Origin of the sequence: Paenibacillus sp. JQZ6Y-1, from assembly GCF_040719145.1 — a bacterium.
Classification (GTDB): domain Bacteria; phylum Bacillota; class Bacilli; order Paenibacillales; family Paenibacillaceae; genus Saccharibacillus; species Saccharibacillus kandeliae.
Window position 1 is genome coordinate 1 of sequence record NZ_JBFDUZ010000003.1, and the last position, 115,343, is coordinate 115,343.

A 115,343-nucleotide genomic window follows, 5' to 3' on the forward strand; every position below is an offset into this window, starting at 1 on the left:
CTCATCGACTCCGCTCGACTTGCATGTATTAGGCACGCCGCCAGCGTTCGTCCTGAGCCAGGATCAAACTCTCCATAAAAGTGTTTGACTTGCTCATTTCTTGCTGGCGAGAACATTGCTGTTCTCTATAGTTTTGAAGAACCGAAGTTCTTCACTCACTCGTTGTTCAGTTTTCAAAGATCAAGCTCTTTCGTTGCTCGCCGTATCTACCGGCGACAACTTCTATATCTTATCATTTTCAAACTTTCTTGTCAACAACTTTTTTTGAAGAACTTTTTAATCAATCTCAGTTCATTCCGTGTATAAAATTGTTAGCTGAGTACAAGCAAGCTGCGCTAGGTACTCGTCAAATTTGAAAGTGTTTTTCACCACGTCTCCGTGACAACTTTTATAATATATCATGGAATCAGCTTATTAGCAAGCATTTTCTTTCATTTTTAAAAAAAAATCATTTTATGGATCATTTAGTTACTTGTAACTTTCATCTTCCCTTTACCAATCATTCGATTAACAATCGTATTCCTGTGTTGAAATGAAGCCTTTTTTTGATGTTCATCATCGGTATGTATATAACTTATGAACACATTTCAATGTTGAAAATCATAGAATATTGTCAAGAAAATAAGTGTGCATATTGTTATTTTATTATGTACTGTCCTTCTATTGCTTTGCATAAGAGCATTGTAGGCGAGCGTCTCTTTTTGCACGATGATTACATGATATGGTGTTCTTATTGGCTTTGTAACATGGGTTACCTGTGCGAGGGCTATAGATATAAATGACAAGTCCCTTTAGCATTTGTATTGATCTCTTGTTGCAGTGAGATCTTCTTACTGTCTGCTTTTAGGAGACTTGTCATTTAGGATTAGTTATAGATGTAGATTGGTGAGGAATATAACTGATCGTTTTGAATATCCTGCTATAGAGATTGATTACATATTAGTTTGGATGAATATCACTATAATCGGCGGGTTTCTGTTTATCGGTTGCTAGGAAGTATGAAGCCTTCCTTAGTGTTTGCTACAAAGACCATTACAAGTCATTAGGTTACAAGGTTTCTTGGCTCTTGGCTCTTGGCTCTTGGCTCTTGGCTCTTGGCTCTTGGCTCTTGGCTCTTGGCTCTTGGCTCTTGGCTCTTGGCTCTTGGCTCTTGGCTCTTGGCTCTTGGCTCTTGGCTCTTGAGTTATAGTTCTACCGTATTGTTTAGGTATTGGCTTTGGTTAGGTTGTATTCGTAGCATGGGTACGAGCCTAGAATCCGAACCTGGCAGCCGAGTGCTTGAATTTCTTCCATAGCCGCTTTGAGCAGTATGGAATCCTGTGCTGCTAGTACGTCGATATAGAAATAGTAGTTGCCCAGTTTTTTCTTGGTAGGACGGGATTCGATGCGGGATAGGTTGAGTTTACGCCACGAAAAGGCAGCTAGCACCTGATGCAGTGCACCAGCAAAGTTTTCGGATAGCGTAATGAGCATGCTCGTTTTGACATGATCGGCGTTACGCTCCACTTGAATCGGACGATTTCCAATCAATACGAAGCGAGTATGGTTGTTATCGTGATCGGTAACACGCTCGACCAGTACATCCAGACCGTACTTTTTCGCTCCTAGCGATGTACCGATTGCCGCCAGTCCTTGACCCGGATTCTGACTGACCATTTGTACTGCTTCGGCTGTACTGCCAACATGCTCCAATTCAGCTTTTGGCAATTCACTCCGAATGAATTGATGACATTGCGCCATCGCAACTGGGTGAGACAGTACTTTACGAATACGGCTGTAATCTGGTTGACCGTCTGCGTCGATACATTCAGAGCGGCGTCCGATCAGGTTTTGAATCGAGGGATATACCCATTCCAATTGCATTGGGATGTCCACTTCATGGACAAGCCAATCCATATGCAAGCTTACGGAGCCTTCAATTGTATTTTCGATGGGTATCACGCTATAGTCGGTTTTGCCTTGTACAGTAGATAGGAAAACATCGGCGATCATTTTGTGATGAGTGATCTCTAGCGGTACATCGCCCATAATATGCAGCAAAGCCTCATGAGATACAGAACCTGACGGTAAAGCTGCTATACGAATCATAAACGAACTTCTCCTTTGACAGTATCCATAAATGAATAGGTTTCGGTGTCGTAATAGTATATAACGCCCTCTGTGACGGGTTCAAGCCATAATGTGCTGGCACTGATTCCTTGCGCTTGCATAGTTTCAGTTAGATATTGTGCCAGCTGTTTCTTTCCAGCAGAATGGCGATCCACCAATGCAATCATCGTAGGTCCTGCTCCACTCAATGCGATTCCCAGTGCTCCGTGGGAAACCGCTTCGTCGAGTATTTGCTCCATGCCTGGAATCAATGCTGCTCGATACGGTTGGTGCAAACGATCTTTCATCGCATCGCCAATCAGATCCAGACGACCGGATGATAAGGCCGCTACCAGCAATGAGCTACGGCTAATATTATAGACAGCATCTGCTACTGATAATTGGGCTGGCAGCACTTCACGTGCTTTTGTCGTCGATAGCTGAAAATCGGGGATCACAACAAGCGCCTGTAAATCGGCAGGCGGTGTAATACGAATGCAGTTCGCTTGCTCTCCATTCCAGGTTGCTGCGACAATACCGCCGTATAAAGAAGCGCCGACATTATCGGGGTGCTTTTCAAAGGCTGTTGCCATATTGAGCAATTCCTCATCAGGCAATACGTGACCAGTTAGCGCATTGGCAGCAGCTAGTGCTCCGATCAGTGCAGACGCACTACTACCCAATCCACGAGTCAATGGAATATCCGAGTACATGGTAATCTCCAATTCAGGGATTGAGACACCTGCTTTGCGAAATACGGATTGCGCCATTTTGTAGATCAGATTGCTTTTGTCGGTTGGAATACCGTATAGCTGATCGCCTAGCAGTGTAATATTCGTTTGTTCTGCTTCGCGCATTTCAATCCATGAATATAGCCCAAGCGCCATACCGAGGGTATCAAATCCCGGTCCAAGATTGGCGGTGCTCGCAGGTATCGCGACACGTACTGCATTTCGGCGTTCATATACTTTGTGGGAAGACGGGTTGCTCATCGTTGCATTACTCCTTTAACATCCATGCGTGGTGATGGGTATATATGGAACAAAGCCGGTTTGACTACAAAGTTGGGCATATGCGCCAACTACAGTCGACCGGCTATTTTTAACATTTCATTAGGCAGAAACAGAAGACACTCGTACGATATTAGACCTCGACGCGGTAGACGCTTTTGATCCGTTGAATGACGTCCAGCTGTTCGAAATGTCGCAGTACTTTATTAAAGCTCGCTTTGCTCGCGCGGTGAGTAATAATTACAATCTCTGCATCAGGGTTGGTTTCATTCGGCTGTTGTACAACCGATGCCAAACTGACATCATACTCAGCAAATACTTGCGTAATCTGCGCAAGTACACCCGCTTTATCATCAACATGCAGCAAAATGAAGTTTTTGTAAAATACATCTTCATCCGCCAGCAGTTTCTTCTCTTTGTATGGCACAATCGCTTTAAGACCATTGACACCCAGCTTCAGGTTTTTGATTACAGCGATCAGGTCGGCAACAATGGATGTAGCTGTTGGCAATTCGCCTGCTCCAGCACCGTAGAACATAGTTTCTCCCACTGCTTCGCCGTGAACGAATACGGCATTGAATACACCATTGACCGAGGCAAGTGGGTGCGTTTGCTTGACCATCGTTGGCTGCACACTGATCGCAATATGATCGTTCTGGCTGGAAGCAATACCGAGTAGCTTCATTTCGTAGCCCAGGTTTTTGGCATACGCGATGTCTTCGCGTGTAATGGTAGAAATGCCCTGCACTTCGACGTCGCTCAAATCTACATTCGTACGGAAGCCAAGAGTGCCGAGAATTGCCATTTTGCGTGCGGCATCCAAGCCTTCCACATCGCTAGTTGGATCCGATTCAGCGTAGCCCAGTTCCTGAGCTTCCTTCAGTACCTCTTGATAAGAGACGCCCTCCTGACTCATTTTGCTTAAAATATAGTTGGTTGTTCCGTTTACGATCCCCATGATTTTGACAATTCGGTCGGAAGAAAAGCCTTCGATTAGCGTACGAATAATCGGAATTCCACCCGCTACGCTGGCTTCATAAAAGACATCACATTGCTTTTCCTGTGCCTTTGCCAGAATTTCGGAGCCATGCAGCGCCATCAGATCCTTGTTCGCCGTAACGACATGCTTGCCACGGTCCAGCGCTTCCAGAATATATGATTTGGTCTGATCAATACCGCCCATGACTTCAACGATCACGTCGATCTCTGGATCACGGATAACTTCCCAAGGATCAACAGTCAGCTTGGACGAATCAATCTCGATGCTACGTGCTTTCTCTGCACTGCGAACGGCGATTTTTTCGATAACGATCGGCGAACCGACCTGACTGCTGAGATCCTGTTGATTGCCTTCCAGTATACGCACTACTCCGGTACCGACCGTACCTAATCCCAACAAGCCTACTTTTACTGGTTTCATGTCGTACTCCTCCTCCTGGAACTTTCGTTATGCTCTCTCGTCTGATTCACTAGTATGATGATGTGCTGTTCAGATGGAACGCTATATCCATTTCCACGCTGCTTATTCGTATTATCCCTGCCCGATAATATGGATATGCCGTACACCCGGAACATTCTGCATATCTTCAATCATGACATCCAAATCCTGTGTCAACCGTGTCGTCTCAACCGATAGGACAACGTTCGCTCGTCCCTGCAATGGAATACTTTGATGAATGGTCAGTACATTGCCGCCGTACTCCGCCATCAATCCAAGTACATGCGACAAAATGCCGGAACGATGATCCAGATCAAAGGATACCGTAATGATTCTGTCTTTTTCAAGCCGATTCAATGGATGAATGCCGTCCTTGTATTTGTAAAATGCGCTTCGGCTCAAGCCTACCTTTTCTACCGCTTCATTAATGGTACGCGTATCGCCAGAAGCAAGCAGCTCCTTCACACGCATCGTCTTCAAAACGGCTTCGGGTAAAATGTCTTCCCGTACTAGATAATACTTCTCTTTCACAACGTCCTCTCCTTAAAGACTCGTGTTTTCATATAGTGGACATTATAAAGTAACCTACTATGTCAGGCAACCACTTTTTCCATGAGAAGGCTTACATCAGCTGTAAAAGATAAATCAAGCTTAGATGGGTATAGCCGCTGCTGTTCGTGCGAAGTAAGAACGAAAGGGAACAATGTCGAGAACGCTAATACAAAGAATATGTATATGCGCTTCGACTTCGGGCATATGTTTTTGTGACATTGATCTGAGCTGGTATAGGTCTTTATTGTATTGGTATCTACTATAATATGAGAATTAGAAAATAAAAAAGACCTTACTACCGGATTTGATCCGACATGTAAGGTCTTTTGCATATCTATTGGATGGATATAAAATGGGTCGTTAAGAATTAATAGTAGCTGCTGCCTTCGACGAATTCGAATTCCAGCTCGCCGATGCGTACAAGTGTACCATCTTTGGCACCACGTTTACGCAGTTCGTCGTCTACGCCCATATGACGGAGCGTACGACCCAGCTTGAGGATGGCATCTTCGGTATTCAGCTGCATACGTTTCATCAGGTTTTCGATCTTTTTGCTCTCGACCACAAACGTATCGTTCTCGCGGTGGATAGTAAAGCCCTCGTCCTCTTCTTTTTCCAGACGATATACTTTGCGTTCTGCCACTTCCTGAACTTCTTCAACTGCGACAACCTCTGGCATTTGATCCAGTTGATCGGCAGCTTTGTACAGCAATTCCTGAATGCCCTGACGAGTCAATGAGGAAATCGGTACAATCTGAATATCTGGATGAGCTTCCTGTACCAAACGTGTGAATTCTGGAAGATTCTCTTGCGCTTCTTCCATATCCATTTTGTTCGCCGCTACGATTTGCGGACGATTTGCCAGTTCAGGGTTGTACAGCTTCAGCTCTTCGTTGATTTTTTTCCAATCATCAAACGGTTCGCGACCTTCGGAGCCGGATACATCCACTACATGGATAATGACACGAGTACGTTCAACGTGACGTAGGAATTCGTGTCCTAGACCGATTCCTTCATGCGCACCTTCGATCAGACCCGGTAGATCCGCCATCACGAAGCTACGGTCATCACCTACAGCAACAACACCCAGATTCGGTGTAATCGTTGTAAAATGATATGCGCCGATCTTCGGCTCTGCTGCGGATACCACCGACAACAGCGTCGATTTGCCGACGCTTGGGAAACCGACCAGACCAACATCCGCCATGACTTTCAGCTCCAGAACAATGTTGCGTTCTTCGCCTTCTTCACCGTTTTCCGCCAGATATGGCGCTGGGTTAGCCGGTGTGGAGAAACGGGTATTTCCGCGTCCACCGCGTCCGCCCTTGGCAACCACAATCTCCTGATTATGACGGGTCAAGTCAGCCAGCACTTCCTCGGTATCCGCATCAATAATGATCGTTCCTGGCGGAATACGTACGATCATATCCTCGGCACCTGCACCATGCTGGTTCTTGGTGCGTCCTTTTTCGCCACGTTGGCCTTTAAAGTGACGCTGGTAACGGAAGTCCATCAGCGTACGCAGACCTTCATCTACACGGAAAATCACATCTCCGCCGCGTCCGCCGTCACCGCCGGCAGGTCCGCCGTTTGGCACGTATTTTTCACGACGGAAGGAGATCGTACCGTTACCGCCGTCGCCGCCCTTTACATAAATCTTCGCTTTATCTACAAACATGTGTGCACCTCTATTTTCAAATTACTTGTCTTCCCGACCGTTAATTGATTGTGATGAATGAATATGCAGTGTAATGGATGCCGGGTCCTCTTCTAAACGCGACACGGCAATGCCTGTGGATTGTACGGACGCCTGCACGTCCAGCCATAATCCTTCGGTATCTGGATAATGCTCGTCAGGCTCGAAAATACATTCAAGTTCCTGTTCCTCGCTCCGAATCATAATGAGCAGTGTGGGGCACTCACCCCAGGACGATCCTCCATACTGTGCATACGCGGAGATCGTCTGCTGCATGACTCGGGTCAATTCCTCACACTGCTGTGGCGTAAGCCGTGCGGCAAGGGAAATCCCGTCTTCAATCTCCAGTTCCAGCTGCATATCGCGCTCAACAGCCTTAAACGTTTGCAGGTAAAAGACCAGCTTGGGAATACCGAGCTTAGCTACCCGACTTTCCGCTACCATCTGTTCTTTGATTCGCTCAATATTCTCGATCAAACGCTCTCGATTGCCCATTTGAATGTATCCGTATAACAGCTGCAAATCATTCATCCAATCATGACGATGGTGACTGAATGCTTCAATCGCTATTTCGTACACATCGTCGTTCTGATCCTTTGTATTCGCCAAAGGCGGCTCCACTTCCGATTCAGGCAACGAAAAGGCAATACGATCAATTCTGCGTTGTTCCTCCATCTCGCCATAGACCATTTTCAGACTGAGTATATACACGATCGCAATCCACAGTGCCAACAAAATAAATACTGGGATTGTATGAATACGGTATGCTGCAACCAAAGGTAAAATGATCGTTCCAGCAAGCACAGCCGGACGCCAGCCAAAATGCTTCATCGGTTCTCTCCAATCCTCACATGGCTTTTAAACAACACTAAGTATACCATAAACCGTCATTTCGCCAACGGCACAATAACGATTCACTGGAAAAAATTAGCGAATCCATGAGGGTGCTGTACAGGATAGATAGTAAGCTATTCTGTCTCAGCCTCATTGTTATGACTGTTTAGAACCTCTCAAAAAGCCTTCCATACAACAGAATAAGCCCCCGGCACGAACAGTACCGGAGGCTTATTCATCCTGTCGTAAGACCGGATTATTGTTCGATTGCTGCTGCTACTGGAGCAACGTCAACCGGGTAGACGCTCACTTTTTTGCGGTCACGGCCCCAACGTTCGAATTTCACGACGCCGTCAACTTTTGCAAACAGTGTATCGTCTTTACCGATGCCCACGTTTGTGCCTGGGTGAATTTTTGTACCGCGTTGACGATACAGGATGTTACCACCAAGTACGAACTGACCATCTGCACGTTTTGCACCAAGACGTTTGGAGTGGGAATCACGACCGTTCTTTGTGGAACCTACACCCTTCTTGGAAGCGAACAATTGCAAATTAAGCTTCAACATGTTTGTCTACCTCCTTTTTACGTTAATGTAACTTGCTTTATTTTGATATACTCACCGTAAGACTCTTCAATACTAACCAGCATAACCTGCATGGATTCCAGTAACAATTGAATCTTTTCTAGCGGACTGTCTTCCGGGAGTTCCGGCAGACGGGCGCTTAAAAAGCCGTCTTTCATCTTTGCTTTCATTTCGACACCGGTCAAGGTTTCAATTGAGTTCACTGTACCTACCGTAATGGCAGATACCGCTGCACATACAATATCTTCTCCTGGATCGGCATAGCCGGCATGACCGCGAGAGGAAAAACCATGAATTGTACCATCCTCATGCCGTTCCATACGCACGATAATCAATTACCGCACCTTCTTATGCTTGGATTTTCTCGATAGTCACTTTAGTATATGGTTGGCGATGACCTTGTTTTTTGTGGTAGTTCTTTTTCGGTTTGTATTTGTAAACTACAACCTTTTGGCCTTTACCGTGTTTTTCAACTTTCGCTGTTACAGTAGCGCCTTCTACCAGTGGCAGACCTGTTGTCAGACCGTTCTCTTTGGATACAGCCAGAACGCGGTCAAAAGTTACGCTGTCGCCGTCGTTAGCCTCCAGCTTTTCGATGAACAATACGTCGCCCTCTTGCACTTTGTATTGTTTACCACCTGTTTCGATAATTGCGTACATTTCCTTGCACCTCCTCATGTCTCAGACTCGCCTGATTCAGGTGTTATGCCGAAGCATAAGCTTGGAACCATACCAGAGCGGTTACAGCATGTGAGGGAGTTATATCCGACACATACCAAATGATTGTAGCACAGCACGAAACAGAAATCAATCCTTAATCCAAGATGCAATTTTACCGGTTCCGTGACAGACCGAACAGGTCTGATAAGCAAAGCTGATTGTTTCCTCGCGTGCTTTTTTACGGGTCAACTCCAGCAGACCGAGTCGAGTCCAGCCAACGATATGCGTTTTGGTGCGGTCTTGCAGCAATACATGTTCTAGTGCCTCCACTACGGCATGACGACTTGATTCGTGATCCATATCGATAAAATCGATAATGATGATCCCACCGGTATCGCGTAGCCGAAGCAGTCGTGCAATAGATTGCGCTGCTACGATATTCGTACGTGTGACCGTTTCTTCCAGCGTCGCACCACCGGTAAATTTGCCTGTATTCACGTCGATCACAGTTAGCGCCTCGGTCTGATCCCAGACAATATAGCTACCGCCTTCAAGCCAGAGTTTACGTTGAAAATCGTGATGCAGCCGTTCTTGTACACCAAGATGGTCAAAGATCGGCTCACGTTCTTGATAGATCTCTACCGCAGGCTTCACATTGGAAGTCGATATGCGCTGCAAAAAAGATTCGGCAACTGTCGCACATGCTGGATCATCGGTAATAAAGCGATCCTCTTCTGGATGAAACACATCGCGAATCATCCGTTCGACCAAACCGAGATCCCGATGTAGTTCAGCGGGTGGACGCTGATGCTCCGCTTCGGTCTTAATACGTTGCCAGATGCGACGCAGAGTAAGCATATCGCTTGCAATCGCTTCATCCTGTTCGCCTTCAGCAACGGTACGCAGAATGACACCTTCCTCATTTTCACGCAGCCGCTCGCCAAGCTGACGGAGCCGATTGCGCTCCTGATCAGTGCTTACCTTTTTGGAAACAGCGATATAATCGGCATATGGCATATACACTAGCCAACGACCGGGTAGCGAATAATGAGTCGTTAATTTGGCACCCTTACTGCCGGAAGGCTCCTTAGTCACCTGCACAATTAGCTCCTGACCGGGATGCAGTAGGTCGGCAATATTGGGTTTGATTCTAGGCTGCTTGTCCATATGTGGATGCAGCACATCATCGATATACAAAAATCCGTTTTTCTTTTGACCAATATCTACAAATGCCGCCTGAATACCAGGCAGCACATTCATCACTTTCCCTTTGTAAAAGTTGCCGGCAATTCCCTTGACGGCTGAACGCTCAGAAGCAAATTCAACCAGTTGGCCTTCGTCAAGCAACGCCATCCGCGTTTCCTTCGGGTCACAGCTTACTATCATTTGCTTCATCGGGATATTTCACCTCTGTTGGTTTCGGACGATAACAGTCTACACAAGACGCCCTTTACTCCTAGACGAACTGTTTCGGCAAAAGGTTTCAGCAGACAACGACATAGGAATACGTCTGTCATGGATGCGATATAGCAGCACCCATAGTATCGAATCTATGCCGATATGGATATATCAGCAACAAAAAACCGGCATGATAATCATGCCGGCTGTGCGTCCTAGTCTACTTCGTACTTTTCTTGATAAATTTTGATACTCAATACGAGACCAATACTGAACATATTGAGAATCAGGGAGGTACCGCCATAACTGATAAACGGCAGCGTAATCCCGGTAATCGGCATCAACCCGATCATCATGCCGACATTTTCAAAAATCTGAAAGACGAACATGCTGACCACGCCGACGATAATATAAGAACCCCGCCTGTCATAACACTGCAAGGCGATGAGTATCATTCGATAGATCAATAAAAAGTAGAATAGCAGCAATACCGAAGCACCGATAAAGCCAAATTCCTCGCCGATCACGACAAAGATGGAATCGGAGTACGGATACGGAACAAATTTGTTATTTTTCAACTGGCCCTGCATATATCCATCGCCGAATAGCCCCCCGGAGCCGACTGCGATCTTCGCATAGCTGGACTGATGCTTGGCATCGTCGGACGCCTGCGACGGATCGATAAACGTATTGATCCGCTCATACCAGTGAAATTTATTGTTCTGATACAGATAATCATGAATCTGCTGGTTAAAGGTAGTAAACAAGACGATAACAAGAACCAGTGCACCAATAATCGTCGTTAGACCGATAATGACATGGGTGTATTTGGTATTGCCAATCCACAACATGCCGACCAGAATAATCAAATAAATGATCGCATTCCCCAAATCGGGCTGAATCAGTACGAGGAAAAACGGCACAAACACGACCAACGCGGTCGGCAGCAAATCGGTACGAAACCGCAATGGATCGCCTTCCCGCTTACCTAGCAAATACGCGGTCGTCAACACAACAACAATCTTGACAATCTCCGCCGGCTGAATCTGGAAGCCCGGCAGATTGTACCATGACTTGGCACCGTTAATTTCGGAACCGAGCGGATAAAGCAGCAGCAAGGATAAAATACCAAACGCGTACAAATACCAATGCTTACGCAGCAAGATCCGATAATCAAACAAACTGACAGCAAACATAATCACAAAGCCGATGCCGTAGAAAATGATTGTGCGTATATCGTACCCAGCAAATTTCGGGTCCGGCGCAATCGCACTGCGCACCAGCAATGTACTGAACACCATAAACATGCCGAGCAGGGTAACTATACCCCAGTCCAGCTTTTTGAACTTGTTAAGCAAAATCCATCAACCCATTCCAAAAAACTTCTTAAAGCGAGAAAATGCACTTTTTTTCTGATCCATGGGCATGAGTGGAACCGTATCTCCCAAAATGCGTCGGGCGATATTACGGTACGCAATGGCTGCTTTGGAGTCAGGATTCATTACAGTCGGTTCACCAGAGTTAGCAGCCTTGATCACCATTTCGTCATCAGGCACGACACCAAGCAGATCGATATTGAGCACTTGCAGCACTTCGTCGATATCCAGCATATCGCCAGACTTCACCATGCTATGGCGAATCCGATTCACCACCAGCTTTGGCGACGAGATGTGCGAATTTTCTAGCAGACCAATAACCCGGTCAGCATCGCGAACGGCTGCATTTTCCGGTGTGGTCATCACGATTGCCTGATCGGCACCAGCAATGGCATTTTTGAAGCCTTGCTCGATTCCAGCTGGACAGTCAATCAAAATATAATCGAAATCTTTTTTGAGTTCTTCGACGATTTCTTTTACTTGCTCTGGCGACACGGCATTTTTGTCTTTGGTCTGTGCGGCAGGCAGCATGTACAGCTCGTCAAAGCGTTTATCTTTGACCAGCGCCTGGTTGAGCCGGCAGCGACCATCGGCTACGTCACACAGGTCATAAATGATGCGGTTTTCCAAGCCCATCACGACATCGAGATTGCGCAGGCCGATATCGGTATCGACCAGACATACCTTTTTGCCGAGAAGCGCGAGCGCGGTACCTATATTTGCGGAAGTGGTTGTCTTTCCGACTCCGCCCTTACCTGAAGTGACGACAATAGCCTCTCCCATGTACTACACCCCTTTGAACACATTAAAATCCCGGCCCAGACGGGCCATATTCGCCATCTTGTCAATTTTCATAATGCCATCCTGCAAATAGGCAAATTCCATATGGGATTCGCGGTTTTCACCCTCGTCCGGCGGACGGCTGATCAGCTCGGCAATACGCAGCTGGGTCGGCGAAAAGAAGGAAGCAGCAATCACCGCATCTTCATTGCCGTTAATGCCTGCATGCGCCATACCGCGAAGCGCTCCGAGAATATAAATATCATCGGTGCTTGTAAGCGTGCCGCCTGCATTCACATCGCCGAGCAGCAATACTGGCCCCTCATGATGCAGCACCTGTCCAGAACGAACCATGCCGGTCACAATCTGCACCCGGTTGCGGTCGTATGGAATCACTTCCGGCTCTACCTCAACTGGCTCCTCAAACGAGCGGACGAGCAAATTGCCCTTCTGGCTTAAAATATCAAGCAGCGTATCTTTCTGTTCTTCGGTCATCTGCCGTTCACCGGTGCGAATATCAACATGCACCAGTGGTCCGGTCAGTATATTCTGGTGCGTATGCTCCAGCTTGAAGCGCAAATCAGCAACCAGATCTTCGAAATCACATGTATCATCAAATTGGAATGTTAATCCGTCTTTAATCCCTTTTATCGTTACGAATCGTGAAGCCCTTACAGCCATTCATCGTTCACCCCCACCTTACTATCAGTTCGTGCTGATGGCGGGAATTCCTGCCTGAGCGGCAAATTAAGCCAGTCTTCGACACATGGTCGCATACTCTCATGCGGGATGTGTTCATTCCTCTTCGGCAGCACGTTTGCGCAGCTTGGCAACCTTTTCCAGCTGACGACGTACTGGAATGAAGATCACGAGCGCAAAGATGAAATGCAGCAGCAGGTTCGGGAAGATATACTGCCCCAGCGCCCAAGCATACGGTTCACGCGTCAATCCAAATACCAGATAGATACCATACAGCAAATGATCCAGCAGCAGACTGCCGATCAACACAACGGTCATCATCAGCGGATATGGAGCGCGTGGCGACTGAAACAGCAGACCGAGCACATACGCAGACAAGCCCATTGCAAAGGCATACGCACCAATCATATCACCATAAAATACTACATCATGCAGCAATCCAAAAATCAGACCGAGTGCGAGTGCCGTATGACGATGATAATAAATCGACACGAACAAAATCAGAATATACGTCAGATGCGGAATGAGCCTGCCGTGCATGGCATCGGGAATGAGCCATGGCACGATGGTGCCTTCCCAGACGAAGACGAGAAATAACAGCAGCAGCAATACGATGCGGCGCACCATTATTCCTGTGTCTCCTTCGTATAAACTACGAATACTTCTTTCCAGTCTTTGAAATCCGCAGATGGATCGATAGTTGCCGTATTGGTCAGACCGAAGTCACCAACTTGACGGCTAACGACTTTACCGATAATCATACCTTTCGGGAACAGGCCCCCACTACCGGAGGATACGATGGTATCGCCCTTAGCAAGCGGATCGTTCTCCTTGATTTGCGTCATCGTCAGCATACCGGTTGCTTTGTCATAACTTTCCACCATACCGAAGGTTTGGTTCTCCTTGCCAACTGCTGTCGCTGCAATCGCTTTGGAGTTCGGGTCAAGCGGATCAAGCGTAGTCAGCAATTTGACGGTTGCATGGTAATTGCTCGTCTGACTGACAATACCGACCATACCTTGCATCGAAATAACAGGCATGTCTTTGCGCACGCCATCCTTGCTACCCAGATCGATTACGACCGTTCCCGTATCCTCATCGTTATCTACACTTGTAACGTTAGCAATATGCAAATCAAAATCATTTTGCGCTAGTTGGTTTTGCGTAAAACGCAACTGTTCTTTATATCGTTCGTTGTCATTTACCAAACGATTGTAGTTCGCCTGCTGCATCATGTACTGAGCGGCGACGATTTTCAATTGTTGGTTTTCTTCGTGCAATTTATCCAGATCGCCGATATCTTCAAAGAAGCCCGCTATGTAAGAAGCGGGCTTGTAAAATACACCTTGCACAAAACCGACCGTATCCCGGGCGAATTTCTCCGGCCAGGATATGGAACTGCGGTTGGTCAACGTATATCCCATTAACGCGATGAAGAGAATCAGTCCTACTAGCAGGATAAACAGTTTCTTGTTACCCAGCAGCTTAAACAGTTTCAACACCCTCTTAATTAACGGTTATTCTTTCCCTGCTAAGGGGTTGACCATAATGGCCGTAAATTAGCGTTTGGAACGGACGGCCGAGCTGCTGCGTGTTTTGAACAGATGAATGTTTTCCAGCGCTTTGCCTGTACCGATCGCTACACAATCCAGTGGATTCTCAGCAACGATGACCGGCATTCCTGTTTCACCAGCCAGCAGTTTGTCCAGGTTGCGAAGCAGTGCTCCACCACCAGTCAGCACGATGCCGCGGTCCATAATGTCAGCTGCCAGTTCCGGCGGACATTTTTCCAGTGTTACTTTCACAGCTTCCACAATTGCACTTACCGTATCGGACAGTGCTTCGGAAATTTCGTCGGATGTAATGGTCAGCGTTTTTGGCAGACCAGTTACGAGGTCACGACCACGAATTTCCATTGTTTCGACTTTTTCGAACGGTGTAGCGGAGCCAACGTCCATTTTCAGTTGCTCTGCTGTACGCTCACCGATCATCAGATTGTACTGACGCTTGATGTACTGGATGATCGCTTCATCCATTTCATCGCCAGCTACACGTACGGAACGGCTTGTTACGATACCGCCAAGGGAGATCACTGCTACTTCGGTTGTACCGCCACCGATGTCAACAACCATACTACCTGTTGGTTCCCAAACTGGCAGATCCGCACCAATCGCTGCTGCAAATGGCTCTTCGATCGTGTACGCTTCACGCGCGCCCGCTTGTTTGGTTGCATCTTCAACTGCACGCTGCTCAACAGCAGTAATACCGGATGGTACGCAAACCATCACGTTTGGATGCTGTGGGAACATCGAGCGCTGCTTTTGCGCCTGACGGATAAAGTATTTGATCATTGTTGCCGTCGTATCGAAATCGGCGATAACGCCGTCTTTCATCGGACGAATGGCACGGATGTTGCCCGGCGTACGACCGATCATTTTTTTGGCGGATTCACCGACAGCCTCGATTGTATTCGTATCGGTACGGATTGCCACGACAGACGGTTCTCTCACGACAATACCTTTTCCTCTTACATATACCAGTGTATTCGCTGTTCCTAGGTCAATACCCAGATCTTTTGTAAAGCTCCCAAACATAACTTTTAACTCCCTTTCCTCTGAATCTCGACTATTATATTACATCAGACCCTGTTCCTTCAAACTTACGAATCGTGTATCCCCGATCACGACATGATCCAGCACTTCGATTCCGATCAAATGACCCGCTTCCACCAGTCTACGCGTGAGCGAGACATCCTCCGGGCTTGGCGTTGGATCGCCGCTCGGATGGTTGTGAGCGCAAATGACCGATGCGCTACTGCATTTGATAGCAGCGCGGAATACTTCACGTGGATGTACGATGGACGCATTAAGGCTACCCATCGACAACGTTTCCTGGGAAATAATCTGATTCTTCGTGTTCAGAAACAGACATACAAAATGTTCTTTTTGCAAATAACGCATCTGCTCCATTAGCAGATCGGCTGCGTCCTTTGGACTGCGAATCGCAATCGCCTCATCTCGACTTGTTCGTGTAATACGACGTCCAAGCTCGATCCCGGCTTTGATCTGAATCGCTTTGGCGGTGCCGATGCCGCGAATCTCAGTCAGTTCTTCAATACTCAAATCAACCAGCTGGCGGATATTGCCCACCTGCTTCAAAATCCGGGTTGCCAAGTGAATGGCAGATTCATCCCGTGTACCGGTGCGTAGCAAAATCGCTAGCAGCTCGGCATGGCTGAGCGCCTCTGCCCCATAATTCATCATCCGCTCACGCGGACGGTCCTCATGAGGAATATCACGCAACAGATATTGTGGCGCCTCCATGATGGTGTCCCCTTTTCTCTAACGAAATCAAGACTCAAGCACCGAAATGCCGAATTGCTCCAGCATATCGCTTAGCAATGGCACAGGCAATCCAACAACGGTAAAATAGCAGCCTTCGATTCGATCCACCAACGTGGAGCCAAGGCCCTGAATCGCATAGGCGCCTGCCTTGTCAGCAGGCTCTCCGCTGCGCACGTAAGACTGAATGCGTTCCGCCGTGAGCGGCTTCATATGTACGACAGTCCGGCTGTATTCACTCACGATGCGACCATCTGCCGCATCCATGCACACAATACCGGTATACACATTATGACTGCGTCCTTGCAAGGATTGCAGCATACGTTCCGCTTCCGCCTCATCACGGGGCTTACCAAAAATAACGCCGTCCAGCACCACAATTGTATCGCTACCGATAATCAGCGCATCCTGCCATTGACTAAGTGCCTGTTCACGCACGGCTTGTGCCTTGCGCAGCGACAACTCGGTTACGACCTGTTCTGGTGTCCATTCCTGTGGTACCGTCTCATCGGCATCACTCGGCAAAATTTCAAATTGAAGTTGTAAAGAGGTCATCAATTCCTTTCTCCGTGGAGAAGCGGACGCCAATACAATCGTGTGACGTGAATGTTCTCTACCCATAAGAAAGGCCCTCTCCTTATCCATATTCATTGTCATTCATCAGTGGGTACTTAAAGTCTGCGATACAACCAGATTGCAGCTACGACTCCAATCAGGCTAAGCAGGCTCATTTTGAAATGAAGCTCAATCGTATAGCGGATAATGTTCAAATTCGCACTGGGAGACCAGTCAATCGTCGTCGACTTTGTCAGAAAAGACAATATCGCTACGGGTTCAAGCAATGTAGCGATCCAAGAGCCGATCAGCCAGCCCAGCAGTAAAAACAAAATCAGTGTTCCAGCGTTCTTTTTCATACTGATATTCCCCTGCCTTTAATTTGACACCACATTATTATACGTTGATTCCTGCAGCAATACAAACAAAAAAGAAAGTGAGTGATTTTCATCTGCTGTACAGCGAAAAAAGACTGCCGTATGACAGTCTTTTTTCGCAAATACCGCGACAGTGGCGGCATTCAGCTGTGCTGTTGCAGCAGATTAGTGACCGGCTTGTGCAGAGGTCAGCTGTTCTGCCAGCGCTTTGGACACTTTCCAAATATCGCCTGCACCCATTGTAATGATCAGATCGCCCGGCTGCATGGAGGAGGACAATTCCTTGACCACATCATCCTTGTCAGCTACATAGCGTGCACTATCATTGCTGTGTTTGATGATCAGATCCACGAGAGCGGCGGAATGCACGCCTTCGATCTGCTTTTCGCCTGCTGGAGCGTAGATGTCGGTAATAATCACCTCATCGGCTTCGCCAAATGCACGGCTGAACTCATCCAGCAGGAAGTACGTACGCGAATACCGCTGCGGCTGGAAGATCGCAATGATCTTTTTACCAGTGGCACGTGCTGCCTTGAGCGTCGCCTCGATCTCGGTCGGATGGTGGGCGTAATCGTCCACTACTAGAATGTCGTTCGCTTCGCCCATAACTTGGAAGCGACGTTTCGCTCCTTGGAATCGCACGATAGCTGCTGCTGCTGCGGTAAACGACAATCCGGTTTCTACACAGGCAATGAGTGTTGCCATCGCATTGTAGACATTGTGCAATCCCGGTACGGATAATTGCACTATTCCCAACTTCTCGCCTTTGTAGCTCATCACAAAGGAGATTTTGCGGTCGCCCGGCTGAATATCACTTGCTGTGTAGTCTGCTGGCTGATCGATACCAAATGTAACGGTCTCACCTTGAATACTTGGCAGCAATTCACGAATATTCTCATCGTCTGCATTGATAATCGCCTTGCCACCCGGGCGCAGCTGGCTTAGAAATTGTACATAGGCTGCTTTAATATTGGCAAAATCGCCATCGTAGTTTTCCAGATGATCGGCTTCGATATTGGTTACTACGGCAATTGCCGGATGGTATTGCAAAAATGTACCGTCGCTCTCATCCGCTTCAGCGACAACGTACTCGCTTTTGCCCGCTTTGGCATTGGTACCCAGATTGACGATCTCGCCACCGATAATATAGGTCGGATCGGCTTCGCATTCTTCCATGACCAACGCGATCATCGACGAAGTGGTTGTTTTCCCATGAGCACCAGCGACGGCGATACCTTTGCGTTCGTTCAACAGACGCGCCAGCATTTCCGAGCGATGCAGTACTGGAATCTCCAGTTTGCGTGCTTCCACCAGCTCTACATCATCCTGCGATACAGCAGAGGAATAGACCAATAGATCGGCACCGTGTACTTTTTCCGGTGCATGACCGATATGAATGTCTGCTCCCTGATGTTGCAGCTTTTGTCCCAACGCGCTCATCGCTACATCCGAACCGGTTACTTTATATCCCATTTCGAGCAGGACTTTGGCGATAGCACTCATGCCATAGCCGCCGATCCCAATAAAATGTATATGTTGTTCTGTCTTATTCATCCTGTCTCACCAGCCCTTTTCAGAATCGGTTTGATGCAAAAGAGTCGCTCTTACATCTGAAATTAAATACAGCGTTCCGGTCACGACCCCAAGATCTTCCCGTTCTGTCTGCGACTGTAGCAGCTGAATCGCCTGCTTCCAGTCTTTTTCCACTATCACCTGTACATCCGTTCGTCCCATCTCCTGCTGCAAACGCTGCACCAGCTCCAATAGATGCTCAGCCGGCATTTTGCGGCGAAAATCTGGTTCGGTCAAAATCAGCGTATCCGCAATAGACAACAGATGGCGGAATACCGGTTCATGCTGTTTATTTTCAAGCATTCCAGCTAGAATATGCAGTTTGTTATACTTGTAGGTTTGCGGAATGCTCTTCACGAGCGATGCCGCACCTTCGGGATTATGCGCACCGTCCAGCACGATTCGAGGATTGCTCTGCACTGTTTCTAGACGACCTGCCCAAAAGGTATGACGGAAGCCTTCCAGTAATGGCTCATCATCCAGCACAAATGCCATATACTGACGCAGCACTTCCAGCGTCATCATCGCTAGACCTGCATTGGCACACTGATGCTCTCCCTGCATACCAATCTGTATATCCATTTCACGGAAAATGCCTTGGAAATGAAAGGATTGACTCACTTCATCTCCGCCTGTGCGTACAGCGGTATAATCACGTCCCGCCAAATACATGCGGCTGCGGCATTGCTCTGCACGCGCCGCCATCACCTGAATCACTTCTGGCTGATCGACACTTGTCACAACCGGAACGCCAGGCTTAATAATGCCCGCCTTTTCTCCAGCGATCTGCTCCAAGGTATCTCCAAGAATATCGGTATGATCATAGCCTACATTGGTAATGACCGATACAACCGGATTCACAATATTGGTTACGTCCATCCGTCCGCCAAGCCCCGTTTCCCACACGACTACATCGGGATAACATTCGTGCGCATAGTAAAGAATCGCAAGCGCCGTCGACACTTCAAACATCGTCGGCGATCCCAGCTCAGTAGCAGCAATTTGCTGTACGAGCGGATACAGTCGGTTGGAGAGTTTGAGCAGTGTTTCCTCTGGAATATCCTCGTTGTTGTACTGAAAACGATTGGTGAATTTCGTAATATACGGCGATGTAAAAGTTCCAACATCGTATCCGCAATTGATTAGCACATTGGTCAAAAAGGCACAGGTGCTGCCTTTGCCATTCGTACCAGCGACGTGAACAAATTTCAGCCGTCGGTGCGGGTGTTCCAGCAGTTCCATCAACTTTTCGATCCGTTCGAGCCCGGGGCGAATGCCAAACGGAATCAGACCGTTGATCCATTCTACCGCCTGCTCATACGTATGTAGAGGGGCTGACTGCCCCTCCGCGGATTCATATTGCATCAATATCACCCTTAACCTTTCAGTTCGGCAATACGGGCAAGAACCTTGTCGCGTTTGTCGGAATAGTCAGCCTGTTTGGCGCGTTCTTCCTCGATCACTTTTGCCGGTGCTTTGGATACGAAGCCTTGATTGGACAGCTTCTTCTCCACACGCTCCACTTCGCTATTCAGCGTTGCCACTTCTTTTTCCAAACGAGCGATTTCCTGACCGATATCCAGCAGTCCCGCCAGTGGCAGATACAGCTCTGCACCCGTTACAACGGCGCTCATCGCTTTATCTGGTGCTGCCAGATCAAGACCTGCTTGATACTCAGATGTGTTACAGAAGCGTTGGATATAGTGAGCATTCGACTGGATAATGTCCAGCGTTTTGCTATCGTTCGCTTTTACGAGCAACTCGATCTTTTTGCTCATCGGTACGTTCACTTCCGCACGGATATTACGTACAGAACGGATGATGTCGATCAGCAATGTCATTTCTTCCTCAGCGGCTTTATTTTCCAGCGCCGGATCGAAGGTTGGCCAAGCCGCGAGTGTGATTGTCTCACCTTCATGCGGCAGATGCTGCCAGATTTCTTCGGAAATGAACGGCATGAACGGATGAATCATACGCATGGTACGATCCAGTACGTAAGCCAGTACGGATTGCGTTGTTTTCTTCGCAGCTGCATCTTCGCCGTACAGCGACAGCTTGGCAATCTCGATATACCAGTCACACAGATCATCCCAGATGAAGTTGTACAGCAGGCGTCCTGTTTCACCAAACTCGTACGAATCAATTAGACGCGTAATATCGCGAGATGTTTCGTTCAGACGATGCAAAATCCAACGATCCGCTGTACTTAGCTTACCGGTCAGATCAATTTCTTCAAATGTGAAGCCTTCCATATTCATCAATGCAAAACGGGAGGCATTCCAGATTTTGTTTGCAAAGTTACGCGCTTGTTCCACGCGCTCCCAACGGAAACGCAGATCTTGCCCCGGCGTGCTGCCTGTGGAGATCATATAACGCATCGCGTCCGCGCCGTATTGCTCGATTACATCTAGCGGGTCTACGCCGTTGCCGAGTGATTTGGACATTTTCTGTCCGTCGGAGGCACGTACGAGACCGTGCATCAGCACATCCTTGAACGGAATCTCGCCAGTAAATTCGAGTGCAGTAAAGATCATACGAGCAACCCAGAAATAGATAATGTCATAGCCCGTTACGAGCAGATCAGTCGGGTAGTAACGCTTCAGATCGTCCGTTTGATCTGGCCAGCCGAGGGTAGAAAACGGCCAAAGCGCGGAGCTGAACCACGTATCCAGTACATCCTCGTCTTGGCGCAGCGTTTTGCCCGCATGCTCTGGCAGACCGCTTGGATCTTCGGCGGATACAATAATCTCGCCCGTTTCTTCGCAGTACCATGCAGGGATGCGATGACCCCACCACAGCTGACGAGAAATACACCAGTCACGTACATTTTCGATCCAGTTCAGATATGTTTTCTCAAAGCGATCTGGTACAAAGTTAGTACCGTTGCCGCTTTGTTGTGCTTCAATAGCCGCATCTGCCAATGGCTTCATTTTTACAAACCATTGGGTGGACAGGTATGGCTCAACAACAGCGCCAGTGCGCTCGCTGTGACCTACCTGATGTACATGATCCTCAATGTTGATCAGTACGCCTGCTTCTTGCAAATCTTTAACGATTTGTTTGCGTGCATCACTGCGATCCATGCCTTGATATTTGTCAGCATTTTCGTTCATGATGCCGCCTTCGTCCATCACTACGATCTGTGGCAGATCATGACGTTGACCCATTTCAAAGTCGTTCGGATCGTGAGCAGGCGTGATTTTTACAGCACCGCTACCAAATTCACGATCCACATAATCGTCAGCAATCACTGGAATAGCGCGGTTTACGATTGGCAGAATGAGCATTTTGCCGATCATGTCTTTATAACGCTCGTCCTTCGGATGAACGGCTACAGCAGTATCGCCCAGCATAGTTTCTGGACGAGTGGTTGCTACGGTAATGGAGCCGCTACCGTCTTCCAGTTGATATTGCAGATGATACAGATGACCGTTTACTTCTTTATATTCAACCTCGATATCAGACAAGGCAGTGCGAGCCTGCGGGTCCCAGTTGATGATGCGTTTGCCGCGATAGATGAGGTCTTTTTCGTACAGGGTTACAAACACTTGGCGAACCGCCTTGGACAGCCCTTCGTCCAGAGTGAAGCGTTCGCGGGAATAGTCGAGCGAGAAGCCCATTTTTGCCCATTGCTCATGGATCGTTTGGGCGTATTTATCTTTCCACTCCCATACTTTTTCCACGAATTTCTCACGACCGAGATCGTGACGGGTAATGCCTTCGGCGCGCAGATTTTGCTCTACTTTGGTCTGCGTTGCGATACCAGCGTGGTCAGAGCCTGGAAGCCACAGTGCATCATAGCCTTGCATACGTTTGGTGCGGATCATGATGTCCTGTAAAGTAAAGTCCAAAGCGTGACCGATATGCAGCATACCGGTTACGTTCGGAGGTGGAATCACAATCGTATACGGCTGCGCATCCGGGCGCTGGCCAGCTTTAAAATAGCCATTGTTCATCCAGTAATCGTACCATTTGCGTTCAGCCGATTTGGGGTCGTACGTGGTTGGCATCTCGGTTGTTGCTGGGTTAGTGTTTGGTTCTGTCATGCAGATCCCTCCATCTTCGTCATCAATATCAGAACAGACGGCACGCATATTATCATGCCGGAAAATAAAAAAAGCCCTTCGTCTCAAAGGACGAAAGGCTTTGCTCTCGTGGTACCACCTTTGTTTCGTTACCTGTATTGCTTGGTGATCTCAATCAGACATACACCTCAGATAACGACACTCGAAGGCAGATAACGGCTGCTACCGGTTTATTCTAGTCCCGCTCCCATGATGGCTTCCGCTTAGATCATAATCAAGATCAAGCAAGCACGGTATTCAAATAAACGACTCCCGGACGACTTCGACATCCCGTATCCTGCAGAACCTCTCAGCGCAGCAGTTCTACTCTCTTTAGGTCGATCATGTCTACTATTTCCGTTCATAGTCTGTAATATGGTGTTGCTTTCATGCAAATATTTCGTTGATTATCATACCTTGTGTACGTGGGAAAGTCAATAAAAAAAGCTGACATCCGCACGGTTGGCGCGGTGTCAGCCCTATTCTTGTATCCTATGCTTGCAGCAATCCTAACTTCTGCGCCGCCTGCTTGAAATCGTCTGGCCATGGGTCCTGCACGATGATATTCTCATGGGTCCACGGATGAACAAATTCTAACTGCTCACCATGCAATGCCTGACGAGATAATATACCAGCTTTTCCGCCATATAAGGTATCCCCAACAAGTGGATGACCGACATAGCTCAGATGCACACGAATCTGATGGGTACGCCCCGTTTCCAGTGTTAGGCGTACCAGACTTGCAGACGAAGCCGGCTGTATACGCTCCACATGCGTCACTGCCGATTGACCGCCCGGTGAAACACGGCGGCGCTGCTTATGATGCCGATCCTTGCCAATCGGTTCATCGATCACATGCAGACGTTGATCTACTTTGCCTTGTACCAAGGCGACATAACGACGGCCGATGTCCTTGCTGCGCATCTGTTCATCCAGCAGCATCAAAGCAAATTCATTTTTGGCATATAACACAGGACCAGTCGTATCATCATCCAAGCGATGCACATGACGTACTGCGCAGCGCTGATTACTATTTTCAAAATACGCAGCTACAGCACCTGCGAGTGTGCGCCGCTGATCCTGCGGATCGGATGGATGAACGGCTATACCAGCAGGCTTGTGTACCACTAGTACATATTCATCCTCAAACAACACCTGCAGCAGATGATCATGAGTCGGGACAAATCCATATTCACTGTCTGGAAATAACCGCAATCGGATGACATCGCCATCAACCTTGATCTCACCGCGCGAATGCAATCTGCCAAGCAGCTTGACTGGAACATGCTGTCCCAGCCATTCCATCATCCGACTATGCCGCTGCTCGGTCTGCTGTAAATCCAGTGCCGCGCCGGGTGTAACGACCAACCATTCGCCATCTCTGTGCGCTTCTGGGCGGGCAACCGCAGAAGCAGGATGATCCGCTACACCTGATGTGAGCGGATCGATGATGCCACCGGAATGGGCAGTGGTTGAGCGTTTGTTTTTCAAACTATCGTCCATGTAATGAAGGTTCCTGTTACAGCGACTTCATTACGATGCGGTGTGCCGCAATCGTTTGTTCGATGTCTTCGTCGCTGTGCACGCCGGAGACGAACATGCCTTCAAACGGCGATGGTGCTACGCTAATGCCCTGATTCAGCATACCGCCGAAATAGCGTTTGAAACGATCCATATCACTAACTTTTGCCGTGTCGTAGTTCACAACCGGACCTTCAGTCAGGAATGGGCAAACCATCGAGCCAACGCGATTGATCGTGAGCGGAATACCCGCTTCGCGTGCATTGGTCTCAAAGCCTTCCTGCAAACGTGCAGATGCTGTTTCCAGACGTTCGTACACTGCTGGTGTTAGCAAACTGAGCGTCGTATAGCCTGCTGCCATCGCTAGCGGATTACCGCTCAGTGTACCTGCTTGATAAATAGGTCCTGTTGGTGCAATCTGCTCCATGATCTCGCGTTTGCCGCCATACGCACCGACAGGCAATCCGCCGCCAATCACTTTACCCAGACAGGTCAGATCAGGCGTAACACCAAAGCGCCCCTGCGCACAGTTCAAATGCACACGGAAGCCAGTCATGACTTCATCGAAAATCAGCAGTGCGCCGTATTGCGTCGTTACATCGCGCAGCCCTTGCAAAAAGCCCTCCTGCGGCGGTACAACGCCCATATTGCCGGCAACTGGCTCGACGATAATACAAGCAATGTCTTCACCAAAGCGCTCAAATGCCAGCTTCACGGCTTCCAGATCATTGTAAGGAACAGTGATCGTGTTGGACGCAATGGACTCCGGTACACCCGGGCTATCCGGCAGACCCAGCGTAGCTACACCGGAACCCGCTTTGATCAGCAGGCTGTCGCCATGACCGTGGTACGAGCCTTCAAACTTCAGGATTTTATTACGTTTGGTATAGCCGCGTGCCAGACGAATGGCACTCATCGTCGCTTCCGTACCGGAATTGACCATACGCACAATATCAATCGATGGAACGCGCTCTACAACCAGCTTCGCCATCTTCGTTTCAATCTCTGTGGGCGCGCCAAAGCTTGTTCCTTTGACTGCCGTTTCCTGCAAGGCTTGAATCACCTGCGGATGGGCATGTCCCATAATCAATGGACCCCATGAACCGACATAATCGATAAAGGAATTGCCATCAATATCGTATAGACGCGAGCCTTCTCCGCGCTCCGCATACACCGGAGTTAGACCGACTGTTTTAAATGCACGTACCGGACTATTCACACCACCCGGAATATACTGCTTTGCTTCTTCAAATGCCTCACGAGAACGCTCATCACGACGTACAGAATTGGTTTGATTCATTGATCAAGCACCTCCATAACATGGTTTACACACAAATGCACATGTTCACACGTTTTCTATTCATGTCAATATGATTTATACCCATTCCTCGCGCAACCAGCGCACGACATCTTTGGAGAAATACGTAATGATCATATCCGCACCGGCACGTTTAAAGCCAAGCATCATCTCGGTTACGATCCCACGCTCATCAATCCAGCCCTGCTGAGCAGCCGCTTTGACCATCGCATATTCACCACTTACGTTATAAGCAACCAGTGGCAGATCAAAGTTTTCACGAACAGCACGCAGTACGTCCATATATGCCAATGAAGGTTTCACCATCAGCATGTCGGCACCTTCCTGCACATCGCTTTCTGCTTCGCGCAGTGCTTCACGTACATTGGCAGGGTCCATTTGATACGATTTGCGGTCACCGAATTGCGGTGCCGATTGAGCAGCTTCGCGGAACGGACCGTAAAATGCCGACGAGTATTTCACCGCATACGACATGATCGGAATATCTTGGAAACCTGCTTCATCCAATGCTTCACGGATTGCATAGACAAAGCCGTCCATCATATTGGATGGCGCGATAATATCCGCACCTGCCTGCGCCTGCGATACAGCCGTTTGCGCGAGCAATACCAATGACTCGTCATTGTCTACATCGGCATGAATATGCCCATCATGCTCATGTGTATGCACAACGCCGCAATGTCCATGATCGGTAAATTCGCATAGACAGGTATCAGCGATAACAACCAGCTCTGGATGCTGCTGTTTGATCATACGAATCGCTTGCTGCACAATCCCTTGGTCGGAATAGGCTCCGGTACCAGTGCTGTCCTTGGCTGTCGCTTCCGGTACACCAAACACGATAACGGATGGAATACCCAGATCGACAATCTCCTGAATCTCTTCACCTAGGCGATCCAGCGAGAAATTGAATACGCCCGGCATGGAGGAGATTTCCTGTTTAACATCCGTTCCGTAGGTTACAAATACCGGCTGGATAAAATCGTTTTTGTGCAGCTGTGTTTCGCGCACCATACCACGGATGGCAGGCGTTTTACGTAAACGACGGTGACGTGTAAATGGTTGACTCATAACTATAATTCCTCCTGTACACTCATTTTATATGTGGCATGTGCTCTCATTGAGCTGATCACATGCGTTATTTCTTTCCCTAAGCAAATGCTGGGCTGAAACAGATAAAGCCGACCTGCGGTTCCGATGGTCGGCATCTGATCATGTCGATCATAAAGCTATTTGTTACTATCAATTCTCGGTATACGGATACTGTTCTTCTGTACCACCGCACCAAGCTTTCCTTTCGGTTAGGAAGACGATGGCAATTGCGATCCGTTCCAGCGACACAATACATCCAGCAGCCCGTCAATCGTTGACGTCTCTGCCAGTAGATCTACCGTGAGTCCCGCTTGTTCTGCTGTTTTGGCAGTTTGCGGTCCAATGCAGGCAATCGTACTATGACGCAGTTCAGCTACCGGATCATCAATACCCATACGACGTAAAGCGGTCAACAGGTTCGTAACCGTTGAGGAACTGGTAAATGTAACAGCATGAATCGCCTGCTCTTCCAGCAGCTTTTTCAGTTCCAGATCTTCTTCGGCTGTCAGTACCGTTTCATACGTATCCACTTCCGTCACATCTAGCTTCATGCTGCGCAGCGTTTCAGGCAACCAAGCGCGTGCTAGATCGCCACGCGGCAATAATACCTGCTGTCCCGGCTGCAATTGTGCTGCGAGACTGTCTAGCATGCCTTCGGCATGAAACTTCTCCGGCAGCGACGTGACGTGAATACCGCGACTGCGCAGCGCCTCGCAAGTAGCCGGTCCAACGGCGACGATGGTAGCGCGGTGCAAGGAGCGAATATCCTGCTCCTGCTGCTCCAGATGACGGAAGAAGTATTCGACTCCGTTCACGCTTGTAAAAAACACCCAATCATATACATCCAATTGAGCGAATACATTGGCAATATGCGCCTGTGTCTCCGCTCCAGTTGGCATGATCGTTTCAATGACAGGATACTCATAGGGTTCGCCGCCCAGCTCGTCAATCCGGTCTACCAATTCGCTCGCCTGACTGCGAGCACGCGTCACGAGAATCCGTTTACCGAACAACGGCAATTGCTCTGCCCATTGTAGCTGCTCGCGCAAATTCACCACTTCACCAACAACGATAACGGCTGGCGGCTTAAACTTCGCTTCTGCCACTTTGGCGGCAATATCTTTTAAGGTACCGGTCAATGTCTCCTGCTCGGCGCGCGTCCCCCAGCGCACCAGTGCAACCGGCGTATCCTCTGGACGACCGTAGCGGATCAACTGCTCACTAATATAACCGATTTTGGCGACACCCATCATAAAGACAAGCGTTCCAGTGGCATTCGTCACTTTATCCCAGTGAATGCTGTGATCCAATTTATCAGGACTTTCATGACCGGTAATAATCGATACTGAGGATGCCCAATCGCGGTGTGTCACCGGAATACCGGCATACGCAGGTACAGCAATCGATGAGCTGATACCCGGCACAATCTCGTAAGCAACGCCATTGCGCCGCAGCAAGTCAGCTTCCTCAGCCACGCGTCCGAAAATAGTTGGGTCGCCACCCTTTAATCGCACGACCGTTTTGCCCTGCAATGCCAAATCGACGAGCAGTTGATTGATTTCCTCCTGCTTCATCGTATGGCGATCCGGTAGCTTGCCGACATAGATTTTCTCCGCTCCCGGCTTTGCCTGTTTGAGTAGACGCGGACTCGCTAATCGATCATAGACGATAGCATCGGCGAGTGCGATACATTCCCAACCGCGTAGTGTAATCAGTTTTAAAGCTCCCGGACCTGCACCTACCAAATACACCTTACCGGTCATCATGTCATCCCCTAACGTCCGCCAGAATTTGATCCGCTCCCTGACTTTTCAGCTTGTCCGCTACTTCAATACCAAGCTGTACAGGATCTGTGCCCTGTAATGTTTCTTTGAGCATGACGGTGCCATCTGGTGAACCGACCATACCTGTCAGCTGAATCGTATGATTCTGCTCGGTATGATCAGGATGCAAACGCACTGCATAAGCGCCGATAGGCACCTGACATCCGCCGTTCAATTCCGCAAGGAATGTACGCTCTGCCGTAACCGTGAGTGCTGTCAGATCATCATTGTACAGTGACAGTAGCCCAAGTAATTCGATATCATCAGCACGGCACTCCACGCCCAATGCCCCTTGTCCTACAGCGGGTAAACAAAGCTCTGCTGGCAAATAGGCACTGATACGATCAGTCCAGCCCATACGCTCCAGTCCAGCAGCGGCAAGCATAATCGCGTCAAAGCCTTCTGTTTCCAGCTTACGCAGACGCGAATCAATATTGCCACGGATCGATTCAATTTGCAGATCAGGACGATAAGCTTTGAGCTGGCTTGCTCGGCGCAGACTGCTTGTACCAAGCTTGGCGCCCGGCGGCAAATCTTCCAGTCCTCGACCGTCGCGAGTAATCAGACAATCGCGCGGATCGACTCGCTTCGGGATCGCTCCGTTCACAAGCCCTTCCGGCAACTCGGATGGCATATCCTTCATGCTGTGTACCGCCATATCGATCTCGCCGTTGATCAGCGCCTGCTCGATTTCCTTTACGAACAGTCCTTTACCACCGACCTTGGATAGCGTAACATCCAGAATCTGATCGCCTTTGGTTACGATCTTTTGCACTTCAAATTCCACTTCCATGCCTTGTTCGGCAGCAAGTGCTTGTAGCGCGTCGATAACATGCCCAGTCTGGGTCAATGCCAGCGCACTTTGTCTACTTCCAACGATAATTTTGCGCATTACATAACCTCTCCCCGATTTTGTCTGATCCACTGCTTCGTTTGCTCATCATCCCACCATACAAATTGCTTATGTCGGATTTGAGATAAAATATCTAGTGCTGCCGCCTGTTCTAGCAGAGCTTTACGTTCAGCGGCATTCTTCACTTCCGCTTTGATTCGGTGACGCAGATAATGCAGAAACGCAATATAGACCTCATATTCCTCACCAAAATGCGCTTCCAGCTCCTGTACCATCCGACGACTTACCGCCGGACCTGCGCCAGACGTCGAGATCGACGCAACCAATCCCCCGCGCCGGATTACCGCCGGGTTAATAAAGTTGCCCTCTTCCTGCCGATGCGCCACATTGACAGGAATGCCGCATCGCTTCGCTACTGCCGCCACCTCTTCATTGACGTGCGGCTGCGAGGACGCTGCGTGCACGAGCAAGTAACGTCCTGCCTCCACATCGCCATCCGCATACTCTCTGGCGTGCCAGATCAAGCGTTGCTCCTCTGCCAACTGTTGCAGAGAACAGGTCACTTGAGGGCTGATCAGCGTAACCATTGCACCTGCTTCTAGCAGATGCAATATTTTACGTTCGGCTACTATTCCACCACCAACGACCAGCACCTGCTGCCCGCGGCAATCAAGCAGTATCGGCAAATATGGTATAGGCTCCTGCCGCTCACTCATACGCCCACCCACTGGTGAAATGCTGACCATGCGTTAGCGGCAAAATTCAGAATAAACACGATATATCCAGCAATCGCCCAGCGAGCCAGTACAACCGCTGAATAATTGCGCATTTTACGAGTCGCAAAATACGTCACGTACACACACAACGCCAGCAGCGTCACGATCACCTTCAGATCCAATAGCAGAATATAACGCCCCTCCGCAAAAATGGACATCAGTGCTACGATCAGCGATACGATCAACAATGGCGTGCCGATCAGCATCGACGTATACGTGTACTTCTCCATGCTTTCCAAGCTGGGCAATCGGCGCACTGTATTATCCCATTTTTTCATTTTCAATTTCCGATGCAAAAATAAATACATTACTGCAAATACAGCCGAAACCGTGTAAAAGGCAAAGCTTAAATTCGCCAGCACGACATGTAAAATCAATAATCCATGCACCGTATCCCAACCGGTTGGCAATGCGCCTTCCCCTGGCGAATGCAGCCGATTCTGCACCATCGCACAGAACCCGATCACATTCAGCAACAATACGGCATAGTCCGTCTTCAATACCCTTTCAATAAAAAAGGAAATCAGAATCAGAATAAACGTTAGGAAAAAGAAAAAGTCATACGTCGAAAATAACGGCAATGTCTGTTCCTCAACGGTACGAATCGTAATGCTGACCATCTGAATGACAAACACCATAACAAGAAACCCTGTGCCTATCCGCTTCGCCCTCGGATTGCGACGTATGCAATCCGAGAAATAAAACAGAAGGCTCAGGGCGTATAGATAGATAATAATATCGTATAACAGGTTGAACAGTGTCAACACAAATCACCTGCCTATAGGGTAGCGGAAGCAAAATAAGCCAGACTTCCTTCCACCACAGGTGGATGGGAAGAAATTGCTGCTCGCTGTGTCGGTGCTTCTTTACGTTCATTCACCGGCTCAGCAGGCGCTTGTACTTCGTCTTCCAGCGCGAACAGGCGGGTAAACAATTCCAGTGTATCGGCACCATTCTTCTCGGCTGCCATTTCCTTCACCCGATTAATCGGATCATGGTTCATCTGATTCACGATACTTTTGGTCAGACGGCTGATCACCTTGCGCTGTCTTTCGTCCAGCTCAGGCAGCTTGTTGAACAAGCTTTCCAGCGTCTGTTCGTGAATACGAGCGCCGCGTTCTTGCAAAGCACGAATGACCGGCTTCACACCCAGTGTTTTCAGCCATTGCTGGAACACGTTGATCTCTTCGGAAATCATACGTTCGATCTTGATCGCTTCGGCACGACGCATCGCCATATTGCTCTCCACGATCCCTTCCAGATCATCAATATCATACAAAAATACATTACTCAACTCAGCGACTGCTGGATCAATATTACGTGGAACCGCAATATCAATCATGAACAGCGGACGCGATTTGCGCTGCTTCATACTGTGCTCCATCACTTGCGGAGTCAGTACATAACCTTGTGCACCTGTCGAGCTGATCAGAATATCCACTTCGTGCAGACGGTTCAGCCCTTCTTCAATCGTACAAGCCGTACCGTTAAATTTATGAGCTAGCTCCTGAGCACGACCGATGGTACGGTTGGCAACGATGACTTCTGCTGCACCGTTTGCATACAGATGCTTCACGGTCAGCTCACTCATTTTGCCTGCACCCAGAATCATGATCGTTTTGTTATGAAAAGCACCAAAAATCCGTTTGCCCAGCTCTACCGCCGCATAGCTAACCGAGACCGCGCTTTCGCCGATCATCGTTTCTGCATGCGCGCGTTTGCCAAGCGTTACAGCTTGCTTAAACAACATATTGAACCATGTGCCCGTCGCTTTATTTTCCTGAGCCAGCTGGAAGGAACGCTTCACCTGACCAAGAATCTGTGTTTCGCCGAGTACCATCGAATCCAATCCGCATGCTACTCGAAACAGATGCTCAATCGCCTGCTCATCTTCATATATATACAAATGTTGCGTAAATTCTTGACGGGAAATACCGAACCATTGCTCCATAAAGCTACGGATATAATGTCCGCACATATGCAGACGATCCAGTACAACATAGATTTCCGTACGGTTGCAAGTTGCTACGATGGTGCCTTCCAATACACTTTGAGTATCTTTCAGCTGCCGGAGAGCTTCCGGTAATATTTCGTCCGCAATGGCAAACCGTTCTCTTACTTCAACCGGTGCTGTGCGGTAGTTGAGTCCGACAACAACAATGTGCATTGCAAGTTCACCTGCCTAGTCTAAAAGTTGTAACCAATATCACTCGTTCTTAACAATACGTTAATTATATCACATCAAATTGACCAAATTCGGCGTTTTTATGAAATGTTTATGAAATCCCCATCCAGATGGACAAATCGTAATACAATTGTAAAATCTTACGCCGCTCTCTTGATGAATTAACCATCTGCTCCGTATTTATATCGGTATTTTATGGATAAACAGACAGAGTATACCGTACAAAAAAGCATTCAGATGGTCTGTTCAGACGTTACCGAATGCTTTTTTATCATTTTAACATATTCAATTTGCAGTGTGCATGTTTATGGCAAAGCTTCATGCGATATTCAGAGTCTGTCTGACCTATCACTTCCGCCTATGATTCTAGCTGCTGTAGTCGCTGACACTGGAATGCCAGCTGCTCATCTAGCCGCTCCAATGATTGATGCTCATGAATTCTACGATCCAGCAGTTGATCAATCAAGCCCGAAGTCAAAACAATATCCGTTTCGACGGTTTGTGCTTCATATAGTCTCTGCAATCGTCGCATATCGCTTGGATACGTATAAATCAGTCGTTCGCTGCCATCTTCATACTCAATAATCCGCTCCAATGTTCCTTGACGATACACATACGACAAGATTAGCTGTCCACGTGTCCGCACTACTAGACCTGTACCGTGAAAAGCAATAAAGAGTCGCCGAATCAGGTTTGCCAGCTGCACATTAATCAGTTCACATGACAATTCACATACATAATAGCCATGTTGCCACTGAAAAGGCAGCTGCACTTCCTCGCCCCAGCGCGTACCAAACCGGAATTCCTGATTGCCGTTATCCAACACACGTATGTGCAGATGAATATGCGGGTCACTGGCATAGGCAATAAACTGCGAAAGCTGCTCCATCGACAACTGTATACGCGCCTGTCGGTATTCGGTCACCAGCCGCTGGGCCATAGTCTTCCCCCGATTCCATAAAATGTACCACATGATCCATGGATGTATCGTATGCTAAAGCATCATTTACGCTATCGCTTATTCATTCTTCCCATCTGTATTATGCTGTTGGGCATGATTATCTTCCGATTGCTGCGATTCATCATCGGTATCGCTGATCGCAGAGTCTTCTTCTTGCTCTATCAGGTGAACACCGTCTTCATCGATTTCTTCTTCATCCCATTCGTCTTCCTCTGCTGCAAAGGCATGGCGCTCAATAATCGCCCACAATTCATCCTTGCCCAGCCCCGTTTCCGAAGAAAACATAACAAAGTCATCTTCCGGCACAAATGCCAATTCCTGCTTGACAATTTTCACATGTTTTGCCCATTTGCTGCGTGGAATTTTGTCAGCCTTAGTAGCAACGACGCAAATATTACAGTCGTAGTATTTTAGCCATTCGTACATCATAATATCATCTTTTGACGGTGCATGACGCAGGTCGATTACTAGCAGCACTAGCTTGAGCGGATCGCGCTCCAGCAAATAACGCTCGATCATTTTCCCCCAAGCTTCACGCTGGGATTTGGATACTTTGGCATATCCATAACCCGGGAAATCGACGAAATACAATGCTTCGTTGATTTTGTAATAATTCAAATGCTGGGTTTTACCGGGGGTGGCACTTGTACGCGCCAGATTTTTACGGTTAATCAATCGGTTTGTCATCGACGATTTACCGACGTTAGAACGTCCAGCAAGCGCGATTTCTGGCAAGCCGTCTTCCGGGTATTGCTCTGGCTTGACAGCACTAATAATAAATTCAGCCTGATTTACTTTCATTTCACATACATTCCCTTCTTATTTCAAACGGTCAGTGTAGAGTTCTGTATTCATAGAGCAACACTGAACGTAATCCTATGCTTGATTTATATAGGTCATATTATGATCCTACACCTCATGTGCGAATAACATACCGCTATACCTTTATCCGCCTATTGCGTGTACACTCTCGCATGTCTATCTTTCATTGATGTACCGATCTTATCTCCTCATGCTTCCACGTACAGCTAACTATAGGCGCATCACAGGAGGTTGTAACTATCCATTCATTCCAGCATTCCAGTCGCCTATTGTGCTTTATATGCGATGTGGTAGTCACAGGAAAGGTAGCTCACTACTTATGAACCTCACCTAGTATATCATCTTTTGCAGATACCATGTGGAATTATACAAAGGAAAAACAACACAGTCTATGTACCCAAAGCAAACAGCACCGCCTGCCGCAGAACGGAAGACGATGCTGTCGATTGTTTCAAAATGTTATTGGGATGTAGCAGACGGGTCTGCGATTAGTGCATGTTCTAATACTTGATCCATATGAGCAACCGGTACAAAGGTCAGCTCATTTTTGATACTTTCTGGAATATCCTTCAGATCGCGCTCATTATCATGCGGCAGCAAGATTTTCTTGTAACCGGCACGATGCGCAGCAAGCGTCTTCTCTTTCAGTCCACCGATTGGCAGTACACGTCCACGCAGCGTAATCTCACCGGTCATTGCCACTTCTTTGGATACATGACGTCCGGTCAGAGCTGAGATCAGCGCAGTAGCAATGGTGATACCCGCAGATGGTCCATCTTTGGGAATGGCGCCTTCAGGAATATGGATATGAATATCGTTTTTCTCGTAAAAATCTGCGTCGATGCCCAGCGCTGTCGCTTTGGAGCGAGTATAACTGAATGCCGCCTGCGCGGATTCCTTCATCACATCGCCCAATTTACCGGTCAGCATCAGCTTGCCGCTCCCTGGTACAACCGTCACTTCAATCGTCAGCGTTTCGCCCCCAACCTCAGTCCATGCAAGTCCAGTCACACTACCGATTTGGTTTTCCTTTTCTACCAGACCGTAGCGGAACTTCGGCGTACCAAGGTATTCCTTCACATCGTCAGGTGCAATCACAACCTTGGTCTGGTCATCAGCAACAACCGCACGAGCAGCCTTGCGACATAATGCAGCAATCTGCTGTTCCAGATTACGCACACCGGATTCGCGTGTATATTCACGGATGACGCGCAGCAAGGTATCTTCGCTAACATCAAGTTGTTCTTCTGTTAGACCATGATCCTCGGTTTGTTTTGGTAACAGATATTGTCTGCCGATTTGCAGCTTTTCCAGCTCGGTATAGCCGGGAATATAGAGCATTTCCATCCGGTCAAGCAATGGACGAGGAATGCTCTGCACACTGTTTGCCGTTGTCACAAACATCACATTCGACAGATCAAATGGCACTTCTACAAAATGATCGCTAAATGTATTATTCTGCTCTGGATCAAGCACTTCCAGCAGTGCAGCCGATGGATCACCACGGAAATCAGATGCCATTTTATCAATCTCATCTAGCAGGAATACCGGATTCATGCTACCGGCATTGCGCATACCCTGAATAATCCGTCCTGGCATAGCACCGACATACGTACGACGATGACCACGAATTTCCGCTTCATCGCGTACACCACCAAGGGAAATGCGTACAAATTCGCGTCCAAGTGATTTGGCAATGGAGCGTGCCAAGGATGTTTTACCAACACCCGGAGGTCCAACAAGACAAAGGATTGGACCTTTGAGCTTTTTGACAAGCTTCTGTACAGCCAGATATTCCAGTACGCGCTCCTTGGGCTTATCCAGACCATAATGATCTTCATTCAAAATCTGCTCCGCATGATGCAGATCAAGATCGTCAGAAGTTCGTTTATCCCACGGCAATGCTAATAGCCAGTCCAGATAATTGCGGATAATACCGCCTTCCGCAGAGTTGGCAGGCGTTTTCTCCAAACGATCAATTTCCTTCTCGATCTTCTCCTCAACCTTTTCTGGTACGGTTAGATCAGCGAGTTGTTGACGCAACTCTTCTGCTTCTCCGGCGCGTCCTTCTTTTTCGCCGAGTTCCTTTTGAATAGCTTTCATTTGCTCACGCAGATAATATTCACGTTGCGTTTTTTCCATTTGCTTTTTGACACGTTGGCTGATCTTGCGTTCCAGTTCCAGCACTTCGCGTTCATTATGCAATATATCCAATAAACGTTCTAGACGCGTACGTACTTCGACCGCTTCCAAAATGTGCTGCTTATCTTTGATCTTGATCACCAAATGGCTCGTGATCACATCTGCCAGACGACCCGGTTCTTCGATGTCGGATACTGCTGCCATCGTCTCAGGGGTCACCTTTTTAGACAGATTGATATAATGTTCGAATTCGGTTAACACGGTGCGCATAAGCGCAAATACTTCGGGATCATTGTTTTCCTTTTCCAGCAGCTCGCGCGCCAGCACCTCGTAGTATTCTTCATTGTCCATATATTCAAGTACTTCCGCACGTTCCAGACCTTCCACCAGCACGCGAATCGTTCCGTTCGGCAGTTTCAGCATCTGTCTCACTTTTGCAATTGTGCCTATTCTAAAAATCTCATCCTCGCTCGGCTCCTCAATGTTCACTTCGGATTGGGAGCACAGCAGGATGAGGTTATCATCGACCATCGCCTTTTCTAAAGCCTTGACGGATTTATCGCGCCCGACATCCAGATGAAGCACCATGCTTGGATAAACGAGCAGTCCTCTCAAAGGCAGTAAAGGAAAACGACGTGCCTTGTTTTTATTGGGTCCCATCGCTTTCGTACCTCCTGTATTATGCGTATCGTACTGCCTGTGTGGCTATATGCCTATATCATTCCTATTTTAACAAATATCACATCGAAACACCAATCGTGAGGAAAGCGGATGGGGTTTTTCTTCTTGGGTTACTGCGGTGAGGATTTAGGGTGGGCGCTACGGGAAGGGATTAGGGCACGTCCTCGGGTGGAGCCGCGGGAATCTTTGGAATGGGGAGTAATTGAAGATTCCCGCCCCTCCAAAGTCGTCCTTTGCCCTAATTCCCTTCCCTCCGCTCCGAGCTGGATCATACTTTGGGATTGGGTTTAGTAAGTAAGAAAAAAGCTCTTCCGAGGGGAAGAGTAGCAGTGGAAGAATCAGAATAAGGGGTTTATATTGTGAGATTTAGTTATATTGGGATGTGATTGTACCTGTTTATACCTATACCTATACTGATACTTACAACTACAACTTATTGTCGTGAAACGTTTAATTCATACAAAAAAAGATACTGATGGGTTTAGTCATCAGTATCTGGGAATTGTTGCATATTTCACATATAAAATTAAAGACAGGTGTGCGTAAATGGTACCTGAATGATGCATATGTGATTGTGGAAAATATTTTGGATTAAGAATTTTAATTTTGATTATATGTGCAGATGGTGATGGTTTTGAGTTGAACCATTACCATGTCCGATCCTGATTTCCTTAGGATTGGACTGCGGGTTGGTGACGTTCTTCGCGGCCTGGAATTTTACCTGTGGCTTCGAAGGCTTCGACGATGATATCGATTTCTTTTTTCAATTCCTGCACCATATCAGCTTCAGGTACTTTGCGGATCATTTTGCCGTAGCGGAACAGCAGACCTTCGCCACGTGCGCCGGCGATGCCGATGTCGGCTTCTTTGGCTTCACCTGGTCCGTTTACTGCACAACCAAGTACGGATACTTTGATCGGCACTTTCAGTTTAGAGATATATTCTTCGACTTCATTCGCAATGGAGAACAGATCGATATCAAGACGACCGCAGGTCGGGCAGGATACGAGTGTTGCCGCATTGGAGATCAGACCGAATGTTTTCAGCAGCTCACGAGCTACTTTTACTTCTTCGACAGGATCGGCGCTGAGTGAGATACGGACAGTTGAACCGATACCCATTGCCAGCAATGCACCAATACCAGCAGAACTTTTGATTGTACCAGCATTTAGTGTACCCGCTTCAGTAATACCCAGATGCAGCGGGTATTTGATCACTTCAGCAGCTTTGCTATATGCAGCAATAGCCATTGGTACATCCGATGCTTTGAGCGATACGATAATATCGTGAAAATCCAATTCTTCCAGAATACCGATGTGGAACAATGCGCTCTCCACCATCGCTTCCGGTGTTGGATAGCCGTATTTCTCCAGCAAATGGTTTTCGAGTGAACCGGCATTTACACCAATACGGATCGGAATGTTTTTCTCTTTGCAGGCGCGCACAACCGCTTCAACTTTTTCGCGACGACCGATATTGCCCGGATTGATACGGACTTTATCGATACCGTTCTCGATTGCCAGCAATGCCAGCTTGTGGTTGAAGTGAATGTCGGCTACAAGTGGAATATTGATGCGTTTCTTGATTTCTTTGATCGCAGCAGCAGCTTCTTCGTTGTTAACCGTTACGCGAACGAGCTGACAGCCTGCTTCTTCCAGACGCAAAATCTCGGCTACTGTTGCTTCCACATCTGCCGTTTTCGTCGTACACATACTTTGGATCAGAACTTCATTGTTGCCGCCAATCGTCAGGTTGCCAACTTTGACAGGTCTCGTGTTTTCTCTCAAAAACATGGTTTCTTCTCCCTTGCATTTGGGCTTAACCGCAAACCAGCCTTTATCCTGCAAAGGAAAAAGGCCGGCGCGATTTCAATTTATCTATACGTGTAGAAGATTCGCATCGAGCAGCCACACCCCGAAAATGATCGCTATTTAACGAGTATAGAGCGGGATGTCAGGGGCTACTCAGGCACTTTCTTCTTGTTTTTTATCTTTGCCGGTTTGGAGTTCAGGTACAACCTTGCTCTCCACAACCTGCTCGGTGATTACGCAACGAGTTACATCGTCACGCGATGGCACTTCGTACATCACGTCTAGCATAATGCCTTCGATGATCGCACGCAGACCACGAGCACCTGTATTACGCTTGATCGCTTCGCGGGCAATAGCCTGCAATGCGCCTGGCTCGAATACGAGTTCTACATTGTCCATTTCCAGCATTTTGGAATACTGTTTGGTCAGTGCATTTTTCGGTTCGGACAGGATACGTACCAGTGTCTCTTCATCCAGTGGTTCCAGTGCAGAAATAACCGGAAGACGACCAACGAACTCTGGAATCAGACCAAATTTGAGCAAGTCTTCTGGAAGAACCATGCTCAGGTATTCTCCGGCTTTCAGATCTTTTTGACCTTGATTGTCGGAGCTGAAACCAATTACTTTTTTACCGATCCGGCGCTTGATGTATTGTTCCAGACCATCAAATGCACCACCCACGATAAACAGGATGTTGGTTGTATCAATTTGAATAAATTCTTGATGAGGGTGTTTACGTCCGCCTTGCGGTGGAACGGAAGCAACCGTACCTTCCAGAATTTTCAGCAATGCTTGCTGTACGCCTTCACCAGATACGTCACGAGTGATAGACGGGTTTTCGGATTTGCGTGCCACTTTATCGATTTCATCGATATAGATGATGCCGCGTTCCGCTTTTTCTACATCATAATCTGCCGCTTGAATCAGCTTCAGTAGAATGTTTTCCACGTCTTCACCGACATAACCGGCTTCCGTTAAGGAAGTCGCATCAGCAATCGCAAACGGCACATTCAAGATGCGCGCCATTGTTTGCGCCAACAGCGTTTTACCAGAGCCGGTCGGACCAACGAGCATGATGTTACTTTTTTGCAGCTCGACGTCTTCGATTTTGCTCTGTGTATTCACGCGTTTGTAGTGGTTATATACAGCAACGGACAGGGATTTTTTTGCTTGCTCCTGACCGATGACATATTGATCCAGAATCGAACGGATCTCTTGTGGTTTTGGAATGTCTTTCAGGTCCAGTTCTTCTTCATGACCCAGTTCTTCCTCCACGATCTCCGTGCATAGTTCGATACATTCATCGCAGATATATACGCCTGGACCCGCTACCAGTTTGCGGACCTGATCCTGCGATTTACCGCAAAAAGAACATTTGAGCTGTCCTTTTTCATCGTTGAATTTAAACATGTCTACACCCCTTTTTAGCTTGTGACAGGACGGGTAATAACCTTGTCGATCAGCCCGTATGATTTGGCTTCCTCAGCATCCAGGAAGTAGTCACGATCCGTATCACGTTCAATTTTGTCCAGTGTCTGACCGGTGCGTTCCACATAAATCTGATTCAGTTTCTCGCGTGTTTTGATGATCCATTCTGCATGAATCTTCATATCAGACGCTTGTCCACTGATGCCGCCAAGTGGCTGGTGAATCATCACTTCGCTGTTAGGCAGCGCGAAACGTTTGCCTGGTGCGCCAGCCGTCAGCAGCAGGGAGCCCATGCTTGCAGCCATTCCCATACAGATGGTGGACACATCCGGTTTAACGAATTGCATTGTATCGTATATACCCATACCCGCTGTTACAGAACCACCGGGAGAATTGATGTACAGATGGATATCTTTCTCCGGGTCTTCAGCAGCAAGGAATAATAATTGTGCGATAACAAGATTGGCTACATGATCATCGATCGCCGTATTCAAAAATATAATACGGTCCTTGAGCAATCTTGAGTAAATATCGTAAGATCGTTCACCTCTACTGGTTTGTTCAACAACCATAGGTACCAGACTCATAGAACCAACCTCTTTCTTATCCAGGAATATGACGACGGGAATTACACGCATCGAAATACGGATGCAATTTCTATTTTAACATGTAGACTGCGCCATGTCATTTTTTCAAAGGTAAAGATTTGGAAAATATGTTGCAGTTCATAAATTCGCAACAGCAACTATTAACCAATTTACCTTTGCCAAAACCTTCGCGCTAAAATAAGCCCCTAAATAGGGAAAAATAAGGCACGCAGATTATACGTGCCTTATTCGTAGAGGTTGCACATTCATGCAACCGGATGATATGAAATTGAATTACTCAGCTTTTTCAGCTACTGCTTCTACTTCTTTGCTGCTGTCAACCAGAATTTCGATTGTTTTGCGCAGTTTGATTTCCTCAGACAGACTTGCCAGAGAACCATTCGCTGCCAGAATGCTGCGAACTTCCTCAGCGCTGCGTTGGAATTGAGAAGCCATTTTTTCCAGCTCTGCATCCACTTCTTCGTCGGAAACTTCAATGTTCTCGTCTTTTGCGATTTGCTCCAGTACGAGGTTGTTGCGTACACGTTTTGCAGCTTCTTCTTTCATTTGCTCTTTCAGGTCATCTGTTGTTTGACCAGAGAAACTTGTGTACATTTCCAGGTTCATACCTTGTTGACGAAGACGGTTGTCGAAGTCGCGAACCATGTTGTCAGTTTCGGAACTTACCATTGCATCTGGAATTTCGATTTCAGCGTTTTCAGCAGCTTTTTCAACAACAGCTGCTTCTTTTGCTGCTTTTACTTCGTTTTCTTTGCGGGAAGCGATTTGTTGTTTCAGATCTGCTTTGAATTCGTCCAGTGTGTCGAATTCGCTAACATCTTTGGCAAACTCATCGTCCAGCTCAGGCAGGTTTTTGCGTTTGATTTCATGCAGTTTTACTTTGAACACAGCTTCTTTACCAGCCAGTTCTGTTGCATGGTAGCTCTCAGGGAACGTTACAGTTACGTCTTTGAAGTCGCCAGTAGCCATACCAACTACTTGATCTTCAAAGCCTGGGATAAAGGAGTTAGAACCCAGTTCTAGGGAGTAACGCTCAGCTTGGCCGCCTTCAAATGCTTCGCCATCTACAAAACCTTCGAAATCGATGGATACAGTGTCGCCATTTTCAGCAGCACCTTCTTCGATTACGGACAGTTCAGCATGACGTTGTTGCAGACGCTCCAACTCGCTAGCGATATCTTCTTCGGAAACTTCAACTGCGGAAACAGGAACTTCCAGACCTTTGTAGTCGCCCAGTTTCACTTCAGGTTTTACCGTTACTTTTGCTTTGAATTTGAACGTTTTATCTTTTTCAAATTGCTCGATTTCGATTTCAGGACGATCGACAGGGAAGATGTCAGTTTCGTCGATTGCTTCGGAGTATGCTTCCGGCAGCAGGATATCGATTGCGTCGTTGTACAGGCTTTCGATGCCAAAACGAGCTTCGAAGATCGAACGAGGTACTTTACCTTTACGGAAGCCCGGTACGTTCACGGATTTTACTACTTTGTTAAATGCTTTATCAATCGCTGCACTTACACGCTCTACAGCGACTTCTACTTCAAGAACACCAAGGTTCTTTTCTGTTTTTTCCCATTTTGCTGTCATTTCAAGAATTCCCCTCCAACAAATATTTAACATGAATGATTTCGTTATTAGTTATATCATTTTCACGTGCAGAATAACCACTATAGTATATACAACAATTCATGTTTTATCAAGTTCGTTTCTATATCCCTCTAAGGGACGGTTCCATACCTGCGGCACTAGCGTATTCAGCGGGGCATTTGCCCAGATACGAACTGCTGTAGCGCGCGGTAAGCCTGCTCATATCGGAAACGGATGCTATCCGTCACGCCATACAATGTGCGCGTCTCTTCCTCATCACTAGAGCCTTCCAGCGTTTCGGCAACGGTCTGATGCAGAGCTGCTGCCCATACATCAATCTCAGCATCATCTCCGCGCGAGATATACAGGTAATCCTGTGTGCCAAAGATGCTCATGATGAACTGCGACCATAGTTCCTGAGCAAAGTAGAACAGATTCGGCGCGCTAATCTCCGCCTTGTCTGATACACGTTCCAAAATCTGAATAAACGACAGCGGAAACTCGGTCGGATCAAGCGGTACCGTTTCTACTTCCACATCGACGCGTTCATTGCGGTGCATATAATGTACAATGCCTCGATGTCCACGGCGACGCAGCGTTTGCAGTACACGGAATTGGATGAGTGGATGCAAATGTGTATCCTGCTGCAACCAGTTTACCATCCGTTCATCGATCTCTGGCTGCTCCAAATAGGATAATTGCTCTAATGCCAGCAGCGTACGCTCGGATATAGGGCGCTCCATAGCAGTTTTGAGCAGCTTCTCCTCATATTGACGATCTTCTGCTTGTTTGAGTCGAACCTTGTCTCGCATCAATTGTTCATTAGCGACCGATTCTTCTGTATCCGAATCGGCTTGTGGCACTGGTTCCTGATAATGATCTGCCGCTTCGGGGAACGTCGTACGGAGCCAGCCAAGCAATGACTCCCATTCCTCCAATTGACGTTCTTCCTGCCCCTGACATTGCAACAGGAATTGAAGTAGCTCCATCGCTTCCCGATAACGTTCCGTTTCCAACATCTTCGTTAACTCGACTTGATAATAATCAAGCGTCTTTGGAAAAAGCACGACATTGCGATTGTGTTCTGTATGTGAATGCTTTGAATCAGCGATAACGACACCTCCTGCACTTCTTGCTTCTTTATGCACAACCTCATGATTATAGCATAGCTTAACACAGCTGACAGCCGTGTTAAAATGCTGCGTGCCTATCGATTGTCACGACTAACTCCTTATCCACTATTAACACGCTGTCGTACAACGAAACGGCTGCATCAATCATTGATTTTTCGCATACAAGAGCGGATGACAAGATCACGCATCGCTGTATTTGGATAAAATTAGCTTGCTTTCTTCCGTGCAACATGTTAATATATTTTTGTTGCGCTTGAAACGTTAATTTTATATTTGTCCCAGTAGCTCAGCAGGATAGAGCAACGGCCTTCTAAGCCGTCGGTCAGGGGTTCGAATCCCTTCTGGGACGTCACAGAGAAAAGCATCTCCGTTTATATGGAGATGCTTTTTTTTATTAATTTCATTCCTTACACACGTCAATATAATACACGCCACAGATAAAAGGTGGCATAAGATTCCCAATTGCTCCAGCCTGCGGATAGTTTCAATAATTCCTCACGTGTCGGCTTGGCAGCAGAGCCGGTCAAATGACGAATGACATTGTGTAGCCCTACGTCATCAATTGGAAATGCTGAAGGAATACGTAGACAACGCATCAATACATAGTTCGCTGTCCAAGGGCCGATCCCGCGGATACGAGTCAGCATTTTCTCCGCTTCTCGATACCCTCCAGCAGCTAGCAGCTTCTCTTTGCTTAGCTCGCCGCTGGCAACGAGTCGGGCAGCGTGCAGAATATATTCGCACTTTTTCACAGTCATGTGCATCAGTTCTAGATCGTCCATCTCCAGCACAGCAATGCGTTCGGCGGTTGGGAAGATACGATAGATTTCCCCTTCATATTCAACACTTTCGCCAAATGCTTCCGTCAATCGGCACTTTAATGTATGCGCATAACCAATATTGATCTGCTGACCGAGTATGCCCCAGCATAACGTTTCAAACAGATCGGGAATGCCCATATTGCGCAATCCATAGAATGATTCCACCGCATGACCGAGCAGTACATCGCTACTTGCCAGCTTATAAAAGGGAAGTAGATCGATGCCTAGATCAAACCAATCGCTCACGTACGCGGCAACAGCGGCGCGTTCTATTTCGCCGCTTGGCGCGGTATCGCCAAGGAATTGAACAATCATTTCACCCTGCTTCTCTTCATATATACGCAGCAATGGACGCGATTCGCCGACCGCCAGCGCTTTATACACATCATGGTCGCCAACGGTGAACAAACACTCATTAGGGGAGCTGCGCAAAAATTCAATATTCATACGGAAGTTAAATTCTGCTGGTACTGGCAAGATCAGATGATCGCCATGATCCTCCCATTGTCCATTCTCCTGGAATTGCTCAATTTCGGAAAGAGATAGACCGGCATAATATGGCGGAGCTTGATTGCCCGCTTGTTCTACTTGCTTCGGTTCGATGCCGGAGGGCGGCTGCATATTGGATTGTACTTGCTGCTCAGTGGATAGTAGGTGACGCTCTTGATCAGAAGATGATTGTTGATGATGTTGACCGGGCATGTTGGTATCCTCCTGTGTCCTGTCGGGTTGCTAAGATAGTAGATTATACATAGATAGTTGTTATATACCCGATTTTATGCCCAGTCGGACGACTGCATTATTTTTGATAAAAGTGAACCAGCGTATCCACTTTAACTGGAAGCCCAGTACGAATGGCTTGGTTGGCAGCGATACCTGTCAAAATCGAGCGAGCGCCATCGGTATGATTGGCTGCGCGGTGGAACGGGTCTTCCTTCGGTTCACCGAACAGATCATTGAGCAGTACGGGATCGCCGCCGCCGTGACCGCCTGCTTGCTCCTCCACATGTACCTCATACGGCTTGTCGAACATTGGGTATACGGTGATTCTTTTCCCTTCCAATGCGCCTTCGTCAGCTTTTTCACCGCCTGCGTTGACATATGATTTCTCCACAATCTCCATTTCGATTCGTCCTTTGGTGCCGTTAAAGGCAATGCGGTATCCTTCCCATGGCATATAGGCATTCAAGGAATAGGTAAGCATTGCTTTATTCCGATAACGTACGACTACACTCATCGTATCCTCAATACTGATTCCATCGCCAAATACGCTCTGATCGCGCTGGTATCCATCCTCATGCTCGGCATCCAGATACATCGCTTTTAGATTGGGATTCTGGTCAAGGTGCAGAGCAAACGGATCATCCTTAGCATGCTCACTGCCAGTTGCCCGATTATAAAAGGAAGTCTGTCCACGTTGCTCGGCATTTTCACGTCCATAAAACAGTAAATCACCGAAGGCAAATACGATTTCCGGTTGCGAGTCGATCCAGAAATTCACTAGATCAAAATGGTGCGTCGATTTGTGCACCAGCAGCCCACCACTGTTACGCTTATCTCGGTGCCAACGCCGGAAATAGTCGGCGCCATGCTGTGTGTTGAGCAGCCATTCAAAATGAATTGACGTTACCTGACCAATCACACCATCGCGGATTAACTCGCGTGCCTTGGTATGATGTGGTGCGTAACGATAATTGAATGTCACGCGCACCTGCTTGCCCGTACGCTGTACCGCATCAAGAATCTGCTGACATTTGTGCTCATCCACAGTCATTGGCTTTTCAGTAATCACATTGCAGCCCAGTTCCAAGGCATGAATTATATAATGATGATGCGTCCGGTCCACGCTTGTTACAATCACATCGTCTGGCTGCTTGTCCCGAATCATCTGCTCAAATTGGTCAGCGCTATATACATCAATGGCAGGATGATCATATGTCCGTTCTAGCAATTGATTCGCATATCGTGCCCGTGTAGCATTTATATCGCAAAATGCCACCAGTTCTGCGGTTTCTCTAAAATCGCGTGCAATCGCTCCATAAAAAAATTCGGCGCGTCCACCCGTCCCTACTAATACATATCGCTTTTTGCCCATCTTCATCTGCCTCCCACTATGTTGAACTTCATTCACACACAGCTTAACAAAACAGGCGCTACCAATCGCCGCAAATGATGCCTTTTTTACAAACCCCGCATATTTTGTCGTGTTATACTCCTTTTATGAGTAACGCTTACATATAACATCATGGTGTGTGACTGTACGAATATATCAATGATTTGAATCTGCGAAGGCGTATATAGAGACAGCTACATGCCAGACTATTATGTATGTTTGGAGGGTAACTATAATGACGATACACATTCCAGCTCTAGAGCAGCAAAGTAATCTTACCGATACACAGATGCCAGATGATCTGGTCGCAGAATATGCGGCACGACAGCATTACTTTGCGATGAGTGGAGAACATTTGCATCCTCATTATGAGCTGTATCTTTTGTTAGCAGGAGAACGGCAATATTTTATCCGCGATCAAGTATATGCTGTGCATGCGGGTGATATTGTGTTCATTGGCAAGCATGAGCTACATCGTACCTTGCCCGGTGAGTTGCCAGAGCATGAGCGGATTGTGCTGTATTTTAATGATCATTTTGCTGCTAAACGACTAGGTAATCATGCGGAATGGTTGTTATCGTTATTTCAGCAACATGATCCAGTGTATCGAGTTCATTCGCGTGATCCTGCCATTCCTCTCATCGTTCAGCAGCTGGTACGTGAATTAAAAGTCCAAGAACAAGGCTATATGCTAATGGTTGAGCAGCTGGTTATTCAATTGCTACTGCATTGTGCGAGGCAGCCGTCCGATCAAACAAAACGTATAGATATAGCTACACGATCCGCCGTGCAGCAGCAAATGTCGTCGGTAGCACGTCATATTCGCGAGCATTATGCCGAGCCACTTCCACTTCAGCAGCTGGCAGATCAATTCCATCTAAGCCCGGCTCATCTTAGTCGTATGTTTAAACGGACAACCGGATTTCCTATCACCGAATATATCAATACTATTCGAGTGCAGAAGGCGCGCGAACTACTCCAACATACCGATATGAAAATTATTGATGTCTCAGCCGCTGCAGGCTTTGGCAATGTGTCGCATTTTGGCAAAGTATTTAAGCAGCTGTGCCATATGAATCCAAGGCAATATCGACAAACAGCATATAAAAAACAGGCGTTACCGCAGCAATAACGCGGTAGCGCCTGTTTTGTTACTCTGATTCACTTCTATACATTCACTTCTATTACGTCCTACTATTCTAGGGTTCATTATCACTTTCCATTGATCAATGACAGATCATTGCTTTGGTACAGTATTGGATTGGTATACAGCAATTTACATGGAATCGTGCGCAAGCGCGCGCAGCATTAGCGATACGGTCTGGTCGGGTTGTTGCACAGTCACCCAGTTTACAGCAAGTGTATGACGAACGCGTTCCAGTTGCTGTGCATCCAGCTGTAAACCATCTACTCGCCCTTCGCCTTCCACATAATCTGCACCTGCTTCCATATCCAATGCAAACAACAGCCAATTGCGTACACCGAGTACGGTATTGAAGGTCATTTGATACCCTTCTTGGATAGCGGCTTTTAACTGCTCGCCGTGCTCTGACGCATAATCTGCCCAAGCAATCATATCTAGCTCGGCGGCAGCAGCATAGCCTTGCAGCAATTGTGGATTGCGTTGTTCCAACGCTTGTACTAACTGCTCATCCTGCACGCCTTCACGGCGTAAACGTTCGATACGGATAGCACTGTTTTGCGAAATTTTCACGAATGTTTCTGGCATAATGTCCTCCATGGGAATGATAAGAATAGGATGGTACAACGGATCAGATATACGACGAATCAATGATCATGACGAATCGGGCGTGAATTGGATAAAAATAATGCGCCTAGCAGCACTAGAATGGCAATCGACCACAGCATCGTATTCATTGCATTATCGTAATCCACAATAATCAGACGAATGATGGCAGTGATCCCAATATAGATGAAATAACGCAGCGGGAAATGAAAACCGCTTTTAAAGTATTTAATAATGAGCGCAATAAACTCAAAGTAGAGAAAGAAGACCAACAGTGTAGCCGTAAATTCATACGAGGTTGATGCTTGGTTGTCGAGAAAGATAAAGCTGAAAATATGCCAAGCTTCTTTGAATAAGAAAAAACACAAGGTAAACGCAACCAGTCCCAGCGTTACATTCAGTACAGCCTGCAAAATAGCGGGAATTTTGTACACATAACGCATCCATCGTTCCATTTATAATGCCTCCCGTTTTTACAGATATGGTGTTTGAATGATTGAAAAGATAACAGTGAATAAAGTATACATTTTACTGAAACCTGCTGCAATGCCATCATTTTGTTACAGGAAGCTCGTTTTTATTAGGATCATCTGCTGACTGCTACTAATTGAGCCCAAAACCTGCGTGTATAGGCTTTGCCTATCGCCTATACATCATACATCATACATCAATAGGAGTGATTTACCGATGGCGCAACGCGAAGTGCATATTTCCGTAATTAACGTAACCGACAGTGAGCTTGTACTGGAAAACAAAACGGTGCTGGCTCATGGAGAATGGGTCGTTTCACCGACCCATGTTCCTAACAATGCTAAGCCTGCAAATTTTGAGGCGGATTCAGACGGATTCTCGGCACAGAGCAGTTCACCTGCATACAATATTCAGGTGATCGGCGGCAGCGGTAACATGTGTAATGTTACTTATCTGGTCAGCAACACTTAAAAACATACATGTTTATATGGAAAAGAATCTCTATTCAACACATAAAAGCATCTCCGCTTAGTGGAGATGCTTTTTCTTTATTCTTTGTCTGTTCATCCTTTGTCTCGTAAGAAAAGATGCCTTTTCTTATGGTATGTACTGATGTAACGTCCCAGAAGGGATTCGAACCCCTGACCGACGGCTTAGAAGGCCGTTGCTCTATCCTGCTGAGCTACTGGGACACAATAAAGTTCATTGAAAACGACAAAAAATAGTATAAACGATTTGTCGTATTTTTCAAACTATTATCTGCTTTCTATGCGACATCTATCATTCTTTGGTCCTATTATCGGCATTTAGTACCACTTCCTTTTCGCTTTTCGTGTTAAACTAAGAAAAAAATGTTCAAAAAAAGGGACTTTTTGTTCAAAATGAAGTTTAAATTGGGAAAATGTGTATTATAATAACAGTGTGTTTATTAATTAAATTACATACAGACTTTAATCATTCAATCATTGCACTCATTTTGGAAGCGTACACATAAACATACTGCATACAAGATACAGGTTTTCTGAACCATTTAAATTCAAGATTTCCTACAGTAAAATATAGGAAATATTCGGATGCACCTAACGGGAGGGATACAGAATGTCCAGGCCCATCTCTAACGAGGAACTGGGGCGTATGATTCAATCGGCTGATCACAATACCTCCGTATCCCTGAATACCCGGGAAGACGGACCTGCTGGCGACAGCAACAATGGCTGGATCAAAATCAATGACAATCGGATTCATGTGTTTTCACCGAAAGCAGGCGGCAAATTGGCGACCATTCGTGCTGTTCTGCCCGTTGCGCTGATTGTGAACGAAAATATCATTTCTGGCACTGCTCATGTAAGTGAAGAGGATATCGTCCATTGGGAGCTACAACACACACCGATGTTCGAAATCAGTGTGTCACCGGATCAAATGGAAGCGTATTTGACGCTGCATACTCGCGAGCGGTTTGAATGGACGCTGATTGATACACCAGCAGCGAACCAAATGATCGTGCGTGCGATGCCAGACAAGACGCGCATCGTGGATACGGTAGAATTTAAGCATGTAATGAATGCACTGGAGCATCGCGGCATTCGTAAAAATATTGATAAAGCTGCTATTCTTGGCGAATTGGAATCTCCTACTCATCAGCCTATAGTCATCGCACGCGGGCAAGCTTCTATTCCCGGCACGGATGCACGGTTGGAATTATTTTTCCCAGAAAAGATTGAAACGATCTTTCACGAAGCTGGGGGAATTGTCGATTATCGCAGTCATCGCCGTATTCCATCGGTACATGAAGGTGAGATTGTTGCCGCCAAACATGCGCCGATTCAAGGACTGCCCGGATTCGATGTATTTGGCAATGAACTGCTACCGCGCCCAGCACAGGATGTAGATGTAGTTGCTGGCGAATTTGCTGAGATGAATGACCACGGACAGATTGTAGCACTACGTCCGGGTCGCCCGCGTATGACGGGTAAAGGCAATCAGCATGTGATCGACATTTCCAATGCTTTTATCGTGGATGGCGATGTGGATCTGCGCACTGGCAATATCGTATTCGCTGGAGATGTGATCGTGAATGGCAATGTGACCGATCACATGATCATCGAGTCGCTAGGCAATGTGTATGTCCATGGGAATGTGTACAATTCGACCATTACGGCGACCGGAAGTATCTCTATTGAAGGGACAATTATTGGCGGGCGCATCTATTCCGGTTATTTTGGCGTGATGTTCAATCGCATGTATGCAGCTTCCAAGCAGCTAAGTCATGAGATTCGCCAGCTCGACCTAGCAGCGCACACACTGGCGGAGGAAGTGGCGGCGCGTCAACAGACGGTGCGCTATAGCCAGATGATTATGCTACTGATTGAACGCAAATTTAAAACGATTCCAGAGTTGTGCAAAGAGCTGTTGCAAGTATTCGCTAGCATTCAGCACGTGGACAGCCGTGAGTCGGAGCAGCTCAAGCATTATCTGCACTATTTTCTTCATTCCGGTGCTATTCTGGAGCAGGTGGATGAGCAGCAAATCGTATTGATTCGAGGGCTGCTGGATCGGCTGTATGCCAGTGTATCCAGTATGCAAGAGATTGAGGTTAATATTGAGCTATTTCGCTGCCAATCGAGCCAAATCAAGTCGAATGGCGATATTGTAATTACGCATGAAGGCGTCATGCAGAGCGAATTGTATTCCGCAGGCAGTATCGCTTTTATGAAAGAGCAGTCGATCTGCCGTGGTTCGCGTCTACATGCGGAAGACCGCATTATTGCAGGCATGGTCGGCAGCGATGCGAATGCGGGCTGCATTTTGCAGGCGAAGCAGCAGGTGTATGTGAAAAAGCTGTATAACGGCTATATTATGATTGGCGATTATCGCCATCATGTGTTTGAACCAGTCGAGGATCAGCTGTTTGATATGGAGTATATGCAGAGTCGCCCGTTGTTCAATGCAGCAGGAACGGCAATGCAGAATATATCGCATTGAAACGAAATGATAGATGCGGAATGGATGAACAGGTGTGAATGGCAAGCTAGCAAGTATTCCATACCTATAAATACAAAAGCAGGCAACTGGTGATGCTCACCAGCTACCTGCTTTTTTTACATAGTACGGATGCGTTTCGTATGTTTGGTGCTTTTAATACTTTTCATGCTTTTGGTGCTTACCGTTCTTATCGTCGTTGTACCGCCTGTCATTTTGAGTGTGATTTCTTTTGCCCACCATTCATTACAGGAACGTAGGCGCTGTAAGCACTTGAGCGACAGATCTTCATTCATCATTTCCATCTCACTGTTATAATTGCGGCACTGCTCGGTATGCTTCTGGAATCCGCTCTAGCAGACCATTTCCATATAGCTGGCTGAACGGTTGCTCTGGCATATGAATATAGCCGATATAACAACCGCAACGACTCATTCCGCACGGACGCTTTTCCGCCATTTGCTCCAATTCATGTCGGTAGATATTGCCGATGACGCGCTTGTCTTGATAACAGCGCTTCACCATTCCATTTCCTTGCACATAAAAGACCTGCTCACCTGCTAGACAGGATTGCCCCAAGCTGTCATAGTCTTTTAGATTATGAGCAAAATAAGGATCAATCTGCTGCAAATACTCTACTTCGCCGGGACGATAATAGTTGGGGCGATCTTTGAACGCATTAATCCATACATATACATCGTCTGGCAAACGGTCGCGGAGTGAAGCAATCGCTGTAAACGATTCACGCAAGCCTACTGTACCCGCACTAAAGGCAATGCCCTGTTCGTACAGTGTCATGCACTGTTTCACAAATCGCTCCTCCGTCGTCTCGCCCGGATGATACGTTGCCCAGAATGCAGTTTTGTCACGCTGCAAGGAAGATGTCCAATCCAGCTTGACCGACAGATTCGTCTGAATCGCAATCTTATCCACATGTGGCAGATGAGATAGCTCTACCATCGCCTGACGATACCAGCTATGCACCAGCCCTTCGCCATATGGATTAAAAAAGATCGATAGCCGATGCCCTCGACTTTTCTGCTGATGCACCCAGTCTACGAACGTATGCAATTGCTGACGATCGCGTGCCAAGGTTTCGCGGCTATCCACTCTTTTGCTAAATGGGCAGTAAGGACAAGCGTAATTGCAGGATGATAGACTGCCGCGATAATACACCGAAGCTGTCATGCCTGAAGATCCAAAGCTGTCAGGTCGAGATAAAACACCTGCTTGTTCACGCTGCACAAACGGGGCAGAAGCTGACGACGAACCGGATGACGATAAGGACGACTCATGACTCATACGCCCTCATACCCTTCCATTAACGCATACACATCCGGTGAGATCAGCCAATCACCAATACTGTCCGACAATGCCATACCACGCGAAGTTAGACGCAGGATCGTATCATATTCCGATAGCGTCGCTACGGAATCCGCCACTGCTCCCTCTATCGATTCGCTTCCTGATGCGGATGTAGGTATCCAATCAGCAAGCCCGGTCCAGACTAGCTGCTTCAGCTCAGGCAGATCGTCAAGCAGCCAGCTGCCAAAGCGTTCATAATACTGTAGCTGCTGCAATCCCTCACGATGCAGCAAGGCTTTTAATACAAAGCGACGGCGACTTTCCTGTTCATTCAGTACAAAGCCATAATCAGCCGTATCATACCGTTCAGCTGCAACATAATCGGCAATGATGCTACGTGTTGCTGCTGTCGTCACGCCATAGCGAGAGGCGTAATGCACATGGCGTGTGTAAGAACGCGCGCCACAGCCCAATCCGACCATCCCTTCCTCCTGACAACTATACGGCAGCAGCGATTTGGTCGAATGAAATGGACGGGCAAAGCGGCGCATCGAATATTGAATATAGCCTGCCTGCTGTAATCGCTGGCATGCTGCTTCATACAGCTGCATCCGCATATCATGCTCCAATCCCGTATGACCGGGCTTGAGGATTGTATTCTCGCGGACGTATAACGGATACAGGAAAATCTCGCCCGGTTCAAATTCCAGCGCCTGCTCTAGCGAATACAACCATGAGTCCACCGTTTGCCCCGGTAGACCGTAGATCAGATCGACATTGAGCAGCGGAAAATCATACTGCTTGAGCATGACGAGCGCTTGACGTGCTAGATCTGGGTTTTGAGGACGATAGATTGCTTTGCTCTCCTGCTCGATAAAGCTCTGGATGCCCATACTGATCCGATCCACGCCCCAGCCTTTTAAGATCTCCATTCGTTCTTCCGTTACCGTCTCTGGCGATGTTTCCACCGAGATTGAGGAGGTACGCACATCCAGCCCCATAATATCCTGTGCAATCACGAATAACCGATTCAATTGCTCTGGTTCTAGCAGGGTCGGCGTTCCCCCACCGATAGCAAACCGTGAAAAAGGGCTGCCCGCCATGATCGGCGCCCATTGCATCGCCTGTCGTTCCAGCGCATCCACATACTGCTTATGTACATCCACTCTTTTGTCAGGCAGGGTAAACAAATTGCAAAATCCGCAGCGTGCGCCGCAAAACGGAATATGCATATACAGAAAATAACTATCCAGCTGCTCCTGCTCCCACAGCTGCTGCAATGGATAGGGAGGATTCAATTCACGATACGCCGTCTTATGCGGGTAGGAATACAGATAGGAACGATACGGTGCAGCCGATAGCTGCTGTTCCCACTCCCGCAATTCGGATGTCCATTCGTGGGGTGCCAGCGCGCGCAGCGGCGGGTTCATTTGCTTCTGCATCATGAGATCACACTCCTCCGGTTTACTAGTTTACAGAAAAAATTCGCGATAAGGCACATTCCAGACGACCTCATGCGCCAGACGATGCCCTTCATATCCATCCTCACCATACGCTGTTCCATGATCGGAAAAGACCAGACACAGCACGGGACGTTCCCGTTCGCGCAGAGCAGTGAACAATCGTCCCAATTCACCATCCACATAACGTAGCGCAGCACGCTGACTATCCACCGAATCGCGGCGGTTGTTGGGGATATAATAATGATTTGGTCCGTGAATCGCAGACACATTCATAAACAGAAATAGCTTTTCCTGCTCCGATATGCCGTCCAGCAGCTTTAGTGCATGATCCACCTGATTGGCGGTCGAATTGGGATTCGTCACACCAAAGTTCATCCGCCAATAGCTCTGTTGAAAATATCCCGGCAATACGCGGGACAGCTTGTTTTTTTTCGTAAAAAAGATAACGCCACCGATACAAATCGTACGGTATCCCTCTTGGGCTAGCCCGCTGACAATATCCGGTGCATCGAATAGCCAAGTGTTCGGATGAGTGCGCAGCCCGCTATGTTTCCCGTGAAATAAACGTACATGCGAGGCTTTGTCCGTATTGGCGGGTGTAGGCAAAAATCCGCCAAAAAACGCATGATGCGCCGCATAAGTAAAGCTGCCCGGCGTATGCCGCTTTTCCCAAGCACCAGTTCCGCACAGATGAGGGCAGTTGTCCTGCTCCAATACGGCGACATCATAACGAAGCGTATCTAGCGTAATCATCACAATATCATGACTGCCTACGATTTCATTCATATTCAGCATACGTACCTATTTCCTTTCCTTCTCGTCCATCATGGTCATCTGGCTGCATGCGGATAGATTCGTTGCTGCATGATTGCTCAATGATCGGCTGTCTGCTTATTGTTCCAATCGCAGCAGGCAATCCAACTCCCACTCATACGGACTCAATCCGTGATGACGCACATGATACAGCAGGTCGCCAAACGGATTCACATCCATAATGAGCGGATGACCGCCATGCTGCGGCACCAGCACATCCATCCCTGCGCAAAATGACCCTTTAAAGCAAGATAATGCTTGCATCGCTACCGCTGAAATGCCCTTCACCGTCTCTGGTGGCAATTGGCAATCCTCAAGCAACATTCGTTCATTACGTAAATGCAAATTGGTGATCGGCGTCCGGCTTAGACGTGCTACGGCATGTCCCGCTCCTTCGCGGCAAACCAGCTGACGCACATCATACGCTTTCCCGCTCATCATGTCTTTGCTGACCCAGCGCTCCACATGAATGCCCTCAATTGCCAGCCAATCCACAATCCGCCGAATATCATCCTGCTGCGTGTAGCGAATCAATCGCCCGGAATTGTAAAACACATACTCGCCATGTACCTGCTCCATCCCAATCGTGGTCATGGCAATCTCCGCACCTGTATGCGGCTGATACTGATACGCGATCACACCAGATGCCGCCGAGCCGCAAAACAGCTTGATAAATACACGCCGCGCATATTGCTGCTTCATCATCCTATGCAGATGCTCATAGCCAGTAATACCCAAATGCTCATCCCCCGCTATAAAGGAGGTGGGATTGGCAGTATGCAGCGATTGACGAAGCTTTTCAGCATACAAAGGATCATTGGTCTGCTGCAGATTCCGCCATTCTGGTTGATCCAATGCAGATAGCATCGGCGGCACTGCTACTCCGGCAGTAGCCAGATGCTGCGAGCATGCCCGTTTATCAAACATCAGCGCGACGTCAGCTGGCGTATTCAGCCAGCGCGCCTGTGGTACATACAGATTCACCTGCCGCTGCAACCACGATAGCAATCGGCAATAGCCCCGAAACCATTGAGCTGGATAAAAGATACGTCCGTGCTGAGGCGGTAATGTTCTCGCCTCGGCTGCTGTAATGCTATGCCCTTCGGTCAGCCGATGCAGCGGCACGAGTTCATCATTGCTCCACCCCTCCGCATCCTCTGCCCCCAACGCAATCAAGCCACGTTCGACAGCAAAATCATCGCCCGGTGCATCCAAACGTAATAGTAAGGGCTGTTGCTCATCCGTTAATACCACCTGCTGACGACTACTCATACCTTCCATTACTTCTGGCAAGGACTCCTGAGCACGAATCGCATGCAGCAGCCGTACATACGGCACTTCCAATGCAGCGGCGCGCCCATGATGAGACAACGCCTGTTGCCAGCCTGCCGTTCGCTTATTGCCCGGATTGCCAAACAGAATGTGGTTGGTTGTACGAGATAACGTCGCTGTCATTACTCCGTCAGCGCCGGATAGCGCCACTCCTCGCCTAGATCCTGCTGCTCATCCAAACTCACATGAAGACCAGTACCACGCCAGCGATTCAGCATATCATCAGACATATAATGATAGCTCAGATTCAAATGCTTAAGCTTACGAATATGCTCGCTGTTGATGAGCGCCTCAGCACCTTTGTCAGATAGCGTGCCTTCGGATAAATCCAGCTCTTCCAGTTGGGATAATACAGGTGCGTTCGCTGCGGCAATCGCAATCTCATCCTGCAATTCACTATCCTTCAAACCAAGCGATGTCAGCTTTGGAAACGGATTATTGTTCAGAAACGGCAGAATATCCTGCTCCAGATCGCCGTCGAATCCGTAATCCTCTACACCAAGATACAGCTCCAGCTTGCGCAGCTCTGGCAATGTGCCATGATAGACAGCTTGCAGCACACTCGCTGGCAACCCACCACAAATAATGCTCAATTCCTTCAGATTGTGGTGCTCTAGCGGATTCAGTTCCAGATCGGTACTGCCTTTGATAATAAATGTTTCTAGCTGCGGATACGCAGACAGAAGCGGGCCTAGATTGCTCTGATTGATCCACGATACTTCACATTCTTCAAAGCTCATATCCCCGATAAACAGCTTGCGTAAATTCGGAAAGGAGCCACTAGATTGGATCAATGTTGGCAAAAAGTCATCCGGTGACTGCTCATACGCCGCACCCCAGTCTCCAATAATCAGACTGGTCAAGGCATTGCTTTTCTCCGAATCGGCAGCCAGCTCCTCGATCATCGGTGCCAGCCTCTTCCCGTCCTCATGCGCATCAAAATCAATACTCAGCTTCACTTCCATAATATGTACATCCTCCTGTCACACCGGATGACCGGCATAGTATGCTGCTACTTCCAATTTTACAATAAGGCAATTGTCGAAATCAAAGAATACCGTTTCACCATATCTACCGGATGTTAAAAATAAAAGCCATGCTGCGGTGACGATACTTCTGCTCATTTGCATTTCATTTTCCTGTCTCTGCCTGCATGAATTGCGACGAAAAGGGAATGAACGGCAATGAAGCATGAAGCGGTCTCCCGCGCATGGCTTTGCTTGTTCTTGTATCCAGTTATACTTCCAATTGCAGCTGAGCGATCAGCTTACGCAGCGCAGCGCCACGGTGACTGATGCTTTGCTTTTGTTCCATCGTTAGATCCGCCATCGTCTTCTGCTCGGTTGGCAGGTAAAACAACGGATCATATCCAAAACCGCTATTACCGGATGGCGTAGCAGTAATCCAACCTTCGACCGTACCTTCCGCCGTCCACGTCTGGTGGCTAGACGGATCGTACAGCGCCAGACTGCATACAAACCGTGCTGGACTAAGCAGCGGTTGCTCAGTATCTTCGCCTAGCTGTAATTCCTCCAGCGCACTTAGCAGCTTAGTATTATTATCCGCATCGGTTGCCTGCTCACCCGCATAACGTGCGGAATAGACGCCGGGTTCACCATCCAGACGATCTACACACAAACCAGAATCGTCCGCCAGCACTGGCACGCCGAGTGCATCGGCAACTAATTTGGCTTTTTTGAAGGCATTTTGGGAGAAGGTTACCCCATCTTCCACAATCTCCGGCAAATCGGGATAATCGAACATACTGCGCACCTCAAAGCCCAGCGTGGCAAACGCATGTGCGAATTCCTTCACCTTGCCTTTATTTTTGGTTGCTACAATGACGATATTGCCGGAAAGGACACTCATACCTGTGCTCCCGCCTGACCAGAGCTGATTTTCAATGCAATCGGCCCTAAAATTTCTTTTTGTGCTTCGATCATAGTCAGTATGCCCTGCTCACCAAGCTCCAGCATCTGATCTAGCTCTTTGCGGTTGAATGGACGTTCTTCGCCTGTGCCTTGCAGCTCGACGAATTCGCCTTTGCCCGTCATAACAATGTTCATATCGACTTTGGCTTTGGAATCCTCTTCATAGTTCAGATCCAGTACTGCACGGTCGCCCACGATGCCTACGCTGACCGAAGCCAGATAATCCGTAATCGGGAAACGAGCCAGCTTATGCTGAACCGCCAGCTTGTCCATCGCTATAGCCAGCGCCACAAATGAACCAGTGATGGACGTGGTGCGTGTACCACCATCCGCCTGAATGACATCGCAGTCCACAGTAATCGTACGCTCGCCAAGTGCTTGCAGATCGATAACCGAGCGCAGCGCGCGACCGATCAGACGTTGAATTTCCATCGTGCGTCCGCCCAGTTTGCCTTTGGCAGCTTCACGCTGATTCCGCGTTTGTGTTGCGCGTGGCAGCATGGAATATTCTGCGGTTACCCAGCCTTTGCCCTGTCCCTTCATAAAATGCGGAACCCGTTCTTCTACCGATGCGGTGCACAGTACTTTCGTGTCGCCAACTTCGATATACACGGAACCTTCCGCGTATTTGTTCACATTGGGGGTTATTTTCAAGGGGCGCAGCTCATTTTGCTGCCGTCCGTTGATTCTCATAGTTGTATGCCTCCTGCTTCTTATTCGCATTCTTATTTTAACAAACATGGGTTGTAAAAGCACTCTAATAAAGTGTGGGGTGCTAAATGATTCGATTGAGGATGAACGATTTATTGAATGACGTTCGGGAGTTAGATCGCGTGATTGGTAAGTGGGGGCTGGGTGATTGGGTTGGTTGGGGGGATGAGGTTTAAATATGGTATAGGTACGTCTATGTAGGAATTGATGCAGAAAGAGGCGATGATAATGGATAGCAATTCTTCGGGGAAAATGCCGTATCGTTTAAGCAGTTTGAATGTGGAGCAGGCGACGTTGGAGTGGTTGGAAAAGCGTGGGGTTAGTATTCGGGAGATTGGGGAATTGGTGTTGTTTTTGCAGCAGGGATATTTTCCAGATCTGACGATTGAGGAATGTGAGCAGAGCGTGAAGAAGGTACTGATGAAGCGTGAGGTGCAAAATGCCCTATTGACGGGTGTGCAGCTGGATATTCTGGCAGAGCAACGGCAATTGATCTCTCCGCTTCAGGAGATGATCGAGAATGACGAAGGGCTGTATGGCGTGGACGAGATTTTGGCGTTTGCGATTGTGAATGTGTATGGCAGTATTGGATTTACGAATTATGGGTATATTGATAAGCTGAAGCCGGGCGTGCTGGGACGGCTGAATGATAAAAGTCTAGGGCCGATTCATACGTTTTTTGATGATATTGTCGGGGCGATTGCAGCGGCAGCAAGTAGTCGCATTGCGCATGGACGACGGATGGAGCAGGAATTACAGCAGGATACGGGAAGTATGAATTTGCCAGAAGATGATGAAACGACATAAACGTTCATTGATGTGTGTGATGTATGCTTGAACCGTATAGGATTGCAAATAAGATGTGGAATGTGAGCTGTGCGATCTGTACAACGACTTCCGCATTAATTCCAATCATCCAAAAAAACCGCTAGTTTCTTTGCCGATGTATGACAGCTACATTCACGAAAGGTGAGCGTAACGATACATACAAGATGCAAAGAAGCAGGCGGTTTTCTTATGTTCCAATCATTGATGATTATCGCGACTACATAGATGAATAATAGACTTAACGCATGATTGTATGCGATTCTTCGTCATGTTGATCATGGGCGTCTGTATTACGATTACTTAGCTTGATGTCAGGGCTACGCAGATTGAATTTGCGATGTTGGCGCGCCTTATGCTTGGCTTCACTGTCGCTAGCAAGAGAGCGTAGCACGATCAACCAGACGAGACATAATGCAGTAAATACATAGACCAGAAGTAACGATAGCAGCCCTTCGTAATTACGGGTGGATAGTCCAGACAGCATGAGCAGTCCGAGTGTCGGAATCAGCAGTGCCGATAGAAAACGCGGCGGCAGGCTGGCACCATTGCGGCGCGATGCAAGCAATGACGGTACGATATAAGCAAGCGTTGTATAAAAAGCAATCAGCGCGAATCCGTTACTGAGTCTACCTGCATAAGTGGTAAACGGAATCAGCGCGGCGGACCAGCCCTGATAAAAGGCAATATTGATCACACTGATGACCCCTTGCACAATAGTGAGCCACAGTCCCAGGTAAACGAGAACCGAACGAATTCGGTACCAGTTCGCTCCCTTACGTTCCACCAAAATGGCCAGACTACCAAACAATCCGATCATGGCGCTGACCAATAAGGATAAATAAGCGACCAAACGTAGTCCCTGTACTGCGATATCAATCCATGTGCTGTCTGCATTGTTCATGATGATGGCCCCTTTCATCTCCGGGCTGAAATAAAACATACGGCGTTGAAGCGTTATAGGTAGTTTACGTTCGGTAGCTTAATTCCTGATGAAATTGGACTTAATTCCAGTTAAATCTCGACGAGAATCACAAATGTTGTATGCTATAATCGAACGAGTATACAAGCGGAACGGAAATAGGATCGCACAGCTTGCGCCTGATCATAGAGCCGCGGGATAGCTTTGTTATGCGGCTGCGGCAGACTAGAAAAGATGAACGTTGAGGGGACATGACTATATGGCGGACGAAAAAACCGGAAGGAACCGGCATGTATTGTTTACAATAAAAAATACGCGGGATATGAAACCGCAGATACATAATTTGCAGTCTACCATTCGTCATACCGAAATTCAACTGGACCACCAGAGATCGTCGTCAGATCAGCATCGGCAGGTAGAATCGTTTTTGACTTCTACGCGTCATGCGCTATATCAGCTGACCGAGCAGCTTGGGGCATGATGTTGACTACATTGTGGAAGCACCACCTAGTCAAAATGGTTCCTCGCAGCACATTGCCGCTATTGATTATCCTTACGACGCTCTATAGCATTCATACGCTTTATGCCAATCTGATTGCCGATCCCCAAGCGGCGGATTTTCTAAGTCAGAAAACAGGTGCAAACCAACCGCCTCATCTGCCGCTGTGGCTGAATATTATGTACATTCATGTGATAGCAGCTTGTCTAGCGCTGGTGGGTGGTGCATTTAATTTCTCATCATATCTGTTACGTCGTTATCGCCGCTGGCATCGGGTGAACGGGTACATGTATGTGATCGCGATTCTGGTGGTCGATCTGACATCCGGTTATCTCGCTCCTTATGCGACTGGTGGCAAGGTGACTAGTATTCCCTTTAACCTCGTCAATATCGCTTGGATTTGGATCACGATTACAGCGCTGGTGCAGATCAGAAAGGGCAGATGGCAGCGTCATCGTCGCTGGATGGTGCGCAGTTATTTATTTTGCTTTACGAATATGTTTATTCACAGTCTAGAATGGCTGTGCCAGCATGTGGTGGGATTGAATCTGCTGACCAGTTATATTATCGGTGTGTACGGGGCGATTGTACTCAATATAGGTATTGCGGAATGTATCAATAGAATCTGGTTACGCGAATCAATGGATGTAGAGGATCAGGCGAAAGCGAAGGATGAGCATCGTTATCCGTCGTCCTGATCGACAACTATCCAAAAGAGCGGCAATCGTACTGCATATCAGGATGGTATCATCTCATGATATGCAGTACGATCGCCGCTCTATTTTTGTTATGCCTTGCTATCTCTATATACGCAATAGACTGCATGATGGAGAAATCCAACAGTCACTAAAACTCTTATCCTTGCCTTCCTACCGTATCAAGAGATAACGGAGTATAGGATATGACCGTTCTGCTCCTCATGCCGGATTCTGCCGCAGCGCTCTAATTCGTTCAAATGTGCTAGCGTTTCTGACATGGCGAACCGTAGCTGATGCAAGGATAATGTGCTATTGAACAAACCGACGCAAATGTCGTATGCGCTAGATGGATGCTGACGCAGCATATGCTCCATTTTGTCTAACCGCTCACTATGATGCTCCAGCAGCTTAATCGTACGCTCCTGAAAAGCAGTAAATGGACGCCGATGACCGGGGTAAGCCTGCGCTACTTCATATTTGCCTAGCTGACGCAGTCCCTCCAAATACAAATGCAGCGGATGTGGATCACTGCCCGGAATAAGGCTAATATTGGGCGAAATTTGCGGCAGGACAGCATCGCCGCAAAAGATAATTTTCTGCTCTGGCTCGTAAAAGGAAATATGCCCCGCCGCATGACCCGACGTTTCAATCGTTTCCCATGTACGTCCGCCCATTTGTAGCGGTTGTCCGGGTACAATGATCGACACCTGCGGCTGCGGCGTCACCTGCGGGATAAAGCTATGTAGATGCTCCGGCAGCTGCGAGGTAATCTCATTTGGCATACCATGACGAGCAAATTGCCCGACCAAATCATGCGCCGCTGTACTATCCAGCCCCCAAGAGCGAACCGCTTCCGCCAGCGCTCGCTGCGATAGCCATACCGGAATACCCGTCTGCTGCTGAAACCAACCCGACAAACCGTAATGATCGGGATGATGATGGGTTAGCACAACGGATTGCAGCGCCGACCACGGAATCTCCAGCTGCTTCAACACATCCTGCCAAGCCTGCTCATTATCAGGTGTACGTGGTCCGGGGTCGATCACACTCCATCCGTCCGGTCCGCCCACCAGATAGCTGTTCACCCAGCGCAGCGGATAGGACATCGCTATTTTGACCTGAATAATCTGATGTTCCCCATATGTAATTTCCGGCAATTGCATACTCTCCATCCCTCCACTATTCCAAATACAGACAGCATATCATGTTCCTTAGCGAAATTAAAATCCAACACAAAAACCCTTCTATCCTCACCGTCTGCCCTTCAGCAGCAGGTGAATATTAGAAGGGTTTTTCTCGTCTTCGTACTTTCATCGCTCAATAACTTTCTTCCCAAGGATTGAACATTTCGTGTTTGAAGTAGGTAGCATCTGCAGACTTTTCGTCCCAGCTCCATGTTTTTTGGCTTGCTTTTTCCAGCTCTTCACTTTTGATTTCGCGAATTTGATCCAGAATTGTGTAGTCTTTGCCCATCTCTTTTTGATGTTCCCAGATAACGAACATGATGCTGTCGAGGCTATCGCCATAACCAACTACATGTACACGACCAGCAGGATCATTCAGACCTACATTCAGGAAATCATTGGTGACGATGTATTTATCGTTTTCCATATGATAAATAGCTGCCCATTGCTCCAGCTCGTTTTGATTTTTGGAAGTCTCCGTGCTTTCTACAAAGCGGAACCAACCGCCGGAAACAGGTTTTGCTTTCTCCATAATTTTAACGTCTGTCAATTGATTGTAATTCATTAGGTTAGCCCCCTCGATTTGCTTTACATGTAGTTTAACTCAAAATTAGGTTTTTTACAATTAATTTGTTTAAAATATTTTAGGTTGCAACATTTAATGTGATATTCTATTTATCGGAAGATTTTTGAAGAAGTTTATAGTTTCTTCCTCTTTTTCGTGTTTTTCCGACAATTTATTTGGCGAATATTGTTTTTGTTTGTGACTTAAGTATGCCTCTGGAACCAGTATTTCCACAATAGGAAATGGTTCTTAATACTTAATAGTAATGAGATGTATACTTCCTACTCCTTGCTAGCGGATGCGCGATTGCGCTATTACTATATTTATAACCACAGCCCGCCAGCTCAATCCCTTACAGGGAATTTAATCAAATTTGAACAAAATTTCGGGACGTTTTTATGCATATTACCCCTTTTTTACCATCCTAATAAGGAACGTATACATATTATTCGTACACAAGCGCATTTTGGTTTACAAATTTGAAGTTTTTGTCGAAACATTCACATGACTATTGCTACCTTCCTATCTTCCTATTCCTGATTTCCTGGTAGGAACCTTTTGTAGTAAATCCGCTGTAAACTAGCGTAAATACGATTGCATTTTTCCTGTATCTCTTCTAATTTTGTGCTTATTATTCAGCATGGAGCGAGTAAAAAACACGCTTTTGCTTTTACAATTGGCTAGCTAGGTTTAAAATAGGTGTATGTTGGACATCTTGAGAATATATGCCCTACCTTTCTATAGATATTGTTTTCCTGTTGGATAGGAAACGTAGTGAAATCGGAAAATTCATTTTAGGAGAATCAACACATGATCAAAACGCAACGTATCAATCAGATCAAGGAATATGTATTTGAACACGAATCGGTCTCACTCGAAGAACTGGTCGACCATTTTGGTGTCTCCAAAAATACGATCCGCCGTGATATTCGCCCGCTGGTAGACTCCGGTATTTTGAAGAAGGTATATGGCGGGGTATCGGTCAATCATTCGACCCTTGTCGTCTTTCACGAACGCAAAGATCAGAATCTAACCAAAAAGCAGGAAATCGGACGGCTCGCTGCGCGGTATGTGGAAGATGGAGATGTGATCTTTGTCGATTCTGGTACGACGACGCTGGAGCTGTTACCGTATATTCAGGATCGCCAATTGACAGTGGTGACGAACAACTTCGATTTTATTCATGGAGCCAAAGGGTATCCGAATCTGACGATCTTCTCGACAGGCGGTATGTTTGAGCGCAAAACGGACTCATTTGTTGGCTTTCAGAGCGTGGAGTTGCTGGGCAAATACAATATTAACAAGGCATTCGTCGCTTCAACTGGCATCTCGATTGTGAATGGGGTGACCAATTCATCGCCTATGGAGACGGATTTGAAAAGCACGGTGGTGAAGAAAAGCTCGAATGTGCTGTTGATGATTGATGATAGTAAGTTTGATAAGTATGCGCTGACGACGTATTGTGCGCTGAGTGAGATTGATTATTTGATCACGAATAGTGTGCCTGGGGATGAGTATGTGCAGTATGCGGGGCAGCATGGTATCGAAATTGTAACGCCTTGAGATGGGTCGTTGCTCCTTGGGTTTGGGATTTGGTCGCTTGGAGGGGAGAACGCTTCGGAAAAGGATAAGGGAACGGACTCCGGTGGAGCCGCGGGAATCTACTGGATTAGGAGAGAAGGTAGATTCCCGCCCCTCCAAAGTCGTCCTTTTCCCTTATTCCCTTTCCTTCGCTCCGCACGGGTGGCGACTTTGGTGGAAGGGCGGGAGCAAATACCCGTCTTATGGCGTTTTGTGGGCGGGCAGGGAAAGATTTAAAAGCACAGCACAAGCACAAGCACAAGCACAAGCACAAGCACAAGCACAAGCACAAGCACAAGCACAAGCACAAGCACAAGCACAAGCACGGGTAAGTGTAAAAAGCTTAGTCGAGTGAGCAATAGTAGAATGTGTAGAGATATATAGAAGGAAAAGCAGCGGTCTATATCGCTTCTGAATATAAAAGGTCGGCGGGTGATGGCGACTTTTTTGTCAGGAGAGGTGGATATGGACGGCTGCTTTTTTTGTTGGTTGTAGGTGTAGATTGATTATGACTTGGTAGTTGCGTATGGGTTTGGCATGGGTTTCTTTGGTGATGGTGTTGCTTTTGTTACTCTGCGAGTTGGGTGGAGACGGTGGCTGCTTTGCCGGTGGAACGGAACTCGCGAATTTTGGCGCGGACGCTATCCTCGATCGCTTGGCGGGCGGGGGTGAGGATGGTGCGCGGTTCGGTTGTGTCGGGATCTTGTTCCAATGTGCGTCGCAGCTGGAGTGACCAGGCGGTGACGCTTTCGGTGTTAATGTTGACTTTGGCGTGACCGAGTTGGATAGCGCGGGTCAACTGGTGCAGTGGAATACCGGATGCGCCATGCAGCACAAGCGGGATGCCGATAGCTTTTGAGATGGCTTCCATTTCGGTAAAGCCTAGCTTGGGCTCGCCAATGTATTTGCCATGCACGGAGCCGAGTGCAGCGGCAAGTGCATCAATGCCCGTTTCGTTTACGATACGTACGCACTCGTGTAGATCAGCATACTGGATACCGCCGATTAGACCGTCCTCCATTCCTCCAACGGTGCCGACTTCGGCTTCAACGGATACGCCATATGGTGCAGCATATTCGACAACCTGACGGGTCTGCTGAATATTGAGGTCGATTGGACCGTGTGAGCCGTCAAACATGACAGAGGTAAACCCAGCATCAATCGCTCGCAGACACCCCTCCACGGTTTTGCCGTGATCCAGATGCAGCGCAACCGGCACGGTAATGCCCTTTTCTTCGACCAGCACGCGAACGAGTGTGGCAATGGTACGATACCCGCCTAGAAAATCAATCAGTCGGTCGGAAGCGGCAACGATCACCGGCGCCTGCTCCGCCTGTGCCGCATCTAGAATACCGTGTACCCACGACAGTCCATTCACATTAAACTGTCCAACCGCATACTGTTCCTGCTTCGCCTGTTGCAGCATTTCTTTCATGGATACCAGAGTCATGCTATGCCCCTCCCCATCCGGCTTTGGCTGATATTACATCAGACCAAGCCCTTCCTTCATCTTTTTCAGCATAATGGCACTTGATTCTTCAGCGCGATCGCTATAGGCAAACACAGAATTGGTCGCAATGCCGTCAAATTTCATCTCACGTAGCTTGCGGAACAAGGTGTCAAAATCGACATCGCCTTCACCGATATTCAAATGCTGATGCACGGTTACCTGCGCATCCGGTGGATTCACGATATAACGCAATCCGTAAGCAGCTTTGTGGTTAAATGTATCTGCGAATAGAACATGATCCAGCAGATCACCGGCATCGTCGAGCATTTTGGCAATATCGCCGATTCCATCATCGTAAAAGAACGTATGCGCGACGGAATATACTAGCTTGATCCAATCACGATCCAGCGCACGGATCATATCGAGCGCACCGGTATTCGTTTCGATAAAGTCGTATGGATGCGCCTGTAGATTTAGACGTACCTTTTCCTTTTCAAATACTGGAATCAGCTCGTCCATGGATTTGATAAACTTCTCTTCGGATGCTTGCGCTTCGTATTTGGAGCCAGTAAATTCGCTATTCACCAGATCAACATCCAGCTCTACGGCAATCTCAATCGCGCGTTTCCAGTTACGGACGGCAGCTTGTCGCCGATCCTCATCCGGTCCTGCCCAGTGCTGCATCGGCAAAATGGACGATAGCTTCAAGCCCGCTTCACTAAGCCACTTTTTCAGCTGCTTGATCTTGTATTTATCCACACGCGGATATTTATAAAATGGTAAGAAATCTTCGCGCGGCGACAGCTCAATGTATTCATAGCCCATATCGGCTACTTTAAAAATCGTCGCCTCCAGTGAATGCGAATCACGGAAATGGGTCGGATCATAAGCAAGTTTCATGAATCGTTCCTCCTGCAATATGGGATGGATTGTGTAACTATGGCGATGGTTGGATTAGTACGATTTGGAGTTTTCCAGCATTTTCTCTTTATGGGCATGCGCCTTGCGAATACTTTCCTTCTCAGACACTTCTGCTACGCCCACATGCCACCAGCTATCGTAGCCATCGCTCATCGTTTTGGGCAGTACCTTCATGTCGATCAGTGTACAGCCGTCATGCTGCTTGGCATCCGCTACGGCGGCTTTGATCTCCTCGACCGTATTGGCGCGGTATACCTTGGCACCGTACGCTTCTGCGATTTTGGCATAATCAATATTTAGAATCTGATGATCGGTGTTACGGAATTCGCAGAAGAATGTACCCCCGCCATGATCCATTTGCAGGTTATTGATACAACCAAAGCCGGAGTTGTCGAACAACATGATATTGATCTTCTGCTTGTACTGAATCGCCGTAATCAACTCAGAGTGCAGCATCAGGAAGCTGCCATCACCCACCATGGAATATACTTCGCGCTCTGGATGTGCTAGCTTGATACCCAGCGCACCAGACACCTCGTAGCCCATACAGGAATACCCATATTCTAGATGGTACGTATTCGGTGCTTCGGGATTCCATAGACGCTGTAGATCACCTGGCAGGGAACCAGCAGCGGAAACAACGATGCTATCCTTGTCCACCGCATCGTTGATAGCAATCAGCGCATTGGTTTGCGGCAATTCCGTTTGTAGTGCATCCGCATATTCGTTTAGCGTCTGCTGGTCAAAATGGTTTTTGATCTCAGGCACGAAGTTATCGCGGTTAAATGTCACTTCAGCCAGACGTGCGCGCTCGGCGTTCCATTCCTCTTTTAGCGTCGCAATGCTGCTACCAAATTCACTGCGGTAGCCTTCCAGACGGTTATGTAGGGCAATCAATGCACGCTTGGCATCTGCCACTACGCTTACCGCATCCAGCTTGTACGTCTGCATTCGGCTTACATTAATATTGAGGAAACGCGTGCGATCGAAGTCGAACGCCGTCTTGGATGAGGTGGCAAAATCGGTATACCGCGTACCGATGCCAATGATCAGATCCGCTTCGCGTGCCGCTTTGTTCGCTGCCAGTGTACCGGTAATGCCCATGCCGCCCAAATTGTTGGCAAAGGTGTATTCTACCGTCGATTTGCCTGCCTGCGTCTCCACCAATGGAATATCGTACGCTTCGGAAAAGGCGATCAATTCATCGCGCGCTTCCGAATACTTCGCACCGCCGCCGACCAGAATCAGTGGCTTTTTGCTGCTGCGAATCAGTTCAGCCGCTGCTTCCAGTTCACGCTCGCTCGGCTCGCGGCGATCCATATAATGCACCCGTTTTTGGAAAAAGGCTTCCTCATAATCGTACGCTTCACCCTCGGTATCCTGACAAATACATACCGTTGCTGGACCACCCTGCGCGGGATCGGTCAGTACTTCAAAGGCACGGATCAAGCTACTCATCAGCTGCTCGGGACGCGTAACCCGATCCCAATAACGGGACACTGGCTTCAGTGCATCATTGGTTGTTACAGCGGCGCTGTACTCCTGCTCCACCTGCTGCAAGACTGGGTCTGGCTGACGGGTAGCAAACGTATCCGCTGGCAGCAACAGTATTGGAATATTGTTCGCTAATGCTGTTCCGGCTGCGGTCACCAGATTGGCAGAGCCGGGACCAGACGATGAGGATACAGCATAGATTTTCTGGCGCAGCTTTTCTTTGCTGTAGGCGATGGCGGCGTGCGCCATGCCTTGTTCGTTTTTGCCCTGAAATATTTTCAGATGACCAGCATCCTGCTCCAGCGCCTGACCAATTCCCAGTACGTTACCATGACCGAAGACGGTGAAAATACCTTCAACAAAAGGCGTTTCCTTGCCATCGACAGAGATATACTGCTGGTTCAAAAACTTGATCAGTGCTTGCGCGGTCGTAAGTCGGATTTTGTTTCCCATAGAAGTCTCCACCTTCGGTTAAAATGATGAGTCTGGATTAGGATTGGATGACCGGCTGCTGCGAAATCAGTGCTTCGATCTCATGCACGGTAGGCATCGCGTCGGACGAGCTGTGCTTACTAACAACGATGGATGCAGAAGCGCTGCCATATTTGAGTGCGGTTTCGATGTCTTTACCGCGAATGATTGCGTACAGAAAGGCGGACGCATAGGAATCGCCTGCACCGAATGTTTTTAGCACTTTGGTTTTGTAAGCGTAACCACGATAAGTTTCACCAGTGCTTGTATAAGCGTATGAGCCTTCTACACCATGCTTGATCACGACCAAACTGACACCCTGCGCGAACAATGTTTGGGTTGTTTGCTCATTGGAGCCATTCAAGGCATTCTCCATCGCATCGTATTCGTCGCGTGTACCGATAACGATATCGCTCTGCGCGGCAACGAGTGAATAATATACTGCCGTTTCGGCTTTGGATGTCCATGTATATGGACGATAATCCAGTTCAAAGGCGACTTTGACACCATTGCGACGTGCATAATGGATCGCCCGCAATGTCGCTTCACGGGAAGGGCTTTTCGCCAGTGCAGTACCGGAGATCAGCAGCAGCCCTGCCTGCTTGATATACGCTTCGTCAATCTCTTCCGGTCGCAGATACAGATCAGCCACATCGTCACGATACATCAGGATGCTGCACTCATCAGGGCTTTTGATTTCGGTAAACGCTAGCCCAGTCTTATGCCCTTCCTCATCAACAACGAAATGGGAAGCATCAACGCCTGCCAGTTCCATATATTTGCGGATAAAGCGTCCATGCTGGTCATCTGCGATCTTGCCAATAAAGCCCGTCGTTAATCCAAGGCGAGCGGCACCGATGGCAATATTCGCTGGTGAACCACCTACATATTTGGAAAAGGTCATCGTTTCTTCCATGGGACGGTTGTATTCGACAGCATTCAGGTCGATACATGCCCGTCCAAGGGTCACAAGCTCAAAACGTGGGGTCTTGTCAGTCATTAGGTTCAGCGCTCCTTTATCAATCGCGATTCAGAATCCATTCATGATCCGGGTCATTGTAGAATTTCCAGATACGTTTCGGACCTGCCATTACATTTAAATAGTAGGAAGTGTATCCGTCCGGCACACCTACGGGATGATACCCCGCTGGAACGATCACCACATCGCGGTTCTCCACCGCCATCGTCTCGTCCAAACTACGATCATCCGTATACACGCGCTGGAACAGAAATCCTTGCGGCGGGTCGATCTCATGATAATACGTTTCCTCCAAAAATGACTCGTCTGGCAGCTGGTCACGGTCATGCTTGTGCGGCGGATAACTGGAGAAGTTGCCGCCTTCCGTATACACCTCCACCACGAGTAAGCTGCTGGCGGAAGGATCATTGTCTGGCAAAATGTCATGGACGGTGCGCTGGTTGTTGTATTTGCCGCGTTTGACGATACCGACATCGGATGCGGGCAGCAGCTTGGTCGGCAAAGCTTCTAGCGATGGCGAATAGCAAAGCGCTACCGTTGCACCAGAAATGCCTTCTACAGTGAACGATTTGCCACCAGCAATAAATACGCTGTCTGTTGGCTTACGTTCAAATACGCTGTTACGCGTACCAATCTCAGCAAAATGATGATCACCCTCCGTCACGGTAATCTTGCCAGTGACAGCAACGATGCAGCATTCTTCCGTATCCAGCGTTTCTTCATAAACAGCTCCATCCGTCAGATCAAGCAATTTGAAGCCTACATATTCAAGCGGTGCATTCGACGTAAGTACTTCCTGTACAACGGTAACGCCTGTTTGCGGCGATGCAGATTGCGGTTTGCGTAACAGATGACTGGTCACTTTGTACCCTCCTGTTGGCTTGAAGCTGATTTATAGTTCAGTTCGCTGCACGAAGCGTCATGTGCAAGATGTATGACGCTTCCGTGTAGCAACAATGGGATGTAATTATTCGAAGTCAGGTTGTGGATAGCGAGCAGTTACGACCTTTTTACGTGTATAGAAGTCTACGCTGTCTTTGCCGTTGGCATGTAGTGTACCGTAGAACGACGATTTCCAGCCTGAGAATGGGAAGAATGCCATTGGTGCAGGAACGCCCAGATTAATACCCAGCATACCAGCGTCGATATTTTCACGGAAATATCGGATCGCATTTGCATTGGAGCTGAACAGACACGCGCCGTTTGCAAATTCCGAACGATTGGCGATCTCGATCGCTTCTTTCAGGTTTTTGACGCGAATGACAGATAGTACTGGCGCAAAGATTTCGTCTTTCCAGATCGTCATATCCGGTGTGACATTTTCAAAAATTGTTGGGCCGATAAAATAACCATCGTCGGACATACGCTCACGACCGTCGGTCAGCAACGTAGCACCCTCTGCAATACCTTTTTCAATATATTGAATGGTGCGCGTTTTGTTCTCTTCACGGATAACCGGCCCAAGGAATACACCATCGTCCAGACCGTTACCAATCTGTACATTGATCGCACGCTCTTTCAGCTGCGCAATAAATTCGTCAGCGATGCCGTCCTCTACCGTTACAACCGCACATGCCATACAGCGTTCGCCTGCGGAACCGAAAGCAGCGGAGATAACGTTCGTCAGTGTATCATCCAGATTTGCATCGTTCAGCACAATGGTATGGTTTTTGGCACCAGTGAGCGCTTGGACACGCTTGAGATGTTCACTGCCTTTTTTGTATACATATTCTCCAACTGGCTTAGAGCCGACAAAGGAGATTGCTTTGATCTCTGGATGCTCCAGTACGCCATTCACCACATCATGAGCGCCGTAGACGATATTGAATACACCATCGGGCAATCCGGCTTCGGAGAACAGTTCAGCCAGCTTTTCGGTCAGTAGTGGCGTACGCTCCGACGGTTTTAGGATGAATGTGTTGCCGAGCGCAATCGCCATCGGGAACATCCAGCAAGGCACCATCATCGGGAAGTTGAATGGAGCAATTCCGCCGACCACACCAATCGGGTAACGGTAGTTGGCTGCTTCTACGTCTGTAGCGATGGATGCGAGCGAGTCGCCCATCATCAGAGTCGGTGCGCCAGCAGCAAATTCCACGTTTTCAATACCGCGTCCGACTTCGCCGAGTGCTTCCGTTAGATTTTTGCCATTCTCTAATGTGATCAGACGAGCCAGTTCTTCTTTGTTCTGGCTGAGCAATTGCTGAAAGTTGAACAAAATGCGCGCACGTCTTGGTACAGCCACCTGCTTCCATTGTTCAAACGCTTGGCTGGCAATCTGTACAGCGTGCTCGACATCCTCCTTCGTGGAAATCGGAACCTGACAAATCAGTTCTTTGGTCGCTGGATTGTAAACGTCTTCATATACGGTTGTATTACTCTCCACCCATTTGCCACCAATGTAGTTTTTCAACTTACGTGCCGTGCCTGTCAATGTGGTCATGATTGAACTCCTCTCAACATTGCGGAATGTAAATGAATAGGTACGCATTTTGTATTTGGTTATATCTTGGTCATATTTGTATGATATACAACAAACAAATCATCGTCAACCCTATTCCATCGCCAAACTTGATCATTTTGTTGGAACATTTTAATATACATGCGAAAAACCCTTTTAAATCAAGGTGTAACAGGGTTTTTACAGAGTAAAAAATCTATCTTTCCACTCTTCATTCCTCGCTTCATTTGACACATGCTAATAAATTGATAATCATATATTGATTATATTTTGGTTATATTTTATATTAGTATCATCAAATTTTATAGGAGAATGTCTATGAAAGCGAGACGTCTACAGGATATCGAGGAATATATCCACTCACAGAAGAGCGTCACACTGGATGAACTGTGCGTACGCTTTGATGTATCCAAGAACACGATTCGCCGCGATATTAACCAAATTGTCCAAAAGGGCTCCATCGAAAAAGTATACGGTGGCGTGACATCCGCCAGTGAGCTTGTTCCATTTGAGAATCGGAATATCCGCAATCAGTCCAAAAAGAACGAAATCGGACGACTAGCTGCCGCCTGTATTGAAGCACATGACCTGATCTATATTGATTCTGGCACAACCACACGCAATATTATTGATCATCTCGACCCCATGCTGCCGCTGACAATTCTGACCAATAGTTTGGATGTGATCAATGGCGTGGCGGACATGCAGCATATTACGCTATTAGTCATCGGCAACACGTATAAGCCGAAGACGCGTTCCTTTGTTGGCATGGACAATCCGCTGTCTCTTCAAAAGTACAATGTGACCAAAGCATTTATGGCGGCAACAGGTGTCAGTATGACGCACGGCTTGACCAACTCCGATCTGCTGGAATACGAGATCAAAAAGGTGATCGCTGAAAAGGCGCAAAAGCTGATTCTGCTAGTAGATAATAGCAAATTAGGCAAATCGACACTGCTCACCTATGCAACATTGCAGGATGTAGATATTCTGATCTCATCCGATCCGCTGGATCATGATTATCGCAGCTTTTGTGAGGAGCATCAGATTACGCTACAATACCCGTCGTAATAGCTAGCCCTTATTTTCATTATTCAGGAGGAATTATATATGCCATTATTACGTTTTGATGTGATAGAAGGACGAAGCCCAGAGCAGCTTCAAGTGCTGCTGGACACTGCTCATTATGCAATGGTGGAAGCGTTTACTGTTCCAGCATCCGACCGTTATCAAATTGTCAGCCAGCATCCAGCGCATGAATTGGTGATACAGGATACAGGGCTTGGCTTCACACGTACGAAGGATGTTGTCGTACTGACGATTACTAGCAAGCAGCGCACACCAGAGCAAAAACAAAAGCTGTACGCACTGCTGGCGGAACGTCTGGAACAACACTGCGGCATCGCGCCAACGGATCTGATGGTATCGATTGTGGAGAACGGCGATGCAGATTGGAGCTTTGGTCAAGGACGTGCCCAGTTCCTCACGGGCGAGTTGTAAGCTTGGTATGAATATTGTGTGGGAGTATGCGCCCTTTGTGCTTCATCATTATATGATTAGCAGGATCATATGATGAACATGATCATGTGATGCGTTGGCTTCATTACTCTGTTCTCGATAGCAACTAATATGCGATGGCGCTGATGCTCTTTTCCAGTTAATCACTGTAAACGATCCAGCACCCTAATATGATGCTTGCTCTATCTCGGATGCTGACGATAGAGCAAGCGTTTTTGTTCGGTGTTTTGTTTGGATTTGTTGTACATCCAACATCAATAACCCGGATGCAGTTACACATCCGGGTAATCTCGCTATGCGTGAAGCAATCTAGCCATACCTAGCTGTATAAAATATCTAGATCCTATGCTAGCTAGTGCCTCCTACCATTGTCTATCTCTTCATTACCTGTGTTTACCTGTCTCTTCGAGAGCTAATTTTACCTCCTCATTCAGCGGACAGCTTGACTCGTAGGGTAATGGCGGGAAATGACCGACAGCGTCGTTTCCTTCGCGGTACGAATCGTTTCCTCGGCACTGAGCTTGTAATATTCGGGACGAAATAGCTCCACCGATACCGCACCATCGTAGCCTTTTCGTTTCAATGTAGACAAAATAAAGTCCAGATCAATCGCACCTTGCCCCGGCCACACACGATCTTCATCCGTCAGAAAGCCGATGGGGAAATCCTCCGTATCGTCGATATGCAAAATAAAGATCTTCGACACATCTGCCTGCTCTAGATCTTCACGCTTGGAACCCATCGCATGAAAATGGAAGCAGTCCAGCACCAGACCTACATTGTCGCGGTCAACTGCCTGCACAATATCATATGCCTGACCGAATGTATTGACTGTGCATTGTGGATGTCCCACATACTCCAGCGCAATACCGATACCGTATGGCTTCGCCAGATCAGACAACTCGCGCAGCACCTGTACACTGCTCTCACGAATGTCTGCTTTGAGGAATTTTTGCTCTGTTACTAGCGGTACGGCAACAATATACTGCACGCCCAGCTTGCTGCCTTTTTCCAGCATATCGACAAATTCATTGCGAATCTCAGCATACTCCGCTTCTGAACGATTGTTGAAGAACACCAGCGCATTGAATGCCAGCGGCTTGATATGATGGGTGTCAAAATAATGGATCAAATCCTCTAGCGTATGATCCTGTAGATATTCTGGCAGCTTATCCATCGTGCGAATCTCAATATAGTCATAGCCATACTGCTCACAAAGATCCAGATCAGTGACTAGATTGGAGTTCTCTAGTGTCGTTGCCTGATTAAAGCAAAGCTTCATCATTGACTCTCCTCTCGCTACCTCTATGCTTGGTATATTCTACGTCCGTATCGCCCTATACAGAAAAGCAGGAATATCGCATCTCCATCAACGGCACTCTGCCCCATCCCTGCCATATCAGTCGTTCTTCACATTCAGACACTATACAGCGGAGCCGCACCGCCATAAAATTCCGGTGTTGGTCCCAGATCAATATGTTCTTCCTGACCGGATTCCTGAGCACGCACGCAGGCATCTGCAGTTACGGCAGCGATATAGCCATCCCACGATGTTGGACCTTGCGGCTCGCCACCCTTGCTAACATGATCAATAAAGTCCTGTAGCTCGCGGTCATACGCATCAATGAAGCGATCTTTCCAATCGGTCAGCAGCGCTACACCAAGCTGGGCATTTTTACGGTAGGTGATGTTTGCGACTTCAGGCAGACGTACAATGCCTTCTTCGCCGATAATTTCACATTGAATATCGTATCCATATTGGCAGTTCACGAATACTTCGGTCGTGATCAGAATGCCGCCTTTCGTTTCCAGCGTAACGACCTGCGGATCGCGCAGATGGCTAGAAGCGTTGCGGCTCTTTTTCGGAAAGGATACCCGCACCGATGCATAATCATCATTCACAAGCCAGTGCAATACATCAATCTCGTGTATAAGGGTATCCGTTATCGCCATATCGGTCGTATACGCCTCATTCACTTCCGCATTGCGGTGTGCACAGCGAATCATCAGTGGCTCCCCGATAAAACGCTCATCTACCGCACGCTTCAATTGCTGGTAACCGCTATCATAACGACGCATAAAGCCAACTTGTACCAGACGTTTCCCGTGAGCGATCTCGGCATCGACGATTTCGCGGCAGCCTGCCGCTGTGGTTGCCAGTGGTTTTTCGCAAAATACGTATTTGCCCGCAGCGATCCCTGCCATAACACTTTGTTGATGCGCAGGTCCCCAGCTGGTTACCAGAATGGCATCCACATCGTCTGCAGCGATCAGCGATACATCATCTGGATAAACTTTGGCATTCAAATGATAATTATCAACAGCAGCTTGGGCTGCATCTGCGTTCACATCGGTTACAGCGACGATCTCGCCACTACTCAAATTGTTGGTGATCCGTCGAATATGCTCACGTCCGATTGCTCCTGTACCAATAACTCCAATACGTAATGTCATATGAATGACCTCCTGAATATGGGATATAGGGTTAGCTTGAAAAGGCGATGCGCCGATGAGTAATGAATTTACTGTTTCGTTGTGACAGGCTGTGCGGTATACGCCTGATCTTCGGATGTAGCGTTAGAATAATGATCGCGGAAGCTCTGTTCCAGCTCTTCCAGCGACAGACCTCTCGTTTCAGGCAAGCATACTTTAACAAAGGTAATAGCCAATAGACCGAGCGCCGCGAAAATATAAAACGTTGCAGACAATCCGATACCACTTAGCAATACTGGGAATAACAGACCGACCATAAAGTTGACCATCCAGAGGACCAGTACAGTAAAGCCCATCCCCAATCCACGTAGTCGTTGTGGGAAGATCTCCGACAGCATCAACCAAGTAACAGGAGAAATCGCTCCCTGTTGAAAGGTTAGGAATAGCACAGTTAACGTCAATACCGCATATGGCAACGCCGGATTTCCTTGCAAGAAAGCGGATACAATAGCAATCAGAAGTAACGAAGTGGTCGTACCGATCAGCCCCGTGATCAGCATCGGTCGACGACCAACGCGACCAAGCAACCAAATCCCGACAATCGTCGCAAGTACAGAGATTGCACCGTTGGCGATATTGCCGATCAGCGCCGCTTTCGTTTCAAATCCAGCATCTTTCAGAATCTCCGTACCATAATACATGATCGAGTTCACACCGGTAATTTGCTGCACAATGGCGATCCCGATACCAATCCAGACGATCCGGCGAATCCATGGCGTGGCTAGATCCTTAAAGGTAGCTTTGTCCATGTGTGCTTCTTTTTGCACATTGTCCTGAATGTCTTTCCATTCCTTTTGTGCATCTTCATGGCTACGGATTTTTTGTAGTACTTGCAGCGCCTCATCGTTCCGATTGCGACTAATGAGCCAGCGTGGACTTTCTGGCTGACGCAGCATGCCGAAGAACAACAGCAGTGCAGGCAAGGCGGCGATGATCAGCATATATCGCCATACATGCGCAATTTCACCCATCATCGTACCGAGAATCGCATTGATTACGAAGGCAGCCAGTTGACCGCTAACGATCATCAGCTCATTCTGGGTGACGATTCGCCCCCGCCGATCCGCGGGCGCCATTTCCGCCAGAAACGAAGGCACTGTAACCGACGCGCCACCGACCGCGATACCCAGTAAAAAGCGAGCAGTTACCATAATCGTGACATTCGGTGCCAGTGTACAACCGACAGTAGCAAAGAAAAACAGAATCGACAAGTACAAAATATTTTGACGACGTCCCGCATAATCAGACAATCTGCCGCCAAACACCGCACCCAGCGCCGCACCCAGCAGCAAGGAACTAGCGACTACGCCCTGCGTAAACGGTGTCAAATTCAGTTGATCAGCAGCAGACATATACGGCAATGCGCCATTGATGACACCGGTATCGTAACCGAATAATAAACCGCCTAGCGTTGAGATAATGATGATTTTGCCAAGAGCCGCTTTATGCGCCGTTTCACTTTGCATAGGATTCATCTCCTTTTGGCTGCTGTTGCCGTGTAAGCAATGTTTCATCAATATACTTGCGTGCCATCAATGCGTATTCCAACGGGTGTGCCACATCAGGGTCCTGTTCTGCTTCTACAACGATCCAGCCGCTATACTTCTGCTGAATTAGAAAATCATATACCTCACGAAAATCAATACAGCCATCACCCGGAACCGTGAACATGCCACCAAGGAAGCAATCACGAAACGACTTGCCCTGATTCCGGCAATCACTCAAAATGTCGATTCGCGCATCCTTAAAATGCACATGACGGATACGCGCCATATGCTTACGCAGCACAAGCATATACTCACCATCGGATACATACATATGACCGGTATCATATAGCAAATGCACATACGCCGGATCTGTACCATCCATCAGACGATCAATCTCGTCCGCCGTTTGCACCCCTGTACCCATATGATGATGAAACACGAGCAGCAACCCATATTCCTCGGCGATTGCACCCAACTGATTCAATCCGCTACATAGCAGCTGCCATTCCTGATTATTGAAGTATGGCTTGTCGGCGAATACATTGCGATCCAATCCCTGCACACTGTACGTTTGCTCCGACACCACAATCACTTGGGCATGTACCTGCTGCAAATACTCACATTGAAGACGGAATGCCTTCTCCACCTGCTCCAAACCATCGCGGATCAGGAAGCTGCTAAACCATTGACCAGCAATACGCAGCTTACGCAATGTTAATTCACGATTCAAAATATCCGGCTTCGGAAAAAATCCCCCTACCTCGGTACCTTGAAAGCCAGCCACAACAATGTCGCTCAGCAGATGCTGCAATGTATTCCCTGCCCCAATTTCCGGTATATCATCGTTACGCCAACCGATGGGTGCAATGCCCCAATCAATAACCTTCGCTGTCATACATGGCCTCCTCATCTATACAGATGGTGAATTAATGATCAACTTTTGATTACTATATGATTAGATATTATTATTAAAAGCGCTTTCAGTCAATCTCATTTTAAATATTTTTCATTCCTGTTCCATAAAACACATATTTGGAACTATATTATGAAAATATACGCGAAAAAGTTATGACTATCTACTTATGTTAATGAGTATATATTGAGTAACTTCATCAAAACTATGTATACATCTATGATTCGTACTAAAAAAGCCACTCTGCATTATGCAGAGTGGCTGTGTGTTATTTTTCTATGCTAGTTCAGACCTTACGATTGTTGAACTTCTGCGCCCCCATGAGTAGTGGACGTGCCAGCTGTGGTTGGTAGAGCGGCATGCTTCTCTTTTACATATATAACGTAGAGCGCCAAACTAAACAGTGCAATGCTCACCATCAACCATTGTACATACGATGGTGCGTACGTATCCAGCATATGACCCGCAGTGACGGAGAACAATCCGCCGCCGACTGCCGATCCTGCCATAAGAAGACTTGTATTGCGCGCGATATTACGCGGCATCAGCTGTTTAGCATATACAAGAGTAACAACGAACAGTCCAGACAATGTTAGTCCGAGCAATACGATCAATACATACGATAATGCTACACTGCGATTTACTGCGAACAATGCCAGCAGCACCATCATGCCTGTCCAGTGGATAAATAAATATTTACGATACCCGAGCTTCTCCGCTTCATATCCGGCAAACATCCGTCCGATGACCATTGCTGCCCAAAAGACCGTCACACTAAATGGCGCCGTGCTATCATCCGCTAGACCATTAACAAGCATCAGCGATGGCAAGTAGTGAACCAGACCAATATCGGTTGCACCATACAAGAAGAACAATACGATAAAGGCTGGCAGCAGCAGACTGCCGCGTACCATCATGCGACTGCGTGTTGCAGATGGATGATTCGTTGCTGCCGCAGCAACGACTGCTCCGAGCGGACCAGAAGAGGCTGCACCCGTTGTCACCGCCGCTGGTACATGCTGCTTATGCGCAGGTAAGAACAATGTCTCCACTTCACGGAACTTCATTATACGCAGGAAGATGGATAGAATGATCGCATACACAGCAATGCCGAACAGCGCGTAATTCCACATGCCTGAAGTGATCAGAATACCAATCGCCAGCGGCAACAGCAGACTACCAATGCCAAACGCAATCTCCAGACGACTCATCGCAATCGCCGCATTCGATTTGAGACCTTCCAAAATAACCGCGCCAACCACGGTATCAATAATCCCACCAAGAAAGCCGACCAAACCAATCGCTACTAGCAATATCGACCACGATGGCAGAAAGGCAACAATCGTATAACAGATGGCGATTCCCCATGCGCCGATATGCAGCATCGTCTTTTTGGACATACGGTTTGCCAGCCAAGGCTGGATGAGCATCCCGATAATAGAAGCTCCAAATTCTACAAAAATGAGCGTTCCTGCGTCCGTGTACGCTTTGCCGTACATGGGCAACAATACGGTCAAAATGGATGCTACCGTTACTTTCACAAACCCCATCATCAGATAAAACAAACTGCCCATCAATACGAGCCTTTTCAACACGCTCACTTCCTTTCGCTATGCACGATCATCTTGCCTATATATGTTGTCATGCTGAATAGTTATCGTATTCGTTTGGTTATATATCGTATTTCCATTCCACTCGTCGAGACGATTATACTGGTTTTTTGCTGAAAATAAAGTGTTTTTTCAACATTCTTCAAATTTTCACTTTACGCTATATGTTTACCATATCGCCGCGGACGAAAATACTTATAACAGAGGTATTTGTTTTCAATGATGAAAACCAGAAAACGTCAGAAAACAAAGCAGGCTATCCAGTGAATGAGACACTCACGGATAGCCTGTGGATCTGTTGATCAGTTATTCATGTGTTAGATTAGCCCAGTTGTTGTCCAGTAAGGAACAGATAACCGATTAGGAATAGGTTCAGCGCGACAATGATCCCAGTCGCGATCCAAGCTACCAATTTGGTAGTTGAGGAGTTGGCGAAGTTGCCCATTTTACGCTTGTCACTCGTAAACAACACCAGCGGAATCACCGCAAAAGGCAGTTGCAGACTGAGTACAACCTGACTCCACAGCAATAAATCGCCTGTCCCGCGTGAGCCGTACAACCACGTCACGATAAAGGCAGGTACTACCGCCAACAAACGCGTAATAATCCGGCGCAATACAGGCGAGATACGCAATCGTACAAAGCCCTCCATAACGATCTGTCCAGCCAATGTGCCTGTAATGGTCGAGTTCTGACCCGAAGCCAGCAACGCTACCGCGAACAATGTGCTAGCAATCCCTACACCGACGGTTGGACTGAGCAGCTCATATGCTGCTTCAATCTCGGTCACCTGCAATCCATTCCCATGAAACGCTGCTGCTCCTAGGATGAGAATCGCCGAGTTGATCAGAAAGGCAACGGTTAGCGACATAACTGAATCGAGGCGGGCAAATTTCACTGCTTCCTTTTTCCCTTCCTGATCGCGTTTGTATTGACGCGATTGGATGATCGAGGAATGCAGATATAGATTATGCGGCATTACCGTTGCGCCAAGAATACCAAGAGCGACGAACAGCATTTGCGAATTCGTTACAATCTCCAGCTTCGGTACATAACCGCCGAATAGTGCAGCCACATCAGGATGAGCGGCAACCATTTCAAAACCAAAGATAATAAAGATCGTCGCCATCAGTACGATAACGATGGATTCGATAATACGAAATCCTTTTTTCTGCAATAACAACAGCAATAGAACGTCAAAGGTGGTGATCAGAATGCCCCATAGCAACGGAATGCCGAACAGCAGATTCAATGCAATCGCTGAACCAATGACTTCCGCTAGATCGGTGGCGATGATTGCCAGTTCGGTCAATATCCATAGGAAGACAGCTGTCTTTTTGCTCGTCGCATCGCGGGTTGCCTGTGCCAAGTCCTTGCCAGTGACGATGCCCAGCTTGGCAGCCAGACTTTGTAGCAGCATAGCGACTAGACTCGATATGAGTACGACCGATAGCAGTGTATAGCCGAACCGCGAACCACCAGCAATCGAGGTCGCCCAGTTCCCCGGATCGACATAACCAACCGCGACCAGCGCGCCCGGTCCGGCAAAAGCGAAAAATTTGCGCCAGAAGCCTGCATTGTGCGGGATTTTGACCGTATTATTGACTTCCTCTAGGCTGATCGACGACGTGCTACGTAGCCAGCCGTTCTTTTTCACTCCAGATGAAGGCTCCAGTTCCACTTCAGTATCCATATGCTCTCCCTCTTTTCTCTATATGTTCTTTGGAAACTCTTTGTATAATGATGTTGCTATTATGGTGTTGGGGATGAATAGGTATGTCGATCAATGAACATGAGATGGATCAAAATAGACATACCGTTTGCTTCTGACCATATTTTGCATCAGGGAAACATATTTGTCAACGGGTAATTTTTATGGTTGCTGGCAATTTAGGAACAGGGAACGATTACGGAATTAGGCTCTATATCTCCTTTAACCGATTATCGCAATATGTATATATACGATTTGAAATAATGATAAAAAAACTGGACATGAATGTGGTGGTAGATAACACGTAGTACGCATTTATTGCTACAATTTCTTATCGGATGGTACAAATACATATACATTCGCATAGTCTATATACGGTCTCTATATGATTTATGTATGTGCTATATATTGTTGAATGTCGCTCTATACCCAGTATATATAGAAGAACTCCCCTGCGTACTGCAATATAAACGCAGTGCGTAGGAGAGTTTTTGGATTCAGCTCATTTTCGATATGCTAGTGACAACCGATCAGCCTAATGCTTTGGCTACCGCATAATCCTCCACCGGAATATCCGGTTCCACATCCAACACCAATTGGGAGAGCAAATAACCGACATACGGACCCATCGTGAGACCTGATGCGCCCAAACCGTTAGCAGCAAACAACCCTTGCCAGCCCGGAACTCTACCGAATACCGGCAAAAAGTCAGCCGTAAATGGACGGAACCCAACTCGCATTTCGGTAAACGTACTATCCGCCAGCTGCGGTGCCAGCTCCAATCCCTTGTTCAGTACCTCCTGCATCCCACCGGGGGTCACTCGTGTATCATAGCCCTGCACATCATTCTCATGCGTTGCCCCGATCACGATACGCTGCTGCTCAAAGGCAAGCAGATACTGATCATTTGGTGGAATCACCACAGGCCAAGTTCCGGTATCGTCGTCGCTATTGCATTGCACATGCATAATCTGTGCTTTTTGATAATGCATCTGAAAAGTTATGCCGCACGCAGCGAATAGCTGTGATGCCCATGCACCCGCACAGACTACAACCTCATCTGCTGCATAATGCGCTTCGTCTACCTTTACACCAGTCACCGTATGATCGTCATATACCAATTCTGCATCGCCGTATACAACATGCGCACCATTATTCTGCGCCGCACGCAGTAGCGCATCCCGCAGCAGCCTGCCATCGATACGCGCGGCGCCGCTCACATGCACCGCTTCATAGCCATGACCCAGCAATGGAAATTGCTGTCGTACCTCCTGTTCATCCAGCAGCGTAATCTCGCCGATCTCCGGCGCGCCATCTAGACGCTTTTGTGCGCGCTTCTGCATAGCAAGGATTTTATCATGATCATGGTGCAAACTAAGTGCGCCGACACGAGCATATCCAGTCTGATGCTCTCCATGCTGCGCCAGCTCGGCAATTAGACTGGGGTAAAATCGCGCCCCTCCGCTCGCTAATCGATACCATGACTGATTGCGCCGCTGTGATAACCAAGGGCAAATAATCCCGGCTGCCGCATCCGTTGCCTGCCCTACATCCTGCCGATCAATCAGCGTGACATGGGCATTTCCTTTGCTTAATTGATATGCTGTTGACGCGCCAAGAATACCGCCGCCAACCACAATGATAGATTTTGTCATCCTCTATTCCCCTCTGTCTTGCCTGTTGTTGAGTGTATGTACTGCATCCCACCATCAGGATCATGATCTTCTTTCCATTATACACAAACATCTTCATCTGCATGGACACACCAAAGACAAACGAATCCGCTACACTGTCACTGATTCGGAGTAGAGTTTGGAGTGCAGCATGGAGGTTGAATGCGCTGGATCGTAGCAGGGACGAATACCAAGTCACTCACCGCTGCCCACCCAACACATTCGGATCAGTATTAACTCCACTGACCGGGGAAGTATACTGAATATAAAGAGGGAAACGATATGAATATAAAACATAAATATGCCAAAATGAATATGAGTCACGTACCGATGATTTTGCAAATGATCTTGAATGTATGTCTGGTCGGAATGGCAGCTGTATTAAGTGCGCTGTTGATCTACGAAACGTGGACGATCTTTTCGCTATTCTTTTTGCATTCGGATAGTGATGTGAGCTATTACCAGTTTACAGATGAGCTATTGGTGTTCTTTTTGTACTTTGAATTTCTGGCGTTGATCATTAAGTATTTTGAAGCGCATTTTCATTTTCCGCTACGCTATTTTATCTATATTGGAATTACCGCGATTATTCGTCTGATCATTGTCGATCATGATGATGCAATGCAAACCTTCTGGTGGTCGCTGGCGATCATTGCGCTTACTGGCGCGCTATTTCTGTCCAATGCAAGAAAGTCCCACGGCGATCACTGATCACCGGGGACTTTTTGGTTTATTTCGATTACTTTGTGCTTTTACATATATCTACTTGGATATTCATCCTTGTAGAGAACACCGCACCACATTTTTTTATTTGCCGTCGACCACGCCATTACGCAGATGCTCCAGCAACAGCTGCCCCTTATCATCAAGAACGGAACAACCCACCGTATCGCCATCGCGCAGCACCACCGCACCCGGCGTCCCTGTCATAATCACATCGCCCGGCAACAGCGTCATCACCTGTGATAGAAACGAGACGATATACCACGGTTGGAATTTCATATGATTCGTTTGATTTTCATGTACCAACTCACCATTATGATGCGTCTGCACAGTCAACGACAATATATCCTGCACCTCATCTGGCGTAACCAATTGCGAACCGAATCCGAAAAAGGTATCAAAGCTTTTGGCGCGTGCCAAAAAGCGTGGATGCCGCGCATGAATGTCCGCTGCCGTTACATCAATCGCTGTACACAAGCCGGCGATATAGTCAGGCGCTTCTTCTTCCGTCACATGACGACAGGTTTTACCGATAATAAGAGCCAACTCGCCCTCTGCGGTGACCTTGTCCGATTGCGAAGGCAATTCGATCACATCCTCCGGTCCAATGATCGTCGTATCCGGCTTCATAAAGCTAACCGGTTCTTCCTCCGCATCACCCTGCTCTAGCTCCGCCAGATCCTGCACATAATTCATACCGATGCCCCAGATTTTGCGCGGATGACGATATAACGGTGCATGGACCACCTCTTCATCGGTCCAAGTAGGAAGCTGAGCCAGACGCTGCCGATATTCATCGTTCACAACCAGCTGTGCTAAATGTTCCAATTGCCCACTGGTGATCAGCTCAAAGACTCCCGTTTCCCATTGCTGATCCAGTGCTGCATTCACATCTTCCAGTAATATGTATGTTCCGTCGTGCATCCATGCCGCTTGCTCTTTACCGTTCACCTGAATCGTTGCTAGTCTCATATTCCGTCCTCCTGCTGCGATGTGAATGAATACTTTGCTCTCATTATAGTACAGTCGTGTTGAACAAATATAGAGATCGCGACCATTCCACTCATTCGGCATGAGGGGAGAGAAAGTTTTCGTGCATGATGTACAAATCGAGGTTCAAATGAGCCGATTCATCATCCCATTCTATAGATTCGTGTAGCTCCTGTACTTTTTTGTATTCGTGTTTTCGTCCAGTGGTTAAAAGTAGTACAATGGAATCCATGACGTTCAAAACGATTGTTATCGTATTGCATGGATCATTATGGATATGATCATTTGAGGAGGAAATACAACATGACCAATTATGCTACATATTTTCAAGAAAACCGTGAGCAGCATCTAGCGGAACTGAAAGAATGGTTGTCCATTCCAAGTATCTCTGCGCTGTCCGAACATAAACCGGATATGCAGAAGGCAGCACAATGGCTAGCAGACAAGCTGACCGCAGCCGGTCTAGAACATGTCAAAATCAATTCCACTGCGGGACATCCGATCGTGACAGCAGATCATCTGCATGCGCCTGGCAAACCAACGATTCTCGTCTACGGTCACTATGACGTACAGCCAGTCGATCCGCTGAATCTGTGGGAGACGCCTCCATTCGAACCAACCATTCGTGGTGAAAAGCTGTTCGCTCGTGGCGCAACCGATGACAAAGGTCAAGTATTCCTGCATGTCAAAGCCGTTGAAGCGATCCTCAAGCAGAACGGTCAATTGCCAGTGAATATCAAATTCTGCATCGAGGGTGAAGAGGAAATTTCCAGCGCCCATCTGCCAGCTTTCTTGGAAGAAAACCGTGAATACTTGGCAGCCGATGCGGTTCTCGTATCCGATACATCCCTGCTGGAACCGGGCAAACCGGCAATCAGCACAGGTCTGCGCGGTCTGTGCAGTCTGGAAGTATCCATTCAAACTGCCAATACCGATCTGCACTCCGGTTCTTTCGGCGGCGGCGTTCCGAACGCGCTGCATGCGATGGTGGAACTGCTGGCAACGCTGCATGACCGCGATGGCAAAGTACTGGTGGAAGGCTTCTACGACGACGTGATTCCATTGTCCGACGAGATGCGTGCCGAGTTTGAAAAACAAGGCTTTAACGAGCAAAAACTGCAAAACGATCTGGAACTGACTGCGCTGCACGGCGAGGAAGGTTATTCCTTTGTCGAGCGTATCGGTGCACGTCCAACACTGGAACTGAACGGCGTATACGGCGGATTCCAAGGCGAAGGCAGCAAAACGGTCATCCCGAAAGAAGCGCATGCCAAAATCACGTGCCGTCTCGTTGCTGACCAGAATCCACAGGATGTACTGGATAAAATCATTACCCATCTGGAAGCTGTAAAACCAAACGGTGCCAAGCTGATCATTCATCCGGGTGAAAAAGCTCGTGCCTTCAACATCGACCCATCCGGCGAACTGCTGCAAAAAGCAGCGGATGCGTACGCGACCGTTTACGGCACACGCGCCCTGTTCACTAAGGACGGCGGCTCGATCCCAATCGTGGAGGAGTTCTCCCGTGTGATCGCTCCAACGGTTGTACTGATGGGCTTCGGTCTGCCAGACGAAAACCTGCACGCACCGAACGAACACTTCAATCTGGAAAACTTCGACAAAGGTCTGCTGACCATCGTAGAATTCTTGAACCGCGTGTAAGATAGAAATGTAACGTTTAGCAAAAACACCTTACGATCACAGAGGGATACGGTTCCCTTTTCAGATCGTAAGGTGTTTTTTGCTAGTTTTTTGATGCACGAGTCTAGTACTTCATCTTCTTTATTTTTTGTTTATAGAGCAATGACATCCCATACTTATACAGGAACAGTATCAGATACTGCTTCCCCGTCAGTGGTTGTATGCGTAGTGCGTCTGCTGACCAGCGCACGATGCAGTCGCTCCATCGCTTCCTCTAGCAAACTGCGTGAACACGCCAGATTCATGCGCATAAAGCCTTCCCCATTCATGCCAAAGGCACGACCGTCGTTCAATGCAATACGAGCATCATCCAGCAGGAAGGAAACGAGATCCTTTTGCTCCATCTTCAATGAACGGAAATTGATCCACAGCAGATACGTCGCTTCTGGCAGATTCACCGACAACTCTGGCAAATGCTCGCCAATGTACTGCTGCACATACTGCATATTGCTGCGGATGTATGCCATACATTGCTCCAGCCATTCCTGCCCGCCACGATACGCCGCTTCAGTCGCCACTGCGCCAAACTGACTGATGCTGCCAACACCAAAGTTATTTACTTTTAACGCGAACGCATCGCGAAGCTCTTTATTCGGGATGATGATGTTGGACGTATTCAATCCCGCAATATTGAACGTTTTACTCGGCGCTGTACAGATAATACTGCGGTTACGTGCCGATTCAGACAGCATCGCGTATGGAATATGACGATTCGGTTCATGTACCAGATCGCCATGAATCTCGTCGGATACAACAATGATATTATATTTGCTACACAGCGCTTCGAGACGTTCCATCTCATCGCGTGTCCACACTCTGCCAATTGGATTATGCGGGCTACACAGAATAAACAGCTTCACACTCTCATCCAGCGTACGCTCCAGATGGTCAAAATCCATCTCGTACTGACCGTTATCCAATTGCTTCAACGGGCTTGTCACGACTTCACGACCATGCCCAGTCACAACGCTGTAAAAAGGCGGATACACTGGCGTTTGAATCATAACTTTATCACCATGATCCGTAAACGTCTGAACAGCAAAGTTCAGTGCAGCTACGACGCCGGGTGTGAATACGACCCATTCGTCTTCAATCTGCCAGCCATGCTTATGCTGCATCCAGTTTTTCAATGCTTCATGGTAGCTAGTGGATTTGAAGGAATAGCCGATAACACCATGTTCGGCGCTATTTTGCAGTGCTTGCTGTATAGGCTGCGCAATTGCATAATCCATGTCTGCGACCCATAATGGCAGCACATCTTCCGTGCCAAATATATGATGCAGCAAGTCCCATTTCTCTGAATTGGTGCCTTTTCGTTGCGGCGGGTGATCAAAATGCGGGGTGTAATCCATACGTGTAGCCTCCACTTCGGCGGCAGCGCTATCTGTGTATACGCGCTGATACGCCCTATATTTGCTATGACTCATTTTGGGAGCGGGTGTCGGGTGGTTGGTGTGAGAATCATGAGGGGATTCCGGGTCTTTATACCAAAACGAAATCAAGATTATGTTTATCATAACACGTTTGATAGGGAGGGCAAGCCTGATTAAACCTACTGATTTACTGGTTTTCTGTTGCTATCCGTTGATTGTTCCCTGTACTATCGATTCATGGCATGAATAAAAAGACAGCCTATTCCGGCAACTGAAATGTTGAAGGAAATAGGCTGTCTTTTTGTTAGCAAATGCTACGTCTCACATTGTATTTGCAATATATGAGTATGATATCAGATCAAATCAAGAATCTCGTCGACGCGCTCTAGGCGGTAGTCGGCATCTTGGGAGTGGAGACCAGCGTCGCCTACGGCAGCTACGTTCATGCCTCCAGCGATGGCAGCTTGGACACCAGCTTCGGCATCTTCGACGACAAGGCATTCTTCAGGTGCAGTGTCCAGACGTTCGGCTGCTAGCAGGAATACCTCGGGATCGGGCTTACTGCGGGTAATGTCATTGCCGTCAGCAACAGCGTCAAACGCTTTGGACAGACCGATTTGCTCCAGAATGGTCGGTGTGTTTTTGCTAGAAGAGCCGATAGCGATTTTGACTTTGCGCTTTTTCAGCTCGTCGATCGTTTCTTTTGCACCGGGCAGCAGGTCTTTGGGACTCAGTTCGTGCAGGGACTCGCGGTAAAATTCATTTTTCCGTTCCGCCAGCTTTTGCTTTTCTTCCGGTGTATACGTACGGGTCGCCTGTTCCAGAATGATGTCCAGACTTTCCATTCGGCTCACGCCGCGCAGACGGTTGTTGATCGTCTCGTTAAATGGAATGCCTTCCTCATCGCTGATTTTTTTCCAAGCCTTGTAGTGAAATTGGTCGGTCGATACGATAACTCCATCCAGGTCAAAAATAACGGCTTTGATCGTCATGATTGCTTCCTCCTCTATGGCTGGCAAGTGTACATCTTCTCTGATTCATGGTGTCAATAGTAGCAATTGACCGGGCAACAGAATATGCCGTACAGTCCATGATGTTCTCAGCTATTTATAAACACAAACCGCTTACCTGTACCTATTCAGCCAAAAAAACTTTAACATCTAACCACCCAATAGATCGGTAATCCTGCGAGTAGCCCTATTGTTTTGAGGCTAATGTTAACTCGATTCCTCTTGCATAATGATTGGGTTAGGCTTCGCGTTTCGGGCATACCGAGCAGTAGGCAGCATCGTCGGCAGATTGATAATACAGACAGCAGGTTTGCCGCACGCGACGCGGCGTATCCGATCCTGGTAGCGGACGCTTCGGTGTATGGAAGCGAGATACGGGATTCCAGCGTTCACCGAACAGTGAAGCAGCGGCATTGCCTGTGAGATACGTAAAATCCTCGTCAATCTGCTGCCGATGAGAATCGTATGCCGGATCGGACAGCATCGTTTCGTATAGATAGTACACATAGATAGCGGTATTTTCCCATAAAATCGCTCGTGAGACGCCTGCGGCTTTGGACAAACTATCCCACACTGGCTGCAAATGATCTGCGAAAATCATATGTAGGTACGCATCGCGCTGCGCTTCGTTCCGTGGTGCTCGGTGTTGAGCATATTCTGGCGAATGTTTTTGCTCAGTCCCCTCCGCTGCACATAGATTCTGTGTGCTGCATCTAGCATCCGCATCGGGATACAGCAGCAATGCATCCTTCTCATGTACGCGCAGATGTGGCAGCCAGATGTCACCCTTATATATAGATTCAACGCGGCAATTGTTCGGTGTAACCCGCAGCCCTTTGCCAAACATCGTCATCGCATACAACGATGGCGCGACAATCATATAGCTGTAGCGTTTGGCGAACATGGATGCGATCAGCGGCAGAGAGTCGCTTTCGTAGATGTCCTGCAAGCTGTTCAGATAAGCAAGCGCCTTGTCCGGTACGAGCAAATCAGCGACATCGATACTATGAATATCATCTGCTGCTGGCTGATCGGTCATGCGCAAATCCTGTAGGAACGTCGTCCACTCCGCCTCACTCCAAACGGTAGATGACAATGATACATCGTTCATGAAGCCCCTCCTTTTTGTGTAAACGGATACTTGCCAGAAAGTATACCTGTTACCATCTGAGCTGTCCAATTTCAATATCATTCTGCCCTGCTATTACCATGATATACAACACGGTATATGTCGAGCAGACTACAGTCTTTTTTGACATAAATAATGATTGACGTTACAGGCGTTCCCCAGTATTATAAATACATTATTGAGAACGATTATCATTATTAAGGAGTGTTTATTTTTCATGAAAGCACGCTATACATTGCCGGCAACGTTGCTCTTATCTTCTGTGCTATTCGCAGCCTGCGGTAACCAGCAAACTGCCACTACAACGTCAAACAACGCAGCATCCAGCACTGCTTCGACAGAATCTGCCGCTACAACGACGGATACTTCTTCCTCAGCAGCAGGAAGCGAAGCTACTAAAGCTGATTTCTCTAGCGAAGTAGAACAATACCGTACGTATGCGATTTCGGAGATTGACGCATTTGTGACTCAAACCGAAGCATTCACCGATGCTGTCAAAGCAGGCAAACTGGATGAAGCCAAAACACTGTATGCACCTGCCCGTATGCACTATGAGCGCATCGAGCCGATTGCTGAAGCACTGGGCAATCTGGACCCGGACATTGATGCTCGCAAAGGCGATGTAGATGATAAAGAATGGCGTGGTTTCCACAAAATCGAACAGATTCTATGGGAAAACAAAACAACTGACGGTGCTAGCGAATATGCAGATCGTCTGCTGCAAGATGCCAAGCTGCTACGTGCCAAAGTCGAAACAGTGAATATCGATGCCAGCCTGCTCGTAACTGGTGCGGTTGAGCTGCTGAATGAAGTATCGTCCTCTAAAGTAACCGGTGAGGAAGAACGCTATTCCCGCACGGACCTATACGATTTTGTCGCTAACGTAGAAGGCGCACAAAAAATCTATGAAATCCTCAAACCAAGTCTGGCTGCCAAAGACCCAGATCTGGAAAAACAAATCGGCGAGAAATTCGATGCGCTGAACAAGGAACTGGCTCCATTCGCAACAAAGGATGGCGGTTATGTTAGCTATGACAAGCTGACGAAAGAAGACATCCGTACTCTGAGTCAAAATCTGGATGCACTGGCTGAACCGTTATCACAGATGGGAACCATTCTGGGAGTATAATCATGAGCAATCATCATTCCTCCACACCACCATCTGACGGACAGCAGAATCAGCAGCAGCAACCAGCAGTACAGCCGGAAGCTGCAACAACACCTACCAATGAATCTCAATCAAAGTCAGTCTTTACCAAACCTGTAAGCCGCCGCGATATGCTGCGGCTTGCTGGCGCGTCTGGCGTTGGTCTGCTACTAGGCAGCACCGGCGCTTTTGGACTGATGGCAGCGACTGGCGGCAGTTTACAGCCTGCCTACGATCAGCCCGGCAGTACAGAAAATGTAACGACCGGAACAGAAGGCGGCAGCGATCGATACGACTTTTATGGCAATCAACAAGCAGGCATCGTGACGCCAAGCCAGAACTTTATGTGCTTTGCTTCCTTTGATGTTACGGCAAGCGATGTAACCAGTCTAAAAGCAATGCTGCAAAAATGGACGGTCGCTTCGGCTTCTCTCATGACCGGACAATTACTGGATGGGCAAAATGAAAACGAGCATCTGCCGCCCGCAGACACTGGCGAAGCCGCAGGCTTATCACCATCCCGACTGACGATTACATTTGGCGCGGGACCGAGTTTGTTTGACAGCCGTTTCGGACTAGCGGGTAAAAAACCTGCTGGATTCGCTGACTTGCCCGCCTTTAATGGGGACAATCTGCAACCAGAATGGTGTGGCGGCGATCTGGCAGTACAGGTATGTGCGGACGATATGCAGGTTGCTTTTCATGCAATGCGCAATCTGATCCGCATCGCGCGCGGCGCGGCGGTATTACGCTGGAGTCAGGAAGGCTTTCAGCGCAGCACTACAGCCGATCCGAACAATGCCACCCCGCGCAATCTGATGGGCTTCAAGGATGGAACCGCCAATCCGAATATCAAGGATGCTGCGATGATGAACGAGGTCGTCTGGGTACAGCCGCAGGATAATGCAGGCTGGATGACCGGCGGCAGCTATATGGCGGTACGACGTATCCGTATGCGTATCGAAGTATGGGATCGCTCCAGTTTGGGCGATCAGGAACAGACCTTTGGACGATATCGTGTCAGTGGCGCTCCACTTGGTTCGCAGCATGAATTTGACCGAGGCGATATGAATGCCAAGGATACTTCTGGACAGCCGGTCATTCCGATGAATGCCCATATGCGAGTTGCGCGCGGCGACGGCACGATGCAGATTTTGCGACGTCCATATTCGTATTCCAGCGGTATGGATAAAGTGACTGGACAGCTAGATGCGGGACTGTTTTTCATTAGCTACCAGCGCAGTCTGGATAAGCAGTTTATTCCGATGCAAAAGCGTCTGTCCGAAATTGATGCGCTGAACGAATATACGCAGCATATCGGTAGTGCCACCTTCGCCTGCTTCCCCGGCGTACGTCAGGGCGGTTATATCGGAGATACGCTGCTATAAGCGTGGATACTTTGACTTACACTTGGACAGTTTGTTTTATCGTTGGATACATTCCTTATGGCGTGAACGGTTGGTTATCCATTCACGTTAGAAAATAGAAGCCAGCGCAACAGCGACGAATATCTTTGTGTAATCGCATGAATATTCCCACATGAATAGAGATGGCAAATTTGAAGCGGTTGATCCAGCTATCGCTGGGATCGACCGTTTACTTTTTAGTGAAAAGAGGAACGCAGCATGCGCAAACATATGCTGAATATTTATACCCCTTACCGGATCGCCCTGCTGACCACGGTGTTTGCACTGTTTACATTAACGCTCACCAATAGCCTTCCAGCAAACACTGTACACACCCATCAAGCATCACCGTTTTCCTCGTTCTCCGCCTCCATCGCCTTTGCAGCGGAAAGCACGCCAACTGCTGACGATCTGCTTCCACTCGTCGGGAGTGCACTCGTCGATGCAGGGCAGCAAAAATGGAGCGATGCTAATAAGGAACTGAAGCAGTTCGCTGACGGTTGGGCAAAGCTGGATACCTCGGCGGCATCTCAGCAGGCGAATGATGTGAACACTGCCTTACAAACAGCACAACAAGCGCTGGCACAGGCAGAGAGCCAACCGGATGCGGTAACATCCGCACTGGGCAAGCTTGCTCGTGCTGTTAATAGCTACGCGGAGACAGCCAATGGTACAACTTCCAGCAGTGGCGATAACGCTACCCAAGCCAATGGTCCGTCCGCAGCTGGTAAACAGGCGGTGCAGGAGATTTTGCCGCTAACGAATACGACGCTGCAACATATCAATGCAGCCGATTGGCAAGCAGCACAAGCCAGCTACAAGCAGATTGTCGCCGCTTGGCCAAATGTGGAAAATGCGATTCGTGCCGATAACTTTACCGTGTACAGTCAGCTGGAAACGACGATGAGCATGATCCGTGTGGCGCTGCAAGCCGAACCACCGCGCGCCGATCAAGCGAAAGCACAAACGCAAAAGCTGATCGATCTGTTCAATCAGTACACCGCTGGCAATATCGCCGATAGCGCTCCGGCAAATGGCAACGTGCATCTGAGCGATGCGGTCGCCCTACTGCAACAGGTGCAATCGTCCATTCAGCAGCAGAATGCAGCGCAAGCAACGACGCAGATGCAGCAATTCATTACGATGTGGCCGCTGGTGGAGGGTGAAGTACAGATTTCCTCTTCCTCCACGTATACCTCAGTTGAAAATGAAATGTCCGAAGCACAGGGTTATCTCGTCTCAACGCCGCCCAACTGGGATCAGGCGACAACGGTGGTCAACACCATGCTGGATGAATTAACTCCTATCACCTCCAAAACGTCGTATACGTTCTGGGATGCAGCGGTAATCCTGCTGCGCGAAGGTCTGGAAGCGATTCTCGTACTCGCCGCGCTGCTCGCTTATGCTAAACGCAGTGGCAGCAAGCAGGCGGGCGCTTGGATTTGGAGTGGTGCTTTGTCGGGTCTGATTCTGAGCGGTATTATCGCTGCGCTGTTTGTTTATGCCTTTTCACAAATGGCATCCAGCGGCAGCACGCGGGAGCTGATCGAGGGCATTACTGGTCTCGTAGCGGTTGTACTGATGATTAGTGTCGGTAATTGGCTTCATCAGAAAGCCAATTTAAAAAACTGGAACAGCTATATCGAGAATCAGGTCAGCGGTGCGATTGCACGCGGCAGCCTATGGTCGCTGGCGGCGGTATCAGGATTGGCGATTTTGCGTGAAGGTGCAGAGACGGCAATCTTCTATATTGGGATGGCACCAGCGATTGCGATGTCTCAGCTGCTGCTCGGTATCGGGCTGGCGCTGGTCATTCTGATCGTGATTGCTGTGCTGATTATCCGCTTCAGTGTGAAGCTGCCAATTCGCCCGTTCTTCCTGACGGCAACTGTGCTGATCTACTATCTCGTCTTCCGCTTCCTTGGCGAAAGTATTCACTCGCTGCAAGTCGCAGGCAAGCTGTCGGCACATACAATAACGAGTATGCCGTCGATCAGTTGGTTGGGCGTGTATCCGACATGGGAAACACTCATTCCGCAATTGATCGTGCTGGTGTTTCTCGTTTGGAGATTTGTGCTGCCAGAGATGCGCAGCGGACGTAAGCAAGCGGCTTGAAGAACCATGTGTATGTATAGATGTGTAGATCAGCAGGAATAAAAGTAGGCATCCTGATATGTTTCTGTTCGCACATACTTTTCCATTTGTAGACCAAATATAAAGAGCCAGTACACGGTTGATTCTTCATCGAATCGGTGTACTGGCTCTTTATTTCCGTATATCTTTATTGAGCTATATCTTTATGAAATTATGCCTTAATAGAGTTGTATCTTGATGGACTCATGTCTTGATAGAGTTATACCTCAATACATTTACATCTTAATAACGTTATCTCTTGATACACCTACATACCTAAGGATTGGCTTCCTTACTTCCATAGAAATAAGCAGAGTGTGGCAATTGGTTTTTGCGTTTGAATAGTCCGTGTGAACTTAGAAATAATCCGAGAAATACGGAATCTGCTGCTCAATCGCATCTTCTAGCATATCGAGCGTATCCGCGCCGCAGGTAATTCTGCCGATTTTGCGTAAATAATCAGGGCGCTTGTAGCCGAGCAGCATCGTCGTCATCGTCTGAATATCAATGCGCGAATCCGTCGGTTCGCTCACACGCTCTACCTTACCCTGACCTTCCGGCGAAATATGCAAACGGAACACACCCTGATTCCATGACAGCAGCGGGTCTTCCATCGTGAATGTCCATACTCGCTCCTTCGTATCTGGCTTGAACGGATAGGCAGCGATAAACTGCTCTAGATCGACGATTCTTGCCATATAGTATGGGGAAATGGACTCGTGAATATCCGCATCCTCGAGCAGAAACGCTAGCGGCTCACTCGTATGAATATTGCCCTGCACCTTCGTAATCATCGAGAAATGCGCACTGACAAAGTTCCACAACCCGATCCGCGCTTCTTCATTTAGGAAAATCATATCCTTAATATGGAACACTTCATCTGCAATCCAGTACAGCACATAGCCTTCCGGCTCGCGCTTTTCATTGTAATAAATAGCGGCAACGAGATCGTCCAAATCCCACATAAAATATTCCCGCCATGCCAGTTCATTACGCACCAACGCGCCATGCGTCTGCATCGCAAAATGCTGGTACGCCTGCTTCACCTCATCGCTCTCCGCCATGAAGCGCTCCACCTCGCCCGGCACCTGCTTCATCTTGGGCAGCTGGTAATCGTTCACCTCAAACACGATTTTGTCCGAGATGATCTCCCAGCCCTTGCGCCGATAATACGGAATCGAATACGGGAACAGATACGAGATCGATTGCCCCTTGAGCCGCATATTTTCCAAAGCTTTGTTCAGCAATTTGTTCATTAGCCCCTGACCCGAATATTCGGGGAATGTGCCGACACTGGTCAGACCGCCCATTTCGTATGTTGTATTGAAGATCCGCACCTGAAACGGGTAGACCGCTACCTGCGAGATCAGCTTGTCCTCGTTAAACCAGCCCCATACATCCGCTTGATGCAGGGTCGATGCGAATACTTCCAAAATCTCGGCTTCTTCCCAACCGATATTGTTCAAATCCTGATGCGTCACCTGAAACACATAACGCAGCAGTTGTACGTATTGCTCCAGATGTTCATCTCCGACTTTGTGCATTTTCAGCTGTTTCTTTTTTCCCATAACGGTTTCCTTTCGTATGTTTGAAATGAATAGCTGATGCTTTGCGTTCTGTTCTCATTATATATGACCTGACACAGAGTTGCGAAGGGTGGTTTTTGTTAATGTTCTTTACAAAAGGGATCATTTGAGTGGAAAGACTATTGCATTCCCTCATGGCATGAATTACTATAAACTCAAGAAAATTATTTTCTTTTATATCGTAGTGCATAAATGAATTATTTTCACAAATATTGTGATATGATTTTATATTGTCTTTATATAACTATGCTGACAGCTGAATGAGAATATGAAATTTATTTTCATCATTTACACCTATTCTATATCATACGAGGAGGAATGAACGGTGTCCCCGATACTTCATGTACTGGAACAGGGGCTGGATAAGCTGTCTCCGCAGGAACGTCGGCTTGCCCATTATATTTTACAACAGCCGTCGTCCATCATTCGGCTGGGGATCACGCAGCTGGCGACACAGTGCGGCATCAGCCCAGCGACAGTGACGCGTTTTTGCAAGACGTTTCATTTTGAAGGCTTTCCCGATTTTAAAATGAAGCTGGCTGCCGAGCTGGCGCAGCAATCGATCCCCGGTTCGTATCAGGACATCATCGCCGGGAATCCGCTGTCCGAGATCGTCAAAGCGATTGAGTCCAATCATGTGACCTCGATCAACGATACAACGCGGCTGCTCAGTCTGCCGCGGTTGGAGCAGGCAGTCGGTTATCTGATCCGTGCACGGCGCATTGATCTGTACGGCATCGCCACCTCGTCGATTGTGGCGCAGGACTTTTACCAGAAGCTCATTCGTATCGGTAAAAACTGCACCGCCTTCGCCGATTCGCATATGCAGATTACGTCCGCCTCTACCCTCACATCCGAGGATGTTGCGCTCGCCATCTCCTATTCTGGCGAGACTAAAGAAACGATTGACGCGCTCTCCTGCGCTAAGGAAAATGGAGCAACTACCCTGTCCATTACCCAGTACAGCTCCAATCCGCTGTCATCAGTCGCGGACATCTCACTGTTCTCCTCCTCACTAGAAAAAGGCATTCGGCGCGGCGATATGGCATCCCGCATCGCGCAGCTTCATATTATTGATATTCTATTCACCGGTATGATCAGCGCCCAGTTTAACGATTCGGTCAACAAGCTGGAGCTGTCTTATAAAAATGTGCGGCGTTACCGCAAAGACTCAGGAGGTTGAGATTCATGGTAAATTTGGTCAAGGTAGGCAATGAACAGGATTTTGGTAAAGTAGCAGCATATATCGTATCCAGTCTGGTGCAAACATCTCCACGCGCGGTACTTGGTCTGGCAACAGGCGGTACACCAGTCGGATTATATAAAGAACTGATCGCTATTTACAATCAAGGCGTAATCAGCTTTGAAAAGGTAAAAACCTTCAATCTGGACGAATACGTGGGATTGCCGACGGATCATCCAGCTTCGTATCGTACCTTTATGAATGAGCATCTATTTAACCATATCGATATTTTGCCGGAAAATACGCATGTGCCAAACGGGCAGGCGGCTGATCCAGCTCAGGAATGTCGTCGATACGACGAAATGCTATCCGAAGCATCCATTGATCTGCAAGTACTCGGTATCGGGCACAACGGACATATCGGCTTCAACGAGCCGGGCAATGAACTGGTGCCAAGCACGCATGTGGTCGATCTGCTGCCAGAAACGCGCGAGGCGAATGCTCGTTATTTTAACTCCATCGACGAAGTGCCAACACAAGCGATCACAATGGGCGTCGGTACAATTATGAAATCGCGTCAGATTCTGCTGATGGTACGCGGTGCAGACAAAGCGGAGATCATCCACCGTGCATTGACCGGTCCAATCACCACTCTCTGCCCAGCATCGCTGCTGCAATTGCACCCGAACGTAACCGTACTGATGGATGCGGAGGCTGGGAGGTTATTTCAGCAATGACCCATACCGATGATTCAAACGCAACACCCGTCCCCACTTCCTTTCGCATCGTCAATGGCAAGATTGTAACGCCGGAGCAGGTAATCGAGAACGGAACGCTGATTGTAGAAAACGGTGTGATTACGTATGTAGGAACAGCGATGGAACAGGGTACTGATACGGTCTCTACTCCAAGTGCAGATACAGGCGATGCATCCCCATCTGCTACAGATACCATCCCTGTATATGATGCCAAAGGCGGCTTGGTATTACCGGGCTTTGTGGATATTCATGTGCATGGCGGCATGGGGCAGGACTTTATGGATTCCAATCCCGAAGTGCTGGACACCATTACTACGTTCCATGCTGGACAAGGTACTACGTCGATTCTGGCGACAACAATGACTGCGCCGCGTGCAGATATTGACCGGGTATTAGAGCAAGTACATGCGTATGTACAACAAGGCGATATGCCGGGCGCACAGGTTGTCGGTGTGCATTTGGAAGGTCCGTTTATTAGCCCAAAATGGCCGGGTGCGCAAAATCCGGGTCATATCGTGCTGCCAAATGTGCAATGGCTAGAAGAATGGCATGCCGCATATCCGGGGCTGATCAAGCAATTGACGCTCGCACCGGAGCGCGAAGGCGCGCTGGAAGTGATTGCATGGCTGCGCGCGCACAATATTACTGCTGCCGCTGGTCATACGGATGCCACGTACGAGCAGATCATGGACGCGGTGGATGCCGGGCTGAATCATGCGGTGCATACCTTCAATGCCATGACCCCACTGCATCATCGCAAGCCCGGAACGGCTGGTGCTGTACTCAGTACGCAAGCGATTCACGCCGAGATCATCGCCGATGGCATTCACGTCCATCCGGCAGCCGTGTCTCTGCTGGCACAGCTCAAGCAGCAAAACAACCTGATCCTGATCACTGATGCCATGTCCGCCGCTGGTCTGGGCGACGGCGATTACATGCTAGGCGATCAGCCAGTCAAAGTGATCAACGGCGTTGCCACATTGCCAGAGGATAGCGGCACACTGGCGGGCAGTCGGTTGACGATGATCGAGGGTTTTCGTTTTCTGGTGGAGCAGGCGGGACTATCGATCTTGCAGGCTTCCCAAGCAGCAAGCGGCAATCCGGCGCGTCAGTTGAATCTGTACGAGCAGTTTGGCAGCTTAGAAATTGGCAAGCAAGGCGATGTGCTGGTGTTGGATGAGCAGATGGCATTGCAGCATGTGTTTATTAAAGGTCGGACGTTTGTCGGGTAACTAACAACAATGACGTATAGAGACTTACGCTTGATTGGGCGTAAGATCTATACGTCATTTTGTTTATTCAGCTCCTTCGGATTTGCTACAAGCGTAGTCTATGTCCAGTGATATCCTTTTGAACCTGCTGTGACTCTGTGCAATCAACCTAGATATATATAAGAACTAGATACTTCAATTGTCTATAGTACCATTCAGCAATCATGGATTTATCTAGAATAAAAAACCATTATTTAAATAATATTGAACAAAAACCATTTTATTCACAACTTTCTTGTTAGAATAGCGTCTCACTACTTAGCAAGCAAAATCATCTATTGACAGCAATAAGAAATCAATTGCATTGCTCAAACGCCTATATGGATGTACAGAATACATAAAGTACAGCTCAGCACAGATTGAAACGATGTGACTACAACCTAATATCTAGCTGTAAGGAGGTGAATAACAGGTAGAATTCCCTTATTGTTAAATTGATTGCAAAACGATCCAATCAATATGCTTTCGTTACTTTCCTGTAGATTCTGTTATACATAGATCAACATATAGGGCATTTTTTCGATGTAACAACATCCACTACTACATAAACCAAAACCGGGGTGCACAATGAAAAACAGTATATGGATCGTGCTTTTTAGTATGCTTTTGTTTGTATTCATTCCCATACCTACTCATGCAGCTACCGATCAGACAAGAATCATGTTGGATGGTCAAGAGCTTGATTTACCCAAAGATATTGGAGTCGTTAATGTACAAAATAATATTATGATTCCCATTCGAGTCGTTGCTGAACATTTAAAGTTTACTGTCAATTGGAATCAAAGTACACAAATCGTGAATATCCAACAAGGAGAAAGCTCCGTTGCATTGACGGTCGGAAAAAACGAAGCGTCTATAAGAAATCGCACTGTCCAACTTAACGTAGCTCCTCAATTAATGAACAATACGGTTGTGGTTCCTTTACGCTTTGTCAGCGAAGCGATGGGTCTAGACGTTAGTTGGAATAATAGCGATAAAATCGTGACTTTATCCAGCCCTGTACCTAACATATCTCCACCTGTCTTGGAGAATCCTAACGATACAACAACCAATCTTATACAGGAAATAAATTATGCCAACGATCAACTAGTCGTCTCATTGGATCACGAAACGACGCCAGTTATTACTACGCTTAAAAATCCTAATCGCATTGTTCTAGACTTCCCTTCTACTAATTTTGGGAATATGAAAAATGTTCCTGCTGTAGGAGCAATGGAGCGCTTGGACACTAGCTCTTTTCCAAATATAAAGGACATCCGCTATTCCCTGTATAAACATGATCCTGCTCAGGTTCGTATTGTCATCGAACTTACAAATGTAGGTGCCATTCAATACCAGCAGCAGACCAGCACAGGCAAATTTATATTGGATTTGAGTATGCTGAACAATTCTGCACCTCTCCCCGCTATAAATAATGGCAAAAAGGTCGTCGTTATTGATGCAGGGCATGGAGGAACCGATCCCGGCACAACAAGCATCACGCAAAAACACGAAAAGGATTTTACTCTTGCGTTAAGTCTCAAAGTTCAAAATCTGTTGCAACAGGAACCTAATATTGAGTTAATCATGACTCGAGAAACAGATGTTTATCCTACGCGATCAGAAAGAGTGAAACTGGCGAATGATCTTCAAGCCGATGTATTCGTATCCATCCATGCGAATAGCGTCCTGCTCTCTCCTCAGGCCAAAGGAACAGAGACATACTATTACCAACGTGAAAGTAGTAAAGAGTTAGCAACAATCATTCACGAAAAATTGATTCAAGCTTTAGGATTTACGGATCGCGGGGTCAAAAATGAAAGTTTCCAAGTGATTCGCGAAACCAAAATGGCGGCTGCTCTTTTGGAAATTGGATTTTTAAGTAACAGCGAAGAAGAACAAGCGATGATGTCCAAAGAGAATCAGAATAAAGCGGCTCAAGCTATTGTGGATGGAATCAAAGAATACTTGGAGTTGTAGAACAGGAACTAATTGACGAGGATGTGCTGGTATGAAAAAAGGAATGTATGTAGCATTGGTCATTTGTGCGGTAAGTATATTTTCGGTAGCTTGTATAGATAAGCCTGCTTCCAATATGGTTCAAGGTTCTAATCCTGTAAGCAGTGAAGCTGTATCGACTACTTCTCCAGATAAAACAAACGAACAGTCTCAAGAAATTAACGTTTATTATGCTGACGTTCAAGTATCAAAATTGGAAGAACATACTCAAACTATCGTCTTCAACGATGATACACAAAAATACAGTGCAACCTACGCTGCTCTCCAAGACAGCAAGCAAAAAGATCTTATTCCTTTATGGGGAACGATTGATTTGCGCTCAGATACGTTTGCTCAAGGGAAACTGACATTGGATATTCATATCCCCAATGAAGCAAGATTAGGAGCTGGCGGAGAAGCATTAGCAATCGAGGCTTTGAAAAAAACATTCTTTCAGTTTAACGAAGTCACCAGTATCGAAGTACTCGTTGATGGAAAAGAAACGGACAGCTTAATGGGACATACGGAACTAACCAATCCCATCACTCGCGAATAACGCTAATAAAAAAGCAGTCGATTCTGTAGAGAATCGACTGCTTTTTATTTGGCAATTATGTTACTGCATATCGTTGTACTGCTAGCGGATATTTTCCAACTATTCAATATACTCACTTGGTACTCGGACTCGGATATCATATCAATGCTGTATAGCGCTGACGATGAAGGCTTTATTTCTTCTCAGAGGATGAACTCGCACTATCAGCCGATTGCGCAGCGGTAGAGATATTATCCGCCGTCAACTGGTACGCCCACTTCCCACTCGGCTCAACAATCCAAATATGATTCCGATCCTGCGGCGATTGCCAGCCGGTGTAATGCTGTACCGTTGTCTTCTCGCCATTCAGCAGTTGCACATCCAGCGTTAGTAACTGCTTGTACGACTGCACCTGCGATGCTGGTACAGGCAACTCAGCGGTTGGCATGTTCTTGATCGCATCCGTAATATTGCCTGCCAGATCGCTCGTTAGCGATTTGCCGTTCAGCGTCCACTCATCTTGGGACGGATCAGCGCTGTTGGCTTTATGGGTCAGTGTCCAGTCCGCAGACGGAGCGCTGCTTTTCCAAACTACCTTACTCAGTTGTTCGTCATCCCAGCCAATCGGCGTAGTGTCGATAAACTGGAATGCCGTACCGGACAGGTCATTGATGCTTTGCTCCGATAATTCGATAATCGGACCATCGTTCAAACGAGCGTAATAATAACCTTTGGTTGGTACTTCGTCACCAAACAGCAACGTATAGGTTTGCCCATCCTTGGTAGTAAGCGTCATATTCGGCTGGTCTGCATGTAATCCGTATTTGGATACATCGGACGGCTGTTCTTCAACCGTGCTGTGTACGGTTGCCGCCTTGAGCGTGCTCAACCAATCGTCGATCATATACATGTTGATCGGATACGCAGCGGGTGACGTCATGCTCCATTGTCCGTTCTTTTGCTCCAATCGGACAGTAGAAGTATCCTTCTTTTCGGCTGCATTTCCAGTATTCATGACACCGGAAGAATTGCTTCTATCTCCTGTATTGGAGCGAATCGTAATACTTTGTACCGCGCTATCTTCCACCGTCAGCAGCTTGCTCTCTGCCGGTGTTGCCGCAGTGTCTTCTTGCTTTTGGAAAAAATTCTGGGAATATGCGTAGCCGACACCTGCTGCTAGAATAAGCAGCAGGATAATCGAGGGCAGTAGCTTTTTGACCATATCAGAAATGCCCCTTTCTTACGCTCTGCGGCGTCTCCACCACAGGAAGATTCCTGCCGCCACGAACAGCAGCGGGAATACGATAACGGTGGAGATCAGGATCGTGCGCGCCTGCGGCAGTGTCAATGTTGCAGTCTGGTACTGGTCTTCCACCTTCGGTCGGATCGTCACCTGACTGTCATTGCCGATCAGGTAATTGATGCTGTTCACGACAAAGTCCAGATTGCCTTGCTGCTGAATCGATTGATCCATCATAAAGGTTGAGCCACCGAGTATAATCGCCTTCGGCTTGCCGTCTGAGCCACCTACGGCAAAGCCAAGGTCAAACGGACCAGTGAGATCATTGGCATCCTTCTTGGTGGACGATTCCAGCAGACCAGACAGATTGGTTTCGCCATAGCTATCGGCTGAACTGGACAAGAGCGGTGTGACAGTCAAACCGTCTTTGGCTTCTTGCTTGAGCGCAATCGACAGCGACATAATCGTGTACAGATTGCTAGCAGCCAGCTTGGTCGTAATCTCATGGTTGCCATATTCCGGCACGATGGTTAGCGGATCGTACAGCGATTGTCCCTTCGGTTCCACCGCTACCGCATGGGTATCAGTAATGCCGTATGTGCTCATGAGGGAATCGATGTTGGGCCAAGCGGTTTTGGCTTTTTCGTTAAAGCCGAGCGACAGGAATAGCTTACCGCCCTTGTCGACATATTGACGAATGACTTTCGTTTCCGCCGCGCTCAGATCAGTTTGCGGGGCAACGATCATCAGCACGCTAGCATCGTCGGGAATACTGCCTTGCTGTGCTAGTGACAGCTCGGATACATCGATATTCTCTTCTTTTAACTGCCCTGCCAGCACGCTCAGTGTAGAGGTGTTAAATTCGTTATGCCCATTGAGCAGATACGCCTTGTACGCTTTGCTCGACGATAGGGATAACAGACCGGATGTAAGCTGCTGCTCGCCGGTAAACTGATACGAAGCCGCAGTTGCTGCTTCACTGTCGGTACTATCAGCACCATTGCTACTGAACATATTGTAGACAGGGATCGATTTGGTACGTTCACCTTGCTTCAGTACAACGGTACTCTCGGTTACGCCGTATTGGCGCGCCAGTTCGGGATTTTGCAATAGGTCGTATTGCTTGACCTCCAGCTTGCTGTTCAACTTATGGTATTCATCCAGCAGGTCGGTCACTTCGCGTGTATACACCTGCGCATCCTGCGCATTCATGAACACCATCGCCTCGACTGGTTCGTTAATGCTTTTCACCGTGCTGATCGTCTGGTCAGACAGCGTGTTTTGCTTGTTTTTTGTCAAATCGGTCTGGAAATTACCCAGCGAGTTCAAAAACAACGTCAATACAATAAAAATGCCAATCGCCGCCACCGAGACGACAATTGCATTGGTACGTGTAATCCATTTGCTCATCTTCATTACCTCCACCGCTTCCGTTCTACAACCTGAATACTCAGCACCAAGAACAGTGCCGACAAGGTAATATAGAACAAAATATCCGGTCCGTGCAGCACGCCTTTAATCAGATTATTCATCCGCGCGGACAGGGAAAATGGAGTCAGCCATTCCTGCAAACTGGAACCCGTAACGCCGGACATGAATGAATCCATCAGCCACAGCGTTAGCAAAATAACAAAAGCAATCACTGCCGCTACCATCTGGTGCTGCGATAAACTGGAAGCGAACAATCCGATAGCCATCATCGCTGCGCCGAGCAGGAATACACCCAGCACGGACAATCCTAGTAGCGTCAGATCAAGTTTGCCGAAAAAGGACATCGTCAGCGGATAGACTAGATTGCATAGGATCAGCACGAGTAACAGTCCAAGCGATGCCAAATATTTACCGACTACAATCTCGGTTGCGCTAATGGGTGAGGTTAATAGTAGCTCATCCGTGCCCTGCCGAAATTCCTCCGACATCAGCCTCATCGTTAAGAGCGGCACAACGATCAGCAGCATGAACATCGTATCTCCCAGTACGAGCCGGTAGTCGATAATACTCGGCTGGTACACGACGAAGCTGACGTAGAACATCAGACTCGACAGCAGTACATAGACGGCAATCGCGAAATAGGAGGTCGGATTGAAAAAGTACATCTGTAGTTCTTTGGAGCACACCGCCCACATTCGTCTCATTGCGCGTTGCCCCCTTTGGTGTTGGTTGGTTTGTCTGTAGGGCTGGAATCTACATCACTGCTCGTAAACTCCTCTGCGTCTGACACCACAATAGGCTGCGCACTCCCAGATGCCGCCGCTTCTGTTGTCAGCTTCACGAATACCTCTTCCAGACTCATGCGCTCTTTACGCAGCTCCAGAATCGGGATGCGTGCAGCGCCAAGTTCCAGCGACAGCTTTTCCCGAAAATCGGTATCGTCCGTTCCTTGCAAACGAACCTGAATCAACTGCTCCTGCTGGTGATCCTCCGACAGCGTATAGTCTGCTTGCGCCCATTTCCACGGATCAAGCAGCTTGCGAAGCGCCGCTGGGCGCGCCTTCACTTCCAATTCGACTTGGAATTGGTTGTTCAGCGAGCTGTCGAGCTGGTTGGATGCGCCATCTGCCACCAATTTGCCGTTGTTAATAATCAACACCCGGTTGCATAGCGTGCTGACCTCCTGCAAAATATGCGTACTCAGCAGCACCGTATGCTGCTCGCCCAATTCGCGGATCAGTTGACGAATCTCTACAATTTGATTCGGATCAAGCCCTGACGTCGGCTCATCCAAAATAAGCAAATCTGGCTGATGAATAATCGCCTGTGCCAACCCAAGCCGCTGCTTGTAGCCTTTGGATAACGAACGGATCAGTTGACGTTCGCGCCCTTGCAGACCGAGACGGTCGATCATTTCGCTCATGCGCAGCTTTTGCTGGCGCGCAGGTACATCGCGCAGATCGGCGACAAAACGTAGATACGATTGCACCGTCATATCGGGATACAGCGGCGGCGTTTCTGGCAAATACCCGATGCGCGCCCGCGCTTTGCGCGATTGCTCGTGCATCGGGATGCCGTCGACCCAGATTTGCCCGGATGTTGGCGTCAGATAGCCAGTGATCATGCGCATCGTTGTCGTCTTGCCCGCACCATTGGGACCAAGAAACCCGACAATCTCCCCACGCTCCATCTCAAAATCAATCCCGTCCACACTCCGCCGCTGGTCAAAATATTTGCTGACTTGCTGGACTTGAAGCATTGTTGTCATTCCCCCTATCTGTTCATCTACCGGACGTGATCTCGTTCCGTTCGTGCCCGGTGATGTGGATCTATTTACAAAACACAGTTTACTATACCGGATAAAGTATAAATTCAGCTTAAAAAACGATAAGGGGAAGATTAAAAGGGCTGAAAGTAAGCGGTGAAATCGGAGATGAGAGCGATGATTGACGATATGGGTGGGATGTAGATAGCAAAAGCCAGCTTGGCAGGTGGAGAGAGCCTGCCAAGCTGGCTTTTATATTTTTCCATACTATTTATCAATATTCACTTTGTGCATTCATTATCATCCAAAATGCTGGAATCATGTTGGATAAGAATACTACAATGCGAGCACTCTACTTGCCAGTACATGGCTCCTATTCCATCATCACCAGCGAATCACAATAGGTGTTTTACTGCTCACATCAATCGGAATATCTTTTGAGCCAATCCCCGCAGCAGATGCCGCCATAATATCTTCTTCTATACCGATATTTTGTAAACTCAGTGTTCGTGCAGCAGTCAACTTGAATTTAGGCTCACGCTCTACTGGAAACGTCAGACTGCCTTCGGACGTATTGCCGCCATTCTCCTGAATTGCCAGACTTGCAGCTGCGGAGATTTGACCAGAATACTGTACCATCCGCTCGTATAAGAGGTCGCCATTTTTACTAGCTGTAAAATCATCTGCAAAATGAGGTTCTTTTACTACTAACGGCCAGTCGCGTTGTGCATCGAACTGTTCGCCAATCAAAATATCTTCAAGCTCTGGAGTCTGAATATCGTCCTTAATCATTTCTTCTAGTGTTGGCCCTGCTCCATCATCAGGAGCCTCCATCCGCTTTTGCAAATCTTCCAGATAATCGCTAATCGTTTCATCTGCGCGTTGTTCCAGTCCAAGTTCATACTGCTTTTTCACTTCTTGCACAGCTGTCAACGAAGCCGCATCCGCAATATTTTGAGCCTGCCGTTTCTCAATGAACACGGTAAAATAATAAAACATAAATGCACTGCCTAGAATGACAAAAGCAAGTGTCGCGATTGTCAAAATCGACATGCCGCCACGCTCATTGTTCATTCGTTCACGACAGATTGCGATCCACTTGTTCATGTGTATCCTCTCCATTATTGTTCATTCCATTCTAAAGAAGCTATGAAACTAGATTTAGAGCAGTTTAAGAATCTGCTGTTTGATACTCAACATATAGCACCTATTTGATACTCAAGATATAGCAACCTTGTTCACTGCTTGCTGTATGCTGTGCTTTTACTTGTCGGTATACTCAACTAGCCATTGAGCCGCCTCTGCTCGGGAAACTTCCGCCTGCGGTTTTAATAATGTAGTAAACCCAAACACATTGCGATAGGTCGGTTCACCATAAGCAAATGTAGCAACCGCACGAATGTATGGTTCTTTGTTTTGATAAGCCTTACCAATATCTTTGGCATCACTGATGGTAAAGAGCGAATCCTGCACAGTAGATAGAGCAAGAATAGGGTCTTTTACACTGTTCATATCTTGATACCATGCCCATAACAAAGCTAATTGTTCACGCGTTAGCGGTTCGTCCAGCTTCAATGTATTGTCTTGATCCAGAGCAGGCAAAGCATCTGCTTTTCTCATTTGCTCTACTAGTGCATAGTCTGGATCGGCAGGATCGACATCGGAAAATGCTGCTGGTGCTTGATCGGCATCTTTCAGTTCCTTATAGTCATATCCATGCATCCAGCGAATAAAGTCGCGTCGTGTAATACTGTCATCTGGTTGAAAGTTGCCCTGCTCATCTGTAGCCGCAATACCTGCTCTTAATAATGTGGCAATTTGCCATTGCACAGGACTACTCGCGATATCATTGACAGTTACGGTAGTCTCAGCTGTTGATCCAGAAGTATGCTCTTCTGCTTCCTGTTCAAGTTCAGCTGTCTTTTCTTGTTGTTCTTTCTGTTGATCATTGATTACAGTTTTATCTACAATCCAACGTGCAGCCTGTGCGCGGGTGACCGGTTGTTGAGGCTCTAAAGTATCTGTCACACCAAACACTTGCTCAAGCGAGTGTTGCTCGTCTTTTGCATAGTGGGAAACTGCAAATACATACGTATCGCCAATTTTCTTCCCATCTTTATACTTGTTTAATACAAACTGCATGATTGACTTATCAACAATGGGATTGGTAATACTTCGTTCGCGTTGATACCAGCCCCATAGTAACGTAAGTTCTTGACGGGTCAGTTCTTTCTCTAATTTCATTGTGCCATCTGGAAAACCTGTAATGACACCGGCATTCTGTAATCCTTCTATTAACTTATAGTCGGGATTGGCAGTATCCACATCGCTAAAACTTGGCGTCGTTGCATATTTGGGCTTGATATGTTTGTTGTCATAACCATACATCCAATGGATGAATTGAGAGCGCGTGATAGGCTCATCTGGCTTGAAATTTGCACCATTATCTAATGAAACAGCACCTGATGCCAGTAGTTTCGTAATCTGTTCTTTCTCTGGTGTTTGTGCAATGTCAGCTGGAACAGCAGTGTCCGACGATTGCGCTGCTTCTTCTCCACCACTGACAACAACATGTACGGGAACCGGTTGCGCCAAAGGATCAACTGTTGTACTGGTTGTGTCTTCATTGTTGGTGGTATCTTGCTGCGTCGTTGGAGCAGCAGTACTAGCTGGCTGTTGCGCAGAATTCTTGCTACAGCCAGCTAGCAGTACGAATATCATAAGAAGTAAGAATAAAGGTTTGTTCATTGGATTCACATCCTGCTATGTCGTTTAGTCAATAAATCATATCGTCAATTATCTTCCATAACGCCAATAAGAGATTGCTCCGAATACAACTATAGCAAAATAGAGCTGCATTCTTGTTACCCTTCGTTCTTTTGCGTCAGAAACAATATATCGTAGTATGGCAGTTGTAATGAAAGGAGCAATACATATACATGAAAGAATAACACTAGTTTTAAAATCAATGATTTGAAGGTTTCTGTTTAAATAGCTAATAAGAAAACACCCTAGTATAAAAATTGCAGTACTGATTTGCAAACAAAGAAGCTGCACTTTTTTATCAAATTTCTCGTTTAAAAAACCAATCATTATATCACCTCATTTCTTAGCCTTGTTTGCTTCTGTCTGCTGGCTGTCTATCCAATCTGGTATCTTATTCGTGACCTCACCTGTCAATTTCTCCCCTGGCTTTAAATATCGATCATGAAAATCAAGACGCTCTTGATTCCCAAGTAAATCATCATACTGCCTTTGTGTAAGGGAAGGACCATTTTGCGCCCATCTTTCTACAGTCTGCTCATTGCCACTTCGGTTCCACAATAAATTAAGTTGCCGATTAGTAATACTTTTCTGTCCAATGTCAGAGGAAGAAACATTAATTCCACGATCAGACAAATCTGAAAAACTAGTCGAAATACCATTCTTATCCCTTATTCCTCTCATTATATTTCCAAAAAGAGGAGCTACAAACATGGACTTGAAAAACTCTCCCGCTGCTTGCTGTTCAAGACTTTTGTCATCTTTTTTATTAATAGCAGCTTTTATTGATGTCATAGATATTGATTCAACCATACCACTAAAAAAACCTGCGATAGACTGACCAAATTTTGATACTGCTGGCGCCTTGATTACATCCGCAACTTTATCAAAAATTAGAGCTCCAGCTACGCTCTCAAGCGCCATCATTCCCATATCCTGTATGCTAGGATATTGTTGATCCAAAATGAGTTTACTGGCTCCACTCACAGCAAAGTTTACAGAAAATGCTTGATAGAATCTTGCACTAAACACAGCGGATTTTATCGTTTGAATGGGAGCAGTAATTAAACTTCGAAATCCATTTACTGCACCTTGTGCTAAACCTTTAAAATAATTAAGTCCTCCTCTTCCCAGTTGTGTAACCAATGCTTTTAATCCCTGATTACGAAATAAAGTTACACCGCCACGGAAAGCTGCAACGATACCGGATTGCGCAATGCCTATTACAGATATTGCAGCCAGCGCGCCATAACCAATGCCAGCAATAAAACTAAAATTATCGCCCGCTACCAATCCATAGATACCGCCTACTACAGCTCCAACAACCAAGGCAGTTATCAATACAGGAACGGATATTGGCGCACTGAGAATGAGAGCTCCAACTACAGCAACTACAATAACTACAGCTGCAGCACCGATTAATCCTGCAGCAGCTCCCTTACCAAAGTTAGCTAAACTCTCAACTGGATGAGCAACTACATCTTTGGCTTTATCCCATAATTTTTCGTACCATGGACGATTATCCTGCTGTTCGTTTCCCTGTTGATCTCCTTTTCCGGTATCCACTGCCGATGTATCTGTTGGATTCGTCTGTACACCATTTGGATCTATAGTGGACGTAGAGGTGCCATTGCTACCCGGAGTTTGTACGGTTCCAGTACTGGGAACAGAAACACCATCCGTTGGAACTGGAGTCGCTGGGGTCATATTACTGCTGTTGTTACCATCTTGAGCATTGCCATTTTGGGAATTGCCTTCTTGATTGCTCTCGTGATTACCGGAACCGGAAGAATCTGCGTTTCCCCCTTGTTGATTGCCGTTACCTGCTTCATTACCAGGAAGCTGCACCCCGGGTGGTGGAACGGCTGTATCTGTGGTTGTCTCCTGAGGTGTCTTATTTCGATCCTCCACTTCTACTTCACTTAGATGGGAATGGATGGGCGATTCAGATGGAGCAGCGTTAACCATGACAGGCATGATCAACATAAAAACGAATAGCACTGCAAGCAGTGCTCCTCCGAATTTACATGTTAAGCGTCGGATAATAACCACTTCCTTCCCGCTTACTTTATCATTTTGGTACTTCGCATTCGTATGTTCTTGCTGCTGTTATGTGTATGGTTTACATGAGAATCTCTCTGTTGGTTACTGCAAATCATCCAGATCTTCTTTACGTACAGTTGCACTGGAAGAAATGGGTATGGACAAACCCGAAGTATCAAACAGATTACTTGATAACATCGGAGACTCCAATGTGACTTTGACCGTAACATACGTATTTCCACCAGATGAATACTCAGACTTGCTCATATCCGCAATTTTATAATTGCCAGCAAAATTACGAATAGCTGTCTGATAACCAGACTCGCCGGACTGCTCAACCATTGCTGCGCGTGCTCCCTCCATGACAGCCTGTTTGACCGTTACTGCGGTAATGGCAGCAGAAGCAAACTGAAATACGATCAAAACCATTAAAAAGAACAACGGCAGCACACCGACAAATTCAATCGCCTGTGCGCCCCGTTCGTTTTGAAGATGTTGACGGATGACATGTACTATATTTCGAATATGTTTATTAAATTTCATTGGATTAGCCACCAATTTTAATTTTTTCAATTGCCTCTTTGATTTTATCCACTAAAGCCTGAGCGATGCCGCCGCCATCATCACTCATCAGACTCATCAATGCAATAATCAGAACAACAACTACTGCTGCTACACCTACATACTCAATCGCTTGTGCACCTTTTTCATTCTTGGTATATTGACCGATTGTCGATGCTTTGGCATACAGATACGAGCACATTTTGTTCAACATTGTTATTCACCTCCTCTCAAAAAATGTTTCTAGCTGTTCACTTATTGCAATGCATCCCATGAAATCCCGATGCCTTCTGGATTATAAATAAAGTTCAGTACAAGCAACCCGACAACACACAATAATACTGCCGGTAAAATTAAAAAGCTTGTAATGAGCGTTACTTTCGGCCCTGCTTTGGCTGCTTTCTCTTTCATCATGCCAATTCGCGTTTCTCTCATATCTGTAGACAATAATTGAAATGTCTGAGAGATCGGTACACCCAATCGGCTCCCCTGTACAAGCGAATTGACCAGCGTTTCCAGTTCACGACTCTGATTGCGATTCATCAATCTCACATACGCATCATCACGCGGAACACCAATATCTAGCTCCTGTTGAAAACGAACCAATTCTTCTTGCAGCGGTCCATCCATTTTGGACACAATCTGCTTCATCGCCGGGTCCATCGGTACACCTGCTTGAAGCGATACGCTCATCGCATCCATAAAGTCGGGCAAGTCCAGACCGAGTCGTTCTTGTCGTTCTCTGGCAGCAGCTCGAAGCCACAAAGAAGGGAAAATCAACCCGATCATAATAAATAGGATCAAGATGATTCCATTCCCAAATCCCGACCAGACTAATAAAGTTCCCAGTAGCAATCCTGTGAATACACATAAAAAGCGAAACCCGTAAAACGAATCAATGCGTAATCCACCAGGATGTCCAGCTAGTTCAATCTGCCGCTCAATTTTGACTGGATTGGTAAATAATCGAAATCGCAATCCTAGCGGAATCAATTTCTCCGACCAGGAAAACACTCTTTTTTTGAAACGCTCGTTAAATGTGGTACGTTCTTTTTTATCCGAAACCATGCCAAGCTTCTGACGCATCTTCAGACGATTCAGCTGGTAACGCCAGTAGAAAAAGACAGCCGCGCCCCATGATAGTAAGGCGGTATATAAAAAAGTATTGGTCCATATCATTATGCATTCACGCCTTTATATTGGTTACTTTGCGAATCGCCATAAAACCAATTAGCATCAGGATCACTACCACCACCAGCAAAATCAAACCTGGAATGGTAAACAACGGTGTAATGAACCCTTTGAAAACAATGTTAAATGCCACAACCAGAAATACGGGCATCAGAGCCAGAGTCAATGCAATATAACGGGACTCTGCTGTCTGATTGCTCAATTCTTTATTCATTCTTTCGCGTTCTTCCAATGTTTTCGCTAGCTGATCCATCGCTTTGGCGAGATTCCCACCTGCTTGGCGCTGAATGGTAATCGTCTGGGTTAGCAGGCGAATGTCGCGGCTACTGAATTTGTCAGTCATATCGCTCAACACGGTATCCATGGTATTGCCAAGCTTCAATTCTCTTGCCATGTTCTGAAAGAGCGGACCAGCAGGTGCCTTCAACTCTTCTGCTACCATACCGATTGCTTGCTGGATACTCATTCCGGCACGTATGGAGCTTCCTAGCATCCGGCATACTTCCGGCAACTGACGAT

At 47.5% G+C, this 115,343-nt stretch carries 101 protein-coding genes, 2 tRNA genes, 1 rRNA gene and 2 other annotated features (1 of these 106 running past the window's edge); of the genes, 21 read left to right on the forward strand and 83 right to left on the reverse strand.

Annotation, left to right across the window (positions count from 1 at the left end):
- From ABXR35_RS16260 to ABXR35_RS16450, 39 genes are all read right to left on the reverse strand, one after another.
- Positions 1-79 (reverse strand): 16S ribosomal RNA (locus ABXR35_RS16260); the annotation flags it as partial.
- Positions 80-1,203: 1,124 nt separating this feature from the next.
- The gene (gene pheA / locus ABXR35_RS16265) at positions 1,204-2,088 is read right to left on the reverse strand and encodes a prephenate dehydratase (RefSeq protein WP_367062835.1); all 885 of its coding nucleotides are present in this window, start codon (positions 2,086-2,088) and stop codon (positions 1,204-1,206) included.
- Positions 2,085-3,080, reverse strand: coding sequence for a homoserine kinase (gene thrB, locus ABXR35_RS16270; protein WP_367062837.1), 996 nt, complete (start codon positions 3,078-3,080; stop codon positions 2,085-2,087). The genes pheA and thrB overlap by 4 nt, the downstream gene beginning before the upstream one ends.
- A 151-nt stretch (positions 3,081-3,231) precedes the next feature.
- A complete protein-coding gene (locus ABXR35_RS16275; protein ID WP_367062839.1) occupies positions 3,232-4,518 on the reverse strand; it encodes a homoserine dehydrogenase in 1,287 nt (428 codons plus the stop codon).
- Between the two features lie 111 nt (positions 4,519-4,629).
- On the reverse strand, positions 4,630-5,067 hold the full coding sequence (locus tag ABXR35_RS16280; protein WP_367062841.1) for an ACT domain-containing protein: 438 nt from the start codon (positions 5,065-5,067) through the stop codon (positions 4,630-4,632).
- A gap of 388 nt (positions 5,068-5,455) precedes the next feature.
- On the reverse strand, positions 5,456-6,766 hold the full coding sequence (gene obgE / locus ABXR35_RS16285; RefSeq protein WP_367062843.1) for a GTPase ObgE: 1,311 nt from the start codon (positions 6,764-6,766) through the stop codon (positions 5,456-5,458).
- Positions 6,767-6,787: 21 nt separating this feature from the next.
- Positions 6,788-7,615, reverse strand: a complete 828-nt coding sequence (locus ABXR35_RS16290; protein ID WP_367062845.1) for a Spo0B domain-containing protein — start codon at positions 7,613-7,615, stop codon at positions 6,788-6,790.
- 259 nt (positions 7,616-7,874) lie between these two features.
- Positions 7,875-8,186, reverse strand: a complete 312-nt coding sequence (gene rpmA, locus ABXR35_RS16295; protein WP_188777152.1) for a 50S ribosomal protein L27 — start codon at positions 8,184-8,186, stop codon at positions 7,875-7,877.
- A gap of 17 nt (positions 8,187-8,203) precedes the next feature.
- A complete protein-coding gene (locus ABXR35_RS16300) occupies positions 8,204-8,539 on the reverse strand; it encodes a ribosomal-processing cysteine protease Prp (RefSeq protein WP_367062847.1) in 336 nt (111 codons plus the stop codon).
- 13 nt (positions 8,540-8,552) lie between these two features.
- Entirely contained in the window at positions 8,553-8,864 is a 312-nt protein-coding gene (gene rplU, locus ABXR35_RS16305; protein WP_367062849.1) for a 50S ribosomal protein L21, read from the reverse strand.
- Positions 8,865-8,877: 13 nt separating this feature from the next.
- Positions 8,878-8,957: a sequence feature (ribosomal protein L21 leader region), on the reverse strand.
- 54 nt (positions 8,958-9,011) lie between these two features.
- A complete protein-coding gene (locus ABXR35_RS16310) occupies positions 9,012-10,259 on the reverse strand; it encodes an Rne/Rng family ribonuclease (RefSeq protein WP_367062851.1) in 1,248 nt (415 codons plus the stop codon).
- A gap of 218 nt (positions 10,260-10,477) precedes the next feature.
- Entirely contained in the window at positions 10,478-11,620 is a 1,143-nt protein-coding gene (locus ABXR35_RS16315) for an FtsW/RodA/SpoVE family cell cycle protein (protein ID WP_367062853.1), read from the reverse strand.
- Between the two features lie 6 nt (positions 11,621-11,626).
- Positions 11,627-12,421: a septum site-determining protein MinD gene (gene minD / locus ABXR35_RS16320; protein WP_367062855.1), complete on the reverse strand. Its 795-nt coding sequence runs from the start codon at positions 12,419-12,421 to the stop codon at positions 11,627-11,629.
- A gap of 3 nt (positions 12,422-12,424) precedes the next feature.
- Positions 12,425-13,099: a septum site-determining protein MinC gene (locus tag ABXR35_RS16325; RefSeq protein WP_367062857.1), complete on the reverse strand. Its 675-nt coding sequence runs from the start codon at positions 13,097-13,099 to the stop codon at positions 12,425-12,427.
- Positions 13,100-13,213: 114 nt separating this feature from the next.
- Positions 13,214-13,747, reverse strand: coding sequence for a rod shape-determining protein MreD (gene mreD / locus ABXR35_RS16330; RefSeq protein ID WP_367063496.1), 534 nt, complete (start codon positions 13,745-13,747; stop codon positions 13,214-13,216).
- The gene (mreC, locus tag ABXR35_RS16335) at positions 13,744-14,619 is read right to left on the reverse strand and encodes a rod shape-determining protein MreC (RefSeq protein ID WP_367062859.1); all 876 of its coding nucleotides are present in this window, start codon (positions 14,617-14,619) and stop codon (positions 13,744-13,746) included. The genes mreD and mreC overlap by 4 nt, the downstream gene beginning before the upstream one ends.
- Before the next feature lie 57 nt (positions 14,620-14,676).
- A complete protein-coding gene (locus ABXR35_RS16340) occupies positions 14,677-15,711 on the reverse strand; it encodes a rod shape-determining protein (protein WP_367062861.1) in 1,035 nt (344 codons plus the stop codon).
- Between the two features lie 39 nt (positions 15,712-15,750).
- Positions 15,751-16,440, reverse strand: coding sequence for a RadC family protein (radC, locus tag ABXR35_RS16345; RefSeq protein ID WP_367062863.1), 690 nt, complete (start codon positions 16,438-16,440; stop codon positions 15,751-15,753).
- A gap of 27 nt (positions 16,441-16,467) precedes the next feature.
- A complete protein-coding gene (locus ABXR35_RS16350; RefSeq protein WP_367062865.1) occupies positions 16,468-17,079 on the reverse strand; it encodes a Maf family protein in 612 nt (203 codons plus the stop codon).
- A 50-nt stretch (positions 17,080-17,129) separates the two neighbouring features.
- The gene (locus ABXR35_RS16355; RefSeq protein ID WP_367062867.1) at positions 17,130-17,372 is read right to left on the reverse strand and encodes a DUF4321 domain-containing protein; all 243 of its coding nucleotides are present in this window, start codon (positions 17,370-17,372) and stop codon (positions 17,130-17,132) included.
- Positions 17,373-17,555: 183 nt separating this feature from the next.
- Positions 17,556-18,944, reverse strand: a complete 1,389-nt coding sequence (gene murC, locus ABXR35_RS16360) for a UDP-N-acetylmuramate--L-alanine ligase (RefSeq protein ID WP_367062869.1) — start codon at positions 18,942-18,944, stop codon at positions 17,556-17,558.
- A 6-nt stretch (positions 18,945-18,950) separates the two neighbouring features.
- Positions 18,951-20,327 (reverse strand): bifunctional folylpolyglutamate synthase/dihydrofolate synthase, encoded by a 1,377-nt coding sequence (locus ABXR35_RS16365; RefSeq protein WP_367062871.1) that lies wholly within the window; start codon positions 20,325-20,327, stop codon positions 18,951-18,953.
- Between the two features lie 11 nt (positions 20,328-20,338).
- Entirely contained in the window at positions 20,339-23,008 is a 2,670-nt protein-coding gene (locus ABXR35_RS16370) for a valine--tRNA ligase (protein ID WP_367062873.1), read from the reverse strand.
- A gap of 83 nt (positions 23,009-23,091) precedes the next feature.
- Positions 23,092-23,400, reverse strand: a binding site (T-box leader).
- A gap of 118 nt (positions 23,401-23,518) precedes the next feature.
- Positions 23,519-24,529, reverse strand: a complete 1,011-nt coding sequence (locus ABXR35_RS16375; RefSeq protein WP_367062875.1) for an RluA family pseudouridine synthase — start codon at positions 24,527-24,529, stop codon at positions 23,519-23,521.
- A gap of 16 nt (positions 24,530-24,545) precedes the next feature.
- Positions 24,546-25,847, reverse strand: a complete 1,302-nt coding sequence (gene hemL / locus ABXR35_RS16380; RefSeq protein WP_367062877.1) for a glutamate-1-semialdehyde 2,1-aminomutase — start codon at positions 25,845-25,847, stop codon at positions 24,546-24,548.
- Positions 25,848-25,922: 75 nt separating this feature from the next.
- Positions 25,923-26,936 (reverse strand): porphobilinogen synthase, encoded by a 1,014-nt coding sequence (gene hemB / locus ABXR35_RS16385; RefSeq protein ID WP_367062879.1) that lies wholly within the window; start codon positions 26,934-26,936, stop codon positions 25,923-25,925.
- Positions 26,937-27,166: 230 nt separating this feature from the next.
- A complete protein-coding gene (gene cobA / locus ABXR35_RS16390) occupies positions 27,167-28,720 on the reverse strand; it encodes a uroporphyrinogen-III C-methyltransferase (RefSeq protein WP_367063497.1) in 1,554 nt (517 codons plus the stop codon).
- Positions 28,721-28,724: 4 nt separating this feature from the next.
- Complete coding sequence (gene hemC / locus ABXR35_RS16395) at positions 28,725-29,672, reverse strand: hydroxymethylbilane synthase (protein ID WP_367062881.1); 948 nt, start codon at positions 29,670-29,672, stop codon at positions 28,725-28,727.
- Positions 29,672-30,349 (reverse strand): precorrin-2 dehydrogenase/sirohydrochlorin ferrochelatase family protein, encoded by a 678-nt coding sequence (locus tag ABXR35_RS16400; protein WP_367062883.1) that lies wholly within the window; start codon positions 30,347-30,349, stop codon positions 29,672-29,674. Before ABXR35_RS16400 ends, hemC begins: the two co-directional genes overlap by 1 nt.
- Positions 30,346-31,047 (reverse strand): cytochrome c biogenesis protein CcsA, encoded by a 702-nt coding sequence (ccsA, locus tag ABXR35_RS16405; RefSeq protein ID WP_367062885.1) that lies wholly within the window; start codon positions 31,045-31,047, stop codon positions 30,346-30,348. The genes ABXR35_RS16400 and ccsA overlap by 4 nt, the downstream gene beginning before the upstream one ends.
- A 140-nt stretch (positions 31,048-31,187) precedes the next feature.
- Positions 31,188-32,576 (reverse strand): glutamyl-tRNA reductase, encoded by a 1,389-nt coding sequence (gene hemA, locus ABXR35_RS16410; protein ID WP_367062887.1) that lies wholly within the window; start codon positions 32,574-32,576, stop codon positions 31,188-31,190.
- A 376-nt stretch (positions 32,577-32,952) separates the two neighbouring features.
- The gene (locus tag ABXR35_RS16415; RefSeq protein WP_367062889.1) at positions 32,953-33,534 is read right to left on the reverse strand and encodes a non-ribosomal peptide synthetase module; all 582 of its coding nucleotides are present in this window, start codon (positions 33,532-33,534) and stop codon (positions 32,953-32,955) included.
- Between the two features lie 78 nt (positions 33,535-33,612).
- Entirely contained in the window at positions 33,613-34,356 is a 744-nt protein-coding gene (gene yihA / locus ABXR35_RS16420; RefSeq protein ID WP_367062891.1) for a ribosome biogenesis GTP-binding protein YihA/YsxC, read from the reverse strand.
- Between the two features lie 480 nt (positions 34,357-34,836).
- Positions 34,837-37,179, reverse strand: a complete 2,343-nt coding sequence (gene lon / locus ABXR35_RS16425) for an endopeptidase La (protein ID WP_367062893.1) — start codon at positions 37,177-37,179, stop codon at positions 34,837-34,839.
- Positions 37,180-37,871: 692 nt separating this feature from the next.
- Positions 37,872-38,993 (reverse strand): flavodoxin-dependent (E)-4-hydroxy-3-methylbut-2-enyl-diphosphate synthase, encoded by a 1,122-nt coding sequence (gene ispG / locus ABXR35_RS16430; RefSeq protein WP_367062895.1) that lies wholly within the window; start codon positions 38,991-38,993, stop codon positions 37,872-37,874.
- Positions 38,994-39,164: 171 nt separating this feature from the next.
- On the reverse strand, positions 39,165-40,421 hold the full coding sequence (clpX, locus tag ABXR35_RS16435; RefSeq protein WP_367062897.1) for an ATP-dependent protease ATP-binding subunit ClpX: 1,257 nt from the start codon (positions 40,419-40,421) through the stop codon (positions 39,165-39,167).
- Between the two features lie 14 nt (positions 40,422-40,435).
- The gene (gene clpP, locus ABXR35_RS16440; protein WP_367062899.1) at positions 40,436-41,026 is read right to left on the reverse strand and encodes an ATP-dependent Clp endopeptidase proteolytic subunit ClpP; all 591 of its coding nucleotides are present in this window, start codon (positions 41,024-41,026) and stop codon (positions 40,436-40,438) included.
- A 294-nt stretch (positions 41,027-41,320) separates the two neighbouring features.
- Positions 41,321-42,634, reverse strand: a complete 1,314-nt coding sequence (gene tig, locus ABXR35_RS16445; protein ID WP_367062901.1) for a trigger factor — start codon at positions 42,632-42,634, stop codon at positions 41,321-41,323.
- A gap of 167 nt (positions 42,635-42,801) precedes the next feature.
- Positions 42,802-43,653: a hypothetical protein gene (locus tag ABXR35_RS16450; RefSeq protein WP_367062903.1), complete on the reverse strand. Its 852-nt coding sequence runs from the start codon at positions 43,651-43,653 to the stop codon at positions 42,802-42,804.
- A 389-nt stretch (positions 43,654-44,042) separates the two neighbouring features.
- Between ABXR35_RS16450 and ABXR35_RS16455 the strand changes: the two genes are divergently transcribed.
- Positions 44,043-44,116: transfer RNA gene (locus ABXR35_RS16455), tRNA-Arg, on the forward strand.
- 67 nt (positions 44,117-44,183) lie between these two features.
- Here ABXR35_RS16455 and ABXR35_RS16460 read toward each other — a convergent pair.
- A complete protein-coding gene (locus tag ABXR35_RS16460) occupies positions 44,184-45,290 on the reverse strand; it encodes a DNA-3-methyladenine glycosylase family protein (RefSeq protein WP_367062905.1) in 1,107 nt (368 codons plus the stop codon).
- Between the two features lie 97 nt (positions 45,291-45,387).
- Entirely contained in the window at positions 45,388-46,683 is a 1,296-nt protein-coding gene (locus tag ABXR35_RS16465) for a Gfo/Idh/MocA family protein (protein WP_367062907.1), read from the reverse strand.
- 253 nt (positions 46,684-46,936) lie between these two features.
- Between ABXR35_RS16465 and ABXR35_RS16470 the strand changes: the two genes are divergently transcribed.
- Positions 46,937-47,833 carry a helix-turn-helix domain-containing protein gene (locus ABXR35_RS16470; protein WP_367062909.1) on the forward strand — a complete coding sequence of 299 codons (897 nt, stop codon included), beginning with the start codon at positions 46,937-46,939 and terminating at the stop codon, positions 47,831-47,833.
- A gap of 144 nt (positions 47,834-47,977) precedes the next feature.
- Here ABXR35_RS16470 and ABXR35_RS16475 read toward each other — a convergent pair whose 3' ends face one another.
- Positions 47,978-48,430 (reverse strand): hypothetical protein, encoded by a 453-nt coding sequence (locus tag ABXR35_RS16475; protein ID WP_367062911.1) that lies wholly within the window; start codon positions 48,428-48,430, stop codon positions 47,978-47,980.
- 59 nt (positions 48,431-48,489) lie between these two features.
- On the reverse strand, positions 48,490-48,903 hold the full coding sequence (psiE, locus tag ABXR35_RS16480; RefSeq protein WP_367062913.1) for a phosphate-starvation-inducible protein PsiE: 414 nt from the start codon (positions 48,901-48,903) through the stop codon (positions 48,490-48,492).
- 232 nt (positions 48,904-49,135) lie between these two features.
- On the opposite strand from psiE (ABXR35_RS16480), the gene ABXR35_RS16485 reads away from it, so the two are divergent.
- The gene (locus tag ABXR35_RS16485) at positions 49,136-49,390 is read left to right on the forward strand and encodes a hypothetical protein (protein ID WP_367062915.1); all 255 of its coding nucleotides are present in this window, start codon (positions 49,136-49,138) and stop codon (positions 49,388-49,390) included.
- A 147-nt stretch (positions 49,391-49,537) separates the two neighbouring features.
- Here the strand turns inward: ABXR35_RS16485 and ABXR35_RS16490 are convergent.
- Positions 49,538-49,611: transfer RNA gene (locus tag ABXR35_RS16490), tRNA-Arg, on the reverse strand.
- 406 nt (positions 49,612-50,017) lie between these two features.
- Between ABXR35_RS16490 and ABXR35_RS16495 the strand changes: the two genes are divergently transcribed.
- Positions 50,018-51,901 (forward strand): flagellar assembly protein A, encoded by a 1,884-nt coding sequence (locus ABXR35_RS16495; RefSeq protein ID WP_367062916.1) that lies wholly within the window; start codon positions 50,018-50,020, stop codon positions 51,899-51,901.
- Between the two features lie 309 nt (positions 51,902-52,210).
- On the opposite strand, the gene ABXR35_RS16500 is transcribed toward ABXR35_RS16495, so the two are convergent.
- The 7 genes from ABXR35_RS16500 to rph form a co-directional block, all read right to left on the reverse strand.
- Positions 52,211-53,086: an STM4011 family radical SAM protein gene (locus tag ABXR35_RS16500; protein ID WP_367063498.1), complete on the reverse strand. Its 876-nt coding sequence runs from the start codon at positions 53,084-53,086 to the stop codon at positions 52,211-52,213.
- Between the two features lie 110 nt (positions 53,087-53,196).
- Entirely contained in the window at positions 53,197-54,648 is a 1,452-nt protein-coding gene (locus ABXR35_RS16505; protein WP_436669381.1) for an STM4012 family radical SAM protein, read from the reverse strand.
- Positions 54,649-54,675: 27 nt separating this feature from the next.
- Positions 54,676-55,461, reverse strand: a complete 786-nt coding sequence (locus tag ABXR35_RS16510) for an STM4013/SEN3800 family hydrolase (RefSeq protein ID WP_367062918.1) — start codon at positions 55,459-55,461, stop codon at positions 54,676-54,678.
- Positions 55,462-55,557: 96 nt separating this feature from the next.
- A complete protein-coding gene (locus tag ABXR35_RS16515; RefSeq protein WP_367062920.1) occupies positions 55,558-56,961 on the reverse strand; it encodes an STM4014 family protein in 1,404 nt (467 codons plus the stop codon).
- Positions 56,934-57,776: an STM4015 family protein gene (locus ABXR35_RS16520; protein ID WP_367062922.1), complete on the reverse strand. Its 843-nt coding sequence runs from the start codon at positions 57,774-57,776 to the stop codon at positions 56,934-56,936. Before ABXR35_RS16520 ends, ABXR35_RS16515 begins: the two co-directional genes overlap by 28 nt.
- A gap of 271 nt (positions 57,777-58,047) precedes the next feature.
- Positions 58,048-58,680 (reverse strand): XTP/dITP diphosphatase, encoded by a 633-nt coding sequence (locus ABXR35_RS16525; RefSeq protein WP_367062924.1) that lies wholly within the window; start codon positions 58,678-58,680, stop codon positions 58,048-58,050.
- On the reverse strand, positions 58,677-59,435 hold the full coding sequence (gene rph, locus ABXR35_RS16530; protein ID WP_367062925.1) for a ribonuclease PH: 759 nt from the start codon (positions 59,433-59,435) through the stop codon (positions 58,677-58,679). Before rph ends, ABXR35_RS16525 begins: the two co-directional genes overlap by 4 nt.
- Before the next feature lie 246 nt (positions 59,436-59,681).
- Here rph and ABXR35_RS16535 point away from each other — a divergent pair, with 246 nt between their 5' ends.
- Entirely contained in the window at positions 59,682-60,260 is a 579-nt protein-coding gene (locus ABXR35_RS16535) for a phosphatidylglycerophosphatase A family protein (protein ID WP_367062927.1), read from the forward strand.
- Positions 60,261-60,519: 259 nt separating this feature from the next.
- Here the strand turns inward: ABXR35_RS16535 and ABXR35_RS16540 are convergent, their stop codons facing one another.
- Positions 60,520-61,182 (reverse strand): hypothetical protein, encoded by a 663-nt coding sequence (locus tag ABXR35_RS16540; RefSeq protein WP_367062929.1) that lies wholly within the window; start codon positions 61,180-61,182, stop codon positions 60,520-60,522.
- Between the two features lie 313 nt (positions 61,183-61,495).
- Between ABXR35_RS16540 and ABXR35_RS16545 the strand changes: the two genes are divergently transcribed.
- Both ABXR35_RS16545 and ABXR35_RS16550 read left to right on the forward strand, forming a co-directional pair.
- Positions 61,496-61,681: a hypothetical protein gene (locus tag ABXR35_RS16545; RefSeq protein WP_367062931.1), complete on the forward strand. Its 186-nt coding sequence runs from the start codon at positions 61,496-61,498 to the stop codon at positions 61,679-61,681.
- A complete protein-coding gene (locus ABXR35_RS16550) occupies positions 61,678-62,397 on the forward strand; it encodes a DUF2306 domain-containing protein (protein WP_367062933.1) in 720 nt (239 codons plus the stop codon). Before ABXR35_RS16545 ends, ABXR35_RS16550 begins: the two co-directional genes overlap by 4 nt.
- A gap of 179 nt (positions 62,398-62,576) precedes the next feature.
- On the opposite strand, the gene ABXR35_RS16555 is transcribed toward ABXR35_RS16550, so the two are convergent.
- Entirely contained in the window at positions 62,577-63,560 is a 984-nt protein-coding gene (locus ABXR35_RS16555) for an MBL fold metallo-hydrolase (protein WP_367062935.1), read from the reverse strand.
- A 154-nt stretch (positions 63,561-63,714) separates the two neighbouring features.
- Entirely contained in the window at positions 63,715-64,146 is a 432-nt protein-coding gene (locus ABXR35_RS16560) for a hypothetical protein (protein ID WP_367062937.1), read from the reverse strand.
- Between the two features lie 810 nt (positions 64,147-64,956).
- On the opposite strand from ABXR35_RS16560, the gene ABXR35_RS16565 reads away from it, so the two are divergent.
- Complete coding sequence (locus ABXR35_RS16565) at positions 64,957-65,709, forward strand: DeoR/GlpR family DNA-binding transcription regulator (RefSeq protein ID WP_367062939.1); 753 nt, start codon at positions 64,957-64,959, stop codon at positions 65,707-65,709.
- A gap of 82 nt (positions 65,710-65,791) precedes the next feature.
- Positions 65,792-66,082, forward strand: coding sequence for a hypothetical protein (locus tag ABXR35_RS16570; protein WP_367062941.1), 291 nt, complete (start codon positions 65,792-65,794; stop codon positions 66,080-66,082).
- 213 nt (positions 66,083-66,295) lie between these two features.
- Here ABXR35_RS16570 and fba read toward each other — a convergent pair whose 3' ends face one another.
- The 6 genes from fba to iolA form a co-directional block, all read right to left on the reverse strand.
- A complete protein-coding gene (fba, locus tag ABXR35_RS16575; protein WP_367062943.1) occupies positions 66,296-67,177 on the reverse strand; it encodes a class II fructose-1,6-bisphosphate aldolase in 882 nt (293 codons plus the stop codon).
- A gap of 33 nt (positions 67,178-67,210) precedes the next feature.
- On the reverse strand, positions 67,211-68,077 hold the full coding sequence (locus tag ABXR35_RS16580; RefSeq protein WP_367062945.1) for a sugar phosphate isomerase/epimerase family protein: 867 nt from the start codon (positions 68,075-68,077) through the stop codon (positions 67,211-67,213).
- 54 nt (positions 68,078-68,131) lie between these two features.
- Positions 68,132-70,045: a 3D-(3,5/4)-trihydroxycyclohexane-1,2-dione acylhydrolase (decyclizing) gene (iolD, locus tag ABXR35_RS16585; protein ID WP_367062947.1), complete on the reverse strand. Its 1,914-nt coding sequence runs from the start codon at positions 70,043-70,045 to the stop codon at positions 68,132-68,134.
- A 37-nt stretch (positions 70,046-70,082) separates the two neighbouring features.
- A complete protein-coding gene (gene iolC / locus ABXR35_RS16590; protein WP_367062949.1) occupies positions 70,083-71,063 on the reverse strand; it encodes a 5-dehydro-2-deoxygluconokinase in 981 nt (326 codons plus the stop codon).
- Between the two features lie 19 nt (positions 71,064-71,082).
- Positions 71,083-71,904: a 5-deoxy-glucuronate isomerase gene (iolB, locus tag ABXR35_RS16595; RefSeq protein WP_367062951.1), complete on the reverse strand. Its 822-nt coding sequence runs from the start codon at positions 71,902-71,904 to the stop codon at positions 71,083-71,085.
- 105 nt (positions 71,905-72,009) lie between these two features.
- Positions 72,010-73,485 carry a methylmalonate-semialdehyde dehydrogenase gene (gene iolA / locus ABXR35_RS16600; protein ID WP_367062953.1) on the reverse strand — a complete coding sequence of 492 codons (1,476 nt, stop codon included), beginning with the start codon at positions 73,483-73,485 and terminating at the stop codon, positions 72,010-72,012.
- Between the two features lie 336 nt (positions 73,486-73,821).
- On the opposite strand from iolA, the gene ABXR35_RS16605 reads away from it, so the two are divergent.
- Both ABXR35_RS16605 and ABXR35_RS16610 read left to right on the forward strand, forming a co-directional pair.
- Positions 73,822-74,574 carry a DeoR/GlpR family DNA-binding transcription regulator gene (locus tag ABXR35_RS16605; RefSeq protein ID WP_367062955.1) on the forward strand — a complete coding sequence of 251 codons (753 nt, stop codon included), beginning with the start codon at positions 73,822-73,824 and terminating at the stop codon, positions 74,572-74,574.
- 39 nt (positions 74,575-74,613) lie between these two features.
- The gene (locus tag ABXR35_RS16610) at positions 74,614-75,003 is read left to right on the forward strand and encodes a tautomerase family protein (protein WP_367062957.1); all 390 of its coding nucleotides are present in this window, start codon (positions 74,614-74,616) and stop codon (positions 75,001-75,003) included.
- A gap of 448 nt (positions 75,004-75,451) precedes the next feature.
- On the opposite strand, the gene iolI is transcribed toward ABXR35_RS16610, so the two are convergent.
- The 7 genes from iolI to ABXR35_RS16645 form a co-directional block, all read right to left on the reverse strand.
- Positions 75,452-76,303, reverse strand: a complete 852-nt coding sequence (iolI, locus tag ABXR35_RS16615) for a 2-keto-myo-inositol isomerase (RefSeq protein WP_367063500.1) — start codon at positions 76,301-76,303, stop codon at positions 75,452-75,454.
- Between the two features lie 134 nt (positions 76,304-76,437).
- The gene (gene iolG, locus ABXR35_RS16620) at positions 76,438-77,475 is read right to left on the reverse strand and encodes a bifunctional inositol 2-dehydrogenase/D-chiro-inositol 1-dehydrogenase (RefSeq protein WP_367062959.1); all 1,038 of its coding nucleotides are present in this window, start codon (positions 77,473-77,475) and stop codon (positions 76,438-76,440) included.
- A 68-nt stretch (positions 77,476-77,543) separates the two neighbouring features.
- Complete coding sequence (locus ABXR35_RS16625; protein WP_367062961.1) at positions 77,544-78,980, reverse strand: sugar porter family MFS transporter; 1,437 nt, start codon at positions 78,978-78,980, stop codon at positions 77,544-77,546.
- Positions 78,970-79,896 (reverse strand): myo-inosose-2 dehydratase, encoded by a 927-nt coding sequence (iolE, locus tag ABXR35_RS16630; protein WP_367062963.1) that lies wholly within the window; start codon positions 79,894-79,896, stop codon positions 78,970-78,972. Before iolE ends, ABXR35_RS16625 begins: the two co-directional genes overlap by 11 nt.
- A gap of 311 nt (positions 79,897-80,207) precedes the next feature.
- The gene (locus tag ABXR35_RS16635; protein WP_367062965.1) at positions 80,208-81,509 is read right to left on the reverse strand and encodes an MFS transporter; all 1,302 of its coding nucleotides are present in this window, start codon (positions 81,507-81,509) and stop codon (positions 80,208-80,210) included.
- 337 nt (positions 81,510-81,846) lie between these two features.
- On the reverse strand, positions 81,847-83,217 hold the full coding sequence (locus ABXR35_RS16640) for an Nramp family divalent metal transporter (protein ID WP_367062967.1): 1,371 nt from the start codon (positions 83,215-83,217) through the stop codon (positions 81,847-81,849).
- A 548-nt stretch (positions 83,218-83,765) separates the two neighbouring features.
- Complete coding sequence (locus tag ABXR35_RS16645; protein WP_367062969.1) at positions 83,766-84,890, reverse strand: NAD(P)/FAD-dependent oxidoreductase; 1,125 nt, start codon at positions 84,888-84,890, stop codon at positions 83,766-83,768.
- 300 nt (positions 84,891-85,190) lie between these two features.
- On the opposite strand from ABXR35_RS16645, the gene psiE (ABXR35_RS16650) reads away from it, so the two are divergent.
- The gene (gene psiE / locus ABXR35_RS16650; protein WP_436669382.1) at positions 85,191-85,619 is read left to right on the forward strand and encodes a phosphate-starvation-inducible protein PsiE; all 429 of its coding nucleotides are present in this window, start codon (positions 85,191-85,193) and stop codon (positions 85,617-85,619) included.
- A 96-nt stretch (positions 85,620-85,715) separates the two neighbouring features.
- Here psiE (ABXR35_RS16650) and ABXR35_RS16655 read toward each other — a convergent pair whose 3' ends face one another.
- Entirely contained in the window at positions 85,716-86,603 is an 888-nt protein-coding gene (locus ABXR35_RS16655; protein ID WP_367062971.1) for a fumarylacetoacetate hydrolase family protein, read from the reverse strand.
- Positions 86,604-86,924: 321 nt separating this feature from the next.
- Between ABXR35_RS16655 and ABXR35_RS16660 the strand changes: the two genes are divergently transcribed.
- Positions 86,925-88,283, forward strand: a complete 1,359-nt coding sequence (locus ABXR35_RS16660; RefSeq protein ID WP_367062973.1) for a dipeptidase — start codon at positions 86,925-86,927, stop codon at positions 88,281-88,283.
- Positions 88,284-88,438: 155 nt separating this feature from the next.
- Here ABXR35_RS16660 and ABXR35_RS16665 read toward each other — a convergent pair whose 3' ends face one another.
- The 3 genes from ABXR35_RS16665 to ABXR35_RS16675 all read right to left on the reverse strand — a co-directional run bounded on the left by ABXR35_RS16665 (position 88,439) and on the right by ABXR35_RS16675 (position 91,816).
- Entirely contained in the window at positions 88,439-89,674 is a 1,236-nt protein-coding gene (locus ABXR35_RS16665; protein WP_367062975.1) for a MalY/PatB family protein, read from the reverse strand.
- Positions 89,675-90,048: 374 nt separating this feature from the next.
- Positions 90,049-90,687, reverse strand: a complete 639-nt coding sequence (gene pgmB, locus ABXR35_RS16670; RefSeq protein WP_367062977.1) for a beta-phosphoglucomutase — start codon at positions 90,685-90,687, stop codon at positions 90,049-90,051.
- A gap of 256 nt (positions 90,688-90,943) precedes the next feature.
- A complete protein-coding gene (locus ABXR35_RS16675; protein ID WP_367062979.1) occupies positions 90,944-91,816 on the reverse strand; it encodes an IucA/IucC family C-terminal-domain containing protein in 873 nt (290 codons plus the stop codon).
- A gap of 235 nt (positions 91,817-92,051) precedes the next feature.
- Here ABXR35_RS16675 and efeO point away from each other — a divergent pair, with 235 nt between their 5' ends.
- The 3 genes from efeO (at position 92,052) to ABXR35_RS16690 (ending at position 96,502) form a co-directional block, all read left to right on the forward strand.
- On the forward strand, positions 92,052-92,963 hold the full coding sequence (efeO, locus tag ABXR35_RS16680) for an iron uptake system protein EfeO (RefSeq protein WP_367062981.1): 912 nt from the start codon (positions 92,052-92,054) through the stop codon (positions 92,961-92,963).
- A 2-nt stretch (positions 92,964-92,965) separates the two neighbouring features.
- Positions 92,966-94,369, forward strand: a complete 1,404-nt coding sequence (gene efeB / locus ABXR35_RS16685) for an iron uptake transporter deferrochelatase/peroxidase subunit (protein ID WP_436669383.1) — start codon at positions 92,966-92,968, stop codon at positions 94,367-94,369.
- Positions 94,370-94,606: 237 nt separating this feature from the next.
- A complete protein-coding gene (locus ABXR35_RS16690) occupies positions 94,607-96,502 on the forward strand; it encodes an FTR1 family iron permease (protein WP_367062983.1) in 1,896 nt (631 codons plus the stop codon).
- A gap of 374 nt (positions 96,503-96,876) precedes the next feature.
- On the opposite strand, the gene ABXR35_RS16695 is transcribed toward ABXR35_RS16690, so the two are convergent.
- Complete coding sequence (locus tag ABXR35_RS16695) at positions 96,877-98,088, reverse strand: GNAT family N-acetyltransferase (protein WP_367062985.1); 1,212 nt, start codon at positions 98,086-98,088, stop codon at positions 96,877-96,879.
- A 343-nt stretch (positions 98,089-98,431) separates the two neighbouring features.
- Here ABXR35_RS16695 and ABXR35_RS16700 point away from each other — a divergent pair, with 343 nt between their 5' ends.
- The 5 genes from ABXR35_RS16700 to ABXR35_RS16720 all read left to right on the forward strand — a co-directional run bounded on the left by ABXR35_RS16700 (position 98,432) and on the right by ABXR35_RS16720 (position 103,851).
- A complete protein-coding gene (locus ABXR35_RS16700; RefSeq protein WP_367062987.1) occupies positions 98,432-99,289 on the forward strand; it encodes a MurR/RpiR family transcriptional regulator in 858 nt (285 codons plus the stop codon).
- A gap of 5 nt (positions 99,290-99,294) precedes the next feature.
- On the forward strand, positions 99,295-100,026 hold the full coding sequence (gene nagB, locus ABXR35_RS16705; protein ID WP_367062988.1) for a glucosamine-6-phosphate deaminase: 732 nt from the start codon (positions 99,295-99,297) through the stop codon (positions 100,024-100,026).
- Positions 100,023-101,279, forward strand: coding sequence for an N-acetylglucosamine-6-phosphate deacetylase (gene nagA / locus ABXR35_RS16710; protein WP_367062990.1), 1,257 nt, complete (start codon positions 100,023-100,025; stop codon positions 101,277-101,279). Before nagB ends, nagA begins: the two co-directional genes overlap by 4 nt.
- A gap of 606 nt (positions 101,280-101,885) precedes the next feature.
- Positions 101,886-103,277, forward strand: a complete 1,392-nt coding sequence (locus tag ABXR35_RS16715; RefSeq protein WP_367062992.1) for an N-acetylmuramoyl-L-alanine amidase family protein — start codon at positions 101,886-101,888, stop codon at positions 103,275-103,277.
- A gap of 31 nt (positions 103,278-103,308) precedes the next feature.
- The gene (locus ABXR35_RS16720) at positions 103,309-103,851 is read left to right on the forward strand and encodes a GerMN domain-containing protein (protein ID WP_367062994.1); all 543 of its coding nucleotides are present in this window, start codon (positions 103,309-103,311) and stop codon (positions 103,849-103,851) included.
- Between the two features lie 172 nt (positions 103,852-104,023).
- On the opposite strand, the gene ABXR35_RS16725 is transcribed toward ABXR35_RS16720, so the two are convergent.
- From ABXR35_RS16725 to ABXR35_RS16775, 11 genes are all read right to left on the reverse strand, one after another.
- Positions 104,024-105,052, reverse strand: a complete 1,029-nt coding sequence (locus tag ABXR35_RS16725; RefSeq protein WP_367062996.1) for a DUF4340 domain-containing protein — start codon at positions 105,050-105,052, stop codon at positions 104,024-104,026.
- Between the two features lie 18 nt (positions 105,053-105,070).
- Positions 105,071-106,480: a GldG family protein gene (locus tag ABXR35_RS16730; protein WP_367062998.1), complete on the reverse strand. Its 1,410-nt coding sequence runs from the start codon at positions 106,478-106,480 to the stop codon at positions 105,071-105,073.
- Positions 106,481-106,485: 5 nt separating this feature from the next.
- A complete protein-coding gene (locus tag ABXR35_RS16735; RefSeq protein WP_367063000.1) occupies positions 106,486-107,205 on the reverse strand; it encodes an ABC transporter permease subunit in 720 nt (239 codons plus the stop codon).
- The gene (locus tag ABXR35_RS16740) at positions 107,202-108,260 is read right to left on the reverse strand and encodes an ABC transporter ATP-binding protein (RefSeq protein WP_367063002.1); all 1,059 of its coding nucleotides are present in this window, start codon (positions 108,258-108,260) and stop codon (positions 107,202-107,204) included. The genes ABXR35_RS16735 and ABXR35_RS16740 overlap by 4 nt, the downstream gene beginning before the upstream one ends.
- 390 nt (positions 108,261-108,650) lie before the next feature.
- Positions 108,651-109,373: a pilus assembly protein TadG-related protein gene (locus tag ABXR35_RS16745; RefSeq protein WP_367063004.1), complete on the reverse strand. Its 723-nt coding sequence runs from the start codon at positions 109,371-109,373 to the stop codon at positions 108,651-108,653.
- A 156-nt stretch (positions 109,374-109,529) separates the two neighbouring features.
- Entirely contained in the window at positions 109,530-111,014 is a 1,485-nt protein-coding gene (locus tag ABXR35_RS16750; RefSeq protein ID WP_367063006.1) for an S-layer homology domain-containing protein, read from the reverse strand.
- A 354-nt stretch (positions 111,015-111,368) separates the two neighbouring features.
- Positions 111,369-113,030, reverse strand: coding sequence for a RodZ family helix-turn-helix domain-containing protein (locus ABXR35_RS16755; RefSeq protein WP_367063008.1), 1,662 nt, complete (start codon positions 113,028-113,030; stop codon positions 111,369-111,371).
- 144 nt (positions 113,031-113,174) lie between these two features.
- Positions 113,175-113,615 (reverse strand): TadE/TadG family type IV pilus assembly protein, encoded by a 441-nt coding sequence (locus ABXR35_RS16760; RefSeq protein WP_367063010.1) that lies wholly within the window; start codon positions 113,613-113,615, stop codon positions 113,175-113,177.
- A 4-nt stretch (positions 113,616-113,619) separates the two neighbouring features.
- Positions 113,620-113,847 carry a hypothetical protein gene (locus ABXR35_RS16765; RefSeq protein WP_367063012.1) on the reverse strand — a complete coding sequence of 76 codons (228 nt, stop codon included), beginning with the start codon at positions 113,845-113,847 and terminating at the stop codon, positions 113,620-113,622.
- A 41-nt stretch (positions 113,848-113,888) separates the two neighbouring features.
- Positions 113,889-114,812, reverse strand: a complete 924-nt coding sequence (locus ABXR35_RS16770; RefSeq protein ID WP_367063014.1) for a type II secretion system F family protein — start codon at positions 114,810-114,812, stop codon at positions 113,889-113,891.
- Between the two features lie 7 nt (positions 114,813-114,819).
- On the reverse strand, positions 114,820-115,343 hold the 3' portion of the coding sequence (locus ABXR35_RS16775; RefSeq protein ID WP_367063016.1) for a type II secretion system F family protein. 418 nt of this gene lie beyond the right edge of the window; the window shows 524 of its 942 coding nt (coding positions 419-942); the start codon falls outside the window, past its right edge; its stop codon occupies positions 114,820-114,822.

Coding starts and splice junctions, on each gene's coding strand:
- pheA (WP_367062835.1), bottom strand. CDS start 2,088: ATGATTCGTATAGCAGCTTTACCGTCAGGTTCTGTATCTCATGAGGCT.
- thrB (WP_367062837.1), bottom strand. CDS start 3,080: ATGAGCAACCCGTCTTCCCACAAAGTATATGAACGCCGAAATGCAGTA.
- ABXR35_RS16275 (WP_367062839.1), bottom strand. CDS start 4,518: ATGAAACCAGTAAAAGTAGGCTTGTTGGGATTAGGTACGGTCGGTACC.
- obgE (WP_367062843.1), bottom strand. CDS start 6,766: ATGTTTGTAGATAAAGCGAAGATTTATGTAAAGGGCGGCGACGGCGGT.
- ABXR35_RS16290 (WP_367062845.1), bottom strand. CDS start 7,615: ATGAAGCATTTTGGCTGGCGTCCGGCTGTGCTTGCTGGAACGATCATT.
- rpmA (WP_188777152.1), bottom strand. CDS start 8,186: ATGTTGAAGCTTAATTTGCAATTGTTCGCTTCCAAGAAGGGTGTAGGT.
- rplU (WP_367062849.1), bottom strand. CDS start 8,864: ATGTACGCAATTATCGAAACAGGTGGTAAACAATACAAAGTGCAAGAG.
- ABXR35_RS16310 (WP_367062851.1), bottom strand. CDS start 10,259: ATGAAGCAAATGATAGTAAGCTGTGACCCGAAGGAAACGCGGATGGCG.
- minD (WP_367062855.1), bottom strand. CDS start 12,421: ATGGGAGAGGCTATTGTCGTCACTTCAGGTAAGGGCGGAGTCGGAAAG.
- ABXR35_RS16325 (WP_367062857.1), bottom strand. CDS start 13,099: ATGGCTGTAAGGGCTTCACGATTCGTAACGATAAAAGGGATTAAAGAC.
- ABXR35_RS16340 (WP_367062861.1), bottom strand. CDS start 15,711: ATGTTTGGGAGCTTTACAAAAGATCTGGGTATTGACCTAGGAACAGCG.
- radC (WP_367062863.1), bottom strand. CDS start 16,440: ATGGAGGCGCCACAATATCTGTTGCGTGATATTCCTCATGAGGACCGT.
- ABXR35_RS16350 (WP_367062865.1), bottom strand. CDS start 17,079: ATGGGTAGAGAACATTCACGTCACACGATTGTATTGGCGTCCGCTTCT.
- ABXR35_RS16355 (WP_367062867.1), bottom strand. CDS start 17,372: ATGAAAAAGAACGCTGGAACACTGATTTTGTTTTTACTGCTGGGCTGG.
- murC (WP_367062869.1), bottom strand. CDS start 18,944: ATGAATAAGACAGAACAACATATACATTTTATTGGGATCGGCGGCTAT.
- ABXR35_RS16365 (WP_367062871.1), bottom strand. CDS start 20,327: ATGCAATATGAATCCGCGGAGGGGCAGTCAGCCCCTCTACATACGTAT.
- ABXR35_RS16370 (WP_367062873.1), bottom strand. CDS start 23,008: ATGACAGAACCAAACACTAACCCAGCAACAACCGAGATGCCAACCACG.
- ABXR35_RS16375 (WP_367062875.1), bottom strand. CDS start 24,529: ATGGACGATAGTTTGAAAAACAAACGCTCAACCACTGCCCATTCCGGT.
- hemL (WP_367062877.1), bottom strand. CDS start 25,847: ATGAATCAAACCAATTCTGTACGTCGTGATGAGCGTTCTCGTGAGGCA.
- hemB (WP_367062879.1), bottom strand. CDS start 26,936: ATGAGTCAACCATTTACACGTCACCGTCGTTTACGTAAAACGCCTGCC.
- cobA (WP_367063497.1), bottom strand. CDS start 28,720: ATGACCGGTAAGGTGTATTTGGTAGGTGCAGGTCCGGGAGCTTTAAAA.
- hemC (WP_367062881.1), bottom strand. CDS start 29,672: ATGCGCAAAATTATCGTTGGAAGTAGACAAAGTGCGCTGGCATTGACC.
- ABXR35_RS16400 (WP_367062883.1), bottom strand. CDS start 30,349: ATGAGTGAGCGGCAGGAGCCTATACCATATTTGCCGATACTGCTTGAT.
- ccsA (WP_367062885.1), bottom strand. CDS start 31,047: ATGGTGTTTGTCATTCAGATGGTCAGCATTACGATTCGTACCGTTGAG.
- hemA (WP_367062887.1), bottom strand. CDS start 32,576: ATGCACATTGTTGTTGTCGGACTCAACTACCGCACAGCACCGGTTGAA.
- ABXR35_RS16415 (WP_367062889.1), bottom strand. CDS start 33,534: ATGGCCCAGCGGCTGGTGACCGAATACCGACAGGCGCGTATACAGTTG.
- yihA (WP_367062891.1), bottom strand. CDS start 34,356: ATGAAAGTAAATCAGGCTGAATTTATTATTAGTGCTGTCAAGCCAGAG.
- lon (WP_367062893.1), bottom strand. CDS start 37,179: ATGGGACCCAATAAAAACAAGGCACGTCGTTTTCCTTTACTGCCTTTG.
- ispG (WP_367062895.1), bottom strand. CDS start 38,993: ATGTTTTTGAGAGAAAACACGAGACCTGTCAAAGTTGGCAACCTGACG.
- clpX (WP_367062897.1), bottom strand. CDS start 40,421: ATGTTTAAATTCAACGATGAAAAAGGACAGCTCAAATGTTCTTTTTGC.
- clpP (WP_367062899.1), bottom strand. CDS start 41,026: ATGAGTCTGGTACCTATGGTTGTTGAACAAACCAGTAGAGGTGAACGA.
- tig (WP_367062901.1), bottom strand. CDS start 42,634: ATGACAGCAAAATGGGAAAAAACAGAAAAGAACCTTGGTGTTCTTGAA.
- ABXR35_RS16450 (WP_367062903.1), bottom strand. CDS start 43,653: ATGTTGGAAACGGAACGTTATCGGGAAGCGATGGAGCTACTTCAATTC.
- ABXR35_RS16460 (WP_367062905.1), bottom strand. CDS start 45,290: ATGCCCGGTCAACATCATCAACAATCATCTTCTGATCAAGAGCGTCAC.
- ABXR35_RS16465 (WP_367062907.1), bottom strand. CDS start 46,683: ATGGGCAAAAAGCGATATGTATTAGTAGGGACGGGTGGACGCGCCGAA.
- ABXR35_RS16470 (WP_367062909.1), top strand. CDS start 46,937: ATGACGATACACATTCCAGCTCTAGAGCAGCAAAGTAATCTTACCGAT.
- ABXR35_RS16475 (WP_367062911.1), bottom strand. CDS start 48,430: ATGCCAGAAACATTCGTGAAAATTTCGCAAAACAGTGCTATCCGTATC.
- psiE (WP_367062913.1), bottom strand. CDS start 48,903: ATGGAACGATGGATGCGTTATGTGTACAAAATTCCCGCTATTTTGCAG.
- ABXR35_RS16485 (WP_367062915.1), top strand. CDS start 49,136: ATGGCGCAACGCGAAGTGCATATTTCCGTAATTAACGTAACCGACAGT.
- ABXR35_RS16495 (WP_367062916.1), top strand. CDS start 50,018: ATGTCCAGGCCCATCTCTAACGAGGAACTGGGGCGTATGATTCAATCG.
- ABXR35_RS16500 (WP_367063498.1), bottom strand. CDS start 53,086: ATGACAGCTTCGGTGTATTATCGCGGCAGTCTATCATCCTGCAATTAC.
- ABXR35_RS16505 (WP_436669381.1), bottom strand. CDS start 54,648: ATGATGCAGAAGCAAATGAACCCGCCGCTGCGCGCGCTGGCACCCCAC.
- ABXR35_RS16510 (WP_367062918.1), bottom strand. CDS start 55,461: ATGCTGAATATGAATGAAATCGTAGGCAGTCATGATATTGTGATGATT.
- ABXR35_RS16520 (WP_367062922.1), bottom strand. CDS start 57,776: ATGGAAGTGAAGCTGAGTATTGATTTTGATGCGCATGAGGACGGGAAG.
- ABXR35_RS16525 (WP_367062924.1), bottom strand. CDS start 58,680: ATGAGTGTCCTTTCCGGCAATATCGTCATTGTAGCAACCAAAAATAAA.
- rph (WP_367062925.1), bottom strand. CDS start 59,435: ATGAGAATCAACGGACGGCAGCAAAATGAGCTGCGCCCCTTGAAAATA.
- ABXR35_RS16535 (WP_367062927.1), top strand. CDS start 59,682: ATGGATAGCAATTCTTCGGGGAAAATGCCGTATCGTTTAAGCAGTTTG.
- ABXR35_RS16540 (WP_367062929.1), bottom strand. CDS start 61,182: ATGAACAATGCAGACAGCACATGGATTGATATCGCAGTACAGGGACTA.
- ABXR35_RS16550 (WP_367062933.1), top strand. CDS start 61,678: ATGATGTTGACTACATTGTGGAAGCACCACCTAGTCAAAATGGTTCCT.
- ABXR35_RS16555 (WP_367062935.1), bottom strand. CDS start 63,560: ATGCAATTGCCGGAAATTACATATGGGGAACATCAGATTATTCAGGTC.
- ABXR35_RS16560 (WP_367062937.1), bottom strand. CDS start 64,146: ATGAATTACAATCAATTGACAGACGTTAAAATTATGGAGAAAGCAAAA.
- ABXR35_RS16565 (WP_367062939.1), top strand. CDS start 64,957: ATGATCAAAACGCAACGTATCAATCAGATCAAGGAATATGTATTTGAA.
- fba (WP_367062943.1), bottom strand. CDS start 67,177: ATGACTCTGGTATCCATGAAAGAAATGCTGCAACAGGCGAAGCAGGAA.
- ABXR35_RS16580 (WP_367062945.1), bottom strand. CDS start 68,077: ATGAAACTTGCTTATGATCCGACCCATTTCCGTGATTCGCATTCACTG.
- iolD (WP_367062947.1), bottom strand. CDS start 70,045: ATGGGAAACAAAATCCGACTTACGACCGCGCAAGCACTGATCAAGTTT.
- iolC (WP_367062949.1), bottom strand. CDS start 71,063: ATGACTGACAAGACCCCACGTTTTGAGCTTGTGACCCTTGGACGGGCA.
- iolA (WP_367062953.1), bottom strand. CDS start 73,485: ATGACCACATTGACAGGCACGGCACGTAAGTTGAAAAACTACATTGGT.
- ABXR35_RS16605 (WP_367062955.1), top strand. CDS start 73,822: ATGAAAGCGAGACGTCTACAGGATATCGAGGAATATATCCACTCACAG.
- ABXR35_RS16610 (WP_367062957.1), top strand. CDS start 74,614: ATGCCATTATTACGTTTTGATGTGATAGAAGGACGAAGCCCAGAGCAG.
- iolI (WP_367063500.1), bottom strand. CDS start 76,303: ATGAAGCTTTGCTTTAATCAGGCAACGACACTAGAGAACTCCAATCTA.
- iolG (WP_367062959.1), bottom strand. CDS start 77,475: ATGACATTACGTATTGGAGTTATTGGTACAGGAGCAATCGGACGTGAG.
- ABXR35_RS16625 (WP_367062961.1), bottom strand. CDS start 78,980: ATGCAAAGTGAAACGGCGCATAAAGCGGCTCTTGGCAAAATCATCATT.
- iolE (WP_367062963.1), bottom strand. CDS start 79,896: ATGACAGCGAAGGTTATTGATTGGGGCATTGCACCCATCGGTTGGCGT.
- ABXR35_RS16640 (WP_367062967.1), bottom strand. CDS start 83,217: ATGGATACTGAAGTGGAACTGGAGCCTTCATCTGGAGTGAAAAAGAAC.
- ABXR35_RS16645 (WP_367062969.1), bottom strand. CDS start 84,890: ATGACAAAATCTATCATTGTGGTTGGCGGCGGTATTCTTGGCGCGTCA.
- psiE (WP_436669382.1), top strand. CDS start 85,191: ATGAATATAAAACATAAATATGCCAAAATGAATATGAGTCACGTACCG.
- ABXR35_RS16655 (WP_367062971.1), bottom strand. CDS start 86,603: ATGAGACTAGCAACGATTCAGGTGAACGGTAAAGAGCAAGCGGCATGG.
- ABXR35_RS16660 (WP_367062973.1), top strand. CDS start 86,925: ATGACCAATTATGCTACATATTTTCAAGAAAACCGTGAGCAGCATCTA.
- ABXR35_RS16665 (WP_367062975.1), bottom strand. CDS start 89,674: ATGGATTACACCCCGCATTTTGATCACCCGCCGCAACGAAAAGGCACC.
- pgmB (WP_367062977.1), bottom strand. CDS start 90,687: ATGACGATCAAAGCCGTTATTTTTGACCTGGATGGAGTTATCGTATCG.
- ABXR35_RS16675 (WP_367062979.1), bottom strand. CDS start 91,816: ATGAACGATGTATCATTGTCATCTACCGTTTGGAGTGAGGCGGAGTGG.
- efeO (WP_367062981.1), top strand. CDS start 92,052: ATGAAAGCACGCTATACATTGCCGGCAACGTTGCTCTTATCTTCTGTG.
- efeB (WP_436669383.1), top strand. CDS start 92,966: ATGAGCAATCATCATTCCTCCACACCACCATCTGACGGACAGCAGAAT.
- ABXR35_RS16690 (WP_367062983.1), top strand. CDS start 94,607: ATGCGCAAACATATGCTGAATATTTATACCCCTTACCGGATCGCCCTG.
- ABXR35_RS16695 (WP_367062985.1), bottom strand. CDS start 98,088: ATGGGAAAAAAGAAACAGCTGAAAATGCACAAAGTCGGAGATGAACAT.
- nagB (WP_367062988.1), top strand. CDS start 99,295: ATGGTAAATTTGGTCAAGGTAGGCAATGAACAGGATTTTGGTAAAGTA.
- nagA (WP_367062990.1), top strand. CDS start 100,023: ATGACCCATACCGATGATTCAAACGCAACACCCGTCCCCACTTCCTTT.
- ABXR35_RS16715 (WP_367062992.1), top strand. CDS start 101,886: ATGAAAAACAGTATATGGATCGTGCTTTTTAGTATGCTTTTGTTTGTA.
- ABXR35_RS16720 (WP_367062994.1), top strand. CDS start 103,309: ATGAAAAAAGGAATGTATGTAGCATTGGTCATTTGTGCGGTAAGTATA.
- ABXR35_RS16725 (WP_367062996.1), bottom strand. CDS start 105,052: ATGGTCAAAAAGCTACTGCCCTCGATTATCCTGCTGCTTATTCTAGCA.
- ABXR35_RS16730 (WP_367062998.1), bottom strand. CDS start 106,480: ATGAGCAAATGGATTACACGTACCAATGCAATTGTCGTCTCGGTGGCG.
- ABXR35_RS16735 (WP_367063000.1), bottom strand. CDS start 107,205: ATGAGACGAATGTGGGCGGTGTGCTCCAAAGAACTACAGATGTACTTT.
- ABXR35_RS16740 (WP_367063002.1), bottom strand. CDS start 108,260: ATGCTTCAAGTCCAGCAAGTCAGCAAATATTTTGACCAGCGGCGGAGT.
- ABXR35_RS16745 (WP_367063004.1), bottom strand. CDS start 109,373: ATGAACAAGTGGATCGCAATCTGTCGTGAACGAATGAACAATGAGCGT.
- ABXR35_RS16750 (WP_367063006.1), bottom strand. CDS start 111,014: ATGAACAAACCTTTATTCTTACTTCTTATGATATTCGTACTGCTAGCT.
- ABXR35_RS16760 (WP_367063010.1), bottom strand. CDS start 113,615: ATGAAATTTAATAAACATATTCGAAATATAGTACATGTCATCCGTCAA.
- ABXR35_RS16765 (WP_367063012.1), bottom strand. CDS start 113,847: ATGTTGAACAAAATGTGCTCGTATCTGTATGCCAAAGCATCGACAATC.
- ABXR35_RS16770 (WP_367063014.1), bottom strand. CDS start 114,812: ATGATATGGACCAATACTTTTTTATATACCGCCTTACTATCATGGGGC.